Origin of the sequence: Bradyrhizobium sp. 2TAF24 (assembly GCF_052115025.1) — a bacterium.
Classification (GTDB): domain Bacteria; phylum Pseudomonadota; class Alphaproteobacteria; order Rhizobiales; family Xanthobacteraceae; genus Bradyrhizobium_A.
Genome location: NZ_JBFRFW010000013.1, coordinates 221,554 through 331,435, shown reverse-complemented (window position 1 = coordinate 331,435; position 109,882 = coordinate 221,554). Strand labels below are relative to the sequence as shown.

Annotated in this window: 113 protein-coding genes, 3 tRNA genes and 1 pseudogene (2 of these 117 running past the window's edge); 51 read left to right on the top strand and 66 right to left on the bottom strand. The window is 66.6% G+C overall.

What is annotated here, in order from left to right; all coding sequences use genetic code 11:
- On the bottom strand, nt 1–526 hold the 5' portion of the coding sequence (locus AB4Z37_RS21615; protein WP_441518797.1) for an aromatic ring-hydroxylating dioxygenase subunit alpha. 524 nt of this gene lie to the left of the window's left edge; only the first 526 of its 1,050 coding nucleotides appear in the window; it begins with the start codon at nt 524–526; the stop codon falls past the left edge of the window.
- 196 nt (nt 527–722) lie between these two features.
- Nucleotides 723–1,523: a crotonase/enoyl-CoA hydratase family protein gene (locus AB4Z37_RS21610; RefSeq protein WP_441518796.1), complete on the bottom strand. Its 801-nt coding sequence runs from the start codon at nt 1,521–1,523 to the stop codon at nt 723–725.
- Between the two features lie 127 nt (nt 1,524–1,650).
- Here AB4Z37_RS21610 and AB4Z37_RS21605 point away from each other — a divergent pair, with 127 nt between their 5' ends.
- Nucleotides 1,651–2,166, top strand: a complete 516-nt coding sequence (locus AB4Z37_RS21605) for a MarR family winged helix-turn-helix transcriptional regulator (RefSeq protein ID WP_441518795.1) — start codon at nt 1,651–1,653, stop codon at nt 2,164–2,166.
- 62 nt (nt 2,167–2,228) lie between these two features.
- On the opposite strand, the gene AB4Z37_RS21600 is transcribed toward AB4Z37_RS21605, so the two are convergent.
- The 7 genes from AB4Z37_RS21600 to AB4Z37_RS21570 all read right to left on the bottom strand — a co-directional run bounded on the left by AB4Z37_RS21600 (nt 2,229) and on the right by AB4Z37_RS21570 (nt 10,868).
- Entirely contained in the window at nt 2,229–3,434 is a 1,206-nt protein-coding gene (locus tag AB4Z37_RS21600) for an ABC transporter substrate-binding protein (protein ID WP_441518794.1), read from the bottom strand.
- Nucleotides 3,435–3,504: 70 nt separating this feature from the next.
- Nucleotides 3,505–4,206 (bottom strand): transglutaminase domain-containing protein, encoded by a 702-nt coding sequence (locus AB4Z37_RS21595; RefSeq protein ID WP_441518793.1) that lies wholly within the window; start codon nt 4,204–4,206, stop codon nt 3,505–3,507.
- Between the two features lie 32 nt (nt 4,207–4,238).
- Nucleotides 4,239–5,450 (bottom strand): thiolase family protein, encoded by a 1,212-nt coding sequence (locus AB4Z37_RS21590; RefSeq protein ID WP_441518792.1) that lies wholly within the window; start codon nt 5,448–5,450, stop codon nt 4,239–4,241.
- A complete protein-coding gene (locus AB4Z37_RS21585) occupies nt 5,443–7,281 on the bottom strand; it encodes an AMP-binding protein (protein WP_441518791.1) in 1,839 nt (612 codons plus the stop codon). Before AB4Z37_RS21585 ends, AB4Z37_RS21590 begins: the two co-directional genes overlap by 8 nt.
- Before the next feature lie 238 nt (nt 7,282–7,519).
- Nucleotides 7,520–9,229, bottom strand: a complete 1,710-nt coding sequence (locus tag AB4Z37_RS21580) for an acyl-CoA dehydrogenase (protein WP_441518790.1) — start codon at nt 9,227–9,229, stop codon at nt 7,520–7,522.
- 93 nt (nt 9,230–9,322) lie between these two features.
- Nucleotides 9,323–9,718 carry a hypothetical protein gene (locus AB4Z37_RS21575; RefSeq protein ID WP_441518789.1) on the bottom strand — a complete coding sequence of 132 codons (396 nt, stop codon included), beginning with the start codon at nt 9,716–9,718 and terminating at the stop codon, nt 9,323–9,325.
- Nucleotides 9,719–9,899: 181 nt separating this feature from the next.
- Complete coding sequence (locus AB4Z37_RS21570) at nt 9,900–10,868, bottom strand: carbohydrate kinase family protein (RefSeq protein ID WP_441518788.1); 969 nt, start codon at nt 10,866–10,868, stop codon at nt 9,900–9,902.
- 193 nt (nt 10,869–11,061) lie between these two features.
- On the opposite strand from AB4Z37_RS21570, the gene zwf reads away from it, so the two are divergent.
- From zwf to AB4Z37_RS21555, 3 genes are all read left to right on the top strand, one after another.
- Entirely contained in the window at nt 11,062–12,540 is a 1,479-nt protein-coding gene (gene zwf, locus AB4Z37_RS21565; RefSeq protein WP_441518787.1) for a glucose-6-phosphate dehydrogenase, read from the top strand.
- Between the two features lie 147 nt (nt 12,541–12,687).
- Nucleotides 12,688–13,137 (top strand): hypothetical protein, encoded by a 450-nt coding sequence (locus AB4Z37_RS21560; protein WP_441518786.1) that lies wholly within the window; start codon nt 12,688–12,690, stop codon nt 13,135–13,137.
- A 131-nt stretch (nt 13,138–13,268) separates the two neighbouring features.
- Entirely contained in the window at nt 13,269–14,192 is a 924-nt protein-coding gene (locus tag AB4Z37_RS21555) for a sterol desaturase family protein (protein WP_441518785.1), read from the top strand.
- Here AB4Z37_RS21555 and AB4Z37_RS21550 read toward each other — a convergent pair.
- Both AB4Z37_RS21550 and AB4Z37_RS21545 read right to left on the bottom strand, forming a co-directional pair.
- A complete protein-coding gene (locus tag AB4Z37_RS21550) occupies nt 14,156–15,271 on the bottom strand; it encodes an AbrB family transcriptional regulator (protein ID WP_441518784.1) in 1,116 nt (371 codons plus the stop codon). The two genes, AB4Z37_RS21555 and AB4Z37_RS21550, sit on opposite strands and share 37 nt — an antisense overlap.
- Nucleotides 15,268–15,837 (bottom strand): hydrolase, encoded by a 570-nt coding sequence (locus AB4Z37_RS21545; protein ID WP_441518783.1) that lies wholly within the window; start codon nt 15,835–15,837, stop codon nt 15,268–15,270. The genes AB4Z37_RS21550 and AB4Z37_RS21545 overlap by 4 nt, the downstream gene beginning before the upstream one ends.
- A 113-nt stretch (nt 15,838–15,950) precedes the next feature.
- Here AB4Z37_RS21545 and AB4Z37_RS21540 point away from each other — a divergent pair, with 113 nt between their 5' ends.
- From AB4Z37_RS21540 to AB4Z37_RS21525, 4 genes are all read left to right on the top strand, one after another.
- On the top strand, nt 15,951–16,583 hold the full coding sequence (locus AB4Z37_RS21540) for a TetR/AcrR family transcriptional regulator (protein ID WP_441518782.1): 633 nt from the start codon (nt 15,951–15,953) through the stop codon (nt 16,581–16,583).
- 249 nt (nt 16,584–16,832) lie between these two features.
- Nucleotides 16,833–18,122, top strand: coding sequence for a J domain-containing protein (locus AB4Z37_RS21535; protein ID WP_441518781.1), 1,290 nt, complete (start codon nt 16,833–16,835; stop codon nt 18,120–18,122).
- A 92-nt stretch (nt 18,123–18,214) separates the two neighbouring features.
- A complete protein-coding gene (locus AB4Z37_RS21530) occupies nt 18,215–18,388 on the top strand; it encodes a hypothetical protein (RefSeq protein ID WP_441518780.1) in 174 nt (57 codons plus the stop codon).
- Nucleotides 18,389–18,552: 164 nt separating this feature from the next.
- A complete protein-coding gene (locus tag AB4Z37_RS21525; protein WP_441518779.1) occupies nt 18,553–18,918 on the top strand; it encodes a hypothetical protein in 366 nt (121 codons plus the stop codon).
- Nucleotides 18,919–19,107: 189 nt separating this feature from the next.
- On the opposite strand, the gene AB4Z37_RS21520 is transcribed toward AB4Z37_RS21525, so the two are convergent.
- From AB4Z37_RS21520 to AB4Z37_RS21510, 3 genes are all read right to left on the bottom strand, one after another.
- Nucleotides 19,108–19,995: a DUF4238 domain-containing protein gene (locus tag AB4Z37_RS21520; protein WP_441518778.1), complete on the bottom strand. Its 888-nt coding sequence runs from the start codon at nt 19,993–19,995 to the stop codon at nt 19,108–19,110.
- Nucleotides 19,996–20,500: 505 nt separating this feature from the next.
- Nucleotides 20,501–20,890, bottom strand: coding sequence for a hypothetical protein (locus AB4Z37_RS21515; protein WP_441518777.1), 390 nt, complete (start codon nt 20,888–20,890; stop codon nt 20,501–20,503).
- Between the two features lie 4 nt (nt 20,891–20,894).
- Nucleotides 20,895–21,464, bottom strand: coding sequence for a hypothetical protein (locus tag AB4Z37_RS21510; RefSeq protein WP_441518776.1), 570 nt, complete (start codon nt 21,462–21,464; stop codon nt 20,895–20,897).
- Here AB4Z37_RS21510 and AB4Z37_RS21505 point away from each other — a divergent pair.
- The gene (locus AB4Z37_RS21505) at nt 21,444–21,878 is read left to right on the top strand and encodes a hypothetical protein (RefSeq protein ID WP_441518775.1); all 435 of its coding nucleotides are present in this window, start codon (nt 21,444–21,446) and stop codon (nt 21,876–21,878) included. The genes AB4Z37_RS21510 and AB4Z37_RS21505 overlap by 21 nt on opposite strands.
- Nucleotides 21,879–21,932: 54 nt before the next feature.
- Nucleotides 21,933–22,064, top strand: coding sequence for a hypothetical protein (locus AB4Z37_RS21500; RefSeq protein WP_441518774.1), 132 nt, complete (start codon nt 21,933–21,935; stop codon nt 22,062–22,064).
- Between the two features lie 20 nt (nt 22,065–22,084).
- Here the strand turns inward: AB4Z37_RS21500 and AB4Z37_RS21495 are convergent.
- Nucleotides 22,085–22,158 (bottom strand) — tRNA-Gly (locus AB4Z37_RS21495).
- A 219-nt stretch (nt 22,159–22,377) separates the two neighbouring features.
- Between AB4Z37_RS21495 and AB4Z37_RS21490 the strand changes: the two genes are divergently transcribed.
- The 5 genes from AB4Z37_RS21490 (at nt 22,378) to rlmB (ending at nt 26,256) form a co-directional block, all read left to right on the top strand.
- Nucleotides 22,378–22,683 (top strand): DUF3551 domain-containing protein, encoded by a 306-nt coding sequence (locus AB4Z37_RS21490; protein WP_441518773.1) that lies wholly within the window; start codon nt 22,378–22,380, stop codon nt 22,681–22,683.
- 121 nt (nt 22,684–22,804) lie between these two features.
- The gene (locus AB4Z37_RS21485) at nt 22,805–23,005 is read left to right on the top strand and encodes a DUF3606 domain-containing protein (protein ID WP_441518772.1); all 201 of its coding nucleotides are present in this window, start codon (nt 22,805–22,807) and stop codon (nt 23,003–23,005) included.
- 201 nt (nt 23,006–23,206) lie between these two features.
- Nucleotides 23,207–23,292, top strand: a tRNA-Tyr gene (locus AB4Z37_RS21480).
- 624 nt (nt 23,293–23,916) lie between these two features.
- Nucleotides 23,917–25,293, top strand: coding sequence for a glycosyltransferase family 61 protein (locus AB4Z37_RS21475; RefSeq protein ID WP_441518771.1), 1,377 nt, complete (start codon nt 23,917–23,919; stop codon nt 25,291–25,293).
- Between the two features lie 147 nt (nt 25,294–25,440).
- Nucleotides 25,441–26,256, top strand: a complete 816-nt coding sequence (gene rlmB / locus AB4Z37_RS21470) for a 23S rRNA (guanosine(2251)-2'-O)-methyltransferase RlmB (protein ID WP_441518770.1) — start codon at nt 25,441–25,443, stop codon at nt 26,254–26,256.
- 90 nt (nt 26,257–26,346) lie between these two features.
- Here the strand turns inward: rlmB and AB4Z37_RS21465 are convergent, their stop codons facing one another.
- Nucleotides 26,347–26,859 carry a hypothetical protein gene (locus AB4Z37_RS21465; protein ID WP_441518769.1) on the bottom strand — a complete coding sequence of 171 codons (513 nt, stop codon included), beginning with the start codon at nt 26,857–26,859 and terminating at the stop codon, nt 26,347–26,349.
- 67 nt (nt 26,860–26,926) lie between these two features.
- Entirely contained in the window at nt 26,927–27,397 is a 471-nt protein-coding gene (locus AB4Z37_RS21460) for a hypothetical protein (RefSeq protein WP_441518768.1), read from the bottom strand.
- A gap of 437 nt (nt 27,398–27,834) precedes the next feature.
- Between AB4Z37_RS21460 and argC the strand changes: the two genes are divergently transcribed.
- Entirely contained in the window at nt 27,835–28,800 is a 966-nt protein-coding gene (gene argC / locus AB4Z37_RS21455) for an N-acetyl-gamma-glutamyl-phosphate reductase (protein ID WP_441518767.1), read from the top strand.
- A gap of 12 nt (nt 28,801–28,812) precedes the next feature.
- Here argC and AB4Z37_RS21450 read toward each other — a convergent pair whose 3' ends face one another.
- Nucleotides 28,813–30,006, bottom strand: coding sequence for a dipeptidase (locus tag AB4Z37_RS21450; protein WP_441518766.1), 1,194 nt, complete (start codon nt 30,004–30,006; stop codon nt 28,813–28,815).
- A gap of 371 nt (nt 30,007–30,377) precedes the next feature.
- On the opposite strand from AB4Z37_RS21450, the gene AB4Z37_RS21445 reads away from it, so the two are divergent.
- Nucleotides 30,378–30,452 (top strand) — tRNA-Thr (locus tag AB4Z37_RS21445).
- A gap of 173 nt (nt 30,453–30,625) precedes the next feature.
- Nucleotides 30,626–30,859, top strand: coding sequence for a hypothetical protein (locus AB4Z37_RS21440; protein ID WP_441518765.1), 234 nt, complete (start codon nt 30,626–30,628; stop codon nt 30,857–30,859).
- A gap of 305 nt (nt 30,860–31,164) precedes the next feature.
- Here the strand turns inward: AB4Z37_RS21440 and AB4Z37_RS21435 are convergent, their stop codons facing one another.
- Nucleotides 31,165–31,383 (bottom strand): hypothetical protein, encoded by a 219-nt coding sequence (locus AB4Z37_RS21435; protein ID WP_441518764.1) that lies wholly within the window; start codon nt 31,381–31,383, stop codon nt 31,165–31,167.
- 302 nt (nt 31,384–31,685) lie between these two features.
- On the opposite strand from AB4Z37_RS21435, the gene AB4Z37_RS21430 reads away from it, so the two are divergent.
- On the top strand, nt 31,686–32,876 hold the full coding sequence (locus tag AB4Z37_RS21430; protein ID WP_441518763.1) for a serine hydrolase domain-containing protein: 1,191 nt from the start codon (nt 31,686–31,688) through the stop codon (nt 32,874–32,876).
- A gap of 19 nt (nt 32,877–32,895) precedes the next feature.
- On the opposite strand, the gene AB4Z37_RS21425 is transcribed toward AB4Z37_RS21430, so the two are convergent.
- The 3 genes from AB4Z37_RS21425 to AB4Z37_RS21415 all read right to left on the bottom strand — a co-directional run bounded on the left by AB4Z37_RS21425 (nt 32,896) and on the right by AB4Z37_RS21415 (nt 34,547).
- Nucleotides 32,896–33,369 carry a TspO/MBR family protein gene (locus tag AB4Z37_RS21425; protein WP_441518762.1) on the bottom strand — a complete coding sequence of 158 codons (474 nt, stop codon included), beginning with the start codon at nt 33,367–33,369 and terminating at the stop codon, nt 32,896–32,898.
- Between the two features lie 166 nt (nt 33,370–33,535).
- Entirely contained in the window at nt 33,536–33,946 is a 411-nt protein-coding gene (locus AB4Z37_RS21420) for a hypothetical protein (protein WP_441518761.1), read from the bottom strand.
- A gap of 184 nt (nt 33,947–34,130) precedes the next feature.
- Entirely contained in the window at nt 34,131–34,547 is a 417-nt protein-coding gene (locus tag AB4Z37_RS21415) for a His-rich protein BRANT (RefSeq protein WP_441518760.1), read from the bottom strand.
- Nucleotides 34,548–34,846: 299 nt separating this feature from the next.
- On the opposite strand from AB4Z37_RS21415, the gene AB4Z37_RS21410 reads away from it, so the two are divergent.
- Nucleotides 34,847–35,410: a tetratricopeptide repeat protein gene (locus tag AB4Z37_RS21410; RefSeq protein WP_441518759.1), complete on the top strand. Its 564-nt coding sequence runs from the start codon at nt 34,847–34,849 to the stop codon at nt 35,408–35,410.
- Nucleotides 35,411–35,447: 37 nt separating this feature from the next.
- Here the strand turns inward: AB4Z37_RS21410 and cutA are convergent, their stop codons facing one another.
- Nucleotides 35,448–35,777 (bottom strand): divalent-cation tolerance protein CutA, encoded by a 330-nt coding sequence (gene cutA, locus AB4Z37_RS21405; protein WP_441518758.1) that lies wholly within the window; start codon nt 35,775–35,777, stop codon nt 35,448–35,450.
- Between the two features lie 45 nt (nt 35,778–35,822).
- On the opposite strand from cutA, the gene AB4Z37_RS21400 reads away from it, so the two are divergent.
- The 3 genes from AB4Z37_RS21400 (at nt 35,823) to AB4Z37_RS21390 (ending at nt 37,869) form a co-directional block, all read left to right on the top strand.
- On the top strand, nt 35,823–36,602 hold the full coding sequence (locus tag AB4Z37_RS21400) for an NAD kinase (protein ID WP_441518757.1): 780 nt from the start codon (nt 35,823–35,825) through the stop codon (nt 36,600–36,602).
- Between the two features lie 122 nt (nt 36,603–36,724).
- Nucleotides 36,725–37,270, top strand: coding sequence for a response regulator (locus AB4Z37_RS21395; RefSeq protein ID WP_441518756.1), 546 nt, complete (start codon nt 36,725–36,727; stop codon nt 37,268–37,270).
- Between the two features lie 20 nt (nt 37,271–37,290).
- Complete coding sequence (locus AB4Z37_RS21390) at nt 37,291–37,869, top strand: Hpt domain-containing protein (protein ID WP_441518755.1); 579 nt, start codon at nt 37,291–37,293, stop codon at nt 37,867–37,869.
- 115 nt (nt 37,870–37,984) lie between these two features.
- Here the strand turns inward: AB4Z37_RS21390 and AB4Z37_RS21385 are convergent, their stop codons facing one another.
- The 4 genes from AB4Z37_RS21385 to folE form a co-directional block, all read right to left on the bottom strand.
- Nucleotides 37,985–39,163: a DUF2336 domain-containing protein gene (locus AB4Z37_RS21385; RefSeq protein WP_441518754.1), complete on the bottom strand. Its 1,179-nt coding sequence runs from the start codon at nt 39,161–39,163 to the stop codon at nt 37,985–37,987.
- A 145-nt stretch (nt 39,164–39,308) separates the two neighbouring features.
- Complete coding sequence (locus AB4Z37_RS21380) at nt 39,309–40,304, bottom strand: lytic transglycosylase domain-containing protein (RefSeq protein ID WP_441518753.1); 996 nt, start codon at nt 40,302–40,304, stop codon at nt 39,309–39,311.
- A gap of 133 nt (nt 40,305–40,437) precedes the next feature.
- Nucleotides 40,438–40,887, bottom strand: a complete 450-nt coding sequence (hisI, locus tag AB4Z37_RS21375) for a phosphoribosyl-AMP cyclohydrolase (protein ID WP_441518752.1) — start codon at nt 40,885–40,887, stop codon at nt 40,438–40,440.
- Nucleotides 40,888–41,021: 134 nt separating this feature from the next.
- Nucleotides 41,022–41,684 (bottom strand): GTP cyclohydrolase I FolE, encoded by a 663-nt coding sequence (gene folE / locus AB4Z37_RS21370; protein ID WP_441518751.1) that lies wholly within the window; start codon nt 41,682–41,684, stop codon nt 41,022–41,024.
- A 294-nt stretch (nt 41,685–41,978) separates the two neighbouring features.
- Between folE and AB4Z37_RS21365 the strand changes: the two genes are divergently transcribed.
- Entirely contained in the window at nt 41,979–42,443 is a 465-nt protein-coding gene (locus tag AB4Z37_RS21365; protein ID WP_441518750.1) for an iron-sulfur cluster assembly scaffold protein, read from the top strand.
- 64 nt (nt 42,444–42,507) lie between these two features.
- Here AB4Z37_RS21365 and AB4Z37_RS21360 read toward each other — a convergent pair whose 3' ends face one another.
- Complete coding sequence (locus tag AB4Z37_RS21360) at nt 42,508–43,389, bottom strand: hypothetical protein (protein WP_441518749.1); 882 nt, start codon at nt 43,387–43,389, stop codon at nt 42,508–42,510.
- 297 nt (nt 43,390–43,686) lie between these two features.
- Between AB4Z37_RS21360 and yidD the strand changes: the two genes are divergently transcribed.
- The gene (yidD, locus tag AB4Z37_RS21355) at nt 43,687–44,034 is read left to right on the top strand and encodes a membrane protein insertion efficiency factor YidD (RefSeq protein ID WP_441518748.1); all 348 of its coding nucleotides are present in this window, start codon (nt 43,687–43,689) and stop codon (nt 44,032–44,034) included.
- A gap of 25 nt (nt 44,035–44,059) precedes the next feature.
- Here the strand turns inward: yidD and AB4Z37_RS21350 are convergent, their stop codons facing one another.
- Both AB4Z37_RS21350 and AB4Z37_RS21345 read right to left on the bottom strand, forming a co-directional pair.
- Nucleotides 44,060–44,467: a DUF3574 domain-containing protein gene (locus AB4Z37_RS21350; RefSeq protein WP_441518747.1), complete on the bottom strand. Its 408-nt coding sequence runs from the start codon at nt 44,465–44,467 to the stop codon at nt 44,060–44,062.
- 9 nt (nt 44,468–44,476) lie between these two features.
- Nucleotides 44,477–45,634: an MFS transporter gene (locus tag AB4Z37_RS21345; protein WP_441518746.1), complete on the bottom strand. Its 1,158-nt coding sequence runs from the start codon at nt 45,632–45,634 to the stop codon at nt 44,477–44,479.
- A 183-nt stretch (nt 45,635–45,817) separates the two neighbouring features.
- Between AB4Z37_RS21345 and thrS the strand changes: the two genes are divergently transcribed.
- Together thrS and AB4Z37_RS21335 are read left to right on the top strand one after the other, a co-directional pair.
- Nucleotides 45,818–47,848 (top strand): threonine--tRNA ligase, encoded by a 2,031-nt coding sequence (thrS, locus tag AB4Z37_RS21340; protein WP_441518745.1) that lies wholly within the window; start codon nt 45,818–45,820, stop codon nt 47,846–47,848.
- 173 nt (nt 47,849–48,021) lie between these two features.
- Nucleotides 48,022–48,585 carry a nitroreductase family protein gene (locus AB4Z37_RS21335; RefSeq protein WP_441518744.1) on the top strand — a complete coding sequence of 188 codons (564 nt, stop codon included), beginning with the start codon at nt 48,022–48,024 and terminating at the stop codon, nt 48,583–48,585.
- 213 nt (nt 48,586–48,798) lie between these two features.
- On the opposite strand, the gene AB4Z37_RS21330 is transcribed toward AB4Z37_RS21335, so the two are convergent.
- On the bottom strand, nt 48,799–51,276 hold the full coding sequence (locus AB4Z37_RS21330) for a putative bifunctional diguanylate cyclase/phosphodiesterase (protein ID WP_441518743.1): 2,478 nt from the start codon (nt 51,274–51,276) through the stop codon (nt 48,799–48,801).
- Between the two features lie 244 nt (nt 51,277–51,520).
- Entirely contained in the window at nt 51,521–52,582 is a 1,062-nt protein-coding gene (locus AB4Z37_RS21325) for a hypothetical protein (RefSeq protein WP_441518742.1), read from the bottom strand.
- Between the two features lie 296 nt (nt 52,583–52,878).
- On the opposite strand from AB4Z37_RS21325, the gene AB4Z37_RS21320 reads away from it, so the two are divergent.
- Nucleotides 52,879–53,913: a patatin-like phospholipase family protein gene (locus tag AB4Z37_RS21320; RefSeq protein WP_441518741.1), complete on the top strand. Its 1,035-nt coding sequence runs from the start codon at nt 52,879–52,881 to the stop codon at nt 53,911–53,913.
- Between the two features lie 44 nt (nt 53,914–53,957).
- Here AB4Z37_RS21320 and AB4Z37_RS21315 read toward each other — a convergent pair whose 3' ends face one another.
- The 3 genes and pseudogenes from AB4Z37_RS21315 to AB4Z37_RS21305 all read right to left on the bottom strand — a co-directional run bounded on the left by AB4Z37_RS21315 (nt 53,958) and on the right by AB4Z37_RS21305 (nt 57,002).
- Nucleotides 53,958–54,386, bottom strand: a complete 429-nt coding sequence (locus AB4Z37_RS21315; RefSeq protein ID WP_441518740.1) for a CBS domain-containing protein — start codon at nt 54,384–54,386, stop codon at nt 53,958–53,960.
- A 148-nt stretch (nt 54,387–54,534) separates the two neighbouring features.
- Nucleotides 54,535–55,276, bottom strand: a pseudogene (locus AB4Z37_RS21310) (rhomboid family intramembrane serine protease).
- 472 nt (nt 55,277–55,748) lie between these two features.
- On the bottom strand, nt 55,749–57,002 hold the full coding sequence (locus AB4Z37_RS21305; protein ID WP_441518739.1) for an acyltransferase family protein: 1,254 nt from the start codon (nt 57,000–57,002) through the stop codon (nt 55,749–55,751).
- Between the two features lie 642 nt (nt 57,003–57,644).
- Here AB4Z37_RS21305 and AB4Z37_RS21300 point away from each other — a divergent pair.
- On the top strand, nt 57,645–58,193 hold the full coding sequence (locus AB4Z37_RS21300; RefSeq protein WP_441518738.1) for a PAS domain-containing protein: 549 nt from the start codon (nt 57,645–57,647) through the stop codon (nt 58,191–58,193).
- Between the two features lie 17 nt (nt 58,194–58,210).
- On the opposite strand, the gene AB4Z37_RS21295 is transcribed toward AB4Z37_RS21300, so the two are convergent.
- Nucleotides 58,211–59,209, bottom strand: a complete 999-nt coding sequence (locus AB4Z37_RS21295; protein WP_441518737.1) for an MBL fold metallo-hydrolase — start codon at nt 59,207–59,209, stop codon at nt 58,211–58,213.
- Nucleotides 59,210–59,414: 205 nt separating this feature from the next.
- Here AB4Z37_RS21295 and AB4Z37_RS21290 point away from each other — a divergent pair, with 205 nt between their 5' ends.
- Nucleotides 59,415–60,029 (top strand): PilZ domain-containing protein, encoded by a 615-nt coding sequence (locus AB4Z37_RS21290; protein ID WP_441518736.1) that lies wholly within the window; start codon nt 59,415–59,417, stop codon nt 60,027–60,029.
- Nucleotides 60,030–60,409: 380 nt separating this feature from the next.
- Nucleotides 60,410–60,991: a transglutaminase-like cysteine peptidase gene (locus tag AB4Z37_RS21285; RefSeq protein WP_441518824.1), complete on the top strand. Its 582-nt coding sequence runs from the start codon at nt 60,410–60,412 to the stop codon at nt 60,989–60,991.
- Between the two features lie 290 nt (nt 60,992–61,281).
- Here AB4Z37_RS21285 and AB4Z37_RS21280 read toward each other — a convergent pair whose 3' ends face one another.
- The 3 genes from AB4Z37_RS21280 to AB4Z37_RS21270 all read right to left on the bottom strand — a co-directional run bounded on the left by AB4Z37_RS21280 (nt 61,282) and on the right by AB4Z37_RS21270 (nt 62,691).
- On the bottom strand, nt 61,282–61,704 hold the full coding sequence (locus tag AB4Z37_RS21280; protein WP_441518735.1) for a DOPA 4,5-dioxygenase family protein: 423 nt from the start codon (nt 61,702–61,704) through the stop codon (nt 61,282–61,284).
- A gap of 24 nt (nt 61,705–61,728) precedes the next feature.
- A complete protein-coding gene (locus AB4Z37_RS21275; protein WP_441518734.1) occupies nt 61,729–62,259 on the bottom strand; it encodes a gamma carbonic anhydrase family protein in 531 nt (176 codons plus the stop codon).
- Nucleotides 62,260–62,361: 102 nt separating this feature from the next.
- Complete coding sequence (locus tag AB4Z37_RS21270) at nt 62,362–62,691, bottom strand: DUF6949 family protein (protein ID WP_441518733.1); 330 nt, start codon at nt 62,689–62,691, stop codon at nt 62,362–62,364.
- Nucleotides 62,692–62,937: 246 nt separating this feature from the next.
- Here AB4Z37_RS21270 and AB4Z37_RS21265 point away from each other — a divergent pair, with 246 nt between their 5' ends.
- On the top strand, nt 62,938–63,645 hold the full coding sequence (locus AB4Z37_RS21265) for a hypothetical protein (protein ID WP_441518823.1): 708 nt from the start codon (nt 62,938–62,940) through the stop codon (nt 63,643–63,645).
- Nucleotides 63,646–63,757: 112 nt separating this feature from the next.
- Here AB4Z37_RS21265 and AB4Z37_RS21260 read toward each other — a convergent pair whose 3' ends face one another.
- The 4 genes from AB4Z37_RS21260 to AB4Z37_RS21245 all read right to left on the bottom strand — a co-directional run bounded on the left by AB4Z37_RS21260 (nt 63,758) and on the right by AB4Z37_RS21245 (nt 67,276).
- The gene (locus AB4Z37_RS21260) at nt 63,758–63,976 is read right to left on the bottom strand and encodes a DUF3126 family protein (protein WP_441518732.1); all 219 of its coding nucleotides are present in this window, start codon (nt 63,974–63,976) and stop codon (nt 63,758–63,760) included.
- A 186-nt stretch (nt 63,977–64,162) separates the two neighbouring features.
- Nucleotides 64,163–64,996, bottom strand: a complete 834-nt coding sequence (gene cysE / locus AB4Z37_RS21255; protein ID WP_211964371.1) for a serine O-acetyltransferase — start codon at nt 64,994–64,996, stop codon at nt 64,163–64,165.
- 268 nt (nt 64,997–65,264) lie between these two features.
- Nucleotides 65,265–66,017 carry an alpha/beta fold hydrolase gene (locus tag AB4Z37_RS21250; RefSeq protein WP_441518731.1) on the bottom strand — a complete coding sequence of 251 codons (753 nt, stop codon included), beginning with the start codon at nt 66,015–66,017 and terminating at the stop codon, nt 65,265–65,267.
- Nucleotides 66,018–66,085: 68 nt separating this feature from the next.
- Complete coding sequence (locus tag AB4Z37_RS21245) at nt 66,086–67,276, bottom strand: hypothetical protein (RefSeq protein WP_441518730.1); 1,191 nt, start codon at nt 67,274–67,276, stop codon at nt 66,086–66,088.
- 535 nt (nt 67,277–67,811) lie between these two features.
- On the opposite strand from AB4Z37_RS21245, the gene AB4Z37_RS21240 reads away from it, so the two are divergent.
- Nucleotides 67,812–68,057, top strand: a complete 246-nt coding sequence (locus tag AB4Z37_RS21240; protein ID WP_211964367.1) for a zinc-finger domain-containing protein — start codon at nt 67,812–67,814, stop codon at nt 68,055–68,057.
- The gene (locus AB4Z37_RS21235) at nt 68,030–69,241 is read left to right on the top strand and encodes an FAD-dependent monooxygenase (protein WP_441518729.1); all 1,212 of its coding nucleotides are present in this window, start codon (nt 68,030–68,032) and stop codon (nt 69,239–69,241) included. Before AB4Z37_RS21240 ends, AB4Z37_RS21235 begins: the two co-directional genes overlap by 28 nt.
- Nucleotides 69,242–69,261: 20 nt before the next feature.
- On the opposite strand, the gene AB4Z37_RS21230 is transcribed toward AB4Z37_RS21235, so the two are convergent.
- Nucleotides 69,262–69,681 carry a twin-arginine translocation pathway signal gene (locus AB4Z37_RS21230; RefSeq protein ID WP_441518728.1) on the bottom strand — a complete coding sequence of 140 codons (420 nt, stop codon included), beginning with the start codon at nt 69,679–69,681 and terminating at the stop codon, nt 69,262–69,264.
- A gap of 520 nt (nt 69,682–70,201) precedes the next feature.
- Nucleotides 70,202–71,098 (bottom strand): LysR family transcriptional regulator, encoded by an 897-nt coding sequence (locus AB4Z37_RS21225; RefSeq protein ID WP_441518727.1) that lies wholly within the window; start codon nt 71,096–71,098, stop codon nt 70,202–70,204.
- 109 nt (nt 71,099–71,207) lie between these two features.
- Here AB4Z37_RS21225 and AB4Z37_RS21220 point away from each other — a divergent pair, with 109 nt between their 5' ends.
- Nucleotides 71,208–72,194: an NAD-dependent epimerase/dehydratase family protein gene (locus AB4Z37_RS21220; RefSeq protein ID WP_441518726.1), complete on the top strand. Its 987-nt coding sequence runs from the start codon at nt 71,208–71,210 to the stop codon at nt 72,192–72,194.
- Between the two features lie 13 nt (nt 72,195–72,207).
- Here the strand turns inward: AB4Z37_RS21220 and AB4Z37_RS21215 are convergent, their stop codons facing one another.
- The 4 genes from AB4Z37_RS21215 to AB4Z37_RS21200 all read right to left on the bottom strand — a co-directional run bounded on the left by AB4Z37_RS21215 (nt 72,208) and on the right by AB4Z37_RS21200 (nt 76,920).
- Complete coding sequence (locus AB4Z37_RS21215; protein WP_441518725.1) at nt 72,208–73,203, bottom strand: hypothetical protein; 996 nt, start codon at nt 73,201–73,203, stop codon at nt 72,208–72,210.
- A 210-nt stretch (nt 73,204–73,413) separates the two neighbouring features.
- Entirely contained in the window at nt 73,414–75,750 is a 2,337-nt protein-coding gene (locus tag AB4Z37_RS21210; protein ID WP_441518724.1) for a TonB-dependent receptor, read from the bottom strand.
- Nucleotides 75,751–75,924: 174 nt separating this feature from the next.
- Nucleotides 75,925–76,053, bottom strand: coding sequence for a hypothetical protein (locus AB4Z37_RS21205; protein ID WP_441518723.1), 129 nt, complete (start codon nt 76,051–76,053; stop codon nt 75,925–75,927).
- 243 nt (nt 76,054–76,296) lie between these two features.
- The gene (locus AB4Z37_RS21200; RefSeq protein WP_441518722.1) at nt 76,297–76,920 is read right to left on the bottom strand and encodes a cysteine hydrolase family protein; all 624 of its coding nucleotides are present in this window, start codon (nt 76,918–76,920) and stop codon (nt 76,297–76,299) included.
- Between the two features lie 77 nt (nt 76,921–76,997).
- Here AB4Z37_RS21200 and AB4Z37_RS21195 point away from each other — a divergent pair, with 77 nt between their 5' ends.
- Nucleotides 76,998–77,882: a LysR family transcriptional regulator gene (locus tag AB4Z37_RS21195; RefSeq protein WP_441518721.1), complete on the top strand. Its 885-nt coding sequence runs from the start codon at nt 76,998–77,000 to the stop codon at nt 77,880–77,882.
- A gap of 86 nt (nt 77,883–77,968) precedes the next feature.
- Here AB4Z37_RS21195 and AB4Z37_RS21190 read toward each other — a convergent pair whose 3' ends face one another.
- On the bottom strand, nt 77,969–79,117 hold the full coding sequence (locus AB4Z37_RS21190; protein WP_441518720.1) for an MFS transporter: 1,149 nt from the start codon (nt 79,115–79,117) through the stop codon (nt 77,969–77,971).
- A gap of 731 nt (nt 79,118–79,848) precedes the next feature.
- Between AB4Z37_RS21190 and AB4Z37_RS21185 the strand changes: the two genes are divergently transcribed.
- The gene (locus AB4Z37_RS21185) at nt 79,849–80,526 is read left to right on the top strand and encodes an isochorismatase family protein (protein WP_441518719.1); all 678 of its coding nucleotides are present in this window, start codon (nt 79,849–79,851) and stop codon (nt 80,524–80,526) included.
- Nucleotides 80,527–80,536: 10 nt separating this feature from the next.
- On the opposite strand, the gene AB4Z37_RS21180 is transcribed toward AB4Z37_RS21185, so the two are convergent.
- Genes AB4Z37_RS21180 through AB4Z37_RS21165 form a run of 4 tightly spaced genes read right to left on the bottom strand, consistent with a single transcriptional unit; the run spans nt 80,537 to nt 84,603 of the window.
- Nucleotides 80,537–81,367, bottom strand: a complete 831-nt coding sequence (locus tag AB4Z37_RS21180) for an ABC transporter permease (protein WP_441518718.1) — start codon at nt 81,365–81,367, stop codon at nt 80,537–80,539.
- Complete coding sequence (locus tag AB4Z37_RS21175; protein WP_441518717.1) at nt 81,360–82,133, bottom strand: ABC transporter ATP-binding protein; 774 nt, start codon at nt 82,131–82,133, stop codon at nt 81,360–81,362. Before AB4Z37_RS21175 ends, AB4Z37_RS21180 begins: the two co-directional genes overlap by 8 nt.
- 47 nt (nt 82,134–82,180) lie before the next feature.
- Nucleotides 82,181–83,206 carry an ABC transporter substrate-binding protein gene (locus tag AB4Z37_RS21170; protein WP_441518716.1) on the bottom strand — a complete coding sequence of 342 codons (1,026 nt, stop codon included), beginning with the start codon at nt 83,204–83,206 and terminating at the stop codon, nt 82,181–82,183.
- Between the two features lie 26 nt (nt 83,207–83,232).
- Complete coding sequence (locus tag AB4Z37_RS21165) at nt 83,233–84,603, bottom strand: FAD-dependent oxidoreductase (protein WP_441518715.1); 1,371 nt, start codon at nt 84,601–84,603, stop codon at nt 83,233–83,235.
- A gap of 120 nt (nt 84,604–84,723) precedes the next feature.
- Here AB4Z37_RS21165 and AB4Z37_RS21160 point away from each other — a divergent pair, with 120 nt between their 5' ends.
- The 3 genes from AB4Z37_RS21160 (at nt 84,724) to AB4Z37_RS21150 (ending at nt 86,888) form a co-directional block, all read left to right on the top strand.
- Complete coding sequence (locus AB4Z37_RS21160) at nt 84,724–85,608, top strand: LysR family transcriptional regulator (RefSeq protein ID WP_441518714.1); 885 nt, start codon at nt 84,724–84,726, stop codon at nt 85,606–85,608.
- A gap of 188 nt (nt 85,609–85,796) precedes the next feature.
- Nucleotides 85,797–85,946 (top strand): hypothetical protein, encoded by a 150-nt coding sequence (locus AB4Z37_RS21155; RefSeq protein ID WP_441518713.1) that lies wholly within the window; start codon nt 85,797–85,799, stop codon nt 85,944–85,946.
- 45 nt (nt 85,947–85,991) lie between these two features.
- On the top strand, nt 85,992–86,888 hold the full coding sequence (locus AB4Z37_RS21150) for a crotonase/enoyl-CoA hydratase family protein (protein ID WP_441518712.1): 897 nt from the start codon (nt 85,992–85,994) through the stop codon (nt 86,886–86,888).
- 9 nt (nt 86,889–86,897) lie between these two features.
- Here the strand turns inward: AB4Z37_RS21150 and AB4Z37_RS21145 are convergent, their stop codons facing one another.
- The 4 genes from AB4Z37_RS21145 to AB4Z37_RS21130 all read right to left on the bottom strand — a co-directional run bounded on the left by AB4Z37_RS21145 (nt 86,898) and on the right by AB4Z37_RS21130 (nt 91,795).
- Entirely contained in the window at nt 86,898–88,046 is a 1,149-nt protein-coding gene (locus AB4Z37_RS21145; protein ID WP_441518711.1) for a M48 family metallopeptidase, read from the bottom strand.
- Between the two features lie 67 nt (nt 88,047–88,113).
- Nucleotides 88,114–89,247, bottom strand: a complete 1,134-nt coding sequence (locus AB4Z37_RS21140) for a DUF898 family protein (RefSeq protein WP_441518710.1) — start codon at nt 89,245–89,247, stop codon at nt 88,114–88,116.
- A gap of 236 nt (nt 89,248–89,483) precedes the next feature.
- Nucleotides 89,484–90,662: a YjgN family protein gene (locus tag AB4Z37_RS21135; RefSeq protein ID WP_441518709.1), complete on the bottom strand. Its 1,179-nt coding sequence runs from the start codon at nt 90,660–90,662 to the stop codon at nt 89,484–89,486.
- A 143-nt stretch (nt 90,663–90,805) separates the two neighbouring features.
- A complete protein-coding gene (locus AB4Z37_RS21130; protein WP_441518708.1) occupies nt 90,806–91,795 on the bottom strand; it encodes an NADPH:quinone oxidoreductase family protein in 990 nt (329 codons plus the stop codon).
- Nucleotides 91,796–91,934: 139 nt separating this feature from the next.
- Here AB4Z37_RS21130 and AB4Z37_RS21125 point away from each other — a divergent pair, with 139 nt between their 5' ends.
- On the top strand, nt 91,935–92,981 hold the full coding sequence (locus AB4Z37_RS21125; RefSeq protein WP_441518707.1) for a methionine synthase: 1,047 nt from the start codon (nt 91,935–91,937) through the stop codon (nt 92,979–92,981).
- A 94-nt stretch (nt 92,982–93,075) separates the two neighbouring features.
- Complete coding sequence (locus AB4Z37_RS21120) at nt 93,076–93,993, top strand: YiiG family protein (RefSeq protein ID WP_441518706.1); 918 nt, start codon at nt 93,076–93,078, stop codon at nt 93,991–93,993.
- Here the strand turns inward: AB4Z37_RS21120 and AB4Z37_RS21115 are convergent.
- The 3 genes from AB4Z37_RS21115 to AB4Z37_RS21105 form a co-directional block, all read right to left on the bottom strand.
- Complete coding sequence (locus tag AB4Z37_RS21115; RefSeq protein ID WP_441518705.1) at nt 93,985–94,608, bottom strand: hypothetical protein; 624 nt, start codon at nt 94,606–94,608, stop codon at nt 93,985–93,987. The genes AB4Z37_RS21120 and AB4Z37_RS21115 overlap by 9 nt on opposite strands.
- 71 nt (nt 94,609–94,679) lie before the next feature.
- Nucleotides 94,680–95,198 (bottom strand): xanthine phosphoribosyltransferase, encoded by a 519-nt coding sequence (gene gpt / locus AB4Z37_RS21110; RefSeq protein ID WP_441518704.1) that lies wholly within the window; start codon nt 95,196–95,198, stop codon nt 94,680–94,682.
- A gap of 27 nt (nt 95,199–95,225) precedes the next feature.
- Nucleotides 95,226–95,963, bottom strand: coding sequence for a competence/damage-inducible protein A (locus AB4Z37_RS21105; protein WP_441518703.1), 738 nt, complete (start codon nt 95,961–95,963; stop codon nt 95,226–95,228).
- Nucleotides 95,964–96,188: 225 nt separating this feature from the next.
- On the opposite strand from AB4Z37_RS21105, the gene AB4Z37_RS21100 reads away from it, so the two are divergent.
- The 6 genes from AB4Z37_RS21100 (at nt 96,189) to AB4Z37_RS21075 (ending at nt 102,589) form a co-directional block, all read left to right on the top strand.
- Nucleotides 96,189–97,607, top strand: coding sequence for a circularly permuted type 2 ATP-grasp protein (locus tag AB4Z37_RS21100; protein ID WP_441518702.1), 1,419 nt, complete (start codon nt 96,189–96,191; stop codon nt 97,605–97,607).
- A gap of 137 nt (nt 97,608–97,744) precedes the next feature.
- A complete protein-coding gene (locus tag AB4Z37_RS21095; protein WP_441518701.1) occupies nt 97,745–98,689 on the top strand; it encodes an alpha-E domain-containing protein in 945 nt (314 codons plus the stop codon).
- 50 nt (nt 98,690–98,739) lie between these two features.
- Nucleotides 98,740–99,576, top strand: a complete 837-nt coding sequence (locus tag AB4Z37_RS21090) for a transglutaminase family protein (RefSeq protein WP_441518700.1) — start codon at nt 98,740–98,742, stop codon at nt 99,574–99,576.
- A 106-nt stretch (nt 99,577–99,682) separates the two neighbouring features.
- Nucleotides 99,683–100,453 carry a peptidase gene (locus tag AB4Z37_RS21085; protein ID WP_441518699.1) on the top strand — a complete coding sequence of 257 codons (771 nt, stop codon included), beginning with the start codon at nt 99,683–99,685 and terminating at the stop codon, nt 100,451–100,453.
- 4 nt (nt 100,454–100,457) lie between these two features.
- Entirely contained in the window at nt 100,458–101,204 is a 747-nt protein-coding gene (locus tag AB4Z37_RS21080; RefSeq protein ID WP_441518698.1) for an SDR family oxidoreductase, read from the top strand.
- Between the two features lie 134 nt (nt 101,205–101,338).
- Nucleotides 101,339–102,589, top strand: coding sequence for a NupC/NupG family nucleoside CNT transporter (locus AB4Z37_RS21075; RefSeq protein ID WP_441518697.1), 1,251 nt, complete (start codon nt 101,339–101,341; stop codon nt 102,587–102,589).
- Nucleotides 102,590–102,593: 4 nt separating this feature from the next.
- Here the strand turns inward: AB4Z37_RS21075 and AB4Z37_RS21070 are convergent, their stop codons facing one another.
- The 3 genes from AB4Z37_RS21070 to AB4Z37_RS21060 all read right to left on the bottom strand — a co-directional run bounded on the left by AB4Z37_RS21070 (nt 102,594) and on the right by AB4Z37_RS21060 (nt 105,264).
- The gene (locus AB4Z37_RS21070; RefSeq protein WP_441518696.1) at nt 102,594–104,237 is read right to left on the bottom strand and encodes a hypothetical protein; all 1,644 of its coding nucleotides are present in this window, start codon (nt 104,235–104,237) and stop codon (nt 102,594–102,596) included.
- Between the two features lie 19 nt (nt 104,238–104,256).
- Nucleotides 104,257–104,892 (bottom strand): cupin domain-containing protein, encoded by a 636-nt coding sequence (locus AB4Z37_RS21065; RefSeq protein WP_441518695.1) that lies wholly within the window; start codon nt 104,890–104,892, stop codon nt 104,257–104,259.
- A gap of 75 nt (nt 104,893–104,967) precedes the next feature.
- Nucleotides 104,968–105,264, bottom strand: a complete 297-nt coding sequence (locus tag AB4Z37_RS21060; protein ID WP_441518694.1) for an usg protein — start codon at nt 105,262–105,264, stop codon at nt 104,968–104,970.
- Between the two features lie 332 nt (nt 105,265–105,596).
- On the opposite strand from AB4Z37_RS21060, the gene AB4Z37_RS21055 reads away from it, so the two are divergent.
- Nucleotides 105,597–105,911 (top strand): co-chaperone GroES, encoded by a 315-nt coding sequence (locus AB4Z37_RS21055; RefSeq protein WP_441518693.1) that lies wholly within the window; start codon nt 105,597–105,599, stop codon nt 105,909–105,911.
- 38 nt (nt 105,912–105,949) lie between these two features.
- A complete protein-coding gene (groL, locus tag AB4Z37_RS21050) occupies nt 105,950–107,590 on the top strand; it encodes a chaperonin GroEL (protein WP_441518692.1) in 1,641 nt (546 codons plus the stop codon).
- 82 nt (nt 107,591–107,672) lie between these two features.
- On the opposite strand, the gene AB4Z37_RS21045 is transcribed toward groL, so the two are convergent.
- Entirely contained in the window at nt 107,673–107,858 is a 186-nt protein-coding gene (locus AB4Z37_RS21045) for a hypothetical protein (protein ID WP_441518691.1), read from the bottom strand.
- 369 nt (nt 107,859–108,227) lie between these two features.
- Here AB4Z37_RS21045 and AB4Z37_RS21040 point away from each other — a divergent pair, with 369 nt between their 5' ends.
- Nucleotides 108,228–108,566, top strand: coding sequence for a hypothetical protein (locus tag AB4Z37_RS21040; protein ID WP_441518690.1), 339 nt, complete (start codon nt 108,228–108,230; stop codon nt 108,564–108,566).
- 20 nt (nt 108,567–108,586) lie between these two features.
- On the opposite strand, the gene AB4Z37_RS21035 is transcribed toward AB4Z37_RS21040, so the two are convergent.
- Nucleotides 108,587–109,882 carry the 3' portion of a glycosyltransferase family 39 protein gene (locus AB4Z37_RS21035; protein WP_441518689.1) on the bottom strand. The gene runs 207 nt beyond the window's last position, so only the last 1,296 of its 1,503 coding nucleotides appear in the window; the start codon falls outside the window, past its right edge; its stop codon occupies nt 108,587–108,589.

Sequence of the window (109,882 nt, the reverse complement as noted above, 5' to 3'; positions counted from 1 at the left end):
TCTCGGCGCGCTCGTAGGCGTCGACATTGCTGGCGAGCGTCGATTTGTGGACGTAGGCGCCGTGGGTCTGGTCGAGCAGGTTGTCCGACAGCAGCAGATAGTTGCACTCGATCCGCTCGGTCTTGCTCTTGTAGGGCCACATCTTGTGCCAGGGATAGCGCGGAATTTTCGCGGGGTCCGCGAGGCTCGGCTCGCCCATCCAGATCCAGACGAGATCGTCGCACTCGGTCACCGGAAAGCTGCGGACCCTGGCGCTGCGCGGAATGATCGCCTGCCCCGGGATCTCGACGCAGCCGCCGGCGGGATCGAACACCATGCCATGATATTCGCAGCGGATGTTGTTGCCGAACACCGCGCCGCACGACAGCGGCATGCCGCGATGGCAGCAGCGGTCCTCGAGCGCTGCGACCGCACCGTCCGCGGTGCGATAGAGCACCACCGGCTCGTTGAGCAGCGTGCGCCCGAGCGGCGCCGAACCGATATCCTTGCTCCAGGCCGCGACGTACCAGGCGTTGTAGAGAAACATGGTTTCCTCCTCGTGGATATTCTTGTCGTTGGGAGAAATCGTACCACAAATTAGCTTCTAAACAATGCTAATTTTAGGAGACGTTTCCGGCGCCGATCACCATGCGGTTGAAACGACAAAGCCCCCGCGGCCGGTGGCGCGGGGGCTTTGGGGTCTGCAGCAACGCAGGCAGCGGCCGGTCGTCGCCGCGCAACGGTCAGGATTCGGCGTGAAGATCCTGCGCCTGCCGCGGCTTGATCGTCACCGCGCGCTTTTCGAGGAAATCGCCGAGCCGCCGGCGCGCGTCCTCGCCGGTCTGCACCACCGCGGCCATCAGCGATTCGACGAAGAAGCCGTCGTTGGCGCCCATGTCCGAGATGCGGGGGATGGCATTGAGGATGGCGTAGTTCGACAGCGGCGCATTGGCGGCGATCTGCTTGGCCAGCGACAGCCCCAGCGCCTCGCCCTCGCCGGGCCCGACCAGATAGTGCGAGATGCCGAGCTGCTGGCCGATCTGCGCGTCATGAATGCGCCCGGTCAGCATCATCTCGATCATGCGGCCCTGGCCGATCAGCCGCGCCACCCGCACCGATGCGCCGCCGCCGACATAGATGCCACGCACGGCCTCGGGCAGCGCATAGTAGGCGGTCTGCTCGGCGACGCGCACGTGGCAGGCCGAGGCGATCTCCAGTCCGCCGCCGATCACCGCGCCCTTGAGCACCGCCACCACCGGCAGCCCGCTGAACTGCACCGCGTTCAGCACGCGATGCCACATCTGCGAATGATACATCACCTCCGCCGCATCGCGCTCGCGATGCTCGCCGAGGTCGAGCCCGGCGGAGAAGTTGTCGCCGGCGGCTCGCAGCACGACCGCCCGCACGCCTTCCGGCGGCGCGGCGAAGAAGCTGCCGAGCGCCTCGATGGTCTCATCGCGGATGGCGTTACGTTTGTGCGGCCGGTCCAGCGTCAGGCAGGCGACGGCGTCGTCGACCGTGATGGCGATATCGCGTGATGTCATGTGTCTCCAATCCCCATCAACAGGTTGCTCTCGGTCAATTCATTACTCAAATAAATGATTATGTAAAGTAATCATATGACGTGATAAGCCATCGGCTCGACAGACCGGGATCAGCAAGAGGTATCAGGTGCCCCCACGGAAATCGCCGGCCAGCCGGCTGCAGCCTGCCGCGGGCGAGGATGCGGCGCCCGCACCGCGCCCGGCGGGACGCGATCTCGTCAATCCGATGGACCGCTTCGTCGGCTACAAGATCCGGCGCATCAAGCAGGCGGTGATCGGCGAGCTCAACGACATCCTGCGGCCCCACGAGCTGCGGATCATGGACTTCGCGACGCTGTGCATCGTCGAGGCCAACCCCGGCCTCTACCAGAACGAGATCACCCGCCTGCTCGGCGCCGAACCGCCGGCCGTGGTGCTGTCGCTCGACCGGCTGGAAAAGGGCGGCTATCTGATCCGCCGGCTGAGCGAGAACGACCGCAGGCTGCGCACGCTGCACCTCACTCCGTCCGGCCGGCAATTGCAGAAGAAAGTCAATGTCAAGGTCGAGCAGCAGGAGCGCCAGATCAAGCTCGCGGTGCATGGCGACCTCGCCGCCTTCGTCGCCGCGCTCGACGACCTGATGCGGTACTACGACCTCGACTGAAGCACGGTTGTCGCGCGGCCGCGCCGGCGGGCGCGTCGGCCCGCCGGAACGACCTGTGCCGGTCATTGCACCAGCGGACAGTGTCCCTCGCTCATCGGACGGAACGACTCGGCGGCCGGCACCGTGGCGATGACATCGAAATAGTCCCACTGTCCCTTCACATCCTCCGGCCGCTTGGTGCGCAGGATGTAGTTCTGGTGGATCTTGCGCCCGTCGGGGCGGATCACGCCCTGCCCGAACAGCGGATCGTCGGTCGGGATCTGCTTCATCTGCGCGACCACCCGGGCGCCGTCATTGGCTTCGCCGCCGAGCTTCTCCACGGCCTTGAGATAGTGCAGCACTGCCGAGTAGACGCCCATCTGCTGGTCGTTCGGCATCACCTTGCGGGGATGGCGCGCCTGGAAGCGCTTCGACCAGGCGCGCGTCGCATCGTTGAGGTCCCAGTAGGTGGCGTTGAGCGCCACCACGCCCTGGGAGCTCGCGAGCCCGATCGACTCGACATTGTTGATGGCGAAGATCAGGCCGACCAGGCGATGCGTCTTGGCGAGACCGAACTCGTTGGCCTGCTTCACGAGGTTCGACAGGTCGCCGCCGGGCGTCGCGAACCCGATGACGTCGGCACCCGAGGCCTGGGCCTGCAGGACGAACGACGCATAGTCGGACGTGCCGAGCGGATGCCGCACGGCACCGATCACCTCGCCGCCATTGGCCTTGACCACATCCGACGCCTGCTTTTCGAGGTCGTGGCCGAAGGCATAGTCGCTGGTGATGAAGAACCACTTCTTGCCGCCCTGCTGCACCACGGCCTTGGCGACGCCATGCGCCAGCGCCCAGGTGTCGTAGGTCCAGTGGACGGTATTGGGCGTGCATTTCTCGCCGGTCAGCAGCGATGTCCCGGCGCCCGAACCGATCAGCACCTTGTTCTTTTCGCGCGCGATCTCGTTGACCGCGAGCGCGACCGACGAGTTCGGCACGTCGAGAATGAGCTGGACATTGTCGTTGTCGAACCAGCGCCGCGCGATCGCAGCTCCGACGTCCGGCTTCATCTGATGATCCGCCGACAGCACCTCGACCGGCCGGCCGGCGACCTTGCCGCCGAAATCGTCGACCGCCATCTGTGCGGCGATCACCGAGCCGATGCCCTGATAGTCGGAATACACGCTCGACAGATCGTTGAGCACCGCGATGCGCAGCGGCGACTGGTCGGCAGCATGCGCCGCCCCCGCCGCCAGCATCAGCCCGATCACCCAGACCAACTTCCTCAACATCACGACCTCCCCTCCATGCGGGACCGCAGCTTGTCTCGCGGCCCTCCCTTCAAGCAGTCAACTCAAGCCCTCAACGTCTCGCCTCCGCCTCGGCGGTGAAGCGGTCGCCGCGGGCGCCGCCACTGCCGTAGTTGAACCCCGCGGGGTAATAGCCCTCCATGTCGTCCTTGACGCGATTGAACGGCAGATCCGACCAGAAGCCATGGTCGCGCAGGTATTCCATCCGGATATTGTTGTCGGCGTCGTACTTCTGCAGCACGGCGTCGGAGCGACCGTCGAATTCGGTCGGCGGCACGCCGAAACGCTGGCACAGCTCGATGTTGAAGGCCGGCGCGGCCTTCAACCATTGGCCGTCGAGATGGAGCACGGCATAGCCGTGATGGATGAAGACCTCGCGATGGCCCATCGCCTCCTTCAGCTTGTCCGACGTGAAATGGTTGATGACATCGCTGAGGCCGATGGCCGCGGGAATGCCGACCGCGCGGGCCGCCGCCGCCAGCAGCACCGCCTTGGTGATGCAGAAGCCATGGCCCTTGTGCAGCACCGAGCTCGCGGTGAACGATTCCGGGCTGAGCCAGATCGAGAACGGATCGTAGCGGAAGCCGTCGCGCACCGCGTAGAACAGCTTCACGGCCTGCTGCACCGGATCGGTTTCGGCGCCGACCACCACCGTCGCGAAGTTGCGCACCTCGGTGCTGTCGCTGTCGAGGAAGGCTGTCGGCGCGACATAGGCCTCATCCGGCTCCGGCCAACCATAAGGGGTGAAAATCATCGTCAAACCTCGCTGCTCCGTGATTGCCTGCATCAATGCGGCCGGTCGTCGACCTCGACGACCATCGCCACGCCGGCATCGCCGGCCGCGCAGCCGTGGTAGAGGCCGTAGCCGCCGCCCTTGAGAACCAGCTCCTCGATCAGCTCGATCAGCAGACGTGTTCCGGTCGGTCCTTGCGGATGGCCGAACACCAGCGACGAGCCGAAATTGTTCATGCGCTCGACCGCGAAGCCGGTCTCCCGCGCGAACACGATGTCATTGACGACGAACGGATTGTGCGACTTGATCGCCGTGATCTTGCCGAGATCGAGACCCGCCTGCTCGAGCGCGCGCCGCGCCGCCGGAACGGGCGCCGCCGGCATCAGCGCCGGCTCGGCGCGGGCCTGCCCGAAACCACGGATCCGTACCCGGATGGCGGGGTCGCGCGACAGCTCAAGGGCACGCGCCGTGGTGGTGACGACGACGGCGGCATTGCCGTCGGCGGGATGGGTCTGGCTCGCATAGGTGACGGTGCCGCCCGCGGCCGCGGGCACGAGGCGGTCGATCGCGGCGCGCGACGTCTGCGTCACCCCGACATCGCCCTCGACGGTGGTGGCGCTGCGGGCGAACTTGGGATCGGGCACCGCGAACGGCAGCGTCATGTAGCGGCGCTGGAAGGCACGGTCGTCGGCCAGCGCCTGCTGGTACTGGTCGTAGCGCATCAGCACCACGTCGTGCTGCTCCTCGCGGCTGATCTGCCAGCGGCGCGCGACGTTTTCCGCGGTCTGCACCACTGCGTGGCCGAGATCGGGTGCGGCGAGGAAGTTGTCGACGGTCCAGGATTCGGTCTGCGGCAGGCCGCCCCAGCCACCGTCGCCGGGATAGGTGACGAAGGCGCCGTTCGACATCCGGTCGCAGGTCACGACCAGCGAACAGGTGGCAAGCCCGGCCGCCACCTCGAATGCGCCGGCCATCACGCTGCGCGGGCCGGTCTGGCAGGCCTGCACCACGGTCGGGCCGGCCACCGCGCTCTCACCCACCATGCTCATCAGCCACTGCGCGCCCCAGAAGCCGCGCCATTGCGGGATGGTGACGCCGAGCACCGCATGATCGAACACGGCCGGCGCGATGTCGCGCCGCGCGAGCTCGGCGCGCGCGACATGCGCCGCGAAGCGGATGCTGTGCAGGCCGGCGAACGGCCCCTGCCACTTGGCAAACGGTGTCGACCAGTAGGCGCCGTAGGGAATCTCCACCTGGTCAAACACGCCCGCTTCCTCCCTCGATGATGATGACGCCGTCATCAGACGGGTCGGCGTAAAGACGCTGCACAAGCTGCGACCGCCGCTCGAGCACGGCCCGCTGGTTGAGATAGCCCTTGTCGGTGATCTCGCCGGCATCGATCGAGGGCTGCTCGGCAAGCACCAGCGCGCGCGCGATGCGGTTGGAGCTGCCGCCCGCCGTGCGGTTGTACGTGCTGAGCGCCGCGCGGATACGCGCCTGACGCGCCGGATCGACGAGGCAGCCGTCCCGCTGCTGCGCGCTCTCCGCGGGCGCAGCCTTCGGGAAGATCAGCACGCCGATATCGTCGCGGTCGTGGCCGGTGACGACCACGTCGGCGATGTCGTCGACACAGGCCGCGATGACCTTGACCCGCAGCGCGCCGACATTGACCCAGGTGCCGGACAGCAGCTTGAAATTCTCGGCCACGCGGCCATCGAACACGATACCGGCGTCGATGTTGTCCGGCTCGATCAGGCGGCCGGCGTCCCCCATGCGGTAGAAGCCATCGGCGTCGAACGCCTTGTGCGTCGCCTCCGGCTGCCGCCAGTAGCCGGGCGTCACCGCCGGGCCCTTCACGCGCAGCTCGTGCTTGCTGCCATCCGGCGTGAACTTGAGGGCAATGCCGGGGATCGGCAGACCGATATTGGCCGGCTCGGATGACGCAAAGTACACGGCGGTCGCCACCGGCGCGGTCTCCGTCGCCCCCCACAGGCCGACCACCGGCAGATCGCGCCCCGTGATCCGCCGCGCGGCGTCCTTCAGCTTCGCCGACACCGGCGGCGGCAGCGCAGCGCCGGCATAGCCGATCAGGTCGAGATCCTCGAACAGCGCAACGGCCAGTTCCTGGTCCTGCAGCAGCCGATCGGCCAGCAGGTCGAGCGCACGCGGCACGCTCAGGAAGATCGTCGGCCGGGTCCGCTTGATCGACGCCACCATGGTCGCAAAGCCGCCCGGCGTCGGCCGCCCGCGATCGATGGTGAGCGACCCGCCGAACACGATCGGCATGTTGAACTGCTGGTTGCCGCCATAGGTATGGTTCCAGGGCAGCCAGTCGACGAGACGCGGCGGCCGGTCGAACACGCCGGACCACACCTGCGCCAGCGCCACCTGGTTCGACATCATCATGCGCTGGGTGTTGATCACCCCCTTGGGCATGCCGGTCGACCCTGAGGTGAACAGGATCTTGGCGACGGCATCCGGCCCCGGCAGGGCAACCGGCTCGTCCGTCCCGCTGCCGATACCGAGCAGATCGTCCCAGGCCAGCGCCCCGGGCGATGGCCGCTCGAGCACGACCAGGCGCGCCGCCCCCCACGGCGCCGCCGCGAGCGCCGCGGCATGCGCGGCGCCATCGTCGAGCACCACCACCGCCGGCGTCAGGCTGTCGATGACATGGCGCAGCTTGCCGAAATCGCTGGACAGCTTGGAATAGGATGGCGACACCGGCGACACCGGCACCCCTGCCGCATAGCAGGCGAGAATGACGACCGCGGCACGCAGCGAGTTTTCCGCGAGCAGCATCACCGGCCGCTCGGCACAGGCGCCGAGCGCGCGGAGCGTCAGGCCGACCCGGCACGCAAGACCGTAGGCCTCGCCGACCGTCAGCTCCGCGACGATCCCCTCCAGCGCAGACTCGCGAAACAGCACCCGATCCGGATCTGACGCCGCCTGCTGCCGGAGAACCTCGATCACCCCGTCCGGATAAGGCGCCTCAGGCAGCGAACACCTGACGATGAACCCACCGTCGTCGGTCGGCTCGACATCACACCCCACATTGGCGAACACGGATCGGGGTCGCGGCAGGTTGAGCACAGCCATCTCCGAACTCTGGTGAGTTTCGTTGTTCAGGCACCGACCCCGCCGCTGCGCGACGGGCCGGCTCCCTGTTTCCTCGTAATAATAGCTAATCTTATTAGTCGTTATCGTCAATAACGATTTGCCGGGTGCGGCGACGCGACTGCGTCTTGATGCGAAGCGGGCACCGGTCCGCGTGAAGAAAACGCGTCACAGCAAAATATTGCAGCGCGTTCGCGGTTCCCTCCGAAGCAAACGCGCGCTAGGCGCGCCGCCACGGCGCCTGGTCGAACGCCTGCCGCCGGTAGATCTCGTGCAGCGGGAACAAGTTGGTGAAGAAGTAGTCGCAGACGTCGGGAAGCCTCGGATCGGGCTCGACCTCGCCGATCCCGGCGGCATCCAGACGCAGCCACATCCACCCCAGCGCGATGATCGCCACCATGTTCAGGAACGGCGTCGCGCCGGCGAGCGCAAGATCGCGGTCGCGCTCCAGCCGCGACCGCATCGCGACCGCAAGATCCTCCAGCGCATTGAGCGCGATCGCGAATTCGGGAGCGCGGCGACGCCCCGCGAGGGCGCCGACGTCGGCACGGACGCGACGGATGAACGCCTGCCAGCGCAGACCGTCATGGTCGACGAGCTTGCGGGTCAGCAGATCGATTGCCTGAATGCCGTTCGCCCCCTCGAAGATCGCGGCGACGCGGACATCGCGCACATACTGCTCGACACCGTTGTCAGTGACATAACCGTGACCGCCGAACACCTGCACCGCGAGGTTGGCGATGTCGAAGCCCGCCTCGCTGCCGGCGACCTTGCAGACCGGCAGCAGGAACTCGGCGAGCGCCCGCGCGTTTGCGGCTTCGTCCGGCCCGGCCAGTTCGGCGAGATCGAACTGCCGCGCCGCCTCGAACACGAGGGCGCGGGTGGCGTCGAGCCGCGCCCGCATGGTGACGAGGTTGCGACGGACGTCGGCATGGTCGATCAGCGCGACCGGTCCGTGCCCGGCGGCGTCGGATCCCTGGCGGCGCTCGTCGGCATAAGCCCGCGCCCGGCCATAGGCGGCCTGGCCGATGGCGACGCCGTGCAGCGAGACCTCGAGCCGCATCACATTGATCATGGTGAAGATCAGCCGCAGCCCGGCTCCGGCGGGACCGATCCGCTCACCCACCGCCCCGTCCAGCGTCAGCACGCAGGTCGGCGACGCCTTCAGTCCCATCTTGTGCTCGATGGCGGTGACGTGGGCGGCATTGCGGATGCGGTAATCGTCGTCGAGCCACTTGCGAACCAGAAACAGCCCCATGCCCCGTCCGCCGTCGCCGGCATCCGCCTCGCGCGCGAGCACGATATGGGCGATCTGGCGGGTCAGGTCGTGATCGCCATAACTGATGAACATCTTGCTGCCGTGCAGCTCGTACAGGCCGTCGCCGCGCGGCACCGCGCGTGTGCGTCCCCGTCCGGCGTCCGACCCGGCGTCGGCCTCGGTCATCGCAATGGTCGCACCGCACCGCCCCGCCACCAGGTCCGGCAGCAGCCTGCGGCTCGCCTCTCCCTGCCCATGCATGGCGAGCAGCTTCGTCGCGGCCCGCTGCTGCAGCGGCAGCATGGCAAAGGCCATGCATCCGCCGATGACCATCTCCGATACCGCGAGCTGCAGCAGTTGCGGCAAGCCCTGCCCGCCCAGCTCGCGCGGCGCACTGAGCGCCGACCAGCCCTGACGGACGAAGGCATCGTAGGCCGCCGCAAAGCCGGGCGGCATCGTGACATGGCCGGCGCTGAAGCTCGCGCCGACGCGATCCCCGACGGCATTGAGCGGCGCCAGAATCCCCGATGCGAACCGGCTCGCTCCCTCGAGCACAGCCCGGCATGTATCGAGATCGGCGCCGTCCGCCCTGCGATCGAGGATATCCTGCAGGCCGAGCACGCGCTCGAGCAGGAACAGCTGCTGCGGCAGCGGCGGTGTATAGGACGACATGATGAACCCTTCCCGCACCTTAAGGGACACTACGGACGGAGCGGTGCGGACAGCCCCGGCGGGATCGATCGTTGCGCGGCGGCGCGCCCGCGGTCAGGCCCGCTGGATCCAGTCCGTCAGCAGCCCTTCCGCGCTGAGGCGGATCGCCCGCCGGTCGAGCCGCGGATAGATCCAGCTCGACGAGGTCATCTGGCCGCTCTGGCGGTGCTTCTTGACGATCTCGACATGGGGCTTCCAGCGCACGAAGGCACGCATGTCGGCCTCCTCCCGCCAGATCGAGACCGAGCCGCTGCACTTGCGCGGCATATCGAGCCAGGTCCAGACCCCGATCGCACCAGACAGTTCGGTCCAGCGCTGCTGCAGCGCCTGGCCCGACCAGATGATGCCGGGCATATCGAGCACGCGGCGGGCGCGAAACAGTGTGACGCTGACGAACACGTTCTCGGTCGTCCCGGTCTCGGGCCCGGCCGTCCATTTCGACCACAGCATGCGCGTCTTCCCTTTTCCGCCGACGCCGCGATCATTAATTACGTTAATCGTTATCGTCAATAACGATATCGCCGAGACCTGCGAAAGATTCCCGCCATGGCGGCGAGCCCGCGACAACCGAAGATGGAAACAAGCTGCAACAATCGGGCGGGCGACATTCGGCGCACGACCGCCGTCGGCATCACGGCCCCGCCGACCTGACGAGCAGCTGCTGCAGAGCGGCCGGCAACTGCGCGCGGCGCGGCGGATCGGCGCCGGGACGGCTGCAGGTGATGGCGGCACAGGCCGCGGCGAAGGTCAGCGCCCGGTGAATGTCGTCGGCGCTCGCGTGCGCCAGCGACGGCGGCGCGATCCGCCCCATCGCGGCGAGCGCCACCAGCAGCGCCGCCTGAAAGCTGTCACCGGCGCCGATGGTGTCGACCACGTCGACCTGCGGCGCCTGGACGGCGACCGTCCCCGCCCCGCGGTGCCAGGCTTGCGCGCCCGCGCCGCCGCGGGTGACGACGACAAGGCGCGCGCCGGCGGCGAGCCATTGCGTCGCCACCGCCGTCATGTCGGCGTCGTCATGCAGAAACGCGAAATCGACATCCGACATCCGCACGATGTCGGCGGCCGCGATGAAATCGGCGATGCGCGCGCGATACACCGCCCTGTCGGTGACGAGCGCGGGGCGGCAGTTCGGGTCGAATGCCACCCCCGCACCGGCCGCCCGGGCCTCGACAGCCAGCGCCATGGCGTGTGCCGCGGCGGCCTCGTCCACCAGGGTGGTCGAGCCGACATGAACGGCCCTGATCCCGGCGAACGGCATCGCTCCCGTCACATGGCGCCAGCTCCGCGCCGCCGAACCCTCGTCATAGAACGCATAGCGCGGCTCACCATCCTCCATGCGCACGAACGCCAGCGTCGTCTGCCGGCCGCTGCGCGCCGCAAAGCGCAGGTCGACACCGGACGCCGTCGCATGGCTGGCGATCATCTGTCCGAACATGTCGGTGGAGAGACCGCCGACGAAGCCGGCCGCCGCGCCGAGCCGCGCCATGCCGACCGCGATGTTGAGGCAGGAGCCGCCGACCACCGGCGCCATGGCGTCGCGGCCATCGGCGGCGCGCACCGGCAGGAAATCGATCAGGGCATCGCCGCAGCTCAGCAGCATGACCGGACCGGGCGCAGCAGGACGGACGACATCGGGAACCTACCTGTCGAGGCCGCGTTGGCAGAACAGCGACGGAAATGACGCCGCAAGATGCGCGATCGCACCGGCGTTCGCAACAGCGCCCGACGTATCGCCTGCCACACCGCGGACATGAAGGCGGTGCAGATTTTTGCTTCAGCAGCGAGAGGCAGGCGTGACCAGCAGGATCGTCCCCGTCAAAGCGTTCGACCTCGTGATCTTCGGCGGCACCGGCGACCTCGCCTACCGCAAGATCTTCCCGGCGCTGTTTCACCGCTTTCGCGACCGCCAGTTCGGCGACGACAGCCGCATTGTCGGCGCGTCGCGGCGGCCCATGGACCGCGACGCCTATCGCGCGGCGATCCGCGACGCTCTGCTCGGCCAGACCGGAGCGAGCAGCGCGGACACCGATGCGATCGAGCGCTTTCTGGCGACGGTGGACTATATCGCGGTCGACGGGCGCGGCGACGCCGGCTGGACGGAGCTGCGCGACTGGTTCGGTGCCGGCACGCAGAAGGTGCGCGGCTTTTATCTCGCCACCGCGCCGGACCTGTTCGGCGTGCTCGCGGCCCGCCTTGCCGCCCATGGCATCGTCACGCCGCAGGCGCGCATCATTGTCGAGAAGCCGATCGGCACCGACGGCGCCTCCGCCGAGGAAATCAACGACGCGCTCGGCGCGGTGTTCTCCGAACGGCAGATCTTCCGCATCGACCACTATCTCGGCAAGGAGACGGTGCAGAACCTCCTCGCGTTGCGCTTCGCCAACATCCTGCTCGAGCCGCTGTGGAACGCGCACTATGTCGACCATGTCCAGATCACGGTGGCGGAGGCGCTCGGCGTCGGCGGCCGCGGCGCCTATTACGACCGCTCCGGCGCGCTGCGCGACATGGTGCAGAACCACCTGCTGCAGCTGCTGTGCCTCGTCGCCATGGAGCCCCCGGCCTCGCTCGACGCCGACGCGGTGCGTGACGAGAAGCTCAAGGTGCTGCGGGCGCTGGTGCCGATCGACGCCAGCAATGCCGCGGCGCTCACCGTGCGCGGCCAGTACCGCGCCGGCGCCAGCCATGGCGGCGCGGTGCCGGGCTATGCCGACGACAGCGGCGTGCCCGATAGCCGCACCGAGACCTTCGTGGCCTTGAAGGCCGCCGTCTCCAACTGGCGCTGGAGCGGCGTGCCGTTCTACCTGCGCACCGGCAAGCGCCTGCAGGAGCAGCGCTCGGAGATCGTGGTGGTGTTTCGCCCGGTGCCGCATCTGCTGTTTCAGGGCGTCGACGGCCATGTGGTCGACAACCGCCTGACCATCCGCCTGCAGCCGGATGAAGGCATCAAGCTGTGGCTGACCATCAAGGAGCCCGGGCCCGGCGGCATGCGGCTGAAGCAGGTGCCGCTCGACATGAGCTTCGCGCAGGCCTTCAACGCCCGCGCGCCGGAGGCCTATGAGCGGCTCTTGATGGACGTGATCCGCGGTAACGCCACGCTGTTCATGCGGCGCGACGAGGTGCGCGCCGCCTGGGCCTGGATCGACCCGATCCGCGAGGCGTGGGCGCAGGCGCCCGAACCGCCCCGCCCCTATGTCGCCGGCAGCTGGGGACCGGCGGGCTCGGTCGCGCTGATCGAGCGTGACGGCCGCACCTGGAACGAGGAGTTCGCGTAACATCGCCGCCGAGTCGGGCTCACACGCGACGCGAAGGGGCCGTCACGAAGGGGGCATCATGCTGATCTCGTCTTCATCGCCCGCCGCAATCAGCCGGCGCAGGGCGATTTTCGCCGCGCTCTCCGCCCTCGGCGGCCTGGCAGCCACTTGGCCAGCGGCGAAAGCCCGCCCCACCGCCCCCCCCTCATCCCCAATGTGGTGATCAAGCGCGACCTGTATCTCGCGATCAACGATTTTACCTGGACCGATGTCGCGCTCTCGGGAATCGCGGCACAGGTCACGCAGGGACTCCGCACCAGGCTCGCTGTCCCTCCCATCAGCCTCGTCGACCTGTCCGACGAAAAAGTCGGGTTCGACGACATGCCGCGCTTCGCCACCCTGCGCGCGCGCCATGCCGACATGCTGATGATCGGACGAGTGAGCGATCATCCCAAGGGCATGAAAATCGAGTTTCGCGTCTGGGCGCTCTACAACGAGAGAGAGCTCACAGGGCTGCAGTATCTCGGCCCGCGTGACGCCATCGACGAGTTCGCCAACGAAATCACCATCGCGACATACGACCGGCTGCAAAGCAGCGGCGCGCTCGATGCCGATTAGCCCCTCATCGATCCATCACAGAATTCCGCGGCTGGCGCAGCACAGGCCGGATCATGGCGGCCCACGCGGCGCTCATGCTAAGGTGCCCGACAAGCCCCATCGTGGTGGCTGGCGGGGTTGACGTAGCGACGATGGCTTTCCTGATGTCACTGTGGGCGACGATGATCGCTCAACTGACCACGTCCCTGGCCTGGCAGGCCTTCGCCGCGCTCCTTGCCCTGTTTCTGGTCATGGTCGTCGTCGAGTGGATCACCCGCGGCCGCATCGGGCGCTATCTCGATTCATCGTTCCTCACCGACGTGATCTATACGGTCCTCGTCATCGGCGGCGTCTATGCCTGGGTCCAGCAGCCGGTCGTCAACCTGGTGGACAGCGCCCTGCGCCAGCACGCACCACTCCTCTACCTCGATCTGCTGCGCGGCGCGCCGGAGCCGTTGCAGCTCGTCCTGTTCCTCATCGCCGTCGACTTCTGCCGCTACTGGAAGCACCGCTGGCTGCACGCCGTGCCCTGGCTGCAGGCTGTGCACAGCATTCATCATGGTGCCGAGAACCTGAATGTTCTCACCACCTATCGCATGCATCTCGCCGAGTATGTCTTCGACGGCCTGATCACGCTCGTGCCGGTGGTTCTGCTTGGGATTCCGCCCGCAATGTGGTTGCCAGTCTACCTCAGCCTGATCGTGCTGAGCGCATTGCACCACTCCGACACGAACATCAGTTTCGGCTGGCTCAACCGGATCCTGGTGTGCCCGCGTTTCCACGCCACGCACCATTCTGCGGAACGCGCCGAATACGACAGCAACTACGCCGCCATGTTCAGCATCTGGGACGTGCTGTTCGGCACCGCGAATTTCAAGACGACCCGTCCGGAGCGCTATGGGCTGCCGCGGCTACAGATGCCGAAGTCGTTCCTCGGTCAGTTGATCTTTCCCGCACGGCTGATCGCACGCCGATGGAGGCGCCGCAAAACGCCGCAGATGGCGTCCGCAGCCTGCCCCCAGGCCCCGGGCGCACCGGGTCAGCTGCAGTCCCCCGCGTCCGCAGCGTCCGCCTGATCTGGACGCACAGGCGACGTCTCCAGCGTCCCCGCCACCCAGCGCGCGACCGGCGGGCCGATCACCAGCAGCAGCAGCATGCGGATGGTCTGCAGCGCCATGACGAACGGCGTGTCGACTTTTGTCGACGCGGCGATGATCGCGGCGGCGTCGACGCCGCCAGGGCTGGTGGCGAGATAGGCGGTGAGCGGATCGACGTGCAGCACCACCACCAGCCCCCACGCCAGAAGGCCGCAGAACGCCATCAGCACGGCCGTCGCGCCGACGCTCGGCAGCAGCATGCGCGCAGCAGTGGCGAGCACATCGCGGGTGAAGCGCAGCCCGGTGGTCCAGCCGATCACGGCGTAGCTTGCGATCAGCACCGCCGGCGGCAGTTCGATGCGGATCAGGCCGGATACGCTCGCCACCGCGGCAAGCACCAGCGGGCCGAGCAAGGCGCCCGCCGGCATCCGCAGGAGCGGTCCGAGCACGCCACCGGCCAGCGCCACCGCCGCGGTCGCCGCGAATTGCGGCCAGTCAACCGGCGGAAACACGCCCGCGGCGAAACGCCCGCCGCCGCCATGGACGAACACCAGCGCGACCACCGACGCTGCCGCGGCCACCAGCACGACACGCAGGTACTGCATGAAGGCGACCAGGCGGAAGTCGGCGCCATGGGCTTCCGCCATCACCATCATCACCGACGCCGCGCCGGGCAACATGCCCCACACCGCGGTGCCGCCGGGCACGACGCGCAGCCGGCCCATGGTCCAGCCGATGGCCGCGCTCGCGGCAACGGAGAGCACGACCACGCCGACAAAGACCGGCCAGTGGCCGGCAAGCCCTGCGATAACTGTCGGCGTGATCGCGCGCGCGACGAGGCAGCCGATCACCGCCTGCGCCGCGACGACCAGCCCGCGCGGCAGCGCCACCGCCCCGCCCGCCATCTGCACGGAGATGGCGGCGGCCAGCGGCCCGAGCATGAACGCGGCGGGAAGCCCGATCCACGCCAGCACGGCGGCAAACAGCGCCGACGCCGCGAGCAGCACGGACCACCGCGCCGCGAGCGGCAGGCGCTGCAGCGGCGGCAGCGCCGTCATCGCTGCAGCGCGATGTCGTCGGCCTTCACGACGCGGCCGAGCTGCGGGAAGATGTTGTCAAAGGCGAAGGCATGCATCGCCGCCGAACGCGACGCGGTCGCATCCTCCGCCAGCACCACCGCATAGCCGTGCTCATGCGCGGCACGCGCGGTGGATTCGACGCCGATGTTGGTGGAGATGCCGCCGAGCACGACGGTGGTGACGCCGCGGCGGCGGAGCTGCAGGTCGAGCTCGGTGCCGTGGAACGCGCCCCACTGACGCTTGGTGATGCGGATGTCCGAGGGCTCGGCGAGGCCATCAGCCAGATCCGCCCACCCCGGCGGAAAGCCGCCGGCGGGCAGCTGCGGCGGCCGGTCGACCGGCACCTTCAAGGCGTCGCCGAAGTCGGGCGAGAACGCGACATTGACCAGCACCACCGGCGCCTTCGCCGCACGAAAGCGCTGCGCCAGCGCCTGTCCGTTGGCCAGCACGGCGGCGCCGGAATAGGGCTCGGCCGGCATCGCGAGGATGCCCTTCTGCAGGTCGATCAGGATCAGGGCGGTGGCGGCGGCGGGCAGAGTGAGCATGGACGCGTCCTTTTGCCATGGGCTGGCCGTCCGCCCGCCATTGCCGGCCGGGTGGAAGGCAGCTAGATAGTTGAGGGTATCCTCAAACATTCTATTTGAGCATGTCCTCAACTTTGTCAACCCCGCCCCGCAAGCCGCTGCCGCCGCAGCGCGCCGTCGGCCGCCAGCGCGTCGCCGAGATCCTCGAGGCCGCCGCGGCGGTGTTCCAGGAACGCGGCTTCGAGGCCGCGACCATGGCCGAGATCGCCGCGCGGGCGGACGCCAAGATCGGCTCGCTCTACCGCTTCTTTCCCAGCAAGGACGACGTCGCCGACGCGCTGATGCAGCACTATGCCGAGGTGCTGAAGGCCGAGTACGCGGCGATCCGCGCGCGCGCAGCCACCGCGACACCCGAAGCGCTTGCCGATGAACTGATCGACCTGCTGGTGCGGCTCTATCCGCGCACCCGCGCGATCGCCGCCCTGCTCGACTCCCGCACCGACTGGACCGAGATCCGGCTGCGTTTCCGCACCATGGCGCTCGCCGGCATCAAGACCGCCCTCGCCGCCTGCGCTCCCGCGCTCGACGACGCCGCCCTCGACGACATCGCCGCCGTGGTGCTCAACAACATGAAGACCATGGTCGGCATGACCATGAAGGACGCCCCCACCAGCCCCGGCGCGCCGGAGCAACTACGGCTGATGAACCGGCTCTACCTCGCGGCGCGGCTGACGCCAGGGCGGCGATCCAGCACGAAGAAGGGCTGAGCGCCGGGGCGCCTGGTCCGCCATGGCATGAAGCGGTCGCCGCCGTTCGGCTTGGCGAGCGCGATTTTTTGAAGCAACATACAGATATAATCTGACCAGCCGATACGACGAGCGCCCTTCTCAGACTGCCCCCGGCCATCAAAACCTCAGCAATCATGGCGCCGGCTGCCGGTGACACCCGCGTCGTCGACCATGGCAGACGCCGGGGGCTGGCTGCGGCGGCAACTTCAGTTCGCGGGACTGCAGGGAATGAACAAACGAGATCCGAAAGGATTCTACCGTATCCTGGGCGTCGCGCCGAACGCGACGGCCGCAGAGATCAAGATCGCCTTCAGGCGCCGCGCAAAAGTCCTGCATCCCGACCATAACGATGCCCGCGATGCGTCGGCGCAATTCCAGATGCTGAACGCTGCCTATGAAGCTCTGAAAGATCCCTCGTCCCGGGCCCGCTACGACACCATAGCGTTCAAGACCGCGGCAACGGCACATACGGAGCAACAGCATTCGGCTGAGCCGATCGTCTGCTCGTGCTGTGGCAAGGTCAGCGCCCAGCCACGCTATGTGATCTTCTTCACTCTGAAAAGCTTCGTCCTGATCACCCTGCGCAATACAATTCAGGGAATTTTCTGTAGCGCCTGCGCAGAGAAACAATCCTACAAGGCCTCGGCACTCTCTCTCCTGCTGGGCTGGTGGAGCTTTCCCTGGGGTCCGATTTTTACGGTCCACGCCATCATCGCCAACATGATGGGCGGAAAACATCCGCCCGAGGTTAATGCGCGCATCGCCATGCATCAGGCGTGGTATTTCGCGACACTCGGCAACGTCGACCTGGCCCGCGCGGTCGCCATGGACGCCCTCGATCTCGCTGGGAAAGCGCCGTCAACACCGGAAGGTGCCGCCTTGCGCGGCGATGCCGAGAAGTTTGTCCAGATCATCGGCGGCACCACCCAGCGGCTGAAAAATACCTGGCAATTGCTGTCGCGGCCCTTCTTCGTTCAAGCGGCAACGATTGCTGCCATCGTCATCGGAATTGCACTGCTCTATGTCATGCCGCCGCCCGGGCCGAAAACTTACGCGGTTGCAGCACCTGTCCAGGCAGCCGCTCCTGCGACCAGACAGTCTGGTTACGTCCGGCCAGCAACGACGCCGAATGGCCTCCCCTGGCCGGTCAAGGCCGATTATCTGCCCGGCACCCCGCTTTTCAACACAGACGGCGACGCAAGCATCACAGTCGACAACAGTCGGAACGACGCCGACGTCTTTGTTAAGCTTGTATCGTCCGACGGCGAGAATGCATCGGCGGTCAGACAGTTCTTCATCCCCGCAGGCCGGAGCTTCACTCTCGGCAGTATTCGCCAGGGGATTTATGAGATCCGCTACAAAGACCTGAACTCGGGCGTCCGGTTTCGCTCGGATACGTTCACCTTGACGGACAGCCGCACCTCATCGGCCATAGGCCACAGCAGGGCAACTCTGACATTATACAAGTCGAGCCACATCGCCTTGCCAGCCGAGACGGCTGCAGACGAAGATTTTTGAGCGTGCCATTGCCGGCTGCCGCGTCGGGGGCCGTATCGAGTGATCTGAGTGCGTCGCGTCCGAGCGCACCGCCAGACAGCGGCGCCCGTAATGTGAAAAAGGTCGGGCCGCTGCACCGTGGCCATGTATCAGGGAGCATCGTCGGCACCGGTATCGCGGTGAGCGCGCTGCTCGCGCTCCCGTTCCTGCCGGAACTGCCGCTGCGGACCCATCACGCGCCGGCCGACCGCGACACCGACGCCGCCATGAAGCGGCCGAACACTTGATACCGCTGCGCAACATCGTCATCACAATCACATGGCACTAGCGGGCCGGGGATAGCCTTCTGCCGATAAGTCCATTCGCCGCAAGATCGCAGCCGTTTCAAACGCACTCTCTTCAGAAAGGCACTATCATGATCAAACGTCTTCTCGGAACTGTGACGGCCGCCTTGATCCTGGCTGCCGCCAGCGACGGGGCCATCGCCCAGACGCCGATGCCGCAGACGCCGACCACCAGGATTCTGGCCGTCGGCACCTTCGCCCCCGGCACGGACATGTCGCAGGTTCAGCGCATATTGCCGACCGAGGTCCGCGAGACCGCGCAGCTCTATCTCGATGGCAAGATCGAGCAGTGGTATTCGCTGGAAGATCGGCCGGGGGTCGTCTTCATCCTGAACATGACCGATACCCAGGCAGCTCACGCCATGCTGGAGGAACTGCCTCTCGGCAAAGCCCATCTGATGACGTTCCAACTCATGCCGATCGGCCCGCTCAATCCGCTCCGCCAGTTGCTGGCACCGGCTGCTCCGCACTGACGCTGCAGGTGATGAAGTCAGCTCGATTGAGCGGTGAAGATCAGCGAGACTAAACGCCACGGCTAGGACATCGGGTTTCGATCGAGGCGGACATTGCTAACTTTGCGCCCAAGGTAGGCCGACGCCAACCTCAGCCGCGGCCGAAGCGCAAAAACAAGACCCACTACTAGAGTATACGCGTACGGATAGCTACCCGACTGGACTGGACCAGACTTTCCTGCCCAGACGTTTAGATACGAAATGCAATTGGGTGTCGTCATTGCCATAGACGCACTTGCGAGCTTGCAAGCAAACCCGATCATTGATCGCTCTGGCGAACTCGTCAGGGTTTCGCTGCACGAATGATTGAAAAGTCTTCAATGTCTTTGTCGCGATGAAAAGACGACGCGGGCCAATCGGCAGAACGAAATGCGCGTTATCGTCTACCAAGCCGTTAGTCATGATGACTGGCCTATCGGAAGTGAGCAGCGAAAACTTCGGCGTGTTCATTGTCATAGTTTGCCAGTTGAACGACGCCATGACGCGGAAGATGCGCTTGCTCCTCATTAACAACGGCAGAACCTTCACAGGGCCGATGTCGGGCGGAGCCTTGACGAAAGCCTCCTTGTATTCGTCGAAGCTCTCCGGGTCTTCCGGTCGGCGGATGCGGGAGTAATCATCCCGGATGTATTCGAGGATTTCGGCCGGGTCCAACGTCCGCAGCTTCTCCCTGATGACTTCCAAGTGATCCGGGTTGCGGACAATGAGCGAGAAGAGGAAGCGGCACCAGCCAAGCGCCTCCTCGGTTTCGAGTTTGCCCGGGAGCGAGCCCATTGTCTTGAAGCGCTGGAGTGCCTTCGATGCCCAATTATCTATCGGGGACATGAGCTTCGTTTCGATGACGTATTCCTCACCTTTCGGTGCGTCCGGGTCCTTATACAGGCCGGGCTGATAGGCAGTACCTGCGGGCGCCGTCAGCCGCGCGGCAACTTTGTCCTTGTATCTGCGGCAGAACTCAACGAGCAGACCCGTTTGCGGGTTTGCCCATTCTCGCAAATAGAACTCCGGGACGTAGTGGTGATTCGGCTCCTTCGGCATTCCAACGATATAGCTGAGTCGAGTCTTTCATCATCGCGCTAGCCCCCTGGTAGATGCGGCAGGATGGCTGTTCTTTTTCCGGCAGAAGATCAACCAGTACCCGTGCAGCTAGCAGCACGGTGGCTCTACCTGCCGAATGCCCGCCATGAACAAGCTCTGCATAGGATTCGCAAAGGAGATTGCACAGTGCTGTCGGCCGGGGACGCCAACGATTTCGTCGAGAAGCGTACGGACACGACGACAATTAGACCAAGCAAGATGCGTTGAACGGCGAAGGGAAAGTGAACTTTTGTCAGAAAGAGAATGCGCGGCTTGTCAGCCTCAAAGGCTCTTGATGCACTAAACCATTGAAATCATTGGAGCGGGTACCGGGAATCGAACCCGGGTATTCAGCTTGGAAGGCTTGGGCTTATCGAGCCGCTTCAAATAGATGGCTGTAAAACCGCTAGTTTCGGCACCAAATCAACTCAATGGCTTAGTATCGCGGTGTAAAACCTGAAGCCAGCTAAGTGTCATCGTAATTGTGACTGTAGGGGTCGTAATCCGAAGTGTAAGTCTCACGACTTGCGGGCTTAATGACCGCGCCACCCTTCGGCAATCTAACGTGGACTGCAAATCTAACGCGGCTAAAATTGCGAGCTGTTTCTGATGACGTCTGGCTCGTCTCAATATCGCCAACTCTCACACTCGGCTTTCCCTCCTTCGTTTCAGCAAAGACGAGCACATCGAAGTCCACCTTCGTGAAGAAGCCGCTCGTGCCTCCAGACAGTAAATTGCCCTCCGAACTGATGTAGCCATCCGCCGCGACGTTGTCCCCTCCTGGCCGCGCTTGAGCGGCTCGAATGCCGTCCACAATTTGAGAAAGGCTCTCGGCCACAAAGGTCTTCAAGTCCATCTGCTCAACTCATGTATGAGGTCAGCGCGGGAAGAAATGGCGCCACAACTCCGATGTGATCTGCAACAACGGCCATGAATTTTTGGTACGCGGCGACGTACCCCGAATGCCCGCGCTTTTCTTTCATTTCGTTGAGAGACAGGAGGATTTGATCAAGACGATCCTGATCGGACACGTTCGATCGTAGAGCAGCTTCTATATTCCCGAATATATCGCCCTGAACCGTGACATTATGAGATTGGTCAGTTGATGCGATATTCACTCGTGCGTTCGCACCACTTATATTGATGCTGTAATTGCCGCCCTGGCGGTGTGGAAATGCGCCCTTTCGCTTAACTTTGATTTGTAAGTGAGCTCCCATCACACCTGTGTCGTAGAAGACCGGATCGATAACTTCAAACGTCTCGTCGGTCCCATTTGGCAGCTCGCGCCGGATCTCATCTCCTGGCAACACAACCGTCTGGCTGCCCTTAATGGTGATCAGGTCGTTACCAGCAAACATTGCCTGAGGGGACGAGCGTATCGATCCGTCCGGTGCTACGATATCGCATTTGTGAGTTTTGAAACCAAGCAAGGCCACGTCTCCCCAATGGTCCGAAAACTCTATCAGGATGCAATGATTTTCACCATGATCTCTACGGCGATGACTGCTTCGTCCAGATGGCTAAGATCGAATGTCTCCTCTCCCGGCTTAAAAGCTGCCCACCCCATCGGCGAAAACGAAATCACGCTCTACACCAGCAAGGACAAGAAACAGCGCCTCGTGGCGATTATACCATTCTACGACGCCTTGCGGACGCTGCTGGATGCGATCCCGCGGCGATCCACCTCGGTCCTTACCAACACGCGTGCACGCCCCTGGACCACTGACGGCTTCGGTACGTCGTTTGATGATGCCAAGATCGCAGCCAAGATAAAGCCCGATCCGACGGTCAGGGCGACAACACGCCAGACCTCGACAAGCACTTCCATGACCTGCGCGGCATAGCGGCTACGAAATTCTAAATCGCCGGGGGTAGCGATCCGGTCGATCGCCGAGATCATGGCTTGGGACGAAGAAAACGTTGAAAAGATCATCCGCCGGTACGTCAACCGCACCGCTCGGATCAAGGCGCTCATTGAGCAAATGAACGAGGCAGGAACAAAAACTGTAAAATCGGCTGTAAAACTCTAGGGCCAAATCCGGCTAAGTATTGGAGCGGGTGAAGGGAATCGAACCCTCGTATTCAGCTTGGAAGGCTGCTGCTCTACCATTGAGCTACACCCGCATCGGCGGCAGATATGCAATGGATCGCACCGCTTGGCAACGGTGGACTGCGGCCGATCAGGATTGATTTCGCGGGCTTTTCACAACGATGTGCCGCTGCGACGGAAAGCCCGTGCGCGCTTGCCCCGACAACGGGAACAGGGCCTGCTACCATGGTGTTCACCATCGCAGCCGGCGGTCTGTCGAAGGGGCAGCGCCGCTCGACATCCGGGAGCCTTCCATGCGCAGACTGATCCTCCTCGCCGCACTGGCCGCAGCCACGGCGGGCGTCGCCGCCGTTGCGGCGCCCGCCCCCGCCGAGGCCCGCGATATCGCCTGGTGCGCGCGCACCTGGAACCGCGGCTTCAACGGCGACGACTGCATGTACTACACCTATGCCCAGTGCCGGGCCGCGATCAGCGGGCTGCGCGGCGAGTGCGTGCCCAACCCGTTCTCGCCGAACTGGGCCCGCAATGCGGCGGGTTTCGGCCGCGACGAGCCGCCGCCGCCGCCCCGCCGCCATCGCCACCGGCGCGATGCGGACTGAAGGCGACTGCCGCCCGCCGCTGCTGCCGCGATTCATGCTTCGTTAACGCCGCAACCAGACGGCCGTCGGGGCGAGGCCGGCGCGATGATACGATGCGCCCGCCGGTCAGAGGTCCACGGCCATGATCATTGCCAGCAACGGCGCGGAGATCGTCGCGCCGGTCAACGACGTGGTGAAGCCGCCGACCCACATCGACACGCGCGATGCGGCCGCCACCCGCTATTGGGCCTACCGCCTCAGCATCTCCCCGCACGAGCTCAACGCCGCGGTCGACAAGGTCGGCTCCTCGGTCGCCGCGGTGCGGCGCTATCTCGGCAAATAGCCCCGTTTTGCCCCCGTTTCGGGCCCGAACCGACGGCAGTGAATTAAATGCTTCTGTTGGTTGACTTTACCCCTCTCCTTCCCCCATAAACGCGCCCGTTCGGGTGCCCGCCACGATCCGCTGGCCGGGCTCGCTTTTTTGCCGTCATCCCTGACCGCAAGCGCCACCGTGACGGTGCGTGCGCGGCTGACGGTCCGAAGCGGGGGAGTGTCCCGAGTGGCAAAGGGAGCTGACTGTAAATCAGCCGCCTCATGGCTTCGCAGGTTCGAGTCCTGCCTCCCCCACCATCCAATAAGCCGATGAACAACCACAGGAATAAGACGGGCGCCGGGTTTCGGCGAACGAGACCATGTGGGCCTGAAGGGCGCCGGCGCAGATCCGTGCGGCGGCCGGGGATCGGCCGCCCCATCGCATAGTTCCCGATCGTGCAGTCTGTCGCCGATCTCGCCGGCTCGCCGTCCATCCTGCACCCGAACCTTCCATTGCCGCACAGCAACAGCGTGATCCGGGAGGCCTGCAACCTCACCGGCTTTGAACCCGCCGCGGTCCAGCAAGCGCCGCATGCACATGATCATCGGCCGCCGGGCTCGGCATCTCGCCCGTTCCAGCCTCGGTCGCCGAGCAGCCCTGGCGCGGCGTCTCCGACCTCGACCTCAAGCCGCCGGTCCCGCGCGCCTCGCTCAAGCTGGTCTGGCAGCGCCGCAAGTTCGACGCCATCCGGCTCAACTCGCGCGCTGGTGGAAACAGGGCGCAACGTCAGCCTGCGGTAATCTTCCGATCCTATTCCCGCCCCTCGTCCGGATCCCTGCCACGGCGTTCTCTGCAACGACTTGACTACCCGGGACAGTCCACGCGCGACGCAGGTTTCATGCCGCATCGCCCAATCAAGAATTGTGACGGGCGCCCTTCACATGACGGCCAAGTTTGCACTTTCACGTCGGTACTATCGTCGCGTGTTGTCGCGATATCTGGTTTTCCGGGCCCTCAAGCCGCTCGTCGTCTTTGCGGTGCTCGCTCCGCACAGGCTGGTGCAGTGGCTGTTCGGCTTTCGCGCCGTCAGGATCGCCTGGCACTACTATCTGACCTATCCGGTATGGTGGCTGAAGTTCTACCGAACCGGCGGCCGGGCGAGGCTCGTCCATCTCGATGACTATCGCGCCGCCCCCGGCCTCCGCACCACGCTGGTGCGCCGCGGCGAAACCAAAATCGCCGCCACGCCGCGCTACACCAATCACGAGCCGCCCGTCCGGCCAGTTCCCCGCCTCGTCGACCAGCCGCCGCTCGAAATCCTGGAATACGCGAACGCCACCGTGATCGGCGCGACCAACTTCGTCGTGAAGGACGGCTTGGCGATCGCGCCGAACGACTACGATGCAGCGCGCGACTTCACCCATGCCGAGAAGATCGGCGGCGTCTACATCAGGCCCGCGCGCGGCGAGATGCTCTACTCGCTGGAGCCGCCGAAGCGCCGCGACGCGGCCATCTGCCTGCTCGGACACTGCGCCGGCAACTATGCCCACTTCATGACGGAGGTGCTGACCAAGCTTCTCGTCATCGATGCCCATGGCGGATACGACCATCTTCCGCTGCTGATCGACCAGTGGGTGCCGACCGAGATCAAGGTGATCCTGAAGGCGTTCAACACCCGCGGGCATGACATCATCGAGGTGGCTTCCGGTCAGCCGGTGACCTGTACGCGGCTGATCGACACCACGCCGCCATCCTATGCTCCACCGGATTCCAGGGCCTATATCGAACGCGGCCAGCATGTGCAGATGCCCGCGGATGTCTACCGCTTCGACGCTTATGCGCTCGGCCTTGTCCGCGAGCGTGCCGGCGAGATCGTGCCGCCCGCCGCGAACGCGCGCGGCAGGCGGCTCTATCTGCAGCGCAGGCCGTCGCACTACGGAAATGCCCGCGCCGTGGTCAACAGCTTCAATGTCGAGGAGATCCTGCGGCGATCGGGCTTCGACCTGATCGAGACGGGATCGATGACGATCCATGAGCAGATCGCCGCCTTCCGCAATGCCGAGATCGTGGTCGCGCCGATCGGCGCGGCGATGACCAACCTGATCTTCGCGCCGCCCGGGTGCCGGGTGCTGTCCCTCTCCGCCATCCACAAGAACGCCGACTATGCCTACTGGACCAACATGATGGCGGCGCTCGGCCACGACCTCCGATACCTCGTCGGCCCGCAGGTTTCGAAAGGCGGCAACCCGATGCACCGCGACTTCCGCATTCCCCTCGATGACCTGCAGCGGGCGCTCGACGCGCTGGACTGCCGATAGGCCGCCCTTCGGTCACCATCCGGACGGGCTCCCTCCGACCGGCGACGGCCGGTCCACGGCGCCGCCATCCCCGCCGCAACGCCGTCCACGGACCCCGGCCCCTTTTCCGAAATTGCCAGAATCCGCCCCACGTGAGACAAGCCGGCCATGAGCGATCGTGACCACAAGGCCCGCTTCCGCCCCAAAGATCGAAGCAGGGGACGCGACGGCGGCCACAAGCCCGCCTGGCGGGAACGGGAACGCCCGGACGGCCCGGCCATCCTCTATGGCTGGCACACCGTGACCGCTGCGCTGGCCAACCCCCGCCGCAAGATCCGCAAGCTGTTCCTGACCGAGAACGCCGCCCGGCGCCTCGCCGAGGACAATATCGACACCCGCGTGCCGCCGGAGATGGTGCGTCCCAGCCAGATCGACCAGCGGCTCGGGCCCGACGCCGTGCATCAGGGCCTGCTGGCCGAAGTCGATCCCCTGCCTTCGCCGTCGATCGAGACGCTGGAGCAGGACGGCATCGTGCTGGTGCTCGACCAGATCACCGACCCGCACAATGTCGGCGCCATCCTGCGCTCGGCGGCGGCGTTCGACGTCAAGGCCATCGTCACCACCGCGCGCCACAGCCCGGAGGCGACCGGCGTGCTGGCGAAATCGGCGTCCGGCGCGCTCGAACTGGTGCCGTTCGTCACCGTGCAGAACCTCGCGCGGGCCCTGACCGCGCTCAACGAGCGTGGCTTCATGACCGTGGGCCTCGACAGCGAGGGCCAGGACAACCTCGCCGCGGTCAAGCTGGAAGCGCCGCTGGCCCTCGTGCTCGGCGCCGAGGGCAAGGGCCTGCGCCAGCTCACCCGCGAGACCTGCCGCGTGGTCGCCCGCCTCGACATGCCCGGCGAGATCAAAAGCCTCAACGTGTCGAACGCCGCCGTGCTCGCGCTCTATATCGGCGCGACGCGGCTCGGCCTGATGAGCTGAGACGGCCCTTCAAAGCAAAAGCGCCCGCCGTCTCGCGACGGCGGGCGTTTGTATGTGATGGATCAGATGCGCACCGCAGCGCGCAGCCCCTCAGTAGTTCGGCACGTGGATCACGCGCGGGCCGCGGGCGTAGTGGCGCGGCGCGCGGTAGCCGTAGCGCACGTTGTGGCGATAGCCGTGGCGGTAATAGTGGCGGTTGTAGCGATAGACCACCGGGCCGCGCACCGCCGGCATGCCGTCATAGTCATGCGAGGTGGCGTCACCATAGGGGCCGCCATTGTAGCCGTAGTAATACGGGCGGTCGTAGCTGCGCCAGCCGGTGACGGCGCGCTCCTGATAGGTCGGCACCGGACCGTAGTTGCCGGGACCGCTGTAGACCGGGCCCTGGTTCACATAATAGTAGCGCGGCCCGTAGGAATAGCTCGGATCGGGCAGCCGCTCGGTCTGATAGCCGCCGTAGCCGGCCTGGTAGCCGAAGCCGGAGGTGAACAGCCCGCCGGTGCACGGGCTGGCATAGTAGTCGCCGGCGCAGGCCATCGCCGGCGCTGCACCAGCCGCGGTCACCGCGAACGCCGCGGCCAGTCCCATGATCGTCTTACGCATGTTACGCTCTCTCCTGTCGGTTTTGCTTTTGTATCGTTGATTGTACGTCGTCGTGCTGGTCCGAAGGCTACCGCGAAGGCGCCGGCCGGGGCGGCATCGGCGGCCCCGGCGGATAAGGTCCGCCCCCGCCGATCTGCGGCGCGACGATGATCGGTGGCGGATTGGCCGGAATCTGCAACTGCGGCGGCGCCGACTGCGCCGACCACGACTTCTGATAACTCTCGGCCTGGGGCGGCAGCGGCCGATTCGCCGGCGGCTCGACCTCGAGACGGCCATACCCCGGCAGCCGGCCGGCGCTCGGGTAATAGCCGCCGACGGCGCGCTCCACATACGGCCCGCGCCAGCCGCCATACACGATCGGCTGCATCTCCCGGGCGCGCCCGAGCCCCCATTCGCCCTCGATCACCGCGTAGGAGGCGTCACGCCCGTTGATCAGCACCGGCACGCCGGGCCGGCCGGGAACCACGACCACAAAGCCGTCCGCGAGCGCCGGCAGCGCGGTTCCAATCAACAGGGCGGCAGCGAGCACGGTCCGCATGGGCTGGTCCTTAGATATCCGTCCCAAGCTTAAGCCAAAGCGCGCCCCGACGGGTTAAGAGCCCGTCCTCATCTGTTGGTAAGGCTAACGGGCCGCAGGACGGTGGCCGGATATCCGGGCGACGGCGGTAACGCTTGCGGAAGGATGCCGGCAGCCCGCCGAAGCCGGATGCGCCCCGGCCCCCGGCGGCGTCACGGCCGGGGCGCCATGTCCGCAAGACGATTGACCCCCACGGCATCCGCGCCTAGATAGGCGCCATGGCATTTGTCAGGACCATCCGCCGACGCCGTCCGACCCGCACCGCGCGGGAGTGACGTTGGCTGCCTGATCGCATCCAAGTTCGCTCGAAGCCGCGCAACGCCCTGCGCGGCTTTTTCATTTTGTCTTCGCGTCAGTCTGTCAGTCTTTCCGCCCCAGCTGCTTTCGGGAACACGCCCATGACCATCAGCGACACCACCAAGACCCCCGCGATCTTCATCGACGGCGAAGCCGGCACCACCGGCATCGAGATCCGCGAGCGGCTGGCCCGCGTCTCCGGCATCGAGGTGCTCAGCATCGCGCCCGACAAGCGCAAGGATCCGGATGCCCGCAAGGCGCTGATGGAAAAGGCCGACCTCGTGGTGCTGTGCCTGCCCGACGACGCCGCCAAGGAAGCGGTGGCGCTGGCCGATAGCCTCGGCGCGAAGGCGCCGCGGATTCTCGACGCCTCCTCGGCGCACCGTGTCGCCGACGGCTGGACCTTCGGCTTTCCCGAGCTCGCGCCCGGGCAGGCCGAGGCGATCGCGACCGCCAAGCGCGTCTCCAATCCCGGCTGCTATCCCACCGGCGGCATCGCCCTGCTGCGGCCGCTGGTCGACGCCGGCCTGATCCCCGCCGACTATCCCGTGACCGTCAACGCGGTGTCCGGTTATTCCGGCGGCGGCCGCACCATGATCGAGGCGTATGAAGCGGGCCAGGCGCCGCTGTTCGAGCTCTATGGCCTCGGCTTCAACCACAAGCATCTGCCGGAGCTGCAGCAGTACAGCCGCCTGACGCGGCGGCCGATCTTCGTGCCGTCGGTCGGCAACTTCCGCAAGGGCATGCTGGTGTCAGTGCCGCTGCATCTCGACACCCTGCCCGGCAAGCCGAAGGCCGGCGATCTCGAGGCCGCGCTGAAGGCGTATTACGCCGGCGGCCGCTGGGTGAAGGTGATCGACGCCGACGATGCCTCGACCAAGGGCGGGCGGATCGACGCGCTCGCGCTCAACGACACCAACCTGCTGGAGCTGCGGGTGTTCGGCAATGCGAGCTACGGCCAGGTCGTACTGGTGGCGCGGCTCGACAATCTCGGCAAGGGCGCCTCGGGCGCTGCGGTGCAGAACATCGGCCTGATGCTCAGCGTCGCCACCGACGCCGGCACCTGAGGCCACGCGGCTTCAGCCGGCGGTCTGCGTGCGTGTCAGCCCGGCGCGCAGCACGCGCAGGACATTGCCGCCCATCACCTTGCGGATGTCGGCTTCGGAGAAGCCGGCGTCCAGCAGCGCCTGGGTGACGGCCACCACCTGACTGGCATCGAAAGCCGTCGTCGTCGAGCCGTCGAAGTCGGAGCCGAGCCCGACATGGTCGATGCCGACGAGGTCGCGGACATGGGCGATCGCCCGCGCCACGTCCTGCGGCTTCGTCGAGCACACCGCACCGCTCCAGTAACCGATCCCGATCACGCCGCCGGTCCTGGCGATACCGCGCACCTCGTCGTCGGTGAGATTGCGGTTGACCTTGCAGGTCGCCTGGACGCCGCCATGGCTCGACACCACGGGACGGCTCGCCATCGCCAGCACGTCGGCGATCGCCGCGTGGCTGGCGTGGGCGACGTCGACGATCATGCCGAGCGCCTCCATCCGCCGCACCACCTGCCGGCCGAGCGGTGTCAGCCCGCCCTTGGCGAGGCCGTGCATCGAGCCGGCGACATCGTTGTCGAAGAAGTGCGCAAGCCCCGCCATCCGGAAGCCGGCGGCGTAGAGAATGTCGAGGTTCGCGATCTGCCCCTCGAGATCCTGCAGCCCCTCGATCGACAGCATCGCGCCGACCACCGTCGCGCCGCCGCGCCGATCCGCCAGCAGGCGATCGATATCCCCCGGCAGGGTGATGAGGCGCAGCCGTCCGTCCGACGCCTCGGCGAAACCGCGCAGCTTCTCGGCGTGCCACAGCGAGCGCTCGCGCAGCGAGCCCCAGGTGCGGGGCGGCTGCAGGTCGGTGACCACGAGGCCCGTGATGGTGTCGGTGTCGCCGCCATTGGCGTCATAGTTCTGCCCCTTCGGCGACTTGGTCACCGAGGAAAACACCTGCAGCGCATAGTGCCCCTCGACCAGCCGCGGCAGGTCGACATGGCCGCGATCCGAGCGCACCAGCAGGTCGCGCTTCCACAGCAGGCTGTCGGCGTGCAGGTCGGCGACGTCGAGCGTCTGGTGCAACGCCAGCGCCGCGGGCGTGATGTTCAGCACCTGCGGCGACACCTTGTTCTGCGATCGCTCGATGCGCCCCGGCGCGATCAGGAAGAAAGCCACAGCACCGACGGCGAGACCAACGACAATGACGAGCAGTACGCCCCAACCCCACTTCCGAACCGACATTACATCCACCCCATGCGAGGCGCGCGCCGCATCCGACGGCCGCCGTTGCCGCGCCCCATCTGCAAAATCAACATAACGATCTGAACGTGCTCAAAACGGCAGGCACTATGGCGGCAACGCGCTCCCGCGTCGAGCGGACACTCCTCACACGAACGCCTTGAGCGCGTCGTCGCCGACAATGCGGATTCGTTGCACCGCTGCGGCGACGTTCTTGCAGCATCTCGCTCGCCGGACCTTCGGTTTACAAAACCGCTGCTCTCCCGCACGCGCCCGGCGCCATGGCGGTAGCCGCCCGCCCGCGCGGACCGCCGTTTCCGCCATATCCACTCTTGTTCCCCGGCGGAGACGCTGCTAGCTGTGCGGGCCGCGGCGCCGGCTTAGCTCAGCGGTAGAGCAGCGGTTTTGTAAACCGAAGGTCGGGGGTTCAATCCCCTCAGCCGGCACCAGCAAAATCAATCACTTAACTCCATCCCTGCACCACCACCCCTCGCCCCGTCAGACAGCGCCGGAGGCGCGATGGTGAATGCCGCCGCCAGGCGGGCAGTTTCCGGAAGACTTCCTTCACCCGCCTCGGCACAATGGCAGGGGACATCCATCCGCAGCCTCGAAAGGAACCAGCATGGTCAAGACGACGCCGACATCACGCCTTGCCCGCGCTTTCGCGCTCGTCACCACCACCATGCTGATCGCCGGTGCCGCGCAGGCCGCGGGAACGCCGGAGCAGCGCCGCGCCTGCCGGGCCGATGCATTCCGCCTGTGCAAGGATGCCATCCCCGACGTGCCGCGCATCACCGCCTGCATGGACAAGAACAAGGCGAAGCTCAGCCCGGCCTGTCGCGCGCAGTTCAAATAGTGCGTTGTCGAGCGAGGCCTGCCCCGGACTTGATCCGGAGGCGGGCCCGGTCCGCGTTCAGAAAACGCGTCAAGACAAATGGCCAGGGCTCGCGGTTCGAGGGCTGCAGCGCGCCGGACAGTCGCGCCATCGCGATGGTGCTGCCGCTCAAAAAGCCTTCCCTCAAAAACCAAAAGCCTTTTCTCGAAAAACCAAAAAGCCTTTTCTTAAAAACAAAGACTCCGGAAAATTCCGGAGCCTCCTCTCATGCGTCGGTGATGCATGCGTCGGTGATGGAGCGATCGTTGCCGCCCCCGGCGACGCGACTAGGCAGCGGGCACGCGGCCTTCTTCCACCGCCTCCGAAATCAGTTCACCGGCGTCGGTCACGCCGGCGGCCGCGCGTCTGACAATGCGCTCCGCCATCTTGGCCTTGGTGGCGGGCGTTCGGTTCTCTTCGGAAATACGCTTCACCGCTTCGTCGAGCACGGCACGCAACGTCGCGACGAACTCCGAATCAAACTGATGGTGGGAACTAGAAGCCATAGATGCCCTCCGGATCGGTGGAGCCGGACAAGTGACCCAACAACGTGACCAATGTGAGTCCGGCAGATTAAATCCTTGTGACCGTCGACACGTTCCAGATTTGAACCACTCGCAACTGTGATCGAGCGCACATCTTGCGCGATCACATCAGCGCGACGGACACGCAAGGCGCGCGCTGCAGTGCGACGAACACTGCAAAGACAGTCCCGCGCAAGCTTCGGAAACAGATCGACACGCTTGCGTCGCATTTGATGAATCGCGGATGATGTCCCGGAACAGGATACCGAGACGAGGAGATGCGAATGACGGGCGCACGCCTGATGGACGAATTCCCGCCACCGCCGGAGCGGCTGGTGACACTCGCCAACTGGCGCAAATTTCCGTTCACGCAGTGGAGCTTCCGCAACGTCCGTCAATTGCTGCCGACCGCGCCGATCGCGGCATCCGGCAATAGCGTGCCACTGCCCGCCGACCTCCGCGACATCGGTTCGACGGTCTTCGAGACCCCGCGCGGCGAACGCACCACGGTCGATCGCGCGCTGCGGGAGACCAGCACCGACGCGTTGCTGGTGCTGCGGCACGGCCGCCTGATGACCGAATGGTACGCCAACGGCATGGACGCGGAACGGCTGCACATCGTGTTCTCGATCAGCAAGTCGATCTGCGGCGCGCTCGGCGGCATCCTGGTCGACCGCGGCATCCTCGACCCCGACCGGCCTGTGGTCGACATCCTGCCCGAATTCAGGACATCGTCGGCCTATGCGACCGCCACCGTGCGGCATGTGCTCGACATGACCGTCGGCATCTCGTTCGTCGAGGACTATCTCGATCCTGACGGCGACGTCATCCGCTACCGCCGTGCCATGGGCTGGGATCCTGTTCCGCCCGGCCAGCCGGCGATCGACCTGCGCAGCTTCCTTGCCCAGCAAAAGGCCGACGGCAAGCCACATGGCGAGGCCTTCCACTATGTCTCCACCAACACCGACGTGCTCGGCTGGATCTATGAGCGGGCGAGCGGCCAGCCGCTTTCCGAATTGATCAGCGACCATCTGTGGAAGCCGCTCGGCGCCGAGCGCGAGGCCTGCATCACCGTCGACGCCCATGGCGCGATGCGCGCCGCCGGCGGCATCTGCGTCGCGCCGCGCGACCTCGCCCGCTTCGCCGAGATGATGCGGCTGCGCGGCGTCGCCAATGGGCGCCAGGTGGTGCCGGGCTGGTGGGTCGACGACATCCATGACGGCGGCGATGCCGCGGTCTGGAACCGCGGGGATTTCGCCCCGATGTTTCCAGGCGGGCGCTATCGCAGCCAGTGGTACCAGCTCGACCAGGAGCGCCGCACGCTGAACGCGATCGGCATCCACGGCCAGTGGATCCACATCGATCCTCCCTCGGAGACGGTGATCATCCGCCTGGCGTCCGAGGGCATTCCGCTCGATCCGGACAGCGCCGGGCTGTGGACGCGCGCGTTCGCGGCGATCTCGCGCCTGCCCTGAGGCGTTGCGCGCCCGCGAATCAATTCATGGCGACGATGCCGGCATTGAGGGTGGTCGCATAAGCCACCCATGCGAGGTAGGGCAGCAGCAGCCACGCCGCCAGGCGGTCGACACGGGCGCTGGTGAAGATGGTGCCGATGATCGTCACCACCAGCGCAATGATGATGGCAAGCGCGATCGGCAGGTTGTGCCAGCCGAAGAACACCGGCGCCCACGCGGTGTTGAGCACCAGCTGCACGCAGAAGAACAGCAGCGCCTCGCGCCGCGCCGGTGACGGAATCGTGCGATCCCACAGCCGCCACAGCGACAGCGCCATCAGCCCATAGAGCACGGCCCAGGTGATTGGAAACATCGAGCGCGGCGGCGTCCAGGACGGCTTTGCGAGGCCGACATACCAGGCATCGATCTGCGGCTGCGTGACCCACTCCGCGAGCAACCCGATGCCGGCGCACAACAACAAACAGGCCAGCAGGCGCCCCAGCGATTTCAGCATCAGGTCATTATCCAGGAAATATCTCGAAACATCAGGCGCATATCGCGGCGGCGGACTTCGGCAAACTCACTTTGCCGCGATTTGTTCCCATTGATTGCAGCTTTTTTTACAAGCCGCGTTCGCACGAACGAGGCGCGCCGCAATCGTTTGCCGAACTTCCGGGCGCTCAGCGCGTCAGCTTTTCCATCTCCGGAAACGGTGCATAGGACGCCCCCGCGCACAGCTCGCGCGCCTTCTCGACCAGGCGTTCGAACCTGCCGTCGCGATAGATCGCCGCACGCTCGCCACCACCAGCATCGCCGCCGCCGGTCGCCGTGTAGCGCACGCATGCGACATAGCGCCGTTTGCCACTGACGTCGCGCTCGACCGGATCGGCCACCATCGCATCCCGCACACCGCGCAGGTCGTTGATGTAGGTGCGCATGAAGGCAAGCAGGTCGCCGCGATAGTCGGTGGGATAGGGCTGCACGGCCAGCGAGCTGCCCGCGATGTTGTAGCTGTCCTCGCCGCCGCCAAGGCCCGCGCATCCCGCCACCACCAGAACCAGGCCGGCCGCGGCCGCGCGTCGCCAGATCATCCCCACCATGCCGTTCGCATCACCGAAAGTACCGTTCGTGATCGGCACAATAGAGCCTTTCATCGCCCAGTTGAATCGGAAAACCCCGGAGCAGGAGCTCCGGGGTTTTCCTTGCCCGGAATGCATCGGACGCGGACGGCGGGGCGGGCAACGTGCGTCCGACGCACTCCTGACCCGCGGCGTTTCAGCCCTTGACCTTGGTGGTCGCCGACGTGATCGCCGAGACGCGCTTGATCGCCGGCTTCGCCTTCGCCGCATGGGCGATCTTGTGGGACTTGTGCGCCACGACGTGCTTGTGAACCCTGTGGTGGCTCACGTGATGGCGATGACGCTTGTGCATGCTGGCCTTGGCGTTCAAGGTCTTGGCGTTCAAGGTCTTGGCGTTCAAGGTCTTGGCGTTCAAGACCTTGTCATTGGCCTTGACGTCCGTGGTCTTGACGTCGGTGGCCTTGACGTCGCCCGGCTTGACGGCGGCGGTCTTCGGCGCGGCCTGCTCGGACTTGATCACCGGCGCGGTGTCGGTCTTGGTGGTGCCGGCGGCCATGGCGGGCGCCGCAATGATCGATGCGGCAATCAGGGCGGCGGAAATCGACTTCAACATGGTGGTCTCCTCTCGATGTGATCACCGGGCGGAGCCGGTCGGGGTGGCCGGTTCGGTGATCGTCGGGAGTGACCTTAGGCGGGGGGCGCTGAACTCATCCTGAGGGGGTTGGACAGCCGCCGTTCATATGGATGAAATGTTGGTCATGTTCGCTGTTCCCACCCGCGAACCCGCGCCTGACCCGGCCCGCTCCCCATCGGGAAAAATCGCCCTGCGCGGCCGGAATGTCGGGGTGTTCGGGGTGTTCACATCACAACGGCGGGCCCGCTTCCCCGCCGCCCTCGCAGGAGACAGGCGCCATGACCCTTCTGACACGTCTAGTGACACTGACGGCTTTCCTGGTTGCATTGCTGGTGTCCCCGCTTCTCAGCGCCGCCTTCGCCGCAGGGAATGAGACCCCGTCCTCGCCACCGCCGTCGTCGGACAGCAAGTCCAACCCGCCGAAAAAATCCAAGAAGAGCGACAAGCAGTCGAATATCGACTCCCCGGCTTTCCTGCAGGGCTACCGCGCCGCCTACGCCACGATCTACGAGCACAACGACTACACCTCGGCGATCGCGCAGCTCAAAGCGCTGCAGGAGGACGACCGCGCCGATGTCGCCAACCTGATCGGCTATTCCTACCGCAAGCTCGGCGACTACAAGACGTCGCAGATCTGGTACGAGCGCGCGCTCAAGGCCGATCCGACCCATGTGAAGACCTGGCAGTATTACGGGCTGTGGCAGGTCGAGCAGGGCCACCGCGACCAGGCCCGCGTCAACCTCGCGAAGATCGAACAGCTGTGCGGCGCGACCTGCCCCGAATATCGCTCGCTCGCGGATGCGATCGACGGCACCACGACGACGGCGCATATCGTCTACTGACGACCGCCCCGCAACCGGCTTGACGCCGCCGGCGTCCCTAACCGGGCGCCGGCAGTGTCGCGTCCATCAGCCAGTCGAGATAGCCGCGTTCGACGCTTTCCACCGGCAGAACCATGATGGCGGGCGTGGTGTAGGAGTGGTGCTCGCGGACGGCGTCGCTGACCTCGCTGGCGAGCGCGTCGCGGGTCTTGAAGATCGCCACTACCTCCTCGGCCCGCTCCACCTGCCCTTCCCAGCGATAATGTGAGATCATTCCCGGCAGGATGTTGACGCAGGCGGCCAGGCGGCGCTCCACGATCACCTTGCCGACGGCTTCCGCCTCGACAAGGCTGGGGAACGTCGTATAGACCAGAACCGCGCGCGCCATTGCACTAACCCTTTGAAACCATTGCCGCGGTCGAGTTCACCCAGGATGACCGTCTCGAAACAATACGACCGGATCGCCTTCGTTGCGAGCCCCAGCGACGAGGCGCAGCAGGCGCTCGACCAGCTCGTGAAGGCTTACGGCAACCATCCGGCCGATACCGCCGACATCATTGTCGCGCTCGGCGGCGACGGCCTGATGCTGCAGACCCTGCATCGCTACATGCGCACCGGCAAGCCGATCTATGGCATGCACCGCGGCACCGTCGGCTTCCTGATGAACGAGTTCAGCATCGAGGGTCTCGGCGCCCGCCTCGACGCCGCCAAGGTGACGGTGATCAACCCGCTGCTGATGCGCGCCATCGACGTCCGCGGCCAGGTCCATATCCACCACGCCATCAACGAGGTCGCACTGTTCCGCCAGACCCACCAGGCGGCACGGCTGCGCATCCTCATCGACGAGAACGAGCGCATGCCGGAGCTGGTCGCCGACGGCGTGCTGGTGGCGACGCCGGCGGGCTCGACCGCCTACAATCTCTCGGCCCAGGGCCCGATCCTGCCGATCAACGCCGCGCTGCTGGCGCTGACGCCGATCAGCGCCTTCCGCCCCCGGCGCTGGCGCGGCGCGCTGCTGCCCAACAGCGCCTTCGTGGTGATCGAGGTGCTGGAGAGCGAGAAGCGTCCCGTCGCCGCGGTCGCCGACCATGACGAGGCCCGCGACGTGCGGCGGGTGGAGATCCTCACCGACCGCTCGATCGCCATGCGCATGCTGTTCGATCCCGGGCACAGCCTCGAGGAACGCATCCTGCGCGAGCAGTTCAGCTATTGATCAGGCCGCCGCGCCGGAGACCTCGACGCTCTCCCCGCAACGTTTCATTAACGCTGCGGCACTTATAGTTAACGGCACGTGTATTCCGTTCCAGGGTGGCGGTTCCCGCCCCGAGCCGCGCCATGATTCGCATCGATTTCAACAAGCTGCGATTTCTGATCTGCGACGACAATCCGCACATGCGGCGCATCCTGCGCACGCTGCTGCACTCGTTCGGCGCGCGCGAAGTCTACGAGGCCGAGGACGGTGCGACCGCGCTCGAGATGTACAGCCATTCGGCGCCCGACATCCTGATCTGCGACTGGGCGATGCCGATTTTCGACGGCCTCGAGCTGACGCAGATCATTCGCCAGCCGGACGCCATCGGCAATCCCTATGTGCCGATCATCATGCTGACAGGCCATTCGGAGAAGCGCCGCGTCATGGTGGCGCGCGATGCCGGCGTCACCGAATTCCTGGCCAAGCCGATCTCGGCGAAGGCGCTCTATCAGCGCATCCTCAGCGTCGTGGCCCACCCGCGGCCGTTCATCCGCACCAAGAACTATTTCGGCCCGGACCGCCGGCGCAACACCAACAGTGCCTATATCGGCCCCGAGCGCCGCAACGGCGGCAAGGCGGAGATCATGCCGCAATCGGCGCTGATCGCCAAAGCGCGCATCACGACCTGACGCCACCGCGAGGGATCACCATGTCCGCCGACAAGCCCGCCTCTCTCAAGGTCGAGACCTTTCCCGATTACCAGGTGATCACCCAGCCGAACCCGCTGCGCGGCGCGCTGCGCCGCGCCCCCGACACCGATCCCGATGATCCGGTGGCGCGCGCCGAACGGGCCCTGGCAGGACTGTCGGGCGAGTTCGGCGACTGGATGCTGGTCGAATGCGACCGCCTCGCCGCGGCCCATGTCGCCGTGCTGAAGCAGGGCTTCACGCCGGCGGTGCGCGAGGAATTCTTCCGTGCCGCGCACGACATCAAGGGCGACGCGGCGACCTTCGGCTACCCGATCGCGGCCGCCGCCGCAGAGAGCCTGTGCCGCCTGATGGAGCACGCCCCCGATCTGGACAAGGCCCCGCTCGACCTCGTCAGCCACCATGTCAGCGCCATCCAGGCGATCGTGCGCGAACACAGCCGGATCGACCGGATGGGCATGGCGGACGAGTTGAGCCGGCAACTGCGCGGCCTCGCCGACAAGTTCCTGATCGAGGCCAACCGCAACCGCCCCGAACACCTGGAAGCGATCCTCGCCCCGAGCATCGTGCCGTCGGCTTGAGCCTGCCGCGGGCGGGATCGCGGCACGCGACCTCCTGACACTCGACATCGCCCCGGACAGCGAAGCCCGCCACCAGAGAAATCCGGTGGCGTGCTTCGACTGAAGGTCAAAAGCCTCAGGCGGCGATCAGATCGTCGTGCAGCGGCACAGCTTCGCGGCTCGCCACCAGCTCGTCACAGAACAGGCGCGCCTCCTCGCGCGCCGATTCGGTGGAGAAGCGGCGCAGCAGGATCAGCAGCGGCTCGGTCGCCTCGGAGCTGTCCGTCGCACACTGCGTCAGCACGCGCTCGACCATGCGGCGGCGCAGCCGCGTCATGCCCTCGATGCTGCCGACGAAGCCGACCTCGTGCAGCGCCTCCACCGCGGCGCGGAATGCGCCGAAGGTCGACTTCGGGAAGCCGGCCCGCGTCAGCAGCGCGGTCAGCCCCGCACCGCCGCGATCGTCGATCAGCGCGGTGACGCGGCTCTGCGGCAGTCCCGACAGCTCGACCAGCGCCGCATCGAACAGCGCGAGGTTGCCCGACAGCAGCGCGCGCAGGATCAGGCCGGCATTGAGCTGGCCCGTGGCGCGCAGATGGCCGACGAGATCGCGCATGTCGTCGCCGCGCGAGCGCGCCGCGATGGTGACGGTGGAGCGCTCATTCGCCTCCGCCGCGACGCGGGCGGCGCGATCGGCGGAGAGCCAGTTGCGGGCGGTGACGAACTGCACCAGGGTGTCGGAGAGTTTTGCCACCAGCGCGAGCCGGGTCGAGGACGGCAGATCAGCGCGCGCCAGCAGCGCCTCGCGAACCGCGGCGAGATGGCCGTGGCGCTCGGCGATCCGGTGCAGCGAGAATGCCGGCAGCGCCGTCGTGGGATTCTCGATCAATTCGAGGGTCGCGGCCGCCTGCCCGACTTCGGCGATGGCGGCGCACAGCGATGCCGGCAGGCCGGCACGGCGCGCGATCGCCCCCTGCACCTCGGCGCAGCCGGTGGCGACGAGGTCGACGAGATCGGCATCGATCAGCAGCTGTGAATGTTCGAGGATCGGCAGCGCCACCGAGGCCTGATCGAGCGACAGCGCCTGCACGATGGCCGGCGGGGCCTCGACGCTGCGGGCAAACACCTCCGCCATCGCCTGGCGGACGAGCGGCGAGCCGTCGTCCAGCAGCATCAGCAACGCGCCCTCGGCGGCCGCGCGATCATCGTCCGAAAGATCGGAAACCAGCCAGGCCCGGGCCAATGCCCGTGTGGCTTCCGCGCGCTCCCCTGGGGGAGCTGTCCTGACCCAACTGATGAACTGCCGAACGATCATATGCTCTGCCGGCCTTACGCAACTTGACCTGCACCGTCGTGGTGCCGTTTAAGCAAAATAAACCACGACGCTTAACAAAGCGTTCACCATAACCGCCTGCATTGATTGATGTTTTGTTAACCGACGGAAAGCCGCCGAGCGTTCGTCAGCTGCTGAAGCGGCCGGAGCGGTCGCTGAACAGGTCGAGCGGCTGCGGCGCATTGGCGGCGGCTGCCCCCTGGACGGGATCCGCGCTCGCGGTGTTGTTGCCCCACAATGCCTGCACCACCGTGGACACCGGCTCGGGCCGGTCGCCGGCCTGATAGAGCGAGCGGAAGGTCGGCCGCGGCATCGGCGGCTCCTGCGACGACGCCACACCGGCGGGCGCGGCCGCAACATTCGTTGCAGCCTGCTGCGTCTGCGGAAAACCGGAAAGGAAGACCGCGTTGTCCGCCTGCGGCGCCGCGGCGCCCCCGGACGGTGAGCCGCCGAGCGCTGCGAGCGCCGCCTGGGTCGACGGCGCGTTGACCGCATTGGCGTAGCGCGTAGTCAGCACGGAATAGACCTCGGACACGCTGCGCGCACTGCCGTTGCGATCGTAGAAGATCGGCCGATTCGCCGCGGCGGCATTGGGAAACATCTGCGTCGCGTCGGCGCGCGGCGAATCCTGCGCCGCATTGATCAGCTTGGCGGCACCGCCCGCCCCCATGAAATGGGCGATGTAGAGTTCGCCGTCGCTCGGCCGGCGGCCGAGCGCGCCGGTGAGCTTGAAGCTGTTGGACTGGGTGAGCACGCCGGCCATCGCCGCGTTCACCGCGGGATCGTCGCGCAGCTTGAGGATCTCGTCGCGCGTCGCCGGGTCGCTGACCGAATAGGTGCCGGACGCCGACTTGGTGATGGCGTCGGCATACTTGCCGTAGCCGAGCGAGGGGCCGGCTTCCTTGACCGTGCCGAGCCAGGTCTGCTCGATGAATTGATAGAGCCCCTTCGCCGACGACGTCGACGACGACGCGCCGGGGTCGAGGTTGGATTCCATTTTGGCGGCCGAGAGCAGGTATTCGAAGCTCGCACCCGTCGCGTCGGCGGCCTGCCGGATCGCGCTCGTGATCCGCGCCCGCACGGACTCGAAGCCCGCCGCAAGGCTGGTGGTGTCGATCGTCATGTCAGGTGCCCGCTCCCCCGGCGCCCCTGGCCTCCCCGGCCATCCCGAAGCTTGCGCAAAACATGGTTAATGAAGAGTTAACGGCCGCATCCGGGTACCGAACGTCCGGGCCACGGCGCCGGACCGGAGACCGTCAGCCCCGCGGCTTGTAGACGGCGGCGGGATCGAACAACCGCTCGGCCGAGACGAAGCTCAGCGCCGGCGCGCCATCCGCTCCCTTGCCCACGGCGCGGTAGAAGCAGGAGTGCCGGCCGGTGTGGCAGGCGGCGCCGCCGGCCTGCTCGACCCGGATCCAGACCGCGTCCTGATCGCAGTCGACGCGCATCTCGACCACGCGCTGGACATGGCCGGAGCTCTCGCCCTTGCGCCACAGCTTGCCGCGCGAGCGGCTGTAGTACCACGCCTCGCCGCTCTCGACCGTGCGCCGCAGCGCCTCGTCGTTCATATGGGCAACCATCAGCACCTCGCCGGTCGCGGCATCGGTGGTGACACAGGTGACGAGGCCGGCGGCGTCGAACTTCGGCCGCAGCGCGAGGCCTTCCTCGATCTCGTTGACGGTGCCTTGGGGTGACGGAGCGCTCACGGCGGAATCCTTTGCGCGGCCGGCGATGCACCGCGCGTGCAGGGGAAAGAAGGACGACAGGATGGCATGAAACGGCGCGGCGGACGACCGCCGGCGCCGATATCGAAAGCCAGCGAGATTGCGAGGCGCTGAACTCAGCGCTGGTCGCGCACCAGGCTCAGGAAGCGATTCTGCTCGTCCGGGTTGTTGCGGAACAGGCCGGTGAAGCGCGTGGTGATGGTCTTGGCGCCGTCCTTGGCGATGCCGCGCACCGACATGCAGGTGTGCTCGGCCTCGACCAGCACCGCAACGCCGCGCGGCTTCAGCACGGTGTCGATCGCGCCCGCGATCTGCGCCGTGAGGTGCTCCTGGGTCTGCAGGCGGTGGGCGAAGATATCGACCAGCCGCGCCAGCTTGGACAGCCCGATGACCCGCTCCACCGGCGTGTAGGCGATATGCGCCCGACCGTAGAACGGCATCATGTGATGCTCGCAATGCGAATGGAAACTGATATCGCGCACCAGCACGAAATCATCGTAGCCGGCGGTCTCGCCGAAGGTGCGGTTGAGCACTTCGGCCGGGCACAGGTGATAGCCCTGGAACAGTTCGTCATAGGCCTCGACGACGCGGCGCGGCGTGTCGAGCAGGCCCTCGCGCGCCGGGTTCTCGCCGATATAGGCAAGCAGTGTTTTGACCGCCGCTTCTGCCTCCTCGCGCGAGGGGCGCGGCAGGTCGGCCTGGATCGCCGACGCCTGAAACTCCGCGGCCGGGATTTCCGACGGCGGATTGGTGCGCAGCGGCTTGATGATCGCGTCCATTCAGCTCTCCGTTCGACCGGCCCATCCTGCGGACCGGGAGTGTCACCGGGTCGCCGCAACGGCCTGTCGGCCACCGGACGCCACAAGTCCAAACAAGTCCAAACAAGTCCAAGTCAAAACCGGATATCGGGCCAGCCCGACATCACCGTCACCCATATCATCACAAGCTCCGGAAGAAATTCTCTTTTTCCGGCCCTTGGGGGAAGCGGACGGGTTTATTCCTGCGACCCGGTACATATATAGGATAGGCTATGGGGCCCGCCAAGGCCGGCCCCGCAGGGGTCATATGCGGCCATGCTGAACGACGTCTACAACAAGAAAATCATCGAGCTGGCGGGCAACATCCCCCGGCTCGGGCGGCTCGAGGCGCCGGATGCCAGCGCCACCGCCCACTCCAAGCTGTGCGGCTCGACCGTCAAGGTCGACATCAAGATGGACGGCCCGGTGGTGACCGACTTCGCCCATGACGTGAAAGCCTGTGCGCTCGGCCAGGCCTCGTCCTCGATCATGGCGCGCCATGTGATTGGCTCCAATGCGGCCGAGCTCCGCGAGCTGCGCGAGACCGTGCGCAGGATGCTCAAGGAGAACGGCGCGCCGCCACAGGGCAAGTGGGCCGACATCGCCGTGCTCGAGCCGGTGCGCGACTACAAGGCGCGCCATGCCTCGACCCTGCTCACCTTCGACGCGGTGGTGGACGCCATCGGCCAGGTCGAAGCAAGGTCGGACCGCACGTCCGCCGACCCAGCTGCGCACGGCTGAATCTCGTCCGCGCGATCGATCCGCACCATCGATCTCGCTGGCATCGCGGCCTGGAACGGGATCGTCAGCGCGGCGCCGCCCGTGCCGCGCCGGTCGGGCCGCCGGCCTCGGCGGTCCTGGTCGAGCTGATCGCGGCGGCGCTGTCGGCCGCCGGCAAGGGGGCATGATCCTGCCCCGGCGACGCACCCGGCCGCATCGCCGCAACAGCCGCACCGGTCACGACATTGGTGAGCTGCAGCTCAGCGGGCGTCAGTTCGCGCAACGGCTCCCAGGGCGGCACGCTGAGCGCGAGCGCCAGGAGATCACCGGAGCCCCCCATCTCGACGGTGTAGCCGGTGAGCCGGCCGATATCCCGCTCGATGATCATGATGTCCTGCGCGGTGTAGCTCGCGGCCCTGGCATCGTCGGCACGGTCGCCCATCCAGATCTGATGGACGCGAACATGGGCCGCGTCCGGGACATGCCGCGACACGCCCGACAGCAGCAGGAACACGCACATCGATTCGCAGTAGGCATCGGCAACGATGCCGACCCGCGCCTCGCCACTGTCGCGGACTTCCGTCACGACGCCGACCGTGGTGGTGAGGCCGAGTGTGCGCCATTGCCGACCCAGCGCGATCGCATCGAGCACCGAGCCGCCGCTGGAATCGAGCACCATGGTGGCGCCGCGCAGGTCGTGCCCCGCGGCGAAATCGGCGAACGCCTGCGGCGTCTCGCTGGTGACGGTGCCCACGGCCGCAACCAGCCCCCTGCACGCCCGACCGCAGCTGTCGTCAGTGGCGAGGGTCACGCGATCGTGCCAGACGAAATGCATCGGCAGCTTGCGCTCCTCGAGCGTCTCACCGGCGGCGGCCGAAGCGCTCCACGCCAGCGGCCAGCCGAGCAGCAGTGCCGCCGCGCCAAAGCGCCACCATGCACCACATCCCCGCGGCCTGTTGCGATCCAAATCGATTCCTTTCGCAGGGCACCGCCAGCCTGTACCGAACGGCCGTGGCCGTGTCATATGACCGTCGTGAAAAGCGTAGCCGCCGGCCGGATTCGCGTCCATGGAACTTTGGCGAGACACAGCCGCAACCCTGCGATATTTCCACTGTCCGGCCGCAGCCACCGGTTCCCCGCACTGGAACCGGGCAGATCCGCGCCGCGGATTTCAGCACGCCGCCCCATGACACTGCATCACGACACTGCACCACGACACTGCACCATCACACTGCCCGGTGACACCGCCGCCATGAAGCCCGTCATGAAACTCTCGTCCCACTGTCCGGCCTGTGCGGAACAGGTCCGGCGGCTGCCGCGCAACGCCGGGCGCCTCATGATCCTCGGCTATCGCTACACGCTGTCGCCGCTGATCGGGTTTCACTGCCGCCACTTGCCGACCTGCTCGGCCTATGGCGAGGAGGCGATCGAGCGTTTTGGGCTGTGGGCCGGCGGCTGGATGACGCTGGCGCGGCTGCTGCGCTGCCAGCCGTTCGGCACCTCCGGGATCGACAATGTCCCGGCCGCGGCGCCGCCGGGCGCGCGCTGGTTCCTGCCCTGGCGCTACGGCCGCTGGCGCGGCGTCAATGACGACACACCGCCGCAGCCGTGACGCTGCTCGCGGCGTTGGCCCGCCGCTAGAACCTGACGCAGACGGAGCGCACCGTCGTCATCACCGACTGCTGGTGAAAGTCGCGCTTGTAGGCCGCCGCGATGGCGTCAAGCGCGGCGCGCTTATGGGAATCGTCGGCGAACACGATCAGCACGATCTTGCTGGGTTCGTGCACCAGGGCGCCGCGTGCACGGTCACGCCACTGCCCGGCGGCGTCGATCACAGCGAGGCCGTCGGGAAAGCGCGGCGAGATCTCGCGTGCAGTAAAAGCTGCGAACGCCGCATCGCTGACGCCGATGCGGTCGCCGATGTTGCGGCCGAACAGCATTTCCGCCGACACCATCGAGCTGGCGGGCGGCACGCAGGCCGGCGGCAGCGCCGCGCAACCGGACAATGCGAGCCCCATGCACACCGCCGCAGCCGCTGCTCGCATCGTCCCCTCTCATGCCACTGCGGGCGCCGGACGGGTGAAGAACGCAACCGTGATCGCCAGCAGCACGAACGCCGCGCTGGCATAGCCGTTGGCGTGAAACAGCTGCTGCTCGAAAAACTTGCCGCCGATCGCCGACCCGACTGCCTGCCCGACATACACCATCGAGGTGTTGAGTGCGACGGCCGCGCTGGCGAACGCCGGCGCGGCCCCGATCAGGCGTGTTTGCTGCATCGAATTGATCGCGGCAAAGCCGAGCCCCCACAGCACGCTCGCGGTCAGCAGCAGCGGCAGCGCCGCCGCGTCGACACCGATCACCCACACCAGGCTGCCGGACAGCATCGCGCCAAGGAAGATCAGCGAGGTCCGGAACGGGCCGACCCGGCCGACCAGCCGCATCGCCACCAGATTGCCGACAAAGCCACAGGCACCGAAGATGAGGAACGTGAAACCGATGGTGGTGGAGCTGGCCTGCGTCAGACGTGCCAGCAGCGGACCGAGATAGGGAAACGTACAGAACTGCCCTGCGAGATGCAGCGTCGTGATCAGCAGCAACAGCAGCACCAGCCGGTTGCGGCCGAGCGCCGCCCAGGTGCGCAGTTCGACCGGTGCGCCGACCAATCCGCGCGGCAGGCACAGCGCGATCAGCAGCGCCGCGATCGCCGCCATGATCCCGATCCCGAGCAATGCCTCGCGCCAGCCGAAATGCGCCGTCATGTAGGTGACGAGCGGAATGCCCGCGACCAGCGCCAGCGACCAGCCGAGGAAGACATAGGTGATGCTGCTGGCCCGGCTGGCTTCGGGAACGATCATGCTCACCGTGCCCGCGGCCACCGGCGTGAACACCACGAGGAAAGCCAGCATGACCAGCCGCAGCGTCAGCAAGGCCGCATAGTCCGGCGCGATCAGCGCGGCGACATGACAGACCGCCACCCCGGCCATGCTGCCGGCCAGCAGCACGCGGCGGCCAACGCGGCTCGTTGCCCAGATCATCAGCGGCGAGCCGATGCACAGCAGTACCGCGCCGAAGGTGATCAGAAGACCGGCCTGATAGACCGAGACACCGAGCGCACGAGAGAGATCGTCGAGCATGCCGGTCGGCGACAGCACCGCAACGCCCGTGACAAAATTTCCCAACATCAGGGCCGTGGGCGCCAGCGACTTGTTCATGGCGGCAGATTACCGGGTTTCAATGCAACTGCATATATATCGAACTGCATTGGTGTTTTGCGCCGGCCGCGGCAGGCCCCCGGCCCGCGGCCCCCCTGCCTTGCAACGGTGGCCGCGGCTGATATACCCCTGTTTTCCGCTTACCTGCGTTCGTTCGCAGGAGTGAGCTTCAGGAGATGACATATGACGGATTCCAAGTTCGTTTTCGGCCTCGCCAACCTCCGCCCCGCGGAAGCCCAGGCCGAGCCGATCACCGTGACCTTCCCCGATGGCGCGCGGCGCCAGTTTCCCCGACACACCACCGGCCTCGACATCGCCAAGGGCATCTCGCCGTCGCTCGCCAAGCGCACCGTGGCGATGACCCTCAACGGCCAGTTGACCGACCTCGCCGATCCCATCGAGCAGGACGCGGCGATCGAGTTCGTCAACCGTGACGATCCCCGCGCGCTGGAGCTGATCCGGCACGATGCCGCGCACGTGCTCGCCGAAGCGGTGCAGGCATTGTGGCCGGGCACGCAGGTGACCATCGGCCCGGTGATCGAGAACGGTTTCTACTACGACTTCTTCCGCAACGAGCCGTTCACGCCGGAAGACTTCGCCGCCATCGAAAAGAAGATGCGCGAGATCATCGCGCGCGACGCTCCCTTCACCAAGGAGATCTGGACGCGCGACGACACCAAGAAGGTCTTCAAGGACAAGGGCGAGCTGTTCAAGGTCGAGCTGGTCGACGCCATTGCCGAGGACCAGACCATCAAGATCTACAAGCAGGGCGAGTGGTTCGACCTCTGCCGCGGCCCGCACATGACCTCGACGGGCAAGGTCGGCAACGCCTTCAAGCTGATGAAGGTGGCCGGCGCGTACTGGCGCGGCGACGCCAAGAACCCGATGCTGACCCGCATCTACGGCACGGCCTTCGCCAAGCAGGAACAGCTCGACGCCTACCTCAAGCAGCTCGAGGAAGCGGAGAAGCGCGACCACCGCAAGCTCGGCCGCGAGCTCGACCTCTTCCACTTCCAGGAAGAAGGTCCCGGCGTCGTGTTCTGGCACGCCAAGGGCTGGAGCCTGTTCCAGTCGATCGTGGCCTACATGCGCCGCCGCCTCGCCGGCGACTATGACGAGGTCAACGCGCCGCAGATGCTCGACAAGTCGCTGTGGGAGACCTCGGGCCACTGGGACTGGTACCGCGAGAACATGTTCGCGGCGCAGTCCGCCGGCGACGAGGCCGAGGACAAGCGCTGGTTCGCGATCAAGCCGATGAACTGCCCGGGCCATGTGCAGATCTTCAAGCATGGCCTCAAGAGCTACCGCGACCTGCCGCTGCGTCTCGCCGAATTCGGCGTGGTGCATCGCTATGAGCCGTCGGGCGCGATGCATGGCCTGATGCGCGTGCGCGGCTTCACCCAGGACGACGCCCACGTGTTCTGCACCGAGCAGCAACTCGCCGACGAATGCCTCAAGATCAACGACCTGATCCTGTCGACCTATGACGACTTCGGCTTCGAGGGCGAGCTCACAGTCAAGCTGTCGACCCGTCCCGAGAAGCGCGTCGGCTCCGACGAGGCGTGGGATCACGCCGAGCGCGTCATGGCGACCGTGCTGAGCGAGATCCAGGCCCGCTCGGGCAACCGCATCAAGACCGCGATCAATCCGGGCGAAGGCGCGTTCTACGGGCCGAAGTTCGAGTACGTGCTGCGCGACGCCATCGGCCGCGACTGGCAGTGCGGCACCACGCAGGTCGACTTCAACCTGCCGGAGCGGTTCGGCGCGTTCTACATCGACGCCGACGGCGCCAAGAAGACGCCGGTGATGGTGCATCGCGCGATCTGCGGCTCGATGGAGCGCTTCACCGGCATCCTGATCGAGCACTTCGCCGGCCACTTCCCGCTGTGGCTGGCGCCGACCCAGGCGATCGTCACCACGATCACCTCGGAAGGCGACGAGTACGCCAAGCAGGTGCTGGCGGCGGTGCGCCGCGCGGGCCTGCGCGCCGACATCGATCTGCGCAACGAGAAGATCAACTACAAGGTGCGCGAGCACTCGCTGGCCAAGATCCCGGCGCTGCTGGTGGTCGGCAAGAAGGAGGCGGAGAACCGCACGGTGTCGATCCGCCGCCTCGGCAGCGACGGCCAGACCGTGGTGCCGCTCGACGAGGCGATCGCAGCGCTCGTCGACGAGGCGACACCGCCCGACATCAAGCGCGCCCGCCTCGGCTGACGCGCTTTCGACACGATCCGGCGGCCGCAAGCCGCCGGATTTTTTTGTCCGGAACCCACGCCGCGCATGGCCGGCGAGAATCGCTTTAAAGGCGGCCCCGCCGTATCGCCGCCCGCGCAGGTGCGTGGTATCAAGCCGCCGACCGATCCATCCACCGCACGAAGGGGACGAGCTTGTCCGACGCGCTGCAGCTTCTGAAAACCCGCCGCTCCGCCAAGCCGCGCGAGATGAGCGGCCCCGGCCCCTCGCCTGCCGAGCTCGACACCATTCTCACCATCGGCGCGCGCGTGCCCGATCACGGCAAGATCGCGCCCTGGCGTTTTATCGTGTTCGAGGGCGATGCCCGCCTGAGAGCCGGCGACATCATCGCACGGGTATTCGCCGCCAAGACCCCCGACGCCGCGCGCGAGCAGATCGAGATCGAACGCCATCGCCTCGCGGAAGCGCCGCTGGTGATCGCCATCGTGTCCTCGCCCAAGGTCCATCCCAAGGTACCGGCGTGGGAGCAGGAAATGTCCGCCGGCGCCAGCGCCATGAACATCGTCACCGCCGCCAACGCGCTCGGCTATGTCGCCAACTGGCTGACCGGCTGGTTCTCGTTCGACCGCGACGTGCTGACCGCGTTCGGCCTGCGCGCCGACGAGAAGATCGCGGGCTTCGTCCATATCGGCCGCATCGACCACGCGGTCGAGGACCGGCCGCGGCCGAACCTCGCGGAGATCGTCACGCGCTTCTGAGATTTGTGTCCCGGCGCGAACAGTCGCGTCGCCGGGTGGCGGCGGATCCATCGCGCGATTCCCGCGCCAGCCTTGCCCCTCGTCCCGAGGAGCCCGCGCAGCGGGCGTCTCGAGGGATGAGGCCGATGCGTTGCAGCTCATTGGCCTCATGGTTCGAGACGCGCGGCTTTGCCGCGCTCCTCACCATGAGGAGATCAAATGCGCTCGCGCCTGTCACGCCGCCTGCGCGGCGTTCTTGCCGAAGCGCGCCAGCAATTCGCCGATCGACGACGCCGGCCGCGCCGGGCTGAACAGGAAGCCCTGCACCTCGGTGCAGCCTTCGGCGCGCAGGCGGTCGAGCTGCTCGCGCGTCTCGACGCCTTCCGCCGTGGTGGCGATGCTGAGGCTGCGCGCCAGCCCCGAGATCGCACGCACGATGGCGATGCAGTCGGCGCGGTCCGGCAGGTCGCGGATGAACGAACGGTCGATCTTGATCTTGTCGAACGGAAAGCTGCGCAGGTAGCTCAGCGACGAGTAGCCGGTGCCGAAATCGTCCATCGAGATGCGCACGCCGAGCCCGCGCAGCTGGTGCAGCGTCTGCAGGTTGGCGTCGGTTTCGGCGAGCAGCACCGATTCGGTGATCTCGAGCTCGAGGCGATGCGCCGGCAGGCGCGAATGCGCCAGCGCCGCCACCACCGCGGCGACCAGATTGCGGCTCTTGAACTGCACCGGCGACAGGTTGACCGCGACCTTGACGTCGGACGGCCACTGCGCGGCGTCGCTGCAGGCGGTGCGCAGCACCCACTCGCCGATCGGCACGATCAGTCCGATGTCCTCGGCCACCGGAATGAACTCGACCGGCGAGATCATGCCGCGCTCGGGATGACGCCAGCGCAGCAGCGCCTCGAACGAGGTGATGCGATCCGCCGACAGGTTGACCAGCGGCTGATAGTGCAGTTCGAACTCACCGCTCGCGAGCGCGTGGCGCAGGTCCGCTTCCAGCGCGCGGCGCGCCTGGGCCTGGCGGTCCATCTCCGGCTCGAAGAAGTGATGGGCGCCGCCGCCATCGGCCTTGGCGCGGTAGAGAGCCATGTCCGCGGTGCGCAGCAGCGCTTCGGAGGTGTCGCCATCGAGCGGCGCGATGGCGATGCCGATGCTGGCGCCGATCGAAATCTCGCGGCCGTCGATGTCGTAGGGCCGGCTGAGATCGGCGATCATGCGGTTGGCGCGGTCACCAACTTCCGCGGGCCCCGAAATCTGGTCGAGGATCATGGCGAACTCGTCGCCGCCGAGCCGTGCGGCAAGGTCGCCGACGCCGAGCGCCGCCTTGAGGCGCTGCGCCACCTCCTGCAGCAGCCGGTCGCCGACCGGATGACCGAACGAGTCGTTGACGTCCTTGAACATGTCGAGGTCGAGGCACAGCACCGCGGCCTGGCGATCGGCGCGGCTGCACTGCTCAACCGTATGCTGCAGGCGCTGCTGCAGCATCACGCGGTTGGGCAGATCGGTCAGCGCATCATGATGCGCCATATAGGAGATCTTGGCCTCCGCCTGGCGGCGCTCGGTGACGTCGATGATCGCGACCATGAAGGCGCTGCGGCCGCCGAAATTGACCCGGCGGCCATAGGTCAGCACCTCGATCTCGCTGCCGTCGGCACGCACATGCCGCCAGCTGCGGCGCGACTGGTAGCTGTCGTCGAGCTCGCGCAGCGCCTTGAGATGAATGTCGCGCTCGTCGCTCGGCCAGATGTCGCTGGTCAGCATCCGCAGGAACTGCTCACGGCTGTAGCCATAATGCACCACCGCCGCGTCATTGACGCCGATGAACGCGTACGTCTCCTCGTCGAACACCCACATCGGCATCGGGTTGCTTTCGAACAGCAGGCGGAACGACTGCTCGCGGCGCTTGAGGTCGGTGACGTCGGTGACGGTCGCCGACAGCAGATCGCCGATCGCGGCGACGCTGATGCGCAGATGGGCGCCCCGCTCGGTCGCGATTTCGAACTGCTCGGGCTGGCTGCTCTCGATGACGGCGCTGAGGCGCCGCATCACCTCGGACGATGCCAGATCGTGGCTGCCTTCACTGAGGCGATGCCAGCGCAGCGTCTCCGCCGGCTGCTGCAGCAGACGGGCGGCCCCCTGGTTGAGATCGACGATCTGGAAATCGACCGTCGTCCGCGCGGCGTTGCGACAGGCGGCAAGCGCCATGAAGCCGTCGTCGGTGGCACGGAAGATGGTGTCGACGAGGCTGTAGCCTTCGCCGCGCTCATGGACATAGGCCGAGATCAGCGGCGGTCCCCACCTGCAGGACATCGGCATGGCATAGATATCGAAAGTGCGCACGATGCCGTTGACGACATGGTAGGCGGAGGTCGCATAGGGTCGCAGGCTGCCGAGCGCATTGGCTGCAACCTCCGACAACACGCCGGCATATTCCGGCGCGAGGTCCGCAACGCGCGTGTCCCACGCGTCCTGTCCCAGCCACTGCCTGAGCGCACGCCCGGTGCGCATGATCGTCAGGGTGTCGCCGCTGCCCTGCAGCAGCGCCATGTGGTCGGCGAGCCGCCCCATGCTGCCGAGCACCACTTCCTCGTAGGCCGGAAGCTGGTCGCCGGGACGCAGCGCGGCAAACCATTTCCGCCGCAGCGTCCCCATGTCGCTCATCGCTTCGCCGAGAACTTCGTCCTCGATCGTCTTCCTGACGGCACCCACGGCATCCCCTTTCCGCACGAACAGCGAAAATCGCGGTTAATTCAACCTTGCCTGATTGACGAACGGTAAAAAGTTCCCGGAGTTGTTTCATTATGACGCTTTTAAGACGTCCGATGGTTAGCAGCTGGAAACCATTGGCGATGCAATGCAAATGCGATCGCTCGTCGACGTCGTCAACATTACGGCAGGATTGCTGAATGCATCCGCGGCGGCTGGCGCCGCATGCCGGCAGACGGGCGCGGGATCAGCGCGCGATCACCTCGACCTCGCCGTCGACACCGTTCACGACATTGAACGAGCGCTCGAACACCTTGCCCTCGTTCTTGGCGATGGCGCGGTATTCACCCTCGGCGAGAATGACGCGCGGGAACGCGCCGATCGATTCCTTGACGACGTCGCCGCCTGGCGTGATCACCGACCAGGACGTGTTGGCGAGCGCCTCGCCGCCCTTGTCACCCACCAGCTTCAACGTGATCACCGCCGCGCGATGGGTGACGGTCACATCCGTCAGCTTGCCGGCCTGGATGCGAATGTCGGACCGCACCACGGAGTTGGCGTCGCCGTAGTTCGAGATGATGTAGTAGGTGCCCTCGGACACCAGCAGCACCTCGCCGGCCGCGACGTTCTGCGCCAGCGGCGCGCGGTCGCCGACCTCGAACTGACTGCCCTTGAAGATGCTGAACGCGATCTGGTTCGGCGGGATCTTGCTGGCCCCGACCTTGCCCTCGATCCGCAAGCCCCCGGCGGGCAGATCGAACATCTCGCGGGCGTTATCCTGGCGCAGCGTCACTGGCCGCACCGCGCTGACGAGACCGAGCCCGACATGCACCACATAGCTGCCAGGCGGCAGCACGATATTCGGGGTCGGGGTGCGCTCCTCACGGATCAGCTTGAAGGCGCCGGCGGCATCGGGCTTGTCGGCATAGACCCGCCACACCAGGCCACTGTTGACCGCAGGCAGATCCTTGCCGAACCGCGCCGAGAGCGCCAGCACCGGCTGACCGGGGGCAGCCACCGCGGCGACAGCGGGGGGCGGCGCGAGCGGCGCGGCGGACACCGGCGGCTGGGTGATGGGGGCCGGCAGGTTCATCGGCCCGGCGGCGGCCCCCGATGGCGGCGCAAGGTTCATGGCCGGGCCGGCCGGTGCTTCGGGAACCGCGCGGGGCGGAATCGGTGGCGGCCGGTCGGAAAACAGCTGCGCCGCCGCCCGTTCGGGGCCGACAAGCCCGCCTGCCACCAACAGCAGCGACAGGGCGGCCGCAAGCGGTCGCCCGGCGCGCCAGGTTTGGTGGCATTTCGGTATCATGGCCCAGTTTTTCGACCGAAAACACGGCGATTTCAAGCCTCTGGCTGTCGAATTCGCCCCTGCTGCACACCCCCATCCATCCTGATCGCTGCAACCAGCCATGGGAGCAGCCATGGGATCAGCCATGGGAGGGGCACGCCGGGCGCATTGGCGGGTTGCCATCCGGTCATGCCCGTACCCCGCCTGGGTTAAGGCGAATGGCACGATTCCCGCCTATATGTTTTGTCAGATCTGGGGGCGACACACCGACCCGGCGCACTGGCGCCGGGCGGCCCTGAACGCCATTGGAGACTGCCGTGCTCGAGAGTTTGATCGGACGCAACCGGGACAACCGCGACAAGGCGGGCCTGGGACCGACACGGCGGCCCACCATCGGGCTGGCGCTCGGCGGCGGTGCCGCGCGGGGCTTCGCCCATATCGGCATCCTGCGGACGCTGATCGCCAACGGCATCCTGCCCGACATCGTGGTCGGCACCTCGATCGGCGCCGTGGTCGGCGGCAGCTATGCGGCCGGCCATCTCGACACCCTCGAGGACTGGGCGCGCAGCCTGCAGCCCAAGAACATCTTCAGCTATCTCGACATCCGTCTCAACGGCTCCGGCCTGATCGGCGGCAACAAGCTCGCTGCCCAGCTCGAGGCAGCGATGGGGCGCACCCGCATCGACGAGCTGCCGCTGCGCTTCGCCGCAATCGCCACCGAAGTGCAGACCGGACACGAAATCTGGCTGACCCACGGCCGCGTCGTGGACGCGATGCGCGCTTCCTACGCGCTGCCGGGCATCTTCGCGCCGGTGGCGATCGGCGACCGCTGGCTGATCGACGGCGCGCTGGTCAATCCGGTGCCGGTGTCGGCCGCGCGGGCACTCGGCGCCGAGATCGTGATCGCCGCCAATGTCAGCACCGACGTGTTCGGCCACGGCACCATCATCTCGACCCATGGCGCGAGGGAAGAGGCCGTCGACGAAGAGACCGCAGCTCCCCCGCCGAAGCGCGGCATCGGCAAGTTCTTCTCGGCGGAGCGCACCGTGAAGCGGGAGTTCTTCGGCAGCGGCGACCGCCCGGGCATTTCCACCGTGATGGTGGAGGCGTTCAATATCATGCAGGACCGCATCACCCGTGCCCGCCTCGCCGGCGATCCGCCCGACGTGCTGATCTCGCCGCGGGTCGGCAAGATCGGCTGGTTCGACTTCCATCGCGCCGACGAGACCATCGCCCATGGCGCGCGCGCCGCGGAACGCACCATCGAATCGATTCAGGAAGCGATCGCGATCCTGTCGCCGACCTCCAGCAACACCCCGGGGATTGGCGAGAACCAGAATCTCGCGCCGTGACAATGCACCGGTGAAAAATGTCGGCCGCCTGCCCGTGAGCGCGATCAGGCGGTCTTGATATAGTCGTGCAGCGCCTGCTGCTCGCGCTCGTATTCCTCGACCCGCGACTTGACGACGTCGCCGATGGAGATCAGGCCGATCAGCCGGTCCCCATCCACCACCGGCAGATGACGGAACTTGCCAGCCGTCATGGTCTCCATGAGGTAGGCGACCGTATCGGTCTCCTTGCAGGTGACGACCTTGCGCGTCATCACCGTGCTCACCGGCTCGTCGAGCACGGCGGCACCACGCTCCCCCAGCACACGGACGATGTCACGCTCGGACAGGATTCCTTCGAGGTGCTGCCCCTGCATCACCAGCACCGCACCGATCCGCCGCTCCGACAACAGCTTGATCGCCGCCGCCAGCTTGGCGTCCGGTTCGACGCCCAGAATCTGATGCCCCTTGGAGTTGAGAATCGCCCTTACCGTCATCGTCGCCTCCTGAGAAAAACAACCGCTTTGCAAATGCCGCGGCCTTGTATTTTTTCAGTCGTCAAACACAGCGCAGTGTCGATCCGGCTGCGGCGATGATGGATGAAATCAGCCGGAGTAGCAAGGCAGCGGCGTGATGGCCGGCGCGTCAGATGCTGCCGTCGGAGGCGTCCGCCGACGGCTGATCGGCCTGCGGCGCGGAAAGCGGTTCGCTGCGCCGCGCCACGGGGTCGAACAGCGAGAACAGCACAAGCCCGGCGAGAAAGCCGCCGATATGAGCCTGCCAGGCGATGCTCTGGGCGGAGCCGCCCACTGCAATCGATCCCACGCCGAACACGATGTTGACGCCGAACCACACCGCGAGGAACGCCAGCACCCGCGGGTTGCGCAGGGCCTGGACCAGCGGCAATGCCGGAACGCGGGCGGCGCCGTCGACGTCCGCGCGGCGGCCGAACGCCAGGAAGCTGCCATGGCCGAACGCGAACCGGATCGCCCCCGCCATGGCGCCGGACACCGCCGCCGACGCACCGATCATCGGCGCCACCTCATGCTGATGGGTCAGCAGATGGGCGACGGCCCCCGCCACCGCCGTCACCGCCAGGAACAGGAAGAAGCGCAGCGCGCCAAACCGGCGCGCCAGCGCGCTGCCGAACGGCAGCATCCACAGCGCATTGAAGATGATGTGGCTGGCATCCGCATGGAGCAGCGCGTAGGTCAGGAAGGTCCAGACCGCAGCGCCCTCGCCGCCGGGAAAGCGCGGATCCGACAGTGGCAGGTCGTAGCGCGCCGGCACGAAGCCGAACGCCCAGATCAATCCACTCGCCGAGGTCGAGCGGCAGCATGATCCGAACCACATGCACGATCGCCAGCAGCGCGAGCAGCGCCGTCATGGCGCCGGGAATGGTCAGGATCGGTTCGCGAGGGGATGCCACCGGTTTGCGGGTCCAGATTGGTCTCTCTTGCCCACCACGAACGGCGACGCAGCAGACGATACCTCCAGATAGGCGGCTTTGCCGACCCGGCGCAAGCGCCGCATTGCATCGCAGCAGGGCAAATTCCACGTTCCCGCGGCCCGCCGCCGTGACGGTGCGCCGAAAAGCAAAAGGGAGGGCGCAAAGCCCTCCCTTTTCCCGATCGCCGGGGAGCGATCTCAAGTGGCCTTGCCGCGGGATCCCCACCCCTCCCCGCGCTGACCAGTCTGCTTGACGCCATCTGTTATCCGCCGCGCGGGCAGCCGGCCGTGGAGAACAACCGGCGCCGCTCAGGCGTGGATGGATACTACCCGACCCCGGGGAAACCCCAAGGTGATAGTTAACTTAGCGTTAACGGAACATCCGCGCCCGATCGGCTCCTCGCGCCGGCTCAGGTTGCCCGCGGCGCGTCGGCGCCGCGCCAGTCCGGCACGGTCCTGAAGAAGGTTCTCACCCAGCGCTGCGCCGGCTTCTCGATGTAGATGAACGAGTAGTGGCTGAGCACCAGCATGCCCGCGATCCAGGCCACCAGCGTGAGCGGGGACTGGAAGATCCCATACCCCCGACCGATGACGCCGAGCACCGTGAGGATCAGGACCTGGATCGGGAAGTGCCACATGTAGATCGAATAGGTCGCATCCCCCAGCCACCTCACGCGCCGCATCGCCTCGGCGAACTTCGGCCTGAAATCCAGCATGCCGACCATCAGCACCATCGGCACGAACAGGTAGCCCTCGGTGTTGGTGAAGGGCTCGATCTGCCGCTTGGCCACGAGGTAGGCGAAGTAGGAAATGCTCGCGATGCAGATCGAGAGCAGAGCCGCACGATACTGGCGGAACTTGATCAGGACGAAATAGACCGCGCAGCCGACGAAAAAGAAGTGCAGGCACATGCCGAAGTACCACATCGGCGTGCCCTTCTGCACGATGGTGTAGCCGAAGCCGGCGAGCACCACCGGCACGATGAGCCCGAGCGAGAACACGTGGCGCGCGACGAAGTAGAACAGGATGTAGATGCCGATCTCCACCGACACCGACCACACCGGCGCGTTGAACGAGATCGCGTCCTGGAAGCCCCAATGCGGGATCAGGAAAAGCGACAGGAAGAAATGATAGGCGTCGTTGGTCGGCACCACCTGGAAGCCGTGGAGCAGCCGCCAGCTCGCCGCCTGAAACACGGTGATCGCCACCAGCGTCACGGCGTTGAGCGGAAAAAGGCGCGCGACACGGCTTGCCGCATAGTCCGTCGCGGCCGGCGCGCGACCGGCATAGACATGGGCGAAGACAAATCCTGAAATGATCCAGAACAGCTGCACGGCCCAATAGCCGTGATTGTAGAGCGGGTGCAGCAGGCTATACAGCGGCTCGATATGACGATCGATCTCCGGGGGAGCCTGCCCGGGAGCCAGCGGCCGCGTGTAGAAAAAGTGCTGGTAGTGCCAGACCAGAACGACTGTCGCGGCCACGCCGCGCAGGAAGTCGATACCGTAAAAATGGGGGACGCAATCCGCGGCGTTCGCACGCGAGGGAGGAGACGACAGGGCCTTGAAGAAGGCGCGGATGGCGGGAAAGCGAAGCGTCGGTTCGAAGTCGCTCCTGGAAAGACCAACCCCCGCTCCAGGCGCGGAGTACGCAGATTCCGACATGATAGACGCAGTCACACTCGCAGGTTCGCAGGCTTTTTATTTCCAAGTATGTCTAGAGCATGCCGCAGGATTTCAATCAATGCCTGCACAATCCATACAATGCACCCGGCGCCGCGAGCGCTGACCAGGCATCCAGGCCGAGGCCATCCGCGCCTCACTCGACGGGCGTCAGATCATCACGACCTCGGTACCGGCCGCGCATCGTTCGAGGCCTCGCCCGTTTGATTCTGGCGGCCGCGGACGGTTTCAAAACAACGACAAAAGCCGGCGAGATGCGGCCTGGACGCACCTTGTGACGATCAGGCGCGCCGCCGCGCGGCCTCCCCTGTGACGCCGCCCAGCCTCGTCGACACCTCGCGCACCGCTGAAGACTGCGAGGATCGCGGACGGCAGATGTCCTGCGCGAGAGCGTCATTAGGTCGCGCCCCCGAGGGAGCGCCCCCGATCGTCGGGGATGCACAAGTTACCGACCCGTTAAAGGGCATGGTGAATTTAACGTTAACAGCACAAAGCCGCCGGCGGTCCGCTCGGCGGCATGGACGCTGCAAATTCCCTCCTGCACAAACGATCAACGCCCGAAGATGACCGGTTCCGGAACACAAGTGTCCGCGCCGGCCCCCTTCGGGGCAGGAATGCAGGCTGATGAAGCACCCTTCGAACCGGGCCTTTTTCGACTACTGGGACCAGAAACGCGGCGACGCGGCAGCGCCCGATCGCAGCGAGTTCGATCCCGATGCGGTGCGCGAGCTGCTGAGCGATATTTTCGTGCTGGCGTTCGACCATGCGGACGGTTTCCCGTTCCGGGTGGCCGGGACACGGGTGTGCGCCCTGCTGGGCGGTGACGCCAAGGGGCGCAGCTTCCCCGAGCTGTTCACGGCCGGCAGCCGCGCCGAGATCACGGACATCCTCACGGTCGTCGGCGAGGAGACGCAGCCGACCATTGCCGGCGTCACCGCCCGCGCGGTCGATGGCACGCCGGCGCCGCTCGAGTTGCTGCTGCTGCCGTTCAGCGCCCGCAGCCATGCGCCCCTGAGCCTGACCGGCCTGCTGGCGCCGTTCAACAACCCGGTCGGGCCGATGACCGACTTCACCCTGACCTCGTGGCGCTATCTCGCGGCGCGCCCCAAGCCCCGCGCCGTGCGCCGCTGGTCGGCGGTGCGCGGCTTCATGGTCTATGAGGGCCTGCGCTGAGGGTCAGCGCGGCACCGTTACGGTGTCGCGGAGATCGGCTTGAGCGCTGCGCCGTCCGCCCCGAACGCCTCCACCTTGTCGCCGATGGTGAACGACATCAGGTCGCGGCCGATCACGAACGGCCCCTTGTAGGTGCTCAGCGTGCGCTCGGTCAGCGCCTGTACCGGCACGTCCTGGATCGGCTTCACGCCGGCAAACACGATGTGGGAGTAGACCGCAAGCCGGGGACTTGCGGTGGCGAAGATGCGTCCCGCCTCCTCCGGCGAGGTGTGATGGTCCTCGATGGCGCGGTATTCCGGCCGCGCCTTGATCAGCTCGGGCTCGATCACCGAGACCTCGTGGACCAGGAGGTCGGCCCCCTTCGCCGCGGCGGCGATGCGCGCGTCATACTTGGTGTCGCCGGACAGCACGACCTTGCGGCCGGCATACTCCACCACATAGCCATAGGCCGGGCGGATGTGCTCGCCGTGATTGACCTCGATCGCCGAGACCTTGCCGCCATCCTTCTCGTAGACCGGTCCGGCGGTGATGTCCGTGGCGGCGAAGGCGACGCCGGCGGCGGGGAAATGCTCGTCCTCGGTGCGGATGCGGATGTCCTCCGCGAACGCCTTGGTGAGGTTGTCGGTCATCGCCACCGTCCCCTTGGGCCCGAACACCACCATTGGCGTCTTGCGCGAGCCCCAGGGCGTGCCGATCCAGCCGGTCAACCACATGTCCGGCAGCCCGACGATATGGTCGGAATGCAGATGGGTAATGAAATGGGCGGTGATGGCGCCGAGCGGGATCTTCTTCTCGAACAGGCGGATGGTCGAACCGCGGCCGAGGTCGAACACCAGCTTCTGGTCTCCCGCCTCGACCAGGGTGGACATGCTGTAGATGTCCGGCCGCGGCGTCGGCGTCCCCGTTCCGAGCAGGGTGACACGGATGTCGGGTGCCTTGTCCGCCGCCATCGCCGGGGTCCAGGCGCCAGCGAGCAGCGCCGCCCCCACCATCAGTTTCCAGATCTGTCGAGTCACCAGCAATCCTCCCGTCGGTCCTCGCCGCGGCGTCCCGGCCGCCGGCTTCGCATGGCGAAACTTAGGGGACACGATGGCGCCGCCGGGATCAATCTTTCGGTGGATGGCGGGAACCGGTCGTCGGCGCCTGCCGTGATAACCCTGCATTAACCCTGACGGCCGTAGGGTTTGTCCCTACCGACGCGCGGTTGAGTGGTACGAACTTATGGTCCTGGCGCAGCGAAAATCGGCCCTGCCCGTTGCAGAAGAGCGACGGCGGTTTCAGCGCGTCAGAGTGCACCTGCTCGGGCGGTACATGCTTCCTGACCGCCGCGAGTTTCCCTGCCAGATCATCAATATGTCCCCCGGCGGGCTCGCCATGCTGGCGCCCGGCATCGGTAATGTCGGCGACCGCGTGATCGCCTATCTCGACCATGTCGGCCGTGTCGAGGGCAAGATCACCCGCATCATCGACAACGGTTTCGCCATGACGGTGAACGCCACGCCACGCAAGCGCGACAAGATGGCCGCGCAGCTGACCTGGCTCGCCAACCGCGAAATCCTCAACCTGCCGGAAGACCGCCGCCACGACCGTATCGTGCCGCGCAATCCCACCGCCCGCATCCTGCTGGCGGACGGCCAGGAGATGCTGTGCCGCATCATCGACATGTCGCTGTCGGGCGCGGCGATCTCCTCGCAGGTGCGCCCGCCGATCGGCACCAAGGTGACGATCGGCCGCGTGCAGGCCCAGGTGGTCCGCCACCTCGAGGACGGCTTCGCGCTGGAGTTCGCTTTTCCCCAGTCGCCCGACACTCTCGAAGATAGCGTCACCGCGAGGTAAACGCCGCGGCTGGCCTCGAGCCCGCAGAACCCCGCCAATCGGCGGGGTTTTTTGTTGGCGCGGGCGATCCGCAGGTCGCGACAATGCCACCGAACACGGTTAATCCGGCCGTCGCGCGATCACGAAACTCCCGTCACATCCGTCGCTTGCGCCTTAATGCATCGAATTTGAATCAAATGCCGATCGCTCGCATTTGAATCAATCTCGATTCAAAACAACCGCGAATTAGCGCCAGTTTTGATGCGCATTCGCGTCGAATTGCGAGAAGCGATTTAGCGGCGCTGCAAATCGTCTGTGCGACACATGGCCCAACAAAAAGAACGGGGGCTACAGTGTCGCGTAAAACAAGACAGGGCATCGGGCTGGCAAGCGCCATCCTGATGGGGTTGACGGCACACGCCAGTGCAGGCGAGCGCCTGCAGCAACAGGCTAACCTGCACGCAGCGGTCGGAGACACGACGCGCGCGCCGATCGGCTGGGTTGAATTCTGTGCAGACAATCCCAACGACTGTCGCAGCAGCGCTTCGCAGCCGCGCGACATCGTGATGACACAGACCGCATGGCGCGACCTCTTGCGCGTCAATCGCTGGGTCAACGAGAACATCAAGCCGATGACCGACATGGATCATTGGGGCGTCATCGAGAAGTGGTCGTATCCGACCGACGGCTACGGTGACTGCGAGGACTATGTGCTGCTCAAGCGCAAGATGCTGATCGATGCCGGATGGCCGCGCGAGGCACTGCTGATCACGGTGGTGCGCGACAAGAACGGCGACGGCCATGCGGTGCTGACGGTGAAAGCGGACAAGGGCGAGTTCATCCTCGACAACCAGAACGAGGACGTGCTGGCCTGGAGCGACACCGGCTATCGCTACGTCAAGCGCCAGAGCCAGAGCGATCCCAATGTGTGGGTGTCGCTGGGAGACAGCCGGCCCGCCGTCGCCACCGCGACTGCGCGCTGAACAGACACACGAGAACAACGAGACCCGCGGCCGGTCACATCCCCACCCCTCCCCGTCCCAGACCGGTTCGCGCGCGGCCAGCCTTCCCCCAAAGGCTGGCCGCACCCCTTTTGAGGATCAGATGCAGTTGCGGAAGGCGGCGGATGTGGTCGCCGCGAGGCCCTGTCTGCACCATCGAGGAGACCTGGAAGAAGCCGTAGGACGCGGTCAGCGCGAACTCGACGACGTTGATCGAGAGGGACTGCGTGGCCCGGCGGCGCCATTGGCCGCAAACGTCGTCTTGAAATGACTCACGCCGGCAGGTGCGGCGTGGTGTTCGGCGCTAGCGGCTCCTCGGCCTCGTCGTGCTCGGGCAGCTTGTCGCCGTGGACAGCGAGCGGCGTGCCGATCCACAGGGGATCGACGAGATGGTCACGGCGCGGATTGGTGGTGTTGGGATGGATCAGGATGCTGAGGCCGCCATGGTTGAGCATCAGCCATGGCACCAGCGCCGCGAACACGTCGGTCGCGAACGCGACCTGGTACATCGCCTGGTCATGCGGCCCGACCTTGACGTCGTGCCAGTTGCCGAGCCGCACCGGAAAGCGCTCGCCGATCAGCATGCGCAGCCGCTCGGCGGCCGCGCGCGAGGTTTTGGGATCGTAATAGACATGGGCGTGGTAGCTCGCGATTTCCGCGAGCGGCCGCGGCGTGGATTGAGCTGACGGCGTCATCGCCTCGCCTCCTCTTATCCTGCGTCAGCCGATCCGTTTCAGGCCGGCCTTGAAGCGTTTGCCGTTCTCGACATAGCGCGCCGCGCCGCCGAGCAGCGCCTTCGCCTGCTCCGGATCCAGCGTGCGGATCGCCTTCGCCGGCGCGCCGACGACCAGCGAGTTGTCGGGAAACACCTTGCCTTCGGTGATGACCGCGCCGGCGCCGACCACGCAGCCCTTGCCGATGCGCGCGCCGTTCATGACGATCGCGCCCATGCCGATCAGCGCGCCGTCCTCGACGGTGCAGCCATGCAGGATGACGTTGTGGCCGATGGTGCAGTTCCGCCCGATGGTCAGCGGGAAGCCGGGGTCGGTATGGAAGGTGCAGTTGTCCTGGACATTCGAGCCCTCGCCGATGTCGATCAGCTCGTTGTCGCCGCGCAGCACACAGCCGAACCAGATGCTGGTGTCGGCCGCGAGCCGCACATTGCCGACGACCTCAGCGCTGTCAGCGATGAAATAGTGTCCGTCCGCAGGAAACCGGGGCGAGCGCCCGTCGAGTTCATAGATCGCCATACCGCGCCTTCATTGAAAACAGCAGAAATTGACCGCGCGTCGTCCGCGCGGGCTTCAGACTGCCATGGAATGCAAGGGAAAGGCGAGAGCCGTCGCGCAGGATCAGGCGACGACGCCGGCGATCTGCAGCACCCGCAGGAACACGGTGCCGCACATCATGCTCCAGAACCCGGCGAGCACGGTGGCCATCATCACGAACTCGAAGCGGCGGTTCTCGATGCGGCGGCCACGCACGGTGTTGCGCATGATGATGAAGGGCGCGGCGAACACCAGGAACGGCACCGCGGCGAAGGTGCTGGGGGCAACGCCCTGCGCCAGCAGGCCGAAGCCGGCGGGGCGGTTGGCGAGCGTCTGGTAACCGCTGGTCAGGGCGCCGGCGAGAGCAAAGCCGATCAGAAGCGAGAACAGCGAATTGAACACATCCGGCGACATCTGGCGCTCCCCTCTTCACCGCCCCTGCCCCGACAGGGCGGCCGGCCCCTCCTGCTTCGCAAAAGCGGCCGGCGGGCGCCAGCATATCCTTAAGAAAAGGTTAACGACGGCAACGGACCCCGGTACGGCGGCCTGGCGCGCCGGCATGGCCTGATGCACTGGCGCAACGGCTTCCAGCGGGCGGGCGTGGCATACTCGCCCCGATTCGCTGTCCTCGATCCGCTGTCCTCGATCCGTACGGTTGTGATGACGTTGCTTTCAGTTTCCGGGCGCCGGCGCAGCCCGCGCGGCGCACGCCGCGGTCATGCCGTGCCGATGCTGTTGTCGATGGCCATCGGTGGCGCCGCGATCGCCGCGGTCAGCTACCTGTTGTGGCCGACCTGGACGGCCAGCGGGGATGCGATCGATCCGTCGAACCTGCCCATCAGTGTCGGCAGCACCATTTTCAATGTCCCGACCGACAGCGTGCGCATGAAGGTGCAGCGGCACACCGGGCCGCAGGACCGCGTCGATCTCTCCTTCGCCTATCCTTCGCTGACGCCGGGCGAGCAGCCGCGCCATGTCACCGCCGATACCGTCGAAACCGCGCCGCAGACCATCGAGGTGCTGTTCCTGTCGGTTGCCGCCCACAACGACGCGCTGTCGCCGGAGGAGCGGGAGCGGACCATCTATCCGCGCTATCTCGCCGCTGGCGCTGCGCGCGGCAACGACGGCCTGAGCACGCAGCCGTTCCGCGACAACTCGCCCTATGCCAATGAAGACCTGTTCGTCGCCGCCTCGCCACGCCTCGTGGCGCGCTGCACCCGCGACGGCGAGACGCCCGGCATGTGCCTGAGCGAGCGCCGCATCGGCGGCGCGGACCTGACGTTCCGTTTCCCGCGCAGCTGGCTCGCCGACTGGCGCGGTGTGGCGACGGCGATGGATCGCCTGGTCGCCCAGATTCACAAGAGCTGATCGTTCTTCAAAAAACGAACGCGCGCGGCCCACATGTGTGTGTTGGCTCGCGCGCGCAATGCAGAGACACCACCTGCCGAGACCCTCGGCAGGCGCGTCGCGTCATGATGGTTCAGTCGGCGTCTTCGAGATCGGTTTCGAGAATGGCGACCTGGAGCTGGAACGAGCGGTCATCGTCCTCGTCATCGACGAACAGCACGCCGATGAACTCCTCACCGATATAGACCTCGGCGGAATCGTCCTTCTTCGGCCGCGGCACCACACGAATTTTCGGGTTGCCGAACAGACGCTTCAAATAGGCGTCGAGCTTCCTGACTTCCTTCACGTCCACGGGCATCTCCAACAGCTGAAAGGGATGCGCAGGGTTTAAGCCGAACCGGCGCCGACCGCCAGAGCCAAATGCTCCCGTTGTCCACCACAGCCATCGGCGGCACGCACTTGCAAACAGCAAATCACGGCACGCCCCGACCGCGGCGTGGAAACGACACGCGGCCGTCGCAATGCTGGCGCGACAACGTCAGATCGAGGCGTCGAACCCGGCGTTGAGCATCTGGTTCATGGTGCGCGACGGCTCCGAGCAGCCGGCGGTGCCCACCACCTTGGCCGGCACGCCGGCGACCGTGACATTGTTGGGAACCGGCTTCACCACCACCGAGCCGGCGGCGATGCGCGCGCAATGGCCGACCTCGATGTTGCCGAGAATTTTTGCACCGGCCCCGATCATCACGCCGTAGCGCACCTTGGGGTGGCGATCCTCGTTCTCCTTGCCGGTGCCGCCAAGGGTGACGCCGTGCAGGATCGAAACGTCGTCCTCGATCACCGCGGTCTCGCCGACGACGAGCCCGGTGGCGTGGTCGAGGAAGATGCCGCGGCCGATGCGCGCCGCCGGATTGATGTCGGTCTGGAACGCGGCCGAGGAGCGGCTCTGGACATAGTAGGCGAAATCCTTGCGCCCCTTGTTCAGCAGCCAGTGCGCCAGACGATGCGCCTGGATGGCGTGGAAGCCCTTGAAGTACAGCAGCGGGTCGATGAAGCGCGAGGTCGCCGGATCGCGGTCGAACACCGCGACGAGATCGGCGCGGAAGGCGTTGCCGAGATCAGGCTCGTCACGCAGCGCCTCGTCATAGGTCTGGCGGATCAGATCCCCCGACAGCGCGGCATGGTCGAGGCGCTCGGAAATGCGGTGCACCACCGCCTGCTCGAGACGCTCGTGATGCAGGATGTTGGCATAGATGAAGGTCGCGAGCTCGGGCTCGCGCCGGACGATATCTTCCGCCTCCGCGCGCACGCGTGTCCAGATCGGATCGACGGTGACAAGCGTCGGATGTGCGTCCAGCTGCGTTTTCGCCATTTTCATTTACCCGGAAGCCCTGTGGGAGAAGGAACCTATCACATAATCCGTCTCGGACAGACGACAATCCCGTTGCCTTGGTTACGAAGGCCTGTCTCCATCGCGGCCAGCCGCTTTCACCAGCCCCTGCGCATCGAGAAAAACTTCCGGAAAATCATGAACTTCCGGGAAATCGCAGCATCGATCGGCAATTTTCCGGGACGGCGCGTCACACCAGCCATACCGGCAACCACGCTTGGAGACGCCATCCGGGCGGCCGCCGTGTCGCTCAGGGCCGCTGCGCCAGGAACTCGCGCACGCCCGCCTTGTAGACGCGGTCGCCGACCGCGCGCATGTGGTCGCGATCGGGAATGTCGAGCACCTGCGCCTGGGTGATCACCTCGCCGAGGGCGTGCGCCGAGCCGGCGACGTCGTCGGTGGTGCCGACCGCGATCAGCGTCGGCACCGTGATCGCCGCCGCCTCGTCGCGCGTCATCAGCCGGCGCGAACCGCGCAGGCAGGCCGCGAGCGCGCGGCGATCGGAGCGGGTCTGGTCGGCGAAGGCGCGGAAGGTGCGGCCCATCGGATCAGTGACGTCGGCGAGCTGATCCGCCTCCAGTGCCGTCGCCACGTTTTCGCCGGGGCCGCCGCCTGCGATCAGGCCGATGCCGATGCCGCCGAGCACGGCGGAGCGCACGCGTTGCGGCGTGCTGTAGGCGAGATAGGCGGTGATGCGGCCGCCCATCGAGTATCCCATGATATCAGCCCGCGCGATGCCGAGATGATCGAGCAGTGCGCGCGCGTCCGCCGCCATGACGCCGATATGGTATTCCTCCGGATCGTAGAGCTTGGTCGACTCGCCATGGCCGCGGTTGTCGATCGCGATCACGCGACGTCCGGCCTTGGTCAGTTCCGACACCCAGCCCGGGTACACCCAATTCACGTTCTTGCTCGAGGCAAAGCCGTGAATGAGCAGGATCGGATCCCCCTCGCCCTCGTCGAGATACGCGATTTCAACGTTGCCGTTGTGAAAGCTCGGCATCGAACCAATCCATTGTTGCAGGGAAGACGGCGACCGGCCTGATCAATCGGGCGACTGGCCTAATCAATTTACAGGGACACGGCAAGAGCCGGACGCGGCAGGCGGGCCGGCGTGGACAGCATGGCGGCGCTTGCGGCTGCAGCCGCAGCCGCCGCGCGGCGTGCCCGGCGCGCCTTCGCGCGCCGCAGCCACCACAGCGTCGTTCGCTCGGCAGCGGACTTGATCGACGACACGATGCCGAACAGCATCATCAGCGCGCTGAACAGCCACAGCGTAAGATTGAACGCGCCCGATGCGAGCAGCAGCGCGCCGCGGCCGAGCAGCTTGAAGATCGCACGGGTCTGGCTGCCCTTTTTTTCGGCGAGCCGCGCTGCGCGCGCCATGTCCTTGGGTCCTTCGGCAACGTGCAGCGCCTCGAGCGCGCCACGGGTGCCGGCCTTCTCACCGATGCGGCCGACATCCTTGGCAACACGCAACAACGCCTCCGCCTTCTCGGCGCGGAACGCAGTGCGCAGCGCCGCGACGCTCTCGCCGGGGCGGCTCATCGACGCCGTCTCCAGCACGCGCTGCAGGCGCGGCGCATCCACCACCTCGCGCGCCGAACGGCCAGCCCAGCCGGCAAGGCCGGCGCCAAGCCGACCGGCCTTGCGCGCGTCCTTGACGAGCGTCAGGCCGGCACGCACCGGCGTCGCGCCGCCGACCGAGACATAGGTCGCCGCCGTCACCGCAAGACCTGCGGCGGCAAGCCCGAGCACCAGGCGATCGGGCTCCTCGCCGACCGCAAGACGCTTGCCTTCGCGCACCACGTCACGCACATCGCCGAACACGAAGAGATCGCCTGCGACCGTGCCGGACAGGCTGGCAAGATCATCGGCCTCGCCGGTGACGAGCCCGGTGGCGAAGCGCCGTGCCATGGCGCCGGCGGACTGCTCCGCCGCAACCGCCGCGGCCACGCGCGTGACGACGTCGGCGGGCAGCACGAGGCCGCGCGCCGTCGCCAGGTCGACAAAGCTCTGCGCCAGCTCGGCATCGTTCGCGGTCAGCGCCTCATCGATCCGGCCGACGGCGGCCGCCGCATCCGGCAGCGCGACGCCGAGCTGCAGGTCGGCCAGCGCCACCGGATCGTCCTGCGCCCACAACAGCGCCGCCGCGCTGCGCGCCTGTGGCCACAGTGCAGCCAGCATGGCGGCGCACATCACGCCGGTGGCGGCGACCACAGCGATCGAGGACTTGGCCACTGGCCGATCAGCGATTCGCATTCCGTCTCTCCGCGCGCTTCGTTCGCCTCGTCGCATCCGCCGCCCGGCACGCCGCGAGCAGCCCCTGACTTAAGTCTAGTGCCGGGGATTGCGAGCACGATGCCATGCCGGCGGCGCCCCGAGCGCGTCGTCGATGTCTCGCCAACCTTGCGAAAACGCTGATTCCTAAGCGATTTTCGCCGGCCTCCCGCCCTGGCTGCACCGCTTCAGCGATCAAGAGCATCGTTCACGGGGCCCACCAGACCGACGAAAGGAGGGCTTCTCCAGAACGACAAGATTGTGTCGAATTTCGATGATGCAAGTCGCGGGGAACCGCGGGCGGAAACCGCCTTGGACAGGGCCTGACAACAGGCCGCGAAGGCCTATGGAGAATTTCCGGATCAGGGCACCGGTGGTCTGGAAGTCGGGGAAATTGGTCAGTATGGTGCCGCGCGCCGCGTCGGCGTACCCAGCGAAACTGAGCATGTTCGCCAGGTGTTCATCATCCCGCTCGATTGACTTTTTGACAGGCGCGGCCTGGACAGGTGGATAGGTTATGGCTGATCACGTCGTTCCTCACTTTCACAATGACGCCGGGGTTCCGGTCATTGAGATCGGCGCGAGGGAGTTCATGTGCGTGGGTGCCAATCCGCCGTTCGATCATCCGCATGTGTTTCTCGACCTTGGCAACGACAGCGAGATCATCTGCCCGTACTGCTCGACGCTGTACCGCTTCGCGGCCGATCTCGGCGCCGGCGAGTCGCGTCCGCCCGAATGCCGGCTGAAGGACAAGGCTGCCTGAGCACGCCCGTCATCGTTGCCGGCGCCGGCATCGGGGGGCTGACCGCCTCCCTTGCGCTGGCCGCCAGGGGTTTTCGCGTCATTCTGCTGGAACGGGCCGAGCGCCTCGACGAAGTCGGCGCCGGCCTGCAGCTCTCTCCCAATGCCAGCCGCATCCTGATCGCACAGGGGGTTCAGTCCCATCTGGCGACGCGGCTGATCACCCCCGGCGCGATCTCCGTGATGAGCGCGCGCAGCGGCCGCGAGATCGGCCGCATCCCGCTCGGCGCGGCATCGGCACAGCGCTATGGCGCCCCCTACTGGATCGTCCATCGCGCCGACCTGCAGGCCGCCCTGCTCGCCCGCGTCCTGGAAACCCCGGCCATCGAATTGCGGCTCGGCACCGCCTTCGCCGGCGCCAGCGACACGGCCGACGGCGTGCGTGTCGACCAGCGATGCGGCGACAACCTGCGCCAGGACACCGGCCTTGCCCTGATCGGCGCCGACGGCGTGTGGTCCGCGGTGCGCCCCACCGTCGCCCCACAGGCGCAGGCGCGTTTCAGCGGCCGCATCGCCTGGCGCGGCACGGTGGACGCGGCGAGGCTGCCGCGCACGGTCGGCCGTGACCGCGTCCAGCTCTGGCTCGGCCCCAACGCCCATCTCGTCGCCTATCCGATCTCCGGCGGCGAGCGTTTCAATGTGGTGGCGATCTCGTCCGGCGACTGGCACGGCGAGGGCTGGAACGAGACCGCCGACAGCAGCGAGATCCAGCACGAATTCCGCCTTGCGCAATGGCCGGAGGCGGCCCGCACGCTGGTCGGCAGCGTCGAGAGCTGGCGGCGCTGGGCGCTGTTCGCGGTGGACGCTGAAGGCCCCTGGACACGGGGCCGCATCGCCCTGATCGGCGACGCGGCGCATGCCATGCTGCCGTTCGTGGCGCAGGGCGCGGGAATGGCGATCGAGGACGCCGCCGTGCTCGCCGACTGTCTTGCCGGCGCGCAGGCCGACGTCGCCTCTGCGCTGGCGCGCTATGCGTCGCTGCGGCGCGCGCGGGTGGCGCGGGTGCAGCGCACCGCGCGGCAGACCGGGCAGATCTATCATCTGCGCGGCCTGATGGCGTTGGCGCGCGACACCGCGATCGGCTTCATCGGCGGCGACCGCCTGCTGGCACGGCAGGACTGGATCTATCGCTGGCGACTCGCCTGACGCCCGGAGGCGACGCGAACTCAGCGCGCGCCGGAGCGCCGCTTGCCGACCGTATTGAGATCCTTCGCCGCGGCCGCGGGATCGGACGGCGCCGGCGGCAGAGCCTCGCTGTCACAGCGATTGCGCAGCCACACCTCGTCGGCGAGCTTGGCCTGCGCCTTGGTCGACAGCAGGTCGTTGCCATAGGCGACCTCGGCCACCACCGGTCCCGCGGTGCCGGTCTTCGCCTTGGCCATCAACCCCTGCAATTCCTCGATTCGCCTGGCGTTGACCTCGCGCACCCCGCGCAGCTGCGTGCAGCTGTAGAGATCGTACTTGGCCGGATCGGCGAAGGCGACCGCCGCGTTGTCGGCGATCCCGGCGCAGCCTGCGGCGAGCGCACAGCTCACGACAGCGGCTGCGATGCGGGCAAGGCGGTTCACGGGGCGGCGTGCGATCATGCGGGTGTCTGTCTGGCGTGGTGGTGAAGGTGAAGCTGCAGGTGCGTAAAGCGCAGCCGCGTGTCGGGAATGAGGCCATGGCAACCTTAGCGCAGCCGGCAGCTCAAGCCTATGCCGCCTTTTGCCATCGCTTTCCAGGGGATCCTCAAAGGCATCCTCAACGGGTTTTTTGACGGCGTTGTCGCGCGCCGCGGCCGCCTCCGCGAGGGCATCCCGACATCCGAATCGCGCGCAGAACACGCCGCAAGTCCACGGCAAAAACAGCTGTTCTGAACCTTCCCCGAGTCGTGAATCGGAAGTAAACGAGGGCGTTAAGAGCGTAAAAATAAAGCTGCGGACTCCTTTGGTGGAATCGCGCCATGCTCTTCCCATGACGAAGATCCTTGCAACCGCCGTGACGGGCCTGCACTTGATCGTGCCGCTGGCATTGACTGCTGCGGTGTCGTTCAATGCACTTGTGATCTATGCGTGGTTGTGACGCTCACAGCCACGCTGAGCCAATCTGCCGCCATTTCCCCGGTCAGGGCTGCGATGCCGCGACATAAGCGGTAAGCCCCGCCGTCAGGTGATCCATCGCGAGGCGCAGCCGACGACTGGCGCGCAGGTCTTCGTGCAGCGCGAGCCAGACCTCCAGTGAAAATCCGACATCCGCGGCGAGCACGGCAACGAGATCCGGATCGCGGCGGGCGATGCCGTGCTGGATGAAGCCGATGCCACAGCCGGCGCGGATTGCCGCGAGCTGTGCAAGGTCGTTGTCGGTGCGCAGCGCGAAGGCCTCGCGCGTGATGGCGAGCCTGTCCTGCAGGCCGCGCAGGAACGGCGTCTCGCGGTCGAAGCCGATCAGCGCGTGCTGCTGCATCACGGCGTCGATCGTCAACGGCGCGGTGGCGGTTTCGAGGTAGCTGCGATGGGCGTAGAGCCCGAGGCCGACCGTGCCGATCCGCCGCGCCACCAGCGCCTGTTGCCCCGGCCGCACCATGCGCACGGCGATGTCGGCCTCGCCGCTCAGCAGGTCCTCGACGCGGTTGGACAACGACAGTTCGATGGTGACCGCCGGATGGACGCGGCGGAACGCGGCGAGCATCGGCGGCAGTACCTCCGCGCCGACGATCTCGCTGGCGGTGATCCGCACCACGCCGGCGGCTTCGGCCGTGCCGCCGGAAGCGGCACGCATGATCGCGCCGGCCGCCGCCGCCATCGCCTCCGCATGGGGTGCGATGTCCTTCGCCGCATCGGTGGCAACGAGCCCGCGCTGGGAGCGGATGAACAGCGCGATGCCCAGATCCTGCTCGAGCTCCGCGATCTGGCGGCCGAGGGTGGGCTGGGTCACGCCGAGCGCCCGCGCCGCCCCGGACAGGCTGCCCTCCTGCAGCACCGCCAGGAACGCGCGGTAATGGCTCCAGCTTGGCTCAATCATACATTTATGTATAGCAAATCAACCAAATTAGGCAATTAACGAATATACGATGCTGCGGCATGGTCGGCCTCAGGAACACCGCTTCAATCCACATGCCCTGGAGAACACCATGTCCCACACCCAATCCCCCGCACCCCCGGCCCGGCCCCGCATCGCCCTGGTGATCGGCGCCACCGGCGGCATCGGCGGCGAGACCGCCGCGGCGCTCGCCCGCCACGGCTGGACCGTGCGCGGCCTCAGCCGCCGGCCGCAGCCTGCCGGCGCGGGCATCGATTGGGTGGTCGGCGACGCCATGAACGCCGACGACGTCCGCCGCGCCGCCGAAGGCGTGTCGCTGATCGTGCACGCCGCCAACCCGCCGGGCTATCGCGACTGGGACAAGCTGGTGCTGCCGATGATCGACAACACCATCGCCGCGGCGAAAGCCGTGGGCGCGCGTATCGTGCTGCCGGGCACCGTCTACAATTTCGGCCCCGACGCCTTCCCGTCGCTGCGCGAGACCTCGCCGCAGCGCCCGCTGACACGCAAGGGCGCGATCCGCGTCGAGATGGAAAAGCGGCTCGCGGCCGCGGCGCAGGCCGGCGCGAGCGCGCTGATCGTGCGCGCCGGCGACTATTTCGGCCCGCGCACCACCGACAACAGTGTGTTCTCGGCGGCGATGATCCAGCGCGGCGCACCGGTGCGGCGCATCCTCGAGGTCACCGCGCGTGGCACCAGCCATGCCTGGGCCTATCTTCCTGACGTCGCCGAGACCATCGCACGGCTGATGGACCGTGACAGCGAGCTCGCCCCCTTCGAGATGTTTCACTACGCCGGCTACCAGCTCGCCGCCGGCGACATGGCGGGTGCGATCACACGCACCGTCGGCGCGCCGCGGCCGAGCGTGTGGTCGTTTCCCTGGATGCTGGTCGTCGCGCTGCAGCCGTTCGTGCGGCTGTTCCGCGAGCTCGCCGAGATGCGCTATCTCTGGCGCACGTCGATCGCGCTCGACGACCGCAAGCTGCGCGCCTTCCTCGGCGCGGCGATGCCGCTGACGCCGCTGGACGAGGCCGTGCGCGCGTCGCTGAAGGGGCTTGGGTGTCTGCCGGCGCGGTAGGCGCGGTGCAGGATCAATCGGGATCGCGGCGGCCCGCGGGATCGGGCAGCGACTGCCCCCTCACCCCGATCGCGCGCAGCAAGACGATGATCGGGATCGCGAGAAGGATCAGCACGATCCCGGCCCAGTTGTTCCACTCAAGCCACACCGGTCCTGATCGAACGGCCAACCGTGCGACGCGCGATCCAACCGGCGCCACGACGCCGATAAGCTGCAACAATCCATACGCGATGAACATGGTCGCGGCCAGAAGAAGGAAGACGAAACTGACCGTGTTCTGCCGTGTAAACAGGAGTTCCTGTACAGCAATGCAACCTGTCAACACACAGGGAGTACCCACGACCAGGCAGCAGATCCGGACAAACAGATCGTCCTCCCCAAACAAATCGTTCAACCAGCCCCGCGAAGGGACCGGCCGTGGTCCCGGCCGGCGATCGCGCGCGCGCGCCAGAAATTCGGGGAGTTGACGATACGCTGCCCCTGCCTTCAGCGTTGCGTCCCTTCGGACAGGATCGCCACGGCCTTGATCTCCACCGCTCGCTCGCCAGGGCGGCGGATCCGACAGCGGCACCTCATCATCCTCCGGCTGCGGTGACGGTGCTTCCGGCCTACGCTCGCCTCTCACGCCAACGAGGCGGAGAAAAAATGTAATCAAGAGCGCAGGTAACAAGAAGATCAGGTAAATTCCGTTGCCGTCGAGCGAGGGACCCGGACCAAATTTTTCAGCCCAACTCGTAATCAGAGAACGCGACGACACGAAACACCGCATCATTTGCAGCACGCCTACAATCATAAGGAAAACGACGAAGAGCCAGTATCCGATAGCAGCTAGCAGGTTGTCTTGATGCCAGCGCGGAGAGAGCATCACCCACATACCTGCGACGCTCATCGTCGTCAGCACAGCCCCGAGAATGAAAAAGAAGACCCGAGCCAGCAGGTCATCCTTCGTAAGCTGCCACCATCGGGGCTTTTCGTCAGCCGACGTTCCCCGCTCCCTCGTGACGACCATTCGGACTCCCCATGCCAGGAAACCTTGAGATAGTCCGTCTCCGGCTCCCGCGCCACAATGCGATGCAACATGGAGCTGAGCGCAAGACGAAAGCGCTGGATGCAGCACCCTCACGTCAGAACGCCCACCGCCACGCTGGGTGGCGATGGGCATTCGAAGCATTTCCTCTGGACGGAGCTTGGCGCTCCGCAACGATCCAATGACCGCCGGTCAGAAGTCCACAGACATCGACAGCCACACCGTGCGCGGCATGCCGCTGATGACATAGCCGGTCGGGTTGGCGATCCAGTAGCGCTTGTCCATCAGGTTGGTGACGCTGGCGCGCAAGGTGGTCGGCCGGCCCGCGAGCGTGGTGGCATAGCGCGCGCCGATGTCGAACGTGGTCCAGCTCGGCACCTGCTGGAGGTTGTCGGCGCTGACATAACTGCTGCTGGTGGTGATCGCCCGCGCGGTCGCCGTCAGCCCGGGCAGGAATGGCGTATCCCATTCCACGCCGAGGTTGCCCTGCAGGTCAGGCGCGCCGACAGCGCGGTTGCCGTCATTGACATGGCCCTGCGTCCGGGTGAGCCGGGCATCGAGGAAGGTGACGCCGCCGAGCACGCGCACGCCGGGCGCGACCTCGCCGAACGCGTTCAGCTCGATGCCGCGATGACGCTGCTCGCCGTCGAGGCTGTAGATCTTGGTGACGGGATCGACCAGCCCGCTCGGCACGGCGATCTGGAACGCGGCCAGCGTCGCCCCGAAGTGACCGAGGTCGAGCTTGGTGCCGACCTCGTATTGCTTGGTCTGGGACGGCGCAAACACCTGGGTCGGGTTGGCCGCGCCCGAGGGCGGCGGCGACGCCGGCGAGAGCCCTTCGATGTAGCTGGCATAGACCGACAGCTGCTTGATCGGCCGCAGCACCAGCGCCACCGACGGCGAGGTCTTGCTCTGGTCGTAGTGATCGGTGGTGTCGCCCGTGGTCGACGAATAGCTGCTGGTGACCACCTGCTGGCGGCGCGCGCCGACCGTGAGCTGCACCATGCCGTCGATCATCGACAGCGTGTCGGCGACGCCGACGCTCTGCAGCCGCGTCATGTCGGCCCGCCCCATGGGATAGGACGACACCGGCGCGCCGGGGCTTACCAACAGCGTCGGACGATAGATGTTGGTCAGGTAGCTGCCGTACGTCGTCTGTCCCAGCCAGTCGACGAGCTGCATCGAGCTGCCGCTGACCACCACCTCGTGACGAACAGGCCCGGTGTCGAAGCGGGTGCGCACGCCGGCTTCTCCCGATACGGTCTCCGACTTGCCGGTCTGGAATTTCGAGGTCGACTGCGCGTCGCCGGCGGAGTTGAGGATGGTCGCCCCGGGCGCCTCCTGCTTGTCGAAATTGAAGCGGTTGACGCCGATCGCCCCGAACAGCGTGACGTTCGAGGTCAGGTCGTATTCCGTGCGCGTCAGCGCGGTGACGCTCTGCGCGCGGGCATGATCAAACGGCTGCGCCAGGTTGATCCTGGGATCGGGAGCTGCGGGAACGGCGATGCCGCGCAGCGGCGTGTAGCCGCGCGCGGCCGCCCGCATCCAGTCGTTCTGGTAGATGATGTCGGCCGACACCCGCAGCCGCTCGCCGCGGTAGTCGAGGCCGAGCGAGGCCGAACCGTTGCGGGCCGACTGGCGGTCGATCGCGGTGTCGCCGCCCTCGATCGCGCCGTTGAAGCGGACGCCGAATTCCTTGTTGTCACCATAGCGCCGCCCGATATCGAGCGCGGTGCCGAACCGCGCGTCGGACAAATAACCCGCGGTCATCCGCGTCAGCGGATCATCGTCCGCACGCTTGGTGACGATGTTGACACTGCCGCCGATGCTGCCCTGCGGCGCCATGCCGTTGAGGAAGGCGCCGGGGCCCTTGAGCAGCTCGATGCGCTCGATCGGCGCGGGATTGGTGCGGTAATTGGGCACGAGGCCATAGAGGCCGTTCAGCGACGTCTCGCTGTTCTCGACGCGGAAGCCGCGGATGGTCAGCGCATCGTAGCGGTTGCTGCTGCCGATCGCGGCACGCACCGACGGATCGGTGGTGGTCAGCACCTCCGCGACGCTGGTCGCCTGCAGGTCGCGGATGGTCTTCTCGGTGTAGCTGGCGATGCTGTACGGCGTCGCCATGTAGTCCTTGTTGCCGAGCAGCCCGACCTGGGCGCCGCGCGCGACCTGTCCGCCGGCATAGCTCGCCGGCAGGCGCGAAGCCTCGACCCCGACCGAGACATACGCAGGCGCTGCATTGTCACGGCGCGCCGCGGACCGCGCGGCCGCAACCGCAGTTGCGGCAGGCTTGCGGCGCGACGCCGCCGCCTGGCGACGCGGCTTGCCGGCATTGACGATCACTGCTGGCAGCGGCTGCCCCATGCCAGCCGAGGCTTGCGCCGGCGCGGTAGCTGGAGCGGCCTGCTGCGCGGCGGCCGGATGGATGATGGCGGATGTCGACAGCAATGCGACTGACAATGCCGCGACCTGCGGCAGACGAAATTCGTTCAACGGAGCCCCCAGGATTTTCTCGATCAGCATCGTCATGCGCAGACACTGCGCGACACGGATCGCGAAAATCGCTTAGGCAACGCGCAACGATTTGACCAATAGAAGGCGTCTAAGAAGCGCGCCGTGATGATGACATGCACAGCCGCGTCCGCATGTCGCAGCGTGTTTGGAGTTATTCCATTTTGAATGCACGGCGAGAGGCCCGCGCGCTCAGGGCTTGTCGCCGACCCAGCCCTTGAACGTGAAGGCAACGTAGAACAGCTCGATGTTCACAAATCCCGCGTCGCGCAGGATGGCCACATCCTGCTCCGGCGTGAGCGCGGGCAGCTGCGCCTTCATGGCCGCGATGCTGCTGCGGGCCTGTGCCGCCTGCCCTGCCAACGCCACGGTGAAGGCTGCGTGGCGGGCGAGCCACCTGTCCTGCTCAGGCCCCTCGTTGGGAAAGCTGTGATGCGCGACGACAGCTGGCCGAGGGTCGCCAGCGCCAGGGCCTTGCGACGGCGTCCTCGCCGGCTGAGCACAGTCAGCCGGCGACGACGATCAAGGGGAAAGCAGCCGAGGCGCGAGCGCCGCCCGCCTCGATCAGGCGCCGGTGCCGTTGCTCGACAGGGCGGCGGTGTCCGGCACGATGATGGCGAAGCGATCGGCAAGCTCCGCCAGGGCCGTCTGGCGAACTGTCTCGGCCGGAATCACCCCCGAGCCATCGAACAGCGGCAGATCGCGCGATGCGGTGGCATTTGCAACGACCGTGCTGCGATAACCGAGATCAAGGGCTGCCCGCGTCGTGGTGCTGACGCACATGTGGGTGGCGAACCCCGCAATGATCAGCTCCTTGCGCCCGGTCTCCTGAACCAGGCGATGCAGGTTGGTACCCGCGAACGAGCTCGGAAGCGATTTGATCACGACTTCCTCGCCATCGATCGGCAGCAGCTCGGGCATGATCGCCGCATAAGGCCCCTGCGGGTCGAATGCTGCAGCTCCGGGACGTCCATGATGCACGATGTGGAAGACCGGAACGTGATGCTTGCGCGCCAAATCGAGCAGCCGGGCAGCTTCGGCGATGGCGGCCTCGATCCCGGCCAGGGGAATGGCACCGGTGACATATTCGAGCTGGTGGTCGATCAGGATCAGCACGGAACGATCGAGCGGACTCGGGGTGAGAGGAGCGCCGGCAATCTGGAGCAGGGTCTTGGGAAGCGCGGTCATCGGGGTCTCCATCGGTTTTGAGGACCCGCAAGAGATAGCCGGTTCCATTCCGTGCGAAAATTCAGTATCAATTATCAATGACCGATAAAAAACGCACAGAAGCCCTCGACTGGGAAGACATCCGATATTTTGTCGCCCTCGTCCGTCACAACACGTTGAGTGCGACAGCGCGCGCCCTTCGCGTCAATCACGCGACGGTTTCACGCCGCCTGGCCAATCTCGAAGCCGCATTCGGGCAGCCCTTGTTCGAACGACGCACGGAGGGCTTTGTCCTGAACGACGCGGGCCGCGCGGTGCTCGACGAAACGTCCGTCATGGAAGAAGCGGCGTCCGCAGCGTTCAGGCGTCTCGAGGCAGGTACGGCGGCGGCCGGGCTCGTTCGCGTGACGGTCGTGCGCAGCCTGGCCGACGGCTTCATCGCGGAACGCCTGGGGCATCTGCTGAGCGAGCATCCGCAACTCGACATCGAGCTGATCGCAGATTCCAGGAACCTGAGCCTCGCCCGGAGCGAGGCCGATCTCGCCCTGCGTTTGGGACAACCTGCGAAGGGCGAGTTGCTCACCCGCCGTATCGCGACATTCGACTATGGCTTCTACGCGTCGGCCTCCTATGCGGCCCGCGTCGCTGCAGGCGAGACTCCGATCCTGATCGGCTTCGATCCCGACAGCGAATCCGTGCCCGAGGCAGCCTGGGCAAAGCGCAAGTTTTCCGGGCGGCGGTTCGCCGCGCGCAGCAACAGCCAGATGGCCCAGGCTGCCACGGCGGCCGGCGGCTATGGCATCGCCCTGCTGCCCGAATGGCTCGCGCGGACCAAACACAACCTCGTTGCGCTCGACATGGGCGAGACGCCCCCGTCGCGCGAGCTCTGGTTGGTCATGCGACCGGACATCGCCCGCATTCCGAGGGTCAGGCTGGTTGCCGATCATCTCATCGAGATGTTCGCACGCGGCACCGAGCCATAGGCCTTCGCGCATGCCTTGTGCATGCGCGAAGCCGCCGTCCATGCTGCGGCTGGGCCCGGCGGGAGGCGAATGTCAAATCCGCTTCGCTACGACTTCATCACGACGGCAGGCATCGCCACCGGGCGCGCCAGAATGAAGAGGCTGGCGATGAGGGTCGCAGCTCCAATGACCAGGAACGGAGCCTGCGCCGCCATCGCGCGCGGAAGTGAATTGGCGACCAGCGGTCCGACCATGCCCCCCAGCCCCGTCGCGACAATGAACATGGCGTTCGCGGTGACACGCTGTGCCGCGGGCGCGACTGCATTCATCAGGGCAGACCCCAGCGGATAGAGGCTGAACGCGGAGGCGCCGAACAACATCGCCATGACCATGATGCTGCCGGCCCCGCGGTTGATGCTCAGAGCCAGCGCGAACGACGTCGCTGCCGTCGCCAATGAAACGGTCGACAGACTGACTTTCGCGCCAAGGCGATCAGAGACGCTTCCGGCGAGCACCAGACCAAGAACCCCGCCGATCATCGCCACTGCCATGAACGTTCCGGCCAGGGACGCATTCTTGAGAGCGGCGGCCGCGAAGAGTGGCCCCATCCCATAGAAGCATCCAAGGCCGATACCGGCCGCAAGCCCGATGGCGAGCGCCGCCGGCGATGTCCTCAGCAACCCGGCGAGATCGAGCGCATCGCGACCGCAGGCCACGGGCCGCGTTGCGGGCCGTGACGGGAAGCTGTTCAGCCAGAAGCCGCAGCAGACAATCAGCGCCAGCGCGACCAGAAGCGCAATCGTGGGGACAAGGCCCGCGAATGCGGAACCGGCAGCCTGGGCGCAATAGAAGACGATCATGTAGACCGCCAGCAAGCGCTGACGATGGTCGGGCGCGGCGATCGCGTTCATGCGGCTCTCGATGAGCAGATAGAGTCCCGCAATCGCAGCGCCGGCCCCGACACGGGCCAGAGCAAAAAACACAGGCGGCGCCGGCAGGACAAACGCGGCGTTCGCCGCTCCGAAAATGGCGATGTAGAACAGGAAGCTGCGCCGGCATCCCAGCCGGGTAATGAGCGATTGCCCGGCCAATCCGCCGAACAGCACACCCCCATAAAGGCACGCGCCAAATAAGGCGATGGTCTGCGGTGAGATCCCGTCTTTCGTCCAACCGAGCGGAAGTGACGTTGCGAGAATGCCGTTTGCCGTCAGCAGGACGGCCACGAGGATCAGGAGTGGGGTGGCGGTTCTCGACATCTGTCTCTCCGTCAGCGTTGCGTGCAATTGGCTGACGCCGTCTCAGTGTCCCCTCAAGAGACGCGTGACGATGGATCAGCTCGCTTCCGACGGAAGAATACGAAGATCCGATCTGTGCGATAATTCACTATTTTAGCTTATCGCCCGATAAAATTCGCACATCCCTCCTAAGCCCGCGGCCCGGGGACACGACGAAGCTCGGCGCGACCTCCCGAGCGGTGCCCGGCAACCCCATGGCATTCATCGAATGGATGGTGCGGACGACGGGACTCGAACCCGTACTCTCAACGAGAGGCAGATTTTCATACCACTTCGACTTTCGCCGCCGCCTTTCGGCGTTTGTGGTCTGGACTGTCCCTTCACCATGGCCTGAGGCTTTAGGTGCCGCCCGTCCAGTCTCTACACCTTCCCTCGGAGAGAGGGCTTGGCTCGGGATTGGCCTGGGGCATTGCCCGTTAGCGTTCCCCGACTTTGAGCGGTTCTACTTCGCGGATTTCCCCGCGGGCACTCCAATTCCAAAGTCTGCTGCGTCTACCGATTTCGCCACGTCCGCGCGGGCCCTTCATAGCCCGGCGTGAGTCCATCGCCAAGGTGGCAGGCAACGATCTCGCCAGGCCGCTTGCAGTCGCCCCTGCCCCATCGCACGTTTGCCGCCGGCCCATTCACAAAAGACGCTGGTCGCGGCACGGCTTTACTCTAACGTCCGGCCTGTTCCGCTCTCGGAGATTCCCTTGCACACCATCCAGATCCCCCAGGCCGTCGTCGATCGCCTGATCAGCCGGCGCGGGCGGCGGCATGTGTTCGAGCGCATCGTCCCGGCGAAGACGGCCCTCGTGGTGGTGGACATGCAGRCTGGCTTCGTGCAGCCAGGAGCCGTCGGCGAGGTGCCGCTGGCGCGCGCCGTCATTCCCAACATCCGCCGCCTTGCCGAAGAGACCCGTGCCACTGGGGGCAGCGTGGTCTGGCTGCGGCACACCACCGGGCCCGAGGGCGACTGGAGCCTGTGGCTCGGCACCTTCATGCCGCCGGCCGTGCGCGACTGCATGCGTGCGGCGTTCACGCCGGGGCATCCGGCCCATGCGGTGGACGGCGCGTTCGACGTCCGCCCGGAAGACCTCGTGGTCGACAAGACGCGCTACAGCGCGTTCGTCGGCGCTTCCAGCGACCTCGACGCGCAATTGCGGGCGCGCGGCATCGACACGCTGATCGTCACCGGCACGCTCACCAACGTCTGCTGCGAATCGACGGCCCGCGACGCCATGATGCTGAACTACGCCGTGCACTTCGTCGCCGATGGCACCGCGACGCGCAGCGACGAGGAGCACAACGCCAGCCTCACCAACCTGATGGTGACGTTTTGCGACGTGCGCACCACCGACGAAGTGGTGGCGCTGCTGCGCGCGGGTTAGGGCGCGCCGCTCAGCGCCAGTGCAGCAGGCGTGTCTCCAGGAGGTTGAGCAGCTTGCCGATGGTCAGGCCGAACAGCGACAGGATGACGACGCCGCCGAGCAGCTGATCGGTCTGCATCAGGTTGCCGGCCTGCAGCACGAACGCGCCGATGCCGTATTCGGCGCCGATCATTTCCGCGCTCACCACCAGCAGCAGCGCCACCGACGAGGTGATGCGGAAGCCGGCGAGGATCGCCGGCAGCGCGCCCGGCCAGATCACCTTGCGCACGATGGTCGGGAACGGCACGTTGAAGCTCTGCGCCATGCGGATGAGGTTGCGCGGCACGGAATCGACGCCGGAATAGACCGAGATCGAGGTCGAGAAGAACACGCCGAGCGCGATGGTCGCGATCTTCGGCTCCTCGCCGATGCCGAACCACAGGATCAGCAGCGGCAGCAGCGCGATCTTCGGGATCGGGAACAGCGCCGACACCACCGAGATGCCAATGCTGCGGGCGATGCCCGACAGGCCGATGGCGAAGCCGACGACGACGCCGGCGGCGCTGCCGATCAGCCAGCCGAGCCCGATGCGCATCGCCGAGTACGACAGGTGCTGCCACAGCGCACCACTGACCGCGAGGCTGTAGATCGCCTTGGCGATCGCCACCGGGGTCGGCAGAAACAGCGGATTGATCCAGCCGAGGCTGCCGGCCGCCTGCCAGATCGACAGCAGCACGGCGAAGGTGATCCAGCTGGCGCCACGGCCGGCCTTGGGTGCGAAGCCGCCGCCGCGGAAGGCGACGTCACGGATATCGGCGCCGTCCTGCGACGAGGCGCCCGTCGCTGTCGCGCGGTCAAGCATGCTGCACCTCCCGCTCGGCGTCGATCGCCTCGTCCCTGATCAGCGACCACAGCCGGTCCTGGATGCCGAGCAGCTGGGCACGAACGTCGGCGTCACCGCGCTGCGCCCGCGGCACCGCGATGTCGACGATCTCGCGCACCCGGCCCGGGCGGCGCGACAGCACGACGACGCGGTCGGCGAGCCGCACCGCCTCGTCGAGATTATGGGTGATGTAGACGGCGCCCATCTGGCCGTCGGCGAGCAGGCCGATGAAGTCTTCCATCAGCAGTTCGCGGGTCTGGGAATCCAGCGCCGACAGCGGCTCATCCATCAGCAGGATCGCCGGCCGCACCGCCAGCGCCCGCGCGATGCCGACGCGCTGGCGCATGCCGCCGGACAGCTGCTTGGGGTAGGCATCGCCGAAATCGGCGAGCCCGGTGCGGCGCAGCGCGTCGGTGACGATCGCCTGGCGCTGGGCCGCGTCGATGCCGACATGGAGCAGCGGGAACGCGACGTTGTCGCTGACCGTGCTCCAGGGCAGCAGCGCGAAGTCCTGGAACACGAAGGTGAGCGGATTGAAGCTGCCGGCCGGTGCCGCGCCGCGGATGCGGGCGTGGCCGGAGGTCGGCTGCAGCAGGCCGCCCAGGATCGACAGCAGCGTGCTCTTGCCGCAGCCGGAGGGGCCGACCACCGCCACCACCTCGCCGGCGCGCACGGTGAAGGACACGTCCTTCAGCACGTCGAGGGCGCCGAAACGGTGGCTGATGTCACTGACGATCAGGTCCATGGTGAGGTCCGTCGCTTGTCCGCTCGTTCGTTCCGCTCGCCCAGGGATCAGTCGCCCTTGACGAAGTCCTTGGCGATGATGTCGTTGACCGTAAAACCCTTGTCGACGAAGCCCTGCGCCTGCATCCAGCTGATCTGGTCGCCGACGTTCTTGATATCGAGCTTGCCGTCGGGATCGATATAGGCGCAGTCCACCGCAGCGCGATCGGGCGGCAGGTTGGTGTACTTGGAGACGATCTGCAGCAGCGGCATGGTCTCCGCGGTCATCGGGACCCGGCCGTCCTTCATCACCTTCAGCAGGACGTCGTGATACTCGCGGTCGGCGCGCGCCAGCGCGGCGAGGAACTTGGTGACCAGCTCCTTGTTGCCGAGCATCTTCGGGGTGGTGAACACCGCGCCGAGCTGCCAGGGCGTCTCGTCGCCGACCCAGCCGAGCAGCTTGGCGCCGTCGCCATCGATCAGCGGCCGCGCCGTGGTCGCCGGCAGCAGCGCGCCGTCGATGGTCTCGCCCTTCAGCGCTGCGGCCGCGTTCGACAGCGACTGCAGCGGCACCACCTTCACGTCGCTGAGCTTGAAGCCGTACTTGTCGGCGAGCAGGCCCAGCGAATAATGGAAGGTCGAGCCGATCTGGGTGACGCCGACGCGCTTGCCGGCAAGATCTTTCGGCGACTTCAGGCCGTGGGCATAAGCGGTGTTGCCCGCGACATAGGCGATCAGCGGAAAGCCTGGCTGCTCGCGGCTCATGCCGCCGATCACCTTGAGCACACCCTTGCCAGCGAGGTTGAACATGCCGCCGGTGAACGCGGTGACGCCGAAATCGACGTCGCCGGACGCGGTCGCGACCGCGATCGGCTGGGCAGCGTCGAAGAACTTCAGCTCGATGTCGAGGCCGGCGTCGCGGAAGTAGCCCTTATCGAGGGCCATGAACACCGGCGCGGACGACGACAGCCGCAGCACCCCGACCTTGGCCTTCAGCGGTGCCTCGGCATCGGCCGTGGCAACGCCCAAACCGAGCGCAGCCACCGCGACGGCCTGCACCGCCCGCCGCAGGCGGGTTGCGATGGTATGGGTCATGTCGTGTCCTCCCGTTTCTTCTCTTGTCAGTTCTCGTACGTGTCGGCGGGGATCTCGCCCCCCCGCCCCAGGAATGCACCCTGTCTCGTCAGCTCCGCCTGCAGCCGCTCCACCGCGACCTCGCGCGGCGGCACGTTGCCGGTGAGCGCCTGGGCTGCCGCCACCCCCGCCGCCTCGCCCATGGCGAAGCAGGCGCCGGAGACGCGGGCCGCGGACTGCCCGTCGTGGGTCATCGACGCGCAGCGCCCCGCCACCAGGAGGTTGCCGACCCCCCTGGGTGTCAGCATCCTGTACGGCATTTCGTTGTAGCCGCGCGAGTCCGGAATCGGGGGGAATTTGAACTCGATGTCCCCGGCGACATGGGCCTCGATCGGCCAGCCGTTGACGCCGATGCTGTCCTCGAACGAGGCGCAGGTCAGCACGTCCTCGCCGCTCATCATCGCGTCGCCGATCACCCGGCGGGTCTCGCGAATGCCGAGTTGCGGCGGCAGATCGACGATGTAGGAGTTCTCGAAGCCCGGCACGGTGCGCAGGAACTGGAACGCCTCGACCGCCTGGCGACGGCCCTCGATCTCGCCGCGCGTCAGGTCGTCGGGCTCCAGGCCGTTGATGGCACGGCCGTCCGCGCGGGCGAGCTGCGTAAAATTGACGCGCCATTCGATGGGATCGCGCTGCGGCCGCACGATCGCGGTCTTCCGCGGGAACGAGGCGCCACCAGCGATCGCCTCGGCCATCAGTTTCGGGATGGTCTGCCAGGCTTCGCCGGCGCGCTCCGGGTCGATGCCGTTGAGGCGGAACATCATCGAGGGATAGAGCATGTTGCCGGCGTTGTCGCCGACCTCATAGGGCGCCCCCGCCCAGGCGGCGAGATCGCCGTCGCCCGAGCAGTCGATGAACAGCCGGCCGCGCACCGCCTGCCGGCCGGCCTTGGTCTCGACCAGCAGCGCGTCGATGGTGCCGGCCTGCGCCATCACGACGCCGGCGGCGAGCGCGTGGAACAGGATCTCGACCTTGTGGTGGGCCAAGAGCTCGTCGGCCGCGATCTTGTAGGCCGCGGTGTCATAGGCCTGGGCCATGATCTTGCCGAAGATCACATGCGGCGCGTTGAGGCCGCCGAGATGGTCGATGCGGGAGAGCAACTCGGTGGCGAGACCATGCACCACGCGCCGCATGGCGCCGTGCACGTTGGCATGCAGGCCACAGAAATTGGTGACGCCGGCGGCGGTGCCCATACCGCCAAGAAAGCCGTAGCGCTCGATCAGCAGGGTGCGCTGGCCGGCGCGCCCGGCGGCGGCCGCCGCGGCGAGCCCGGCGGGACCGCCCCCGAGCACCACCACATCATACTCGCCGAGCACGGGCAGCCGGCGGGCCGGTTCTTCGATGGTCTGGGCTGGCACGCGGCGCACTCCGTGGCGTTGGATCGGGCTTCTGATCGGCGGGCGGGACTATGAATATGCCGTGACGGGAGTACAATCCCGCAAAACGGACGATCAGCTTTCACGAAACGCGAAAGATCGATGGACACGCTCGTCAACCTGCAGGCCTTCCTCGCCACCGCCGAATCGTCAGGCTTCTCGGCCGCCGGGCGCAAGCTGAACGTCTCGACCTCGGTGGTGGCCAAGCGCGTCACCCAACTCGAGGAGCAGATCGGCACCACCCTGTTCCACCGCTCCACCCGGCAGATGCGCCTGACCAAGGCGGGGCAGCAGTACCTGCACCGCGCCCGCAGCGTGGTGGCCGACGTCAGCGACCTGCTGGCGCGCATGGGCGAGAAGGACCACGACCTCGCCGACCAGCTCCGCATCAAGGCGCCGACCTCGCTGACCATCTTCCGCCTCGCCGACGTGTTCAGCGCGTTCCAGGCCCAGAACCCGCAGGTGCGCCTCGATATCGTGCTGATCGACCGCCCGGTGGACCCGGTGACGGAAGGCTTCGACATCGCCATCGGCGCCTTTCCGCATGCGTTCGGCGGCGTCATCGACGAGCCGCTGTGCCCGATGCGTCGGCTGCTGTGCGCCGCGCCAGACTATCTCGCCAGGCATGGCGCGCCGGCGCATCCGCGCGACCTCGTCGACCACACGTGCCTGAGCTTCCTGCCGACCGGCCCGGAATGGCAGTTCGACGGCCCGCGCGGCCGCGTCACCGTGCAGGTGCAGCCGCGCATGAGCTCCAACGAAGGCTATGTGCTGGTGAAGAGCGCCATCGCCGGCAACGGCATCGCCTTCATCTCGCGCTATCTCGTCGAGGATGCGCTGCGCCAGGGCTCGCTGTGCCAGGTGCTGCCGGAGTATCCGATCCCTGATCTCTGGGTGAAGGCGACCGTGCCCGAGCGCCGCGCCAACGCCGCCGCTGTGCAGGCGCTGCTCGCCGCGCTCAAGCAGGCGCTGACACCGACGCTGTAGAGCCGCCTGTCGAGGTCATCATGACTGATCGCGGCGATCGAATATGGCAAAACACACCGCCTGTTTTCTGCGTCATCACCGGGCCGACGCGAAGCGTCGTGACCCGGTGATCCAGCTTCGACGCCACGGTCCATTGTCAAAGCTGGATTGCCGGGTCTTCGCCCGGCAATGACGCAGAGGTGAGACCGGTGAACAACAACTCGTTCAAGAGCGACCGCACACACATTCAGCGTGCAGTGACTGACGAAAGCCCGCGCACCTTCCGCATCATGGAAAATGACGTGCGGCGCGCACATGCCATGCGGCGCGAACGCGTTTACGGCGTGGCGCGGCCATGACACCATGACCGCAACCACAACACGGTGCGACACGAGGAAACGCAGATGGCCTACGAGCAGATCAAGTACGACGTCGAAGACAACATCCTGACCATCACGCTCAACCGGCCGGACAAGCTCAACGCCTACACCCACACCATGCAGTCGGAAATGATCGACGCGTTCGACCGCGCCGATGCCGACGACAACGTCCGCGCCATCATCGTCACCGGCGCCGGCCGCGCGTTCTGCGCCGGTGCCGATCTCTCCGCGGGCGGCGACACCTTCGACCGCGCCGCGCGCGCCGATCGCAAGACCGCGCCGCTGCGGCCGAACGGCGAAGTGGAATGGAGCGACGATGCGGTGCGCGACGGCGGCGGCCGGCTGACGCTGCGCATCTTCAAGTGCCTCAAGCCGGTGATCGCCGCGGTCAACGGCCCGGCGGTCGGCATCGGCCTCACCATGCAGCTCGCCATGGACATCCGCATCGCCGCCGACAACGCCCGCTTCGGCTTCGTGTTCGGACGGCGCGGCATCGTGCCGGAGGCGTGCTCGAGCTGGTTCCTGCCGCGCATCGTCGGCATCTCACAGGCGCTGGAGTGGACCTATTCGGGCCGCGTGTTCCAGGCGCGCGAGGCGCTGGCTGGCCGGCTCGTCAGCCGCGTGGTGCCGCCGGAGGAGCTGCTGCCGACGGCGCGCGACATCGCCCGCGACATCGCCGACAACTCCGCGCCGGTGTCGATCGCGCTGATCCGGCAGATGATGTGGCGCATGCTCGGCGCCGACGATCCGATGGAAGCCCACAAGATCGACAGCCGCGGCATCTACGCGCGCGGCGCCTCCAACGACGTGCGCGAGGGCGTCACCGCCTTCCTGGAGAAGCGCCCGGCGGCGTTCACCGACAAGGTCTCCAGCGACATGCCGTCGTATTTCCCGTGGTGGCAGGACCGCGAATACAAGTAGGCCGTGGCCTCAGATCTTGGTCCCGGACTTACTATCGGACGTGGTCTTGCACACCCCCTTCAGCGCGGTCCACTCCTGATCCGTCAGGAGTGGCGGGCCGCTCACGGGGCGATCTTCTCTCGTCATGCGCGCCAGCCGGTCCTCGGTGAACGGATGGCTCGCCAGGATCGAGATGCTCTTGCCGGCTTCCTTTCCGGTGATGCGGAACAACAGCTCGCCCATCGGCTTGGGTGAGCGTCCCAGCTTGTGCATCGCCTCGATCGCCGTGCTGTCGGCGGCGGTCTCCGCTTCGCGCGAGTAGGAGGCATCGACGATCGAGCGGCCGGCGAAGATCAGCGCGCTCGAACCCGTGATATCGCCGAACAGCAGGCCGATCAGGAACGACGTGCCGCCATGGCTGATCATCTGCTTGGTGGTGTCGCGATGCTGCAGGTGGCCAAGCTCATGGGCGAGCACGCCGGCGAGTTCGTCGGGGGTGTTCGCCTTGTCGAGCAACTCCTTGAGCAGGAACACCTTGCCGCCGGGCAGCGCGAAGGCGTTGGCGATCTTGCTCGACAGCACGATGGAATCGACGTCGGTGGCAAGGCCGAGCGCGCTGTGGAGCTGAGCCATCAGCTTGGCGAATGCCGCCACGCCGGCTGGATCGGTGCACGGCTTGCCGTTGAACACCGCCATCACCTGCCCTTCCGCCGCATCGCCGAGCCGGCGCTCGAGCGATTGCGGAATCAGCGGCGCGAGACGGTCGGCGGCGAACGGCACGCCGTAGATCACCATCAGCACGATCGAGGCCGCCGCCGCCAGCGACCAGCCGACGATGCGGCCGACGTCGCGGCGGCTGGCGGAGGCGTCGTCGATACGCGGGCAGCGCGCCAGCACCTGCGAGGCAACCGCCGCGTCGCGGATCTCCAGCCGCGCCAGTTGCGGCGCGCCGACACAGCTCAGGCGCACGAGACCGCGCGTGGCGTCCATGCGGCGGATGTCGTCATAGGTCCAGCGGGCGAGCGTCTGCCCGTCCTCGCGGATGACCAGGCGATCGGATAATGCCAGCGTCACCTGGCGGCGCCGGCTGGTGGCGCCGTCGTAGAACACGGCATCCGGCTCCGGCACTCCCGCGGCGGGCGCCTGTCCGATCTCCGATGGCTGCTCGTCCCCGGTCATGGTGTCCCTCCAGCTGGCGTGCTGAACGCGAAGTTCCTGCGATTGTGCGGCAGGCTCATTCAGGACACTAGAAGCCCGCGACGTCCAGCCCGTCGGCAAGCCCCTCGCCGAGCGCGCTGGCGGCTTCGCCGGCGGACAGCACATCGGCGGCGGCCTCGATGTTGAAGACCGAGACACTCTCGGTCACCCGCACCCACAGGTCGCGCATCAGATAGACGCGCGCCACCACCCCCATCGCCAGCACAAAGACGAGATAGCCGAGGACCATCAGCACCAGCAGCGGAATGCTGCGGAACAGCTGCGCCCCCGAAAATGCGTTTTCCAGGGAGCCCTCATTCAGACCACCGGCAACTGCGAGGCAGAGCCCGATGTAAAGAGACAACACCAGCCCGAGCAGCAGCCCCCAGCCAATCACCTTCCAGTAGAGACCGATCAGGGCGCCGCGCGTCAGGGTCGACTCCAGCCGGACGTCGCCAAAGCGGATGCCCGACAACCACCAGCGCCATTCCACCGCCTTGAACGCCGCATAGACGAACGGCGCCGCGGGAAACACATAGAACGCGATGGGCGCGAGCAGCCACAGCCACCAGCCGCGCTTGAAGAACTCCCAGCCGCGGCCCTCGAAGCTGCCCTGCAGATTGCCGTAATAGGAATGCCGCATCTTGTAGCGCTCGAGTGACGCCTCGCGCCACGGCAGCGCAAGGCCCAGCGTCAGGCCGACGAGGATCGCCCACAGCGAGGCGCGCAGCGCGTAGACCCAGCCGGAGCCGTCCATCCAGAAGCGCACACCGCGCCATGCCGTGCGCGTCAGGCGGTAGCGTCGCGCGCGGTAGATCGCGAACTGGCCGAACACATAGAAAAACGCCAGCAGCGGAAAGCTGGCGAAGGCCTGCAGGCGCTCGGCCTCCATCGTCAGCAGGAAATAGGCGAGATAGATCGGCGCGATGATCGCCAGCGCGAACAGGAAGCCGATCAGCAGCTCCCGCCCGGTGCCGGTGTATTCGGGGGCGTCGCGGTCGATTTCGGTGTGCGACCACAGATGGCGGCGCATGTCGGTGGCGAGCCAGAAGCGGTAGAAGCCGAGCGTGACCAGCTCCAGCAGCGCACCCCGCGTCACCAGGCGGCGGAAGTCGCCGCGGTCGCCGGAGAAGTGGATACGCGCCGGCGGCTGGATCCGCGGCACGCTGTTGATCTGATCCATCCTGAAACCCTTCTCACCCGACCGCAGCGCCCTGCGGCATTCCAAACATGTCGTGCCCACGTCGCGCAACGAGAACGCGTTTACCGCCGGCCGAACCACTAAAGGTTGATCGGGCCGACGTTGTCAATGTTGCGGATCGTTTCCGGAGATGGAGCCGGGCGACGTTGACATCCGTGTGACAGGCATTCGTCGCGCCGTGCATCGGATCGGTTCACGCTGCGCCGCACGCTGCCTGCCTAGAAACTGGCGACGCCAAGCCCGTCGGCAAGCCCCTCGCCGATCGCACTTGCCAGTTCGCCGTCAGCCCTCACGCTATTGGCGGCCTCAATGCCATAGACCGTGGCCGACGCCGCAATCCGCATCCACAGATCGCGCATGAAATAGAGCCTGATCACAATGTTCACCAGCAAGAGCAGGGACAGATACAAGGGGACGCAAAGTGCGACGACCAGCATCCGGTTCTGGAGGAGGAACGACCTGGACAGTTCGGGCAGCGAGACACCACTCAGATTAGCCATCGCCGCAAAGCAGAGGAACACAGCGGACACCACCACCACGTCGATCAGCGCAAACCAGCCGAGCGCCTTGTAGTACAGACTAATGAGACCGCTCAGGCGGATGCCGGAGGCAAAGCTGATATCGCCGAAACGCAGCCCGGAAATCCACCAACGCCACTCAACAGCCCTGAACGATGCATAAAGGGCTGGCGACACAAGTACGATCAGGAAGACCATCGGCCGAAAGACAACCGCCACGGCGAATAAGAACAAGGTCAGCAGCCACAAGATCCAGCCCCGCTCGACGAACTCCCAGCCGGTACCCTTGAAGCCCCCCTGCAGGTCACCATAGTAAGAGTGCTGCATTTTGTAGCGCTCGAGCGCGGCCTCGCGCCAAGGCCATGCTAGGCCGAGCGTTATCACGACCAAAATCATCCATAGCGAAGCGCGCAAGGCATACGCCCAGCCGGAGCCGTCCATCCAGAACCGGACGCCACGCCACACCGTGCGCGTCAAGCGATAGCGCCGCGCACGGTAGATCGCGAACTGGCCGAACACATAGAAGAACGCCAAAAGTGGAATACCGCCAAAAACCTTGAGGCGCTCGACCTCGACCGTGAGGAGAAAGTACGCGAGGTAGATCGGTACAATGATCGCAAGCGCGATCAGAAATCCGATCAGCAACTCCCTGCCCGTACCGGTGTATTCGGGCGCGTCACCGTCGACGGTGGTGTTCGACCAAAGATGACGGCGCATATCGGTGGCCAGCCAGAAGCGGTAGAAGCCAAGCGTAACGATCTCAAGAAAGCCACCGCGGGTCACGAGGCGACCGAATTCGCTGCGGTCGCCAGAGAATGACACAGCCGCCACCCGGCGCCGAGGAGGTGGCGCCCATTCCGCGAAGCTCATCTTATTCATCGGTCAATCCAATTAACGATCTTCAAAATCCGGCCGCGCTCGACCTATGGGTATATTTTCACATAAATTTCATTGCAACCAGTGGTTGATTGAGATGGCGTGACCAGCCCGATCGAGCTCTGCTCCGCATCAGCGCTCATGTGTCAGGACGACGGCGGCTCCATCAGCAGCACCACCCGCCCGATGGCCCGGCGTTCGCGCAGCAGCCGCATCGCCTGCGGGCAGTCGGCAAGCGGCAGGCGGTGCGAGATGTGGGGGCGCAGACGGCCGTCATTGGCGAGACGCCACAGCGCGGCCTGGCGCGCGGCGGCAAGCGCCGGATCGCGCCGCGCCGCCTCGCCGGCGCGCACGCCGAGCACGCTCGCACCCTTGATCAGCACCAGGTTGGTGGCGGCCATGCCGACGCCGCCGGTGAAGCCGACGACCAGCAGCCGCGCGCCCCAGGCGATGCAGCGCAGGCTGTCCTCGAACACCGCGCCGCCGACGGGATCGAACACCACGTCGGCGCCGCGCCCGCCGGTCAGGCGCTTGACGGCGTCGCGCAGCGGCTCGCTGCCGCTGAGCAATGCATGATCGGCGCCCCGGCTGGTCGCGACCGCGAGCTTCTCCGCGCTGGAGGCGACCGCGATCACGGTGGCGCCCAGCACCTTGCCGAGCTCGACCGCCGCGAGCCCGACGCCGCCGCCGGCGCCATGCACCAGCAGCACCTCGCCCGCCTTGAGCTGCGCGCGATCCACCAGCGCATGATAGGCCGTGCCATGGGCGGCAAGGAACGTCGCCCCTTCGGCATAGTCGAACGCGTCCGGCAGCGGCGCGAGCTGCGACCGCGCCACCACCACTTCCTCGGCGAAGCAGCCGTGGCGCATTTTCACGATCACACGGTCACCGACGCGGACACCGTCGGTACCGGCCGCCACCTCGCTGACCTCGCCGGCCGCTTCCATGCCCGGGATGAACGGCAGCTCGGGCTTGAACTGATATCGGCCCTCGATCATCAGCACGTCGGGAAAGTTGAGCCCTGCCGCGCGCAACGCGACACGAACCTCCCCCGGACGCAGCGCCACTGCTTCGATGGTCTCCAGCCGCAACATCTCCAGCGGCCCCAGCTCGCGGCACACGATCGCGTTGGGCATTGTTGTTTCCCTGTCGTTTATTCCCTGTCGTTCCCGTGCACGGATTGCGATAAGCTCGCGTCCAGGCCCGCTCGTTCATACAACAAAAGCCGGGACGACAACCAAAGAAACAACCACGGACACAGGGACACGCGCCGTCATGCTTTTCCCGACCACGATCGCCGGATCGCTGCCCAAGCCCGAATGGCTCGCCGAACCGAACCGCCTGTGGGCGCCGTGGAAGCCGGCCGGCGATGATCTGGTGTCGGCCAAGCGCGATGCCACGCTGCTGGCGCTGAAGCTGCAGGAGGACGCGGGCATCGACATCGTCACCGATGGCGAGCAGGCGCGCCAGCACTTCGTGCACGGCTTCCTGGAAAATGTCGGCGGCATCGACTTCGCCCACAAGGTCGAGATGGGCATCCGCGCCGACCGCTACAAAGCCATGGTGCCGCAGGTGATCTCGCAGCTCTACCTGAAAGGCCGCGTCCATGCCTTCGAGGCGAGCGCGGCACGCGCCCACACCACCCACAAGCTCAAGTTCACCCTGCCCGGCCCGATGACCATCGTCGACACCGTCGCCGACCGCCACTACGGCGACCGCGTCAAGATGGCGTTCGCCTTCGCCGACCTGCTCAACCAGGAAGCCCGCGCGCTGGAAGCGGGCGGTGTCGACCTGATCCAGTTCGACGAGCCCGCCTTCAACGTCTACATGAGCGAGGTCAAGACCTGGGGCATCGAGGCGCTGCAGCGCGCCGCCGAGGGCCTCACCTGCGCCACCGCCGTGCACATCTGCTACGGTTACGGCATCAAGGCCAACACCGACTGGAAGGCGACGCTCGGCCACGAGTGGCGGCAGTACGAGGAGATTTTCCCGGCGATCGCCAAGAGCACGATCCAGCAGGTCGCGATCGAATGCCGCAACTCGCATGTGCCGCTCGATCTGCTGGCGCTGCTGCCGGGCAAGACCGTGCAGGCCGGCGTCATCGACGTCGCCAGCGACGGGGTCGAGACAGCCGAAGACGTCGCCGAGGTGATCGGCGCGGTGATGAAGTTCGTGCCCCGCGACAGGATCATCGCCACCACCAACTGCGGCATGGCGCCGATGCGCCGCGACATCGCCGAGGCCAAGCTTCGGGCGCTCGGCGCCGGCGCCAAGCTTGCCCGCGAGCGCTTTGCCGACCTCGATCCGGAAGCACCGTGGTGAGCGGCGATTGAACCCTGCCGCCGCCCGCGGCGACGAACGGCGGTGGGCACGGCGGCGCGCCCCCGCGCCGCTACGCCGTGTCATGAGGACTGCCGTGAAGATTTCCGCCCTCTTCCTCGTTGCCGCCCTGGTCCTGCCGGGGGCCGCCGCGCTCGCCCAGCAGCCTTCATCCCTGCCCGATCTCGGCCTTCGCGAGATCGCCGACAAGGATCTCGACCGCCATGTCGCCAAATCCAACGGCGTGGTCGGCCTGCTCAACGCCTCGCTGCGCGGCAAGGAATCCTGGGCGCGCTACCTGAGCTGGGTCGACGTCAAGCGCGGACCGACCGGCAAGGAGCGCATCATCTACGGCCTCTACTCGGTCGGCGCCTCGGCCAGGGACGCCATCGCCAGGGCGCGCAAGAGCGCCGCCGACGAGCCCGCCATTCCCGCGCTCGACGGCGCCACCAGGCAGCTCGCCGACACCTTCGATGCGCTGATCCCGATCCTCAACGAGGCGGACGCCTACTATGATCGCAAGGACTACCTGTCCGACGACATGGCCGGCGGCAAGGCATTGCACGCGCGCCTCGTGCCCGCGGCGACCGCGTTTCTCGAGGCCCGCGCGGCCGCCGACGCACTGCAGGACCAGTTCAAGGACCTCATCGACCGCCAGCAGCTCTCCAGGATCGAGGCGACCGAAGGCAAGAGTGTGCGCTGGCACGCGCGCAATACCCTGATGCTGGCGAAGAAGACGGTCGACCTGATGCCGTCGAACCCGAGGCGCGGCGCCGACCTCAAGCCGTTCGATGCAGCGCTCGCGGCCTATGGCGAGGCGGTGCGCGACTTCGACACCGCGGTGCGCGAGTCCGGCAAGTCGACCTCGATCGATTCCTATCCCCGCGACATCCTCGGCAAGCTGCGCGAGATGCGCGTCTGCAACGGATCGCGCTGCCCGGCCACGACAGAGAAAGACGAAAGCGCCGTCTCTCAAAATGCCTCGACGCCTTATCCGGTCAGACTCTCAGGATGAGGAGTGAGCATTCGCACTCGGATGCAGCACGGCCCGATAGCCGGCCGCGAGCGCCCGCAACGTGGACGGCGGGGTCAGCAGTTGCGCGCCGTCCGGCACCGCCGCCACCGCATGATAGCCGGCAAACGACCAGCGCAGCGGCCGGCCGCCGGCGATGACGAAGCTGTCGTCGCCGGCTTGCACCATGGCGCCATCGGGCAGCGCAGCGAGTGACGGCAGCGGATGCAGGCGGCGTTGGCGCCCGTCGAGCCGCTCAGCATGCAGCACCGCATCCATCTCCGCCGCGCGCGGCACCGCCGCCATCCCCGCCGCGAAGGCGGCGCGGAACGCGCTCGCGTCCGCGCGACGACAGTAGAAGCAGGGTCGGTGGCCGGCGGCGAAGGCCGTCGCTTCGTCCAGGAAGAACAGCTCGGTCCAGCTCTGCGCCGCCATCACGGCGCGGCGACGGCCGCGGAAGTCGCAGACGCAGACGATCCAGGCTGGCGTCGTCCAGCGCCGGCGGAGCAGCGTCCGTGTCGCCGGATCATGGATGATGCCGCGGTTGCCGGTGAACAGGCCACGATGCGGCGTGGCGACGATGTCGCCGAGGGGCGTGACACGGTTTTGCAGCGGCATGGCCCATCATGTCCGGGACGAGGCACCGAGCCAACCGCATAGCGGGCCGCGAAGCGACCCGTTTTGCGATTCTATGCCCCGCCGTCGCGGATCGGCGGCTGGAACGACAGCCCGGTGTCCCAGGGAAAGAAGATCCAGGTGTCCTGCGACACCTCGGTGATGAAGGTATCGACCAGCGGGCGCCCCATCGGCTTGGCGTAGACGGTGGCGAAGTGGGCCTGCGGCATCAGATCGCGCACCACACGGGCGGTCTTGCCGGTATCGACGAGATCGTCGACGATCAGGATGCCCTTGCCGCTGCCGCCGCCGGCGTTGAGCACGTCGGCCGAGACGTTCTTGAGGATACGGACCTCGCCCTGGGACTGGTGGTTGTAGCTGGCGACCCCGACGGTATCGACCACCCGCACCCCGAGCTCGCGCGCGACGATGGCGGCGGCAACCAGGCCACCGCGGGTGACGGCGACGATCGCCTCGAACGGGCCGGCACTGTTCAGCCGCCAGGCGAGCGCACGGGAGTCACGGTGAAACTGGTCCCACGACACCGGGAACATCTTTTCCGGGCGGGGGGCATTCTCGTTGGTCGGGGTCATATCTCTACTCTTTGGGATGCCCGCTGTTTAGCGCGTCAGGTTGAGCCCTGCCAACATCTCCTGAACCGCGGCCATCGCCGCCTTCAGCTTGTCCGGGTCGCGCGAGCGAACCACGATGTTGGTGTTGGGCTTGCTGTTCTCGTCGAGGAAGGGGTAGCTGCCGATGCTGGTGTCCGGATGGGCCTCGGCGATCGCCCGCAGCGGACTGCCGATGTCGCCCTCGCGGGCGTTGGCGCGCACCGAGTCCGACAACATCCGCACCCCCGACTTCAGCTTCGAGGCGACGATGTCCATCATCGCCTGCATGATCGAGGGCACGCCGGCCATCACGATGACGTTGTCGAGCTTGAAGCCCGGCGCCAGGATGGTGGCGCTCTGGATCAGCTCGGCGCCGTCCGGGATGCGCGCCATGCGCAGCCGCGCCTCGTTGAGCTCGGCTTCCGAGAAACGCTGCCGGAATCGGGCCACCACCTCGGGGTGAAGATCGATGCCGACCCCGAACGCCTTGGCGATGCTGTCGGCGGTGATGTCGTCATGGGTCGGGCCGATGCCGCCGGTGGTGAAGACATAGGTGTAGCGCGACCGCAGCGCATTCAGCGCCTCGATGATCGCGCCCTCGTCATCGGCCACCACCCGCACTTCCTTGAGGTCGATGCCGATATTGGTCAGGTACTCGGCGATATAGCCGATGTTCTTGTCCTTGGTCCGGCCGGACAGAATCTCGTCCCCGATCACCAGAATCCCGGCGGTGACGATTTCGCTCATGCAACGTACTCCTCAGGTCGTCCGAATCTTGCCCATCCCGGCGGTGCAGGCTAGCGCTCCCTGCCCGGCCGATGGGCATTTCCCCGCCTCTTTTTGCGGCAGCGCAGTCCGCCATCCCCGACGAATTGCCGTTTCGCAGTGCATATCGCGCTGGCCCGCCCCTTGCTACCCTCCATTGATGTCATGCATGCTCTCGGTACGAGCGCGAAGGGACGGTCAGGCTTCATGGCAGTTGCATTCGACGAGATGAACGGGCCGGACGGCTCGCTCAGGCCAGCCTATCAGGCACTCTCCCACTGGCTGAAGGAGATGCCGCCAGACGCCCTTGAATATCGCCGCCAGGAAGCCGAGCTGCTGTTCCGCCGCATCGGCATCACCTTCGCCGTGTATGGCGACGCCGAGGCCCAGGAACGCCTGATCCCGTTCGATGTCGTGCCCCGCATCCTGTCGGGCAAGGAGTGGACCCTGCTCGAGCGCGGCCTCAAGCAGCGGGTCAAGGCGATCAACCTGTTCCTGCGGGACATCTATCATGGCCGCGACATCCTGCGCGCCGGGATCGTGCCCGACGACCTGATCTTCCAGAATCCGGTGTTCCGGCCGGAGATGAATGGCCAGGAGGTGCCGCACGACGTCTATGTCCACATCGCCGGCATCGACATCGTCCGCGACGGGCCCGATGATTTCTATGTGCTGGAGGACAATGCCCGCACCCCCTCCGGGGTCTCCTACATGCTGGAGAACCGCGAAATCATGATGCGGCTGTTCCCGGACCTGTTCGCGCGGCACCGCGTCGCACCGGTCGAGAACTATCCGGACGAGCTGTTGGCGGCGCTGCGCTCGGTGGCTCCGCTCACCGCCGCCGCGGAACCCACCGTCGCCCTGCTCACCCCCGGCGTCTACAACTCCGCCTATTACGAGCACTCGTTCCTCGCCGACAAGCTCGGCATCGAGCTGGTCGAGGGCCGCGACCTCATCGTCAAGAACGACGAGGTGTTCATGCGCACCACCGAAGGCCTCAAGCGGGTCGACGTGATCTACCGCCGGCTCGACGACGACTTCATCGATCCCCTGACCTTCCGCCCGGATTCCGTGCTCGGCGTCCCCGGCCTGATGTCGGCCTACAAGGCCGGCACCATCACCCTCGCCAATGCGGTCGGCACCGGGATCGCCGATGACAAGGCGGTGTACAGCTACATGCCGGAGATCGTGCGCTTCTACCTCGGCGAGGAGCCGATCCTGAAGAATGTGCCGACCTGGCGCTGCCGCGAGCCGGACGACCTCGCCTATGTGCTCGACCGCCTCGAGGACCTCGTGGTCAAGGAGGTCCACGGCTCCGGCGGCTACGGCATGTTGATCGGCCCGGCCGCGACCAGGGAGCAGATCGCGGCCTTCCGCGCCAAGCTGATGCAGTCGCCGGAGGGCTTCATCGCCCAGCCGACGCTGGCGCTGTCCACCTGCCCGACCGCGACGCGGTCCGGCCTCGCGCCGCGCCATGTCGACCTCCGCCCGTTCGTGCTGACCGGCCGCGACCATGTCACGGTGGTGCCCGGCGGGCTGACCCGCGTGGCGCTCAAGGAAGGCTCGCTGGTGGTCAACTCCAGCCAGGGCGGCGGCACCAAGGACACCTGGATCCTCGACGAATAGCCGATGTCATGACCAGCGCCCGCGGTCATCGACCGCGGCGCCCAAAAAACGGAGGACGCCGCCCACCCCTTTCCCTGAGTCCGATCCGACCGTCCCGCCCCCGTTCCCTGTCACGGCACGAGCAAGATCCTGATCCCATGCTGTCGCGCACCGCTGAAAACCTGTTCTGGCTGGCCCGCTATGTCGAACGCGCCGAATATCTCGCGCGCACCATCGAGGCGACGTTGCGCGCCACCGCGCTGCCGGCCGCCTATGCCGGCAAGACCAACGAATGGGAGTCGGCGCTGCTCACCGCCGGCGTCGGCGACAGCTTCGCGCAACACCATGCGGAGGCGAACGAGCGCAGCGTCGTCGACTACCTGGCATTCTCGCCGGACAACCCGTCCTCGATCCGCAACTGCATCGAGGCGGCACGGCTGAACTCGCGTTCGGTGCGCACCGCGCTGACCAGCGAGATGTGGGACACCATCAACAGCGCCTGGATCGAATTGCAGCAGACCTGGCACGGTGGCGTGCGCTCGCGCGAGGACCTCGCCAAGTTCCTGCGCTTCGTCCAGGAAACCTCGCTGCGCTTCGACGGCTCGGCCTACCGCACCATGCTGCGCAACGACGCCTACTGGTTCTCGCGGCTCGGCCTGCACCTCGAGCGCGCCGACAACACCGCGCGCATCCTCGACGTCAAATACCACATGCTGCTGCCGGAGCAGGAGCATGTCGGCGGTCCGCTCGACTACTACCAGTGGACCTCGATCCTGCGCTCGGTCTCGGCGCTGACCGCCTATCACTGGGTCTATCGCGAGACCATCAAGCCCTGGCTGATCGCCGACCTTCTGATACTCAACGACACGCTGCCGCGCTCGCTGTCGAGCTGCTATGGCAACCTCGTGCGCAATCTCGACCAGATCGGTGTCGCCTACAGCCGCCAGGGCCCGGCCCAGCGCCATGCCCGCGGCATCCGCAACCGGCTGGAGAACAGCGACATCGACAACATCTTCCAGCACGGGTTGCATGAATTCATTCAGGAATTCATCTCGGACAACAATCGCCTGGGCGACATCATCACCAAGCAATACCTGCTATAGTCACGTCGTCCCTGTCGTCGCCTCGCCCAGAGGAAAGCGGTCCGTCCGTCATGCGCCTGCGAATTGCCCACTCGACCACCTATCGCTACGAGCCGCCGGCAAGCGGCGTGATCCAGCTGATCCGGATGACGCCGCGCAACCATGACGGCCAGTATGTGGCCGACTGGCAGATCTTCGTCTCCACCGACTCGCGGATGCAGATGCATCATGACGCGTTCGGCAACATCACCCATGTGCTGACCCATGGGGCGATCGGCGAGCTGACCATCAATGTCGAGGGCCTGGTCGAGACCCAGGACACCAGCGGCGTGCTGCGCGGCACCGACGAGCGGTTTCCGCCGAGCCTGTTCCTGCGCTCGACCGATCTGACCGCGCTCGACGGCGGCATGCGGGAGCTGACCGAGGAGCTGCGCCCCCGCGGCGACGACGATGTCGTCGGTTTCCTGCACGAGCTGCTGGTGCGGATCAACGAGCACATGACCTTCGACGTCGATCCGACCCATGCCGGCACCACCGCCGCCGATGCGTTCACGCTCCGGCGCGGCGTCTGCCAGGACTACGCCCACATCTTCATCGCCTGCGCCCGCGCCGGCGGCGTGCCGGCGCGCTTCGTGTCCGGACACTTCCTGCGCTCGGATGGCGTGGTGCAGCAGGACGCCGGCCACGCCTGGGCGGAAGCCTTTGTGCCGCGGCTCGGCTGGGTCGGCTTCGACGCCGCCAACGGCATCTCCACCACCGACGCCCATGTCCGCGTCGCCATCGGCCTCGATTATCTCGGCGCCGCGCCGGTGCGCGGAACCCGCTACGGCGGCGGCAGCGAACAGCTCGCGGTCGCCGTCAGCGTCAACCAGGCCGGGCGGCAGAGTCAGTCACAGAGCCAGTCCTGATCGATCCCTGAGTGTGGGTTTGTGCGGCGAGGTTGCCGCACGCTCGCGCAGCGCGTAAAACTCCGCCTCGCAAGACGCTGGGGATCAGGACGCTGGGGATCAGGTCATGACTTACTGCTGCGGAATTCTGGTGCGTGACGGCCTCGTGATGATCGCCGACACCCGCACCAATGCCGGCCTCGACAACATCTCCACCTTCCGCAAGCTGCACGTCTTCAGCAATCCCGGCGAGCGCATCATGGCGGTGGCGAGCGCCGGCAATCTCGCGATCAGCCAGTCGGTGCTCAGCACCCTGACCGAAGGCCTCGAGGATCCGGTCACCGGCGAGATCGAGACGCTGATGAACGCGCCGAGCATGTTCAAGGCGGCACAGCGCATCGGCCGCGCCATCCGCCATGTCCACCAGATGGAAGGCTCGGCGCTGCGCGCCGAGGACATCTCGTTCGACGTCTCGTTCCTGTTCGGCGGCCAGATCGCCGGCGCGCGGATGCGCCTGTTCATGGTCTACTCGGCCGGCAATTTCATCGAATGCACCACCGACACGCCCTATCTCCAGATCGGCGAGCACAAATACGGCAAGCCGGTGCTCGACCGAGCCATCGCCTATGACGTCGACCTCTATGACGCGCTCAAGGTCGGCCTCGTCTCGATGGATTCGACCATGCGCTCCAACCTCGGCGTCGGCATGCCCATCGACATCCTGGTGGTCCGGCCCGACGCCTGCGACGCCGAGCTGAACTACCGCATCGAGATCGGCGAGCCGTATTTCCACGACCTGCGGGCCCGCTGGTCGGCGGCGCTGCGCGCCGCGCACCAGAACATCCCCCGCCCGCCCTATGGCGGCGCGGCAACGACCACTCCAACCAAGACAGGATGAGGAAATGACCAGGATCGCACTCGTGACCGGCGCCGGCTCCGGCGTCGGACGTGCCACCTCGCTCGCGCTGATGAAGGCGGGCTTCACCGTGGTGCTGACCGGCCGGCGCGCCGACAAGCTGGAGGAGACCGCCAAGCTCGGCGCGAGCTTCGGCAAGAGCCTGCCCGTGCCCGCCGACATGGCCGATCCGGCCTCGATCGCCGCGCTGTTCGCCAGGATCACCGACAGCTTCGGCCGGCTCGACCTGGTGTTCAACAATGCCGGCATCGGCGCGCCCGCCGTGCCGTTCGAGGATGTCAGCGTCGAACAGTGGAAGGCGGTGGTCGACACCAACCTCACCGCGCCGTTCCTGTGCACCCAGCACGCCTTCCGCATCATGAAGGATCAGACCCCGCGCGGCGGCCGCATCATCAACAACGGCTCGATCTCGGCACATGCACCGCGGCCGTTCTCGGCTGCGTACACGTCGACCAAGCACGCCATCACCGGCCTCACCAAGTCGACCGCGCTCGACGGCCGCGCCTATGACATCGCTTGCGGCCAGATCGACATCGGTAACGCCGCCACCGACATGACCACCCGCATGGTCGACGGCGTGCTGCAGCCCGACGGCCGCAAGATTCCCGAGCCGCGCATGGACGTCGAGGCGGTCGCCAACGCGGTGGTCTACATGGCGAGCCTGCCGCTCGACGCCAACGTGCTGTTCATGACGGTGATGGCGACCAAGATGCCGTTCGTCGGCCGTGGGTAACCCTCGCGCGGCGGGCGCGGAGGCCTTTCCAAAGCGCCCGTCTGCTGCTCTCATGGCCCGATGGGTGGGCTGGCGGTTGTAGCGCCCCGCGATTCCGCGGGGCGACGCCGGCGCAGGTGGCGGGCCGGCGCGCGATGCCTCAGCTGCAATCCGCATTCGGGATCGTGGTGCTGCTCCTCCTCGCCTTCGCGCTCGGAGAGAACCGCCGCGCCGTCAACTGGACGCAGGCCGCCGGTGCCCTTGCCCTCACCTGCGTCACCGCGCTGGCGCTGCTCAAGCTGCCGGTTCTCGCGGCGGCGTTCTCCACCATCAATGATGCCGTCGGCGCCATCGCCGCGGCGGCCCGCGCCGGCAGCGCCTTCGTGTTCGGCTATGTCGGCGGCGGCCCGCCGCCGTTCGACGTCAAGACGCCCGGCGCCGACTTCATCCTTGCCTTCCAGGCCCTTCCCGTCGTGCTGGTCACCAGCGTGCTGACCACGCTGCTGTTCTACTGGCGCGTGCTGCCGCCGGTGGTGCGTGGCATGGCGTGGGCCCTGGAGCGCACGCTGGGCATCGGCGGCGCGGTCGGCCTGTCGACCGCCGCCAACATCTTCCTCGGCATGGTCGAGGCGCCGCTGTTCATCCGCCCTTATCTTGCGCGGTTGACCCGCAGCGAGCTGTTCCTGGTGATGACCGGCGGCATGGCCGGCATCGCCGGCACCGTGCTCGTGCTGTACGCCACCTTGCTCGCACCGCTGATCCCGGACGCCGCGGCGCACTTCGTCATCGCCTCGGTGCTCGGCGCCCCCGCCGCGGTGCTGGTGAGCCTCGTCATGGTGCCCGAGACCGAGCCGCGGCGCACCGGCGGCGCGCTCGACGATCCCGGCGCGATCGCCGCCAACACCATGGACGCGATCGTCAAGGGCACGGCCGCCGGATTGGAGCTGCTGCTCAACATCATCGCCATGCTGCTGGTGCTGGTGGCGCTGGTGCATCTCGCCAATGCCATGCTCGGCCTGCTGCCGCAGGTCGCCGGCAGCCCGATGTCACTGCAGCGCATGCTCGGCGCCGTGATGGCGCCGGTGTGCTGGCTGATGGGCCTGCCATGGGACCAGGCGCTGACCGGCGGCCGGCTGATGGGGATCAAGACCATCCTCAACGAGCTCGTCGCCTATGTCGAGTTCGCCAAGCTGCCCGACGGCGCGCTCGATCCGCGCGCGCGGCTGATCATGCTCTACGCGCTGTGCGGCTTCGCCAATTTCGGCAGCCTCGGCATCATGGTCGGCGGCCTCGACATCATGGCGCCGGAGCGGCGAGCCGACATTCATGCGCTGGGCTTGCGGTCCGTGGTGGCCGGCACCATCACCACCTGCCTGATCGGCGCCATCGTCGGTGTGATGACCTGACGCCTCACGGCTTCGGCGGCGGCAACGGACACCATGGCATCGGCAGCTGCTTCTCGTAGATCTGGTTCCACTCGCAGATGTAGGCTGGCCCGCTCTGCTTGGTCATCATCTTGACCGGCTCGGGCTGGCTGCCGACCATGTGGACGAGCGACAGCACGAGGCCGATCGCGTAGGCGCCGCGCATCTGCGCGACCTGCGGCAGCGCGTCGAGCAGCAGCGCCCCGGCGATGATGATGAACGGGTCGGACAGCAGAAAGTATTCGGCCTTGAGATAGCGCACCGCGCTCAGCGTATCGATGCCGGTGGCGACCAGCAGCATCAGCGTGGCCTGCAACGCGACCTGGCGCCGGCCGACGACCCACGCATAGACGATGCCGGGCACGATCAGCCAGATCAGGAAAATCGCCGGGCGCGCCGAGGTGTAGAGGAAGAAGCTGTAGCGGCGCAGCACCGCGACGAAGCTGTCCTGCAGCAGCGCGAGGTCATGGCCGGCCTCGCTGACCCCGCCCGGCGCCAGGCCGGCGAAGCCCAGCATCTTTTCCAGCGGATTGACCACCGCCACCGCGTTGCCGGCATTGAACTGCAGGTCGAGCGCCAGCAGGCCAGCGGCGGCGCCGGCGACGATCGCAGCCATCGCCGCGGCCGTCTCCGCCGCCGAAACCCGGTAGAGCTTTGCGAACACCGCCATCGCAAGCCAGGTGGTGAGCAGCAGCGCGCCCTGGTAGACGCCAAACCGGCCGAACAGCAGCGGATGCAGCTCGGCGGCGGCGCGATTGTCCGGATCGATCCCCGCGGCGACGATCGGCCAGGCCAGCCCGCACAGTAGCGCGGCGCAAGCGAGCGTCGCCAGCACCACGGGCCACGCCCGCGACGGCGCGCGCCAGAACGCGACGCTCGCGCCCTGCGGCGTACCGAAGGTCAGCGCCAGCATCGGGAATGCGGCGATCATGACGATGGCATGGACCTTGTTTTCGAGCGCCAGCATGCACAGCGCCGCGGCCGCGGCGAGCAGCAGTGGCCGCCACTGGCTGGCGCGGCGCGCGGCGATGATGAGCACGAGCAGCGCGAAGGTGGCGAGCGATCCGGCGATCAGCTCGCTGCGCAGGATCCGCGCATGCACCGCCATGCCGCCGGAGAACGCGAATGCCAGCGTCGCCAGCAGCGCCACCCGCCAGTCGCGCACCGCGCGGCGCATCAGGGCCGCGAACAGCAGGATCATGGCGGAGGCTGTCAGCAGCGCGACCACGCGGCCGGCGCGCACCGCCTGCGTCATCGCGGCGTCAAAGGCCGCGCCATGGCTCGCCGACGGGATCGCCGACAGCCTGTCGGCGTCGAGCATGCCCAACGCATGCAGCAGGCGGAAGAAATACTCGACCGAGAGGATGGTGAAGAACGACGGATGATCGAAATACTCCTGCGGCTTGCCGTCGTTCAGCACCAGAGCGTTGTAGACGATCATGAAGTCCATGTCGGCGTTGCGCCAGTAGATGGCGAAATAGCCGAACAGGACGAACGACAGCACGACGCCTGCGATGATGGCGGCGAGCCCGCCGCGCCAGCCCAGGAACGTCAGGCGGTCGAGTGTCGCGCGGGACGGGCGCGCCGATGCCGGCGCGGCACTGAGGGAGGCGGTGACGGCTTGATCCATGCAGCAGGTCTATCCGGGGTCAGGTCGCCAGTTCAATCGTGTCGAACTCCGCGGGCAGGATGATCTCCAGCAATTCACAGGTGTCGGAATAGTCCAGGATCATGTGCTGGATCCGCGGCGGCTGGATCCAGCAGCTGCCCTCGCGCATGGTGATGTCGCCCTGCCCCGCGAACGAGGCCCGGACCCAGCCCTTGAGCACGTACACCATCTGAAACTCGACGTCATGATAGTGCAGCTTCGACACCTCGGTCGGATCGCACGGGCCGATGAGACGGATCACATGGGCCTGGGCGAGACCGCCCGTCGCCTGCGCGATGCCGAGGTCGCGGTACTGCGCGTAGGCCCGCAGCCCGGTGGCAAAGTCCTCGTCCCGGTGATGGCTGACCACGAAGCGCTGGGGCGGCCGGCGCGCCGGGCGCGACGCACTCCGCGCCGGTTTGCGGACGGCCTTGCGCGTATCGGCGCGTCCGGCCGTCTTGGCGGCGCGCTTCGGCGCCGACGGCCGCGCGGCGGCCTTGCGCGTGGAGGATTTACGAACCGCGGTCTTGGCCCGCGCGGCCTTGGTCCCGGTTTTGGCCTTTGCCGCCCCCGCCCGTGCGGTTCGGGCCGATTTTGCTCGTGCGGCTTTTGCGCGTGTCGTTTTGTCTCGTGCCATGGCGCGCCCTCCCCTAAGCGTGCCGGCGAGCTTAGCGAGCGCGGCAGGCGGCCACAACGTGGCCGCGCGGCCTGTTCAGTGCAGGCGGAAGATCCCGTCGACGACCTTGATCTCGGCCGGCTTGATCAGGCGCGAATGCGCCACCGTTACCGAGAACAACGCCCCTTCGATCTTCTGCTGCCAGAACGCCAAAAAGCCCTTCAGCGCGGGAAAGTCGGGACACAGGTCGTAGTCCTGCCAGACATAGGTCTGCAGCAGCCAGCGATGGTCGGGCCGGCGGTACAGGATCTCGGCCGTGGTCAGACCATAACCGGCGAGCTGCTTGGCGAAATCCCCTGCGGCGGTTCCCTTCAAGGTCACGTTCGACGTCATGCCAGTCTCCCCATGCACGGGCGCATTCACGCGCATCGCAAAATGTTTGGCATTCACGTCGCTAATCTCAAGCTCAAATAACGAATAAAGTGTTGATTATCAAAGCATTAGCAGCAACGTTGCAATAGTGCTGACAATTGCGCCGCGTTTTGTGTTAACGACGATGTCAGACCCTTGGCAGTCCATTGATCAGAGTGCCAAATTTTTCCCCAAATACCCTTGATCATGGCATGAGCGCCGACTATCTCGGAGCCAGCCTCGATAGCACTCACCTGTCGAGACTGCCAAAATAAGCAAAATTCAAGTTTTGTCATAGGTTTAGGAGAAACGCGATGAAATTCCGTCCGCTTCACGATCGTGTTGTGGTCAAGCGTATCGACGCCGACACCAAGACGGCCGGCGGCATCATCATTCCGGATACCGCGAAGGAGAAGCCGTCTCAGGGCGAGATCGTCGCCGTGGGTCCGGGCGGCCGCGACGAGGCCGGCAAGCTGATCCCCCTCGACCTCAAGGTCGGCGATGTCGTGCTGTTCGGCAAGTGGTCGGGCACCGAGGTGAAGATCGACGGCACCGACCTGCTGATCATGAAGGAAAGCGACATCCTCGGCGTGCTGGAAGGCCAGGGCGCCGGCAAGAAGGCCGCGTAAGCGCCTCTCGTCCATTCATCCTCTAAGGAAGCGAAACAATGGCAGCTAAAGAAGTCAAATTCTCCGCCGAAGCCCGCGAAAAGATGCTGCGTGGCGTCGACATCCTCGCCAATGCGGTGAAGGTCACGCTCGGCCCGAAGGGCCGCAACGTCGTGCTCGACAAGTCGTTCGGCGCGCCGCGCATCACCAAGGACGGCGTCACCGTCGCCAAGGAGATCGAGCTCGAGGACAAGTTCGAGAACATGGGCGCCCAGATGGTGCGCGAAGTCGCCTCGAAGTCGGCCGACCTCGCCGGTGACGGCACCACCACCGCCACCGTGCTCGCCCAGGCGATCGTCCGTGAGGGCGCGAAGTCGGTTGCCGCCGGCATGAACCCGATGGATCTGAAGCGCGGCATCGACCTCGCGGTCGAGGCTGTCGTCGCCGATCTCGTCAAGAACTCCAAGAAGGTCACCTCGAACGACGAGATCGCCCAGGTCGGCACCATCTCGGCCAACGGCGATGCCGAAATCGGCAAGTTCCTCGCCGACGCCATGAAGAAGGTCGGCAACGAGGGTGTCATCACCGTCGAGGAAGCGAAGTCGCTGGAGACCGAGCTCGACGTCGTCGAAGGCATGCAGTTCGACCGCGGCTACATCTCGCCCTACTTCGTCACCAACGCCGACAAGATGCGCGTCGAGTTCGACGACGCCTACGTCCTGATCAACGAGAAGAAGCTGTCCTCGCTGAACGAGCTGCTGCCGCTGCTCGAGGCCGTGGTGCAGACCGGCAAGCCGCTGGTCATCGTCGCCGAGGATGTCGAGGGTGAGGCGCTGGCGACGCTGGTCGTCAACCGTCTGCGCGGCGGCCTCAAGGTCGCGGCCGTCAAGGCTCCGGGCTTCGGCGATCGCCGCAAGGCCATGCTGCAGGACATCGCCATCCTGACCGGCGGCACCGCGATCTCGGAAGACCTCGGCATCAAGCTCGAGAACGTCACGCTGCAGATGCTCGGCCGCGCCAAGAAGGTGATGATCGACAAGGAAAACACCACGATCGTCAACGGCGCCGGCAAGAAGGCCGACATCGACGCCCGCGTCGCCCAGATCAAGGCGCAGATCGAGGAGACCACCTCGGACTACGACCGTGAGAAGCTGCAGGAGCGTCTCGCCAAGCTCGCAGGCGGCGTCGCGGTGATCCGCGTCGGCGGCGCGACCGAGGTCGAGGTCAAGGAGAAGAAGGACCGCGTTGACGACGCGATGCACGCGACCCGCGCGGCTGTCGAGGAAGGCATCCTGCCGGGCGGCGGCGTCGCCCTGCTGCGCGCCTCCGAGCAGCTCAAGCGCATCCGCACCCAGAACGACGACCAGAAGACCGGCGTCGAGATCGTGCGCAAGGCGCTGTCGGCTCCGGCCCGCCAGATCGCCACGAACGCTGGCGAGGACGGTTCGGTGATCGTCGGCAAGGTGCTCGAGAAGGAGCAGTACTCGTACGGCTTCGACTCGCAGACCGGCGAGTACGTCAACATGGTCAGCAAGGGCATCATCGACCCGACCAAGGTCGTGCGTGCGGCGATCCAGAACGCGGCGTCGGTCGCGGGCCTGCTGATCACCACCGAGGCGATGGTCGCCGAGCTGCCGAAGAAGGCGTCGGCTGGCCCCGCGATGCCTCCGGGCGGCGGCATGGGCGGCATGGACTTCTAAGTCCAGCTCCCCTTCGAAATGCGGAAAGCCCGGCAGCGATGCCGGGCTTTTTGCTGTTCCGGATGCCCGCGGCACATGACGTTCAGCGCCGCTCGCCGCCATCGTCGCGGCGGCCGCCATGGCGGTCGCCGGACGCGCCCTGCGTTCGCGTCAGAAAATAGCCGCCGAGCCCGCGCCGCAGCAGCGGACTGATCCGGATCAGGTCCGCAAGCGCGATGACGGATGTCGCGAGCAGCGCCAGCACCACCGCGATCAGCCCCAGCGTCATGGTGACCTCTCCACGCCTCGTGATCCGCGCCAGCATAGACCAATGCGCCGCAGCCGTGTGTTCACACCTGATCAAGCTTACGAGGCGCGCGCTGGCGGACTGAAGCCGCCGGTTCGTGCCGACACGCCTTGCGCAGACGCCGCGCCGCCGCGCGCATCGATTCATTTAACACGTTAATTTACGGGGCAAACGCGATGCGCCAACGAGTTGGACACATCGAGACATTGTTGTTCCCGACGCCCAGCAAACGAGCAGGCGCGTCCGTTTTGACAGTTGCCCAACGCGCGGCGAATCGGCTTAGATTCATTTCAAGTCAATAATGCCAGGGGGAATGCCATGATATCTGCACATAGCAGACCTCGAATTATTGTGACTGATGACGAGCACACCGGACAGCCGACGAGCGCCGCTGTCGAGAACCTGAGTGCCGCGGTCGACGAGCTCAAGCGGTTCGCCGAGCTGGTCAGCCAGCTTGCCTTGCAGCCGTGCGAAGCACCCGAGCTGAAGGAGCTTCGCCTCGAAGCCCTCAGCGACCTCTGCCTCGCCGCACGCCAGCTCGCCGACGACGACGACACCTTCCGCGCGTTGTTCGACATGGCGCTGCTGCACGCCAGCAATCGCCTCTATCAGCACCGGCCCGCACCGGCGGCGAACGACGTGATCACGGTGCCGTCCAGGGCGCGCGGCGACATCGGCGCCAACGTCTGACGGCCCGCCGGCGCCGAGGCCTACTGCAGCTCCGGCGGCGGCGAACGATCCAGGACGGCTGTCCTCGCGCCCTCGAGCAGATCGATTTCGTAGGTCTCGATCGTCAGCGGTCCGCGCTTGCGCGGCAGGTCTGCCACTTTTGTGAAATGCGCATAGGCCGCCCTGAGCGCCGCCTGGCCGTCGGCGCGGATCTCGTCGACGTACAGCAGCTTGCCGGCCAGCAGCGCGGGATCCGGCTCCGGGGCGTTGACCCAGCGGATGCGCTGCGCCGGCTGCACCACGCAGCTGCCCTTCGGCAGATAGAACATCAGCCACGACACCGTGCCATAGTCGGGCGCCAGCACGCAGGCCGCGCCGGTGCGCTGGCGCACCGTATCGATCTCGGCGGCGAGCTGCGGCCAGCCGACGCCGATGCTGCGCACCGAGGCGTCGCGGCGATAGCCCGTCAGCAGGCCGGTGTTGGCCTGCAGGATCAGCGCCAGCAGCAGCACCACGCCGCCCGGTGCGGCCCAGCGGCGGCACAACGCCACCGTGCGCTGCGCGCCGCCGCGCCACAGCGGGCTGTGGGCGGCTGCGGCCGCCGCGATGGCGAACGGCGGATACACCGGCCCGAGCCAGTTGGCCTCGACGCGGCTGTGCAGCGAGTGCCAGATGAAATACAGCGCGATCGGCCAGAACAGCGCGTTGACCAGCACGCGGGCCGGCGCCGCGCCGCCGTCGCGGCGGGCCAGCACGTACAGCCCCATGACGCCGAGAATGAACACCGCCGGGGTCGCGAACACGAACTGGGTCGGGATCATCTCGCCGACGAACCGCAGCGTCAGGCCGTCGACGCGCGCGCGGCCGAGCTGCTTGATGAACGACACCCAGTGGTGCTGCTGGTTCCACAGGATCACCGGCGCGAACACCGCGAACGCCACGACGCCGCCGAGATACGGCCATGGCGACCACAGCCAGCGCCGCAGCTTGGGCACCGCGAGCAGCCAGACCAGGATGCTGAGGCCGTAGAGCAGCGCGGTGTACTTCGACAACAGCGCGGCGCCGACCGCGAGCCCGACCGCGAGCCACCACGCCCCCTGCCCGGTCTCCAGCACCTTGGCGAGCGCCAGCAGCACGAAGGCCGCCGCCACCATCAGCGGCGCATCCGGCGTCACGATCAGCGTGCCGACCGCGACCATCAGCGTGACGTTGAGCAGAATGGTGGAGCTCGCGGCGACGCGGTGGCTGCCGGACAGGATCCGCGTCGCATGATAGACCGCATAGCTCATCGGCAGGCCCAGCAGCACGGCAACGAGCCGCACACCGAGCTGGGTATC

Excerpts from the sequence above, each read along its gene's own strand:
- AB4Z37_RS21500 (WP_441518774.1), top strand. The coding sequence starts at position 21,933 with ATGGCTTGGGACGAAGAAAACGTTGAAAAGATCATCCGCCGGTACGTC.
- AB4Z37_RS21215 (WP_441518725.1), bottom strand. The coding sequence starts at position 73,203 with ATGGTCGTCACGAGGGAGCGGGGAACGTCGGCTGACGAAAAGCCCCGA.
- AB4Z37_RS21230 (WP_441518728.1), bottom strand. The coding sequence starts at position 69,681 with ATGATCGCACGCCGCCCCGTGAACCGCCTTGCCCGCATCGCAGCCGCT.
- groL (WP_441518692.1), top strand. The coding sequence starts at position 105,950 with ATGGCAGCTAAAGAAGTCAAATTCTCCGCCGAAGCCCGCGAAAAGATG.
- AB4Z37_RS21205 (WP_441518723.1), bottom strand. The coding sequence starts at position 76,053 with ATGAAGGCGCAGCTGCCCGCGCTCACGCCGGAGCAGGATGTGGCCATC.
- AB4Z37_RS21535 (WP_441518781.1), top strand. The coding sequence starts at position 16,833 with ATGAACAAACGAGATCCGAAAGGATTCTACCGTATCCTGGGCGTCGCG.
- AB4Z37_RS21520 (WP_441518778.1), bottom strand. The coding sequence starts at position 19,995 with ATGCCGAAGGAGCCGAATCACCACTACGTCCCGGAGTTCTATTTGCGA.
- cysE (WP_211964371.1), bottom strand. The coding sequence starts at position 64,996 with ATGGCGAAAACGCAGCTGGACGCACATCCGACGCTTGTCACCGTCGAT.
- gpt (WP_441518704.1), bottom strand. The coding sequence starts at position 95,198 with ATGACCCCGACCAACGAGAATGCCCCCCGCCCGGAAAAGATGTTCCCG.
- AB4Z37_RS21180 (WP_441518718.1), bottom strand. The coding sequence starts at position 81,367 with ATGCTTGACCGCGCGACAGCGACGGGCGCCTCGTCGCAGGACGGCGCC.
- AB4Z37_RS21485 (WP_441518772.1), top strand. The coding sequence starts at position 22,805 with ATGATCATTGCCAGCAACGGCGCGGAGATCGTCGCGCCGGTCAACGAC.
- AB4Z37_RS21610 (WP_441518796.1), bottom strand. The coding sequence starts at position 1,523 with ATGACATCACGCGATATCGCCATCACGGTCGACGACGCCGTCGCCTGC.
- AB4Z37_RS21580 (WP_441518790.1), bottom strand. The coding sequence starts at position 9,229 with ATGTCGTCCTATACACCGCCGCTGCCGCAGCAGCTGTTCCTGCTCGAG.
- AB4Z37_RS21435 (WP_441518764.1), bottom strand. The coding sequence starts at position 31,383 with ATGGCTTCTAGTTCCCACCATCAGTTTGATTCGGAGTTCGTCGCGACG.
- AB4Z37_RS21220 (WP_441518726.1), top strand. The coding sequence starts at position 71,208 with ATGTCCCACACCCAATCCCCCGCACCCCCGGCCCGGCCCCGCATCGCC.
- AB4Z37_RS21390 (WP_441518755.1), top strand. The coding sequence starts at position 37,291 with ATGTCCGCCGACAAGCCCGCCTCTCTCAAGGTCGAGACCTTTCCCGAT.
- rlmB (WP_441518770.1), top strand. The coding sequence starts at position 25,441 with ATGAGCGATCGTGACCACAAGGCCCGCTTCCGCCCCAAAGATCGAAGC.
- AB4Z37_RS21555 (WP_441518785.1), top strand. The coding sequence starts at position 13,269 with ATGGCTTTCCTGATGTCACTGTGGGCGACGATGATCGCTCAACTGACC.
- AB4Z37_RS21440 (WP_441518765.1), top strand. The coding sequence starts at position 30,626 with ATGGTCAAGACGACGCCGACATCACGCCTTGCCCGCGCTTTCGCGCTC.
- AB4Z37_RS21075 (WP_441518697.1), top strand. The coding sequence starts at position 101,339 with ATGCCTCAGCTGCAATCCGCATTCGGGATCGTGGTGCTGCTCCTCCTC.
- AB4Z37_RS21280 (WP_441518735.1), bottom strand. The coding sequence starts at position 61,704 with ATGACGCCGTCAGCTCAATCCACGCCGCGGCCGCTCGCGGAAATCGCG.
- AB4Z37_RS21430 (WP_441518763.1), top strand. The coding sequence starts at position 31,686 with ATGACGGGCGCACGCCTGATGGACGAATTCCCGCCACCGCCGGAGCGG.
- AB4Z37_RS21245 (WP_441518730.1), bottom strand. The coding sequence starts at position 67,276 with ATGCGAATCGCTGATCGGCCAGTGGCCAAGTCCTCGATCGCTGTGGTC.
- AB4Z37_RS21240 (WP_211964367.1), top strand. The coding sequence starts at position 67,812 with ATGGCTGATCACGTCGTTCCTCACTTTCACAATGACGCCGGGGTTCCG.
- folE (WP_441518751.1), bottom strand. The coding sequence starts at position 41,684 with ATGGACGCGATCATCAAGCCGCTGCGCACCAATCCGCCGTCGGAAATC.
- AB4Z37_RS21575 (WP_441518789.1), bottom strand. The coding sequence starts at position 9,718 with ATGCTGTGGTCGAAATGGACGGCCGGGCCCGAGACCGGGACGACCGAG.
- AB4Z37_RS21600 (WP_441518794.1), bottom strand. The coding sequence starts at position 3,434 with ATGTTGAGGAAGTTGGTCTGGGTGATCGGGCTGATGCTGGCGGCGGGG.
- AB4Z37_RS21545 (WP_441518783.1), bottom strand. The coding sequence starts at position 15,837 with ATGCTCACTCTGCCCGCCGCCGCCACCGCCCTGATCCTGATCGACCTG.
- AB4Z37_RS21150 (WP_441518712.1), top strand. The coding sequence starts at position 85,992 with ATGGCCTACGAGCAGATCAAGTACGACGTCGAAGACAACATCCTGACC.
- AB4Z37_RS21275 (WP_441518734.1), bottom strand. The coding sequence starts at position 62,259 with ATGGCGATCTATGAACTCGACGGGCGCTCGCCCCGGTTTCCTGCGGAC.
- AB4Z37_RS21250 (WP_441518731.1), bottom strand. The coding sequence starts at position 66,017 with ATGCCGAGCTTTCACAACGGCAACGTTGAAATCGCGTATCTCGACGAG.
- AB4Z37_RS21515 (WP_441518777.1), bottom strand. The coding sequence starts at position 20,890 with ATGGACTTGAAGACCTTTGTGGCCGAGAGCCTTTCTCAAATTGTGGAC.
- AB4Z37_RS21385 (WP_441518754.1), bottom strand. The coding sequence starts at position 39,163 with ATGATCGTTCGGCAGTTCATCAGTTGGGTCAGGACAGCTCCCCCAGGG.
- AB4Z37_RS21395 (WP_441518756.1), top strand. The coding sequence starts at position 36,725 with ATGATTCGCATCGATTTCAACAAGCTGCGATTTCTGATCTGCGACGAC.
- AB4Z37_RS21115 (WP_441518705.1), bottom strand. The coding sequence starts at position 94,608 with ATGCCGCTGCAAAACCGTGTCACGCCCCTCGGCGACATCGTCGCCACG.
- AB4Z37_RS21080 (WP_441518698.1), top strand. The coding sequence starts at position 100,458 with ATGACCAGGATCGCACTCGTGACCGGCGCCGGCTCCGGCGTCGGACGT.
- yidD (WP_441518748.1), top strand. The coding sequence starts at position 43,687 with ATGAAACTCTCGTCCCACTGTCCGGCCTGTGCGGAACAGGTCCGGCGG.
- AB4Z37_RS21045 (WP_441518691.1), bottom strand. The coding sequence starts at position 107,858 with ATGACGCTGGGGCTGATCGCGGTGGTGCTGGCGCTGCTCGCGACATCC.
- AB4Z37_RS21055 (WP_441518693.1), top strand. The coding sequence starts at position 105,597 with ATGAAATTCCGTCCGCTTCACGATCGTGTTGTGGTCAAGCGTATCGAC.
- AB4Z37_RS21190 (WP_441518720.1), bottom strand. The coding sequence starts at position 79,117 with ATGTCGAGAACCGCCACCCCACTCCTGATCCTCGTGGCCGTCCTGCTG.
- AB4Z37_RS21265 (WP_441518823.1), top strand. The coding sequence starts at position 62,938 with ATGACGTTGCTTTCAGTTTCCGGGCGCCGGCGCAGCCCGCGCGGCGCA.
- AB4Z37_RS21305 (WP_441518739.1), bottom strand. The coding sequence starts at position 57,002 with ATGTCGGAATCTGCGTACTCCGCGCCTGGAGCGGGGGTTGGTCTTTCC.
- AB4Z37_RS21345 (WP_441518746.1), bottom strand. The coding sequence starts at position 45,634 with ATGAACAAGTCGCTGGCGCCCACGGCCCTGATGTTGGGAAATTTTGTC.
- AB4Z37_RS21270 (WP_441518733.1), bottom strand. The coding sequence starts at position 62,691 with ATGTCGCCGGATGTGTTCAATTCGCTGTTCTCGCTTCTGATCGGCTTT.
- AB4Z37_RS21365 (WP_441518750.1), top strand. The coding sequence starts at position 41,979 with ATGCTGAACGACGTCTACAACAAGAAAATCATCGAGCTGGCGGGCAAC.
- AB4Z37_RS21550 (WP_441518784.1), bottom strand. The coding sequence starts at position 15,271 with ATGACGGCGCTGCCGCCGCTGCAGCGCCTGCCGCTCGCGGCGCGGTGG.
- AB4Z37_RS21170 (WP_441518716.1), bottom strand. The coding sequence starts at position 83,206 with ATGACCCATACCATCGCAACCCGCCTGCGGCGGGCGGTGCAGGCCGTC.
- AB4Z37_RS21175 (WP_441518717.1), bottom strand. The coding sequence starts at position 82,133 with ATGGACCTGATCGTCAGTGACATCAGCCACCGTTTCGGCGCCCTCGAC.
- AB4Z37_RS21160 (WP_441518714.1), top strand. The coding sequence starts at position 84,724 with ATGGACACGCTCGTCAACCTGCAGGCCTTCCTCGCCACCGCCGAATCG.
- AB4Z37_RS21325 (WP_441518742.1), bottom strand. The coding sequence starts at position 52,582 with ATGATACCGAAATGCCACCAAACCTGGCGCGCCGGGCGACCGCTTGCG.
- AB4Z37_RS21465 (WP_441518769.1), bottom strand. The coding sequence starts at position 26,859 with ATGCGTAAGACGATCATGGGACTGGCCGCGGCGTTCGCGGTGACCGCG.
- AB4Z37_RS21350 (WP_441518747.1), bottom strand. The coding sequence starts at position 44,467 with ATGCGAGCAGCGGCTGCGGCGGTGTGCATGGGGCTCGCATTGTCCGGT.
- thrS (WP_441518745.1), top strand. The coding sequence starts at position 45,818 with ATGACGGATTCCAAGTTCGTTTTCGGCCTCGCCAACCTCCGCCCCGCG.
- AB4Z37_RS21380 (WP_441518753.1), bottom strand. The coding sequence starts at position 40,304 with ATGACGATCGACACCACCAGCCTTGCGGCGGGCTTCGAGTCCGTGCGG.
- AB4Z37_RS21140 (WP_441518710.1), bottom strand. The coding sequence starts at position 89,247 with ATGGATCAGATCAACAGCGTGCCGCGGATCCAGCCGCCGGCGCGTATC.
- AB4Z37_RS21145 (WP_441518711.1), bottom strand. The coding sequence starts at position 88,046 with ATGACCGGGGACGAGCAGCCATCGGAGATCGGACAGGCGCCCGCCGCG.
- AB4Z37_RS21300 (WP_441518738.1), top strand. The coding sequence starts at position 57,645 with ATGAAGCACCCTTCGAACCGGGCCTTTTTCGACTACTGGGACCAGAAA.
- AB4Z37_RS21585 (WP_441518791.1), bottom strand. The coding sequence starts at position 7,281 with ATGGCTGTGCTCAACCTGCCGCGACCCCGATCCGTGTTCGCCAATGTG.
- AB4Z37_RS21090 (WP_441518700.1), top strand. The coding sequence starts at position 98,740 with ATGCGCCTGCGAATTGCCCACTCGACCACCTATCGCTACGAGCCGCCG.
- AB4Z37_RS21210 (WP_441518724.1), bottom strand. The coding sequence starts at position 75,750 with ATGACGATGCTGATCGAGAAAATCCTGGGGGCTCCGTTGAACGAATTT.
- AB4Z37_RS21060 (WP_441518694.1), bottom strand. The coding sequence starts at position 105,264 with ATGACGTCGAACGTGACCTTGAAGGGAACCGCCGCAGGGGATTTCGCC.
- AB4Z37_RS21135 (WP_441518709.1), bottom strand. The coding sequence starts at position 90,662 with ATGAATAAGATGAGCTTCGCGGAATGGGCGCCACCTCCTCGGCGCCGG.
- AB4Z37_RS21085 (WP_441518699.1), top strand. The coding sequence starts at position 99,683 with ATGACTTACTGCTGCGGAATTCTGGTGCGTGACGGCCTCGTGATGATC.
- AB4Z37_RS21490 (WP_441518773.1), top strand. The coding sequence starts at position 22,378 with ATGCGCAGACTGATCCTCCTCGCCGCACTGGCCGCAGCCACGGCGGGC.
- AB4Z37_RS21225 (WP_441518727.1), bottom strand. The coding sequence starts at position 71,098 with ATGATTGAGCCAAGCTGGAGCCATTACCGCGCGTTCCTGGCGGTGCTG.
- AB4Z37_RS21095 (WP_441518701.1), top strand. The coding sequence starts at position 97,745 with ATGCTGTCGCGCACCGCTGAAAACCTGTTCTGGCTGGCCCGCTATGTC.
- cutA (WP_441518758.1), bottom strand. The coding sequence starts at position 35,777 with ATGGCGCGCGCGGTTCTGGTCTATACGACGTTCCCCAGCCTTGTCGAG.
- AB4Z37_RS21475 (WP_441518771.1), top strand. The coding sequence starts at position 23,917 with ATGACGGCCAAGTTTGCACTTTCACGTCGGTACTATCGTCGCGTGTTG.
- AB4Z37_RS21460 (WP_441518768.1), bottom strand. The coding sequence starts at position 27,397 with ATGCGGACCGTGCTCGCTGCCGCCCTGTTGATTGGAACCGCGCTGCCG.
- AB4Z37_RS21200 (WP_441518722.1), bottom strand. The coding sequence starts at position 76,920 with ATGACCGCGCTTCCCAAGACCCTGCTCCAGATTGCCGGCGCTCCTCTC.
- AB4Z37_RS21290 (WP_441518736.1), top strand. The coding sequence starts at position 59,415 with ATGGTCCTGGCGCAGCGAAAATCGGCCCTGCCCGTTGCAGAAGAGCGA.
- AB4Z37_RS21125 (WP_441518707.1), top strand. The coding sequence starts at position 91,935 with ATGCTTTTCCCGACCACGATCGCCGGATCGCTGCCCAAGCCCGAATGG.
- AB4Z37_RS21415 (WP_441518760.1), bottom strand. The coding sequence starts at position 34,547 with ATGTTGAAGTCGATTTCCGCCGCCCTGATTGCCGCATCGATCATTGCG.
- AB4Z37_RS21570 (WP_441518788.1), bottom strand. The coding sequence starts at position 10,868 with ATGCTGCTGAGCTGCGGCGATGCCCTGATCGATTTCCTGCCGGTGCGC.
- AB4Z37_RS21400 (WP_441518757.1), top strand. The coding sequence starts at position 35,823 with ATGACCGTCTCGAAACAATACGACCGGATCGCCTTCGTTGCGAGCCCC.
- AB4Z37_RS21425 (WP_441518762.1), bottom strand. The coding sequence starts at position 33,369 with ATGCTGAAATCGCTGGGGCGCCTGCTGGCCTGTTTGTTGTTGTGCGCC.
- AB4Z37_RS21065 (WP_441518695.1), bottom strand. The coding sequence starts at position 104,892 with ATGGCACGAGACAAAACGACACGCGCAAAAGCCGCACGAGCAAAATCG.
- AB4Z37_RS21195 (WP_441518721.1), top strand. The coding sequence starts at position 76,998 with ATGACCGATAAAAAACGCACAGAAGCCCTCGACTGGGAAGACATCCGA.
- argC (WP_441518767.1), top strand. The coding sequence starts at position 27,835 with ATGACCATCAGCGACACCACCAAGACCCCCGCGATCTTCATCGACGGC.
- AB4Z37_RS21285 (WP_441518824.1), top strand. The coding sequence starts at position 60,410 with ATGGGGTTGACGGCACACGCCAGTGCAGGCGAGCGCCTGCAGCAACAG.
- AB4Z37_RS21450 (WP_441518766.1), bottom strand. The coding sequence starts at position 30,006 with ATGTCGGTTCGGAAGTGGGGTTGGGGCGTACTGCTCGTCATTGTCGTT.
- AB4Z37_RS21105 (WP_441518703.1), bottom strand. The coding sequence starts at position 95,963 with ATGAGCGAAATCGTCACCGCCGGGATTCTGGTGATCGGGGACGAGATT.
- AB4Z37_RS21420 (WP_441518761.1), bottom strand. The coding sequence starts at position 33,946 with ATGATCTGGCGACGCGCGGCCGCGGCCGGCCTGGTTCTGGTGGTGGCG.
- AB4Z37_RS21315 (WP_441518740.1), bottom strand. The coding sequence starts at position 54,386 with ATGACGGTAAGGGCGATTCTCAACTCCAAGGGGCATCAGATTCTGGGC.
- AB4Z37_RS21130 (WP_441518708.1), bottom strand. The coding sequence starts at position 91,795 with ATGCCCAACGCGATCGTGTGCCGCGAGCTGGGGCCGCTGGAGATGTTG.
- AB4Z37_RS21595 (WP_441518793.1), bottom strand. The coding sequence starts at position 4,206 with ATGATTTTCACCCCTTATGGTTGGCCGGAGCCGGATGAGGCCTATGTC.
- AB4Z37_RS21070 (WP_441518696.1), bottom strand. The coding sequence starts at position 104,237 with ATGGATCAAGCCGTCACCGCCTCCCTCAGTGCCGCGCCGGCATCGGCG.
- AB4Z37_RS21235 (WP_441518729.1), top strand. The coding sequence starts at position 68,030 with ATGCCGGCTGAAGGACAAGGCTGCCTGAGCACGCCCGTCATCGTTGCC.
- AB4Z37_RS21100 (WP_441518702.1), top strand. The coding sequence starts at position 96,189 with ATGGCAGTTGCATTCGACGAGATGAACGGGCCGGACGGCTCGCTCAGG.
- AB4Z37_RS21410 (WP_441518759.1), top strand. The coding sequence starts at position 34,847 with ATGACCCTTCTGACACGTCTAGTGACACTGACGGCTTTCCTGGTTGCA.